This window comes from Methylocaldum sp. 14B, assembly GCF_002005105.1.
GTDB lineage: Bacteria > Pseudomonadota > Gammaproteobacteria > Methylococcales > Methylococcaceae > Methylocaldum.
In genome coordinates, this window is record NZ_MSCV01000002.1 from 1 (window position 1) to 114,584 (window position 114,584).

General features: G+C 58.1%; 106 protein-coding genes and 1 riboswitch (1 of these 107 running past the window's edge). Of the genes, 67 read left to right on the plus strand and 39 right to left on the minus strand.

Annotation, left to right across the window (positions count from 1 at the left end):
* Positions 1 to 473: 473 nt before the first annotated feature.
* The 4 genes from B2A78_RS01470 to B2A78_RS01485 all read left to right on the plus strand — a co-directional run bounded on the left by B2A78_RS01470 (position 474) and on the right by B2A78_RS01485 (position 4,006).
* Positions 474 to 2,021, plus strand: a complete 1,548-nt coding sequence (locus tag B2A78_RS01470) for a porin (RefSeq protein ID WP_166642736.1) — start codon at positions 474 to 476, stop codon at positions 2,019 to 2,021.
* A gap of 211 nt (positions 2,022 to 2,232) precedes the next feature.
* The gene (locus B2A78_RS01475) at positions 2,233 to 3,186 is read left to right on the plus strand and encodes a DnaJ C-terminal domain-containing protein (RefSeq protein ID WP_077728138.1); all 954 of its coding nucleotides are present in this window, start codon (positions 2,233 to 2,235) and stop codon (positions 3,184 to 3,186) included.
* A 2-nt stretch (positions 3,187 to 3,188) separates the two neighbouring features.
* Positions 3,189 to 3,491, plus strand: a complete 303-nt coding sequence (locus B2A78_RS01480; RefSeq protein ID WP_077728139.1) for a chaperone modulator CbpM — start codon at positions 3,189 to 3,191, stop codon at positions 3,489 to 3,491.
* A gap of 20 nt (positions 3,492 to 3,511) precedes the next feature.
* Entirely contained in the window at positions 3,512 to 4,006 is a 495-nt protein-coding gene (locus tag B2A78_RS01485; RefSeq protein WP_077728140.1) for an Hsp20/alpha crystallin family protein, read from the plus strand.
* A 44-nt stretch (positions 4,007 to 4,050) separates the two neighbouring features.
* Here the strand turns inward: B2A78_RS01485 and B2A78_RS01490 are convergent, their stop codons facing one another.
* From B2A78_RS01490 to fabA, 4 genes are all read right to left on the minus strand, one after another.
* Positions 4,051 to 4,971: a TIGR01777 family oxidoreductase gene (locus B2A78_RS01490; RefSeq protein ID WP_077728141.1), complete on the minus strand. Its 921-nt coding sequence runs from the start codon at positions 4,969 to 4,971 to the stop codon at positions 4,051 to 4,053.
* 1,038 nt (positions 4,972 to 6,009) lie between these two features.
* Positions 6,010 to 6,885: a tRNA 2-thiocytidine(32) synthetase TtcA gene (gene ttcA, locus B2A78_RS01495; protein WP_077728142.1), complete on the minus strand. Its 876-nt coding sequence runs from the start codon at positions 6,883 to 6,885 to the stop codon at positions 6,010 to 6,012.
* Positions 6,875 to 8,092: a beta-ketoacyl-ACP synthase I gene (gene fabB, locus B2A78_RS01500; protein ID WP_077728143.1), complete on the minus strand. Its 1,218-nt coding sequence runs from the start codon at positions 8,090 to 8,092 to the stop codon at positions 6,875 to 6,877. Before fabB ends, ttcA begins: the two co-directional genes overlap by 11 nt.
* 15 nt (positions 8,093 to 8,107) lie before the next feature.
* The gene (gene fabA / locus B2A78_RS01505; protein ID WP_077728144.1) at positions 8,108 to 8,647 is read right to left on the minus strand and encodes a 3-hydroxyacyl-[acyl-carrier-protein] dehydratase FabA; all 540 of its coding nucleotides are present in this window, start codon (positions 8,645 to 8,647) and stop codon (positions 8,108 to 8,110) included.
* A 516-nt stretch (positions 8,648 to 9,163) separates the two neighbouring features.
* Here fabA and B2A78_RS01510 point away from each other — a divergent pair.
* The 5 genes from B2A78_RS01510 to B2A78_RS01530 all read left to right on the plus strand — a co-directional run bounded on the left by B2A78_RS01510 (position 9,164) and on the right by B2A78_RS01530 (position 15,638).
* Positions 9,164 to 11,119, plus strand: coding sequence for a hypothetical protein (locus B2A78_RS01510; protein WP_077728145.1), 1,956 nt, complete (start codon positions 9,164 to 9,166; stop codon positions 11,117 to 11,119).
* Between the two features lie 10 nt (positions 11,120 to 11,129).
* Positions 11,130 to 12,968, plus strand: a complete 1,839-nt coding sequence (locus B2A78_RS01515) for an ABC transporter ATP-binding protein (protein WP_077728146.1) — start codon at positions 11,130 to 11,132, stop codon at positions 12,966 to 12,968.
* A gap of 95 nt (positions 12,969 to 13,063) precedes the next feature.
* The gene (locus tag B2A78_RS01520; RefSeq protein WP_346425831.1) at positions 13,064 to 13,897 is read left to right on the plus strand and encodes a PHP domain-containing protein; all 834 of its coding nucleotides are present in this window, start codon (positions 13,064 to 13,066) and stop codon (positions 13,895 to 13,897) included.
* A complete protein-coding gene (locus B2A78_RS01525; RefSeq protein ID WP_240502377.1) occupies positions 13,894 to 14,469 on the plus strand; it encodes a DNA-3-methyladenine glycosylase I in 576 nt (191 codons plus the stop codon). Before B2A78_RS01520 ends, B2A78_RS01525 begins: the two co-directional genes overlap by 4 nt.
* A gap of 332 nt (positions 14,470 to 14,801) precedes the next feature.
* Entirely contained in the window at positions 14,802 to 15,638 is an 837-nt protein-coding gene (locus tag B2A78_RS01530; protein WP_240502368.1) for a transglycosylase SLT domain-containing protein, read from the plus strand.
* 25 nt (positions 15,639 to 15,663) lie between these two features.
* Here the strand turns inward: B2A78_RS01530 and B2A78_RS01535 are convergent, their stop codons facing one another.
* From B2A78_RS01535 to B2A78_RS01570, 7 genes are all read right to left on the minus strand, one after another.
* Positions 15,664 to 15,966 (minus strand): DUF3240 family protein, encoded by a 303-nt coding sequence (locus B2A78_RS01535; protein ID WP_077728150.1) that lies wholly within the window; start codon positions 15,964 to 15,966, stop codon positions 15,664 to 15,666.
* A 265-nt stretch (positions 15,967 to 16,231) separates the two neighbouring features.
* Positions 16,232 to 19,339, minus strand: coding sequence for a CusA/CzcA family heavy metal efflux RND transporter (locus B2A78_RS01540; protein ID WP_077728341.1), 3,108 nt, complete (start codon positions 19,337 to 19,339; stop codon positions 16,232 to 16,234).
* On the minus strand, positions 19,339 to 20,430 hold the full coding sequence (locus B2A78_RS01545) for an efflux RND transporter periplasmic adaptor subunit (RefSeq protein ID WP_077728151.1): 1,092 nt from the start codon (positions 20,428 to 20,430) through the stop codon (positions 19,339 to 19,341). The genes B2A78_RS01540 and B2A78_RS01545 overlap by 1 nt, the downstream gene beginning before the upstream one ends.
* Positions 20,427 to 21,677 carry a TolC family protein gene (locus B2A78_RS01550; protein WP_077728152.1) on the minus strand — a complete coding sequence of 417 codons (1,251 nt, stop codon included), beginning with the start codon at positions 21,675 to 21,677 and terminating at the stop codon, positions 20,427 to 20,429. The genes B2A78_RS01545 and B2A78_RS01550 overlap by 4 nt, the downstream gene beginning before the upstream one ends.
* Before the next feature lie 191 nt (positions 21,678 to 21,868).
* Entirely contained in the window at positions 21,869 to 22,228 is a 360-nt protein-coding gene (locus B2A78_RS01555) for a hypothetical protein (RefSeq protein ID WP_168175317.1), read from the minus strand.
* A 1,365-nt stretch (positions 22,229 to 23,593) separates the two neighbouring features.
* Positions 23,594 to 24,553, minus strand: a complete 960-nt coding sequence (locus B2A78_RS01565; RefSeq protein ID WP_077728155.1) for a radical SAM protein — start codon at positions 24,551 to 24,553, stop codon at positions 23,594 to 23,596.
* 279 nt (positions 24,554 to 24,832) lie between these two features.
* Positions 24,833 to 25,375 carry a hypothetical protein gene (locus tag B2A78_RS01570; RefSeq protein WP_077728156.1) on the minus strand — a complete coding sequence of 181 codons (543 nt, stop codon included), beginning with the start codon at positions 25,373 to 25,375 and terminating at the stop codon, positions 24,833 to 24,835.
* A gap of 234 nt (positions 25,376 to 25,609) precedes the next feature.
* On the opposite strand from B2A78_RS01570, the gene B2A78_RS01575 reads away from it, so the two are divergent.
* From B2A78_RS01575 to B2A78_RS01585, 3 genes are all read left to right on the plus strand, one after another.
* Entirely contained in the window at positions 25,610 to 26,206 is a 597-nt protein-coding gene (locus B2A78_RS01575) for a PIN domain-containing protein (protein WP_077728157.1), read from the plus strand.
* A gap of 72 nt (positions 26,207 to 26,278) precedes the next feature.
* The gene (locus tag B2A78_RS01580; RefSeq protein WP_077728158.1) at positions 26,279 to 26,944 is read left to right on the plus strand and encodes an FMN-binding negative transcriptional regulator; all 666 of its coding nucleotides are present in this window, start codon (positions 26,279 to 26,281) and stop codon (positions 26,942 to 26,944) included.
* A gap of 9 nt (positions 26,945 to 26,953) precedes the next feature.
* Positions 26,954 to 27,463: a protein tyrosine phosphatase family protein gene (locus B2A78_RS01585; RefSeq protein ID WP_077728159.1), complete on the plus strand. Its 510-nt coding sequence runs from the start codon at positions 26,954 to 26,956 to the stop codon at positions 27,461 to 27,463.
* A 135-nt stretch (positions 27,464 to 27,598) separates the two neighbouring features.
* On the opposite strand, the gene B2A78_RS01590 is transcribed toward B2A78_RS01585, so the two are convergent.
* Positions 27,599 to 27,937: a hypothetical protein gene (locus tag B2A78_RS01590; protein ID WP_143735037.1), complete on the minus strand. Its 339-nt coding sequence runs from the start codon at positions 27,935 to 27,937 to the stop codon at positions 27,599 to 27,601.
* Between the two features lie 30 nt (positions 27,938 to 27,967).
* The gene (locus tag B2A78_RS01595; RefSeq protein WP_077728161.1) at positions 27,968 to 29,053 is read right to left on the minus strand and encodes a trypsin-like serine protease; all 1,086 of its coding nucleotides are present in this window, start codon (positions 29,051 to 29,053) and stop codon (positions 27,968 to 27,970) included.
* 414 nt (positions 29,054 to 29,467) lie between these two features.
* Between B2A78_RS01595 and B2A78_RS01600 the strand changes: the two genes are divergently transcribed.
* The 3 genes from B2A78_RS01600 to B2A78_RS01610 are packed head-to-tail and all read left to right on the plus strand — an operon-like array spanning position 29,468 to position 32,434.
* Positions 29,468 to 30,352, plus strand: coding sequence for an SGNH/GDSL hydrolase family protein (locus B2A78_RS01600; RefSeq protein ID WP_077728162.1), 885 nt, complete (start codon positions 29,468 to 29,470; stop codon positions 30,350 to 30,352).
* A gap of 6 nt (positions 30,353 to 30,358) precedes the next feature.
* A complete protein-coding gene (locus B2A78_RS01605; RefSeq protein WP_077728163.1) occupies positions 30,359 to 30,982 on the plus strand; it encodes a hypothetical protein in 624 nt (207 codons plus the stop codon).
* Between the two features lie 9 nt (positions 30,983 to 30,991).
* The gene (locus B2A78_RS01610; RefSeq protein WP_077728164.1) at positions 30,992 to 32,434 is read left to right on the plus strand and encodes a DsbA family protein; all 1,443 of its coding nucleotides are present in this window, start codon (positions 30,992 to 30,994) and stop codon (positions 32,432 to 32,434) included.
* A gap of 1,024 nt (positions 32,435 to 33,458) precedes the next feature.
* On the opposite strand, the gene B2A78_RS01620 is transcribed toward B2A78_RS01610, so the two are convergent.
* The 3 genes from B2A78_RS01620 to B2A78_RS01630 all read right to left on the minus strand — a co-directional run bounded on the left by B2A78_RS01620 (position 33,459) and on the right by B2A78_RS01630 (position 38,660).
* Entirely contained in the window at positions 33,459 to 34,298 is an 840-nt protein-coding gene (locus B2A78_RS01620) for an SWIM zinc finger family protein (RefSeq protein ID WP_077728166.1), read from the minus strand.
* Positions 34,299 to 34,301: 3 nt separating this feature from the next.
* Positions 34,302 to 37,382: a DEAD/DEAH box helicase gene (locus B2A78_RS01625; protein WP_077728167.1), complete on the minus strand. Its 3,081-nt coding sequence runs from the start codon at positions 37,380 to 37,382 to the stop codon at positions 34,302 to 34,304.
* A 540-nt stretch (positions 37,383 to 37,922) separates the two neighbouring features.
* Positions 37,923 to 38,660, minus strand: coding sequence for a tetratricopeptide repeat protein (locus B2A78_RS01630; protein WP_077728168.1), 738 nt, complete (start codon positions 38,658 to 38,660; stop codon positions 37,923 to 37,925).
* A 279-nt stretch (positions 38,661 to 38,939) separates the two neighbouring features.
* Between B2A78_RS01630 and B2A78_RS01635 the strand changes: the two genes are divergently transcribed.
* The 10 genes from B2A78_RS01635 (at position 38,940) to B2A78_RS01680 (ending at position 52,945) form a co-directional block, all read left to right on the plus strand.
* Positions 38,940 to 40,283, plus strand: coding sequence for a DUF2254 domain-containing protein (locus B2A78_RS01635; RefSeq protein WP_077728169.1), 1,344 nt, complete (start codon positions 38,940 to 38,942; stop codon positions 40,281 to 40,283).
* 75 nt (positions 40,284 to 40,358) lie between these two features.
* Entirely contained in the window at positions 40,359 to 40,883 is a 525-nt protein-coding gene (locus B2A78_RS01640) for a gluconokinase (protein WP_077728170.1), read from the plus strand.
* Positions 40,884 to 40,974: 91 nt separating this feature from the next.
* Positions 40,975 to 41,310 carry a hypothetical protein gene (locus tag B2A78_RS01645; protein WP_077728171.1) on the plus strand — a complete coding sequence of 112 codons (336 nt, stop codon included), beginning with the start codon at positions 40,975 to 40,977 and terminating at the stop codon, positions 41,308 to 41,310.
* Positions 41,311 to 41,400: 90 nt separating this feature from the next.
* A complete protein-coding gene (gene hemW / locus B2A78_RS01650; RefSeq protein ID WP_077728172.1) occupies positions 41,401 to 42,549 on the plus strand; it encodes a radical SAM family heme chaperone HemW in 1,149 nt (382 codons plus the stop codon).
* Positions 42,550 to 42,588: 39 nt separating this feature from the next.
* Positions 42,589 to 43,512 (plus strand): DUF58 domain-containing protein, encoded by a 924-nt coding sequence (locus B2A78_RS01655; RefSeq protein WP_240502369.1) that lies wholly within the window; start codon positions 42,589 to 42,591, stop codon positions 43,510 to 43,512.
* A gap of 2 nt (positions 43,513 to 43,514) precedes the next feature.
* A complete protein-coding gene (locus tag B2A78_RS01660; protein ID WP_240502370.1) occupies positions 43,515 to 44,024 on the plus strand; it encodes a DUF4381 domain-containing protein in 510 nt (169 codons plus the stop codon).
* On the plus strand, positions 44,021 to 45,001 hold the full coding sequence (locus B2A78_RS01665; RefSeq protein ID WP_077728175.1) for a VWA domain-containing protein: 981 nt from the start codon (positions 44,021 to 44,023) through the stop codon (positions 44,999 to 45,001). Before B2A78_RS01660 ends, B2A78_RS01665 begins: the two co-directional genes overlap by 4 nt.
* A gap of 62 nt (positions 45,002 to 45,063) precedes the next feature.
* Positions 45,064 to 46,941, plus strand: coding sequence for a VWA domain-containing protein (locus B2A78_RS01670; RefSeq protein ID WP_077728176.1), 1,878 nt, complete (start codon positions 45,064 to 45,066; stop codon positions 46,939 to 46,941).
* The gene (locus tag B2A78_RS01675; RefSeq protein ID WP_077728177.1) at positions 46,938 to 48,752 is read left to right on the plus strand and encodes a BatD family protein; all 1,815 of its coding nucleotides are present in this window, start codon (positions 46,938 to 46,940) and stop codon (positions 48,750 to 48,752) included. Before B2A78_RS01670 ends, B2A78_RS01675 begins: the two co-directional genes overlap by 4 nt.
* Before the next feature lie 74 nt (positions 48,753 to 48,826).
* The gene (locus B2A78_RS01680; RefSeq protein ID WP_143735038.1) at positions 48,827 to 52,945 is read left to right on the plus strand and encodes a chemotaxis protein CheB; all 4,119 of its coding nucleotides are present in this window, start codon (positions 48,827 to 48,829) and stop codon (positions 52,943 to 52,945) included.
* A gap of 47 nt (positions 52,946 to 52,992) precedes the next feature.
* Here the strand turns inward: B2A78_RS01680 and B2A78_RS01685 are convergent, their stop codons facing one another.
* Positions 52,993 to 53,229 carry a hypothetical protein gene (locus tag B2A78_RS01685; RefSeq protein WP_077728179.1) on the minus strand — a complete coding sequence of 79 codons (237 nt, stop codon included), beginning with the start codon at positions 53,227 to 53,229 and terminating at the stop codon, positions 52,993 to 52,995.
* Between the two features lie 512 nt (positions 53,230 to 53,741).
* Here B2A78_RS01685 and B2A78_RS01695 point away from each other — a divergent pair.
* The 5 genes from B2A78_RS01695 to B2A78_RS01715 all read left to right on the plus strand — a co-directional run bounded on the left by B2A78_RS01695 (position 53,742) and on the right by B2A78_RS01715 (position 57,623).
* Positions 53,742 to 54,962 carry a PilT/PilU family type 4a pilus ATPase gene (locus B2A78_RS01695; protein ID WP_077728181.1) on the plus strand — a complete coding sequence of 407 codons (1,221 nt, stop codon included), beginning with the start codon at positions 53,742 to 53,744 and terminating at the stop codon, positions 54,960 to 54,962.
* A 456-nt stretch (positions 54,963 to 55,418) separates the two neighbouring features.
* Entirely contained in the window at positions 55,419 to 56,114 is a 696-nt protein-coding gene (locus B2A78_RS01700) for an FRG domain-containing protein (protein WP_077728182.1), read from the plus strand.
* Between the two features lie 74 nt (positions 56,115 to 56,188).
* Positions 56,189 to 56,728: a hypothetical protein gene (locus B2A78_RS01705; RefSeq protein WP_077728183.1), complete on the plus strand. Its 540-nt coding sequence runs from the start codon at positions 56,189 to 56,191 to the stop codon at positions 56,726 to 56,728.
* A gap of 300 nt (positions 56,729 to 57,028) precedes the next feature.
* Positions 57,029 to 57,244, plus strand: coding sequence for a type II toxin-antitoxin system RelE/ParE family toxin (locus tag B2A78_RS01710; protein ID WP_240502371.1), 216 nt, complete (start codon positions 57,029 to 57,031; stop codon positions 57,242 to 57,244).
* A 73-nt stretch (positions 57,245 to 57,317) separates the two neighbouring features.
* Positions 57,318 to 57,623: a HigA family addiction module antitoxin gene (locus tag B2A78_RS01715; RefSeq protein ID WP_077728184.1), complete on the plus strand. Its 306-nt coding sequence runs from the start codon at positions 57,318 to 57,320 to the stop codon at positions 57,621 to 57,623.
* Between the two features lie 117 nt (positions 57,624 to 57,740).
* On the opposite strand, the gene B2A78_RS01720 is transcribed toward B2A78_RS01715, so the two are convergent.
* Both B2A78_RS01720 and ppa read right to left on the minus strand, forming a co-directional pair.
* Positions 57,741 to 58,583, minus strand: a complete 843-nt coding sequence (locus B2A78_RS01720) for a 23S rRNA (adenine(2030)-N(6))-methyltransferase RlmJ (protein WP_077728185.1) — start codon at positions 58,581 to 58,583, stop codon at positions 57,741 to 57,743.
* 46 nt (positions 58,584 to 58,629) lie between these two features.
* Entirely contained in the window at positions 58,630 to 59,178 is a 549-nt protein-coding gene (ppa, locus tag B2A78_RS01725; RefSeq protein WP_077728186.1) for an inorganic diphosphatase, read from the minus strand.
* 166 nt (positions 59,179 to 59,344) lie between these two features.
* Between ppa and B2A78_RS01730 the strand changes: the two genes are divergently transcribed.
* From B2A78_RS01730 to metF, 4 genes are all read left to right on the plus strand, one after another.
* Positions 59,345 to 59,830: a hypothetical protein gene (locus B2A78_RS01730; protein ID WP_143735039.1), complete on the plus strand. Its 486-nt coding sequence runs from the start codon at positions 59,345 to 59,347 to the stop codon at positions 59,828 to 59,830.
* Between the two features lie 118 nt (positions 59,831 to 59,948).
* On the plus strand, positions 59,949 to 61,118 hold the full coding sequence (metK, locus tag B2A78_RS01735) for a methionine adenosyltransferase (RefSeq protein WP_077728188.1): 1,170 nt from the start codon (positions 59,949 to 59,951) through the stop codon (positions 61,116 to 61,118).
* A 35-nt stretch (positions 61,119 to 61,153) separates the two neighbouring features.
* Positions 61,154 to 61,230, plus strand: a riboswitch (S-adenosyl-L-homocysteine riboswitch).
* A 71-nt stretch (positions 61,231 to 61,301) separates the two neighbouring features.
* Positions 61,302 to 62,720 carry an adenosylhomocysteinase gene (ahcY, locus tag B2A78_RS01740; RefSeq protein WP_077728189.1) on the plus strand — a complete coding sequence of 473 codons (1,419 nt, stop codon included), beginning with the start codon at positions 61,302 to 61,304 and terminating at the stop codon, positions 62,718 to 62,720.
* Positions 62,721 to 62,833: 113 nt separating this feature from the next.
* The gene (gene metF, locus B2A78_RS01745; RefSeq protein WP_077728190.1) at positions 62,834 to 63,691 is read left to right on the plus strand and encodes a methylenetetrahydrofolate reductase [NAD(P)H]; all 858 of its coding nucleotides are present in this window, start codon (positions 62,834 to 62,836) and stop codon (positions 63,689 to 63,691) included.
* 3 nt (positions 63,692 to 63,694) lie between these two features.
* Here metF and B2A78_RS01750 read toward each other — a convergent pair whose 3' ends face one another.
* Positions 63,695 to 64,237: a Uma2 family endonuclease gene (locus B2A78_RS01750; protein WP_077728191.1), complete on the minus strand. Its 543-nt coding sequence runs from the start codon at positions 64,235 to 64,237 to the stop codon at positions 63,695 to 63,697.
* 75 nt (positions 64,238 to 64,312) lie between these two features.
* On the opposite strand from B2A78_RS01750, the gene B2A78_RS01755 reads away from it, so the two are divergent.
* Complete coding sequence (locus tag B2A78_RS01755; RefSeq protein ID WP_077728192.1) at positions 64,313 to 65,662, plus strand: adenosylmethionine--8-amino-7-oxononanoate transaminase; 1,350 nt, start codon at positions 64,313 to 64,315, stop codon at positions 65,660 to 65,662.
* A gap of 2 nt (positions 65,663 to 65,664) precedes the next feature.
* A complete protein-coding gene (locus B2A78_RS01760; RefSeq protein WP_077728193.1) occupies positions 65,665 to 66,393 on the plus strand; it encodes a 16S rRNA (uracil(1498)-N(3))-methyltransferase in 729 nt (242 codons plus the stop codon).
* 143 nt (positions 66,394 to 66,536) lie between these two features.
* Here the strand turns inward: B2A78_RS01760 and norR (B2A78_RS01765) are convergent, their stop codons facing one another.
* Positions 66,537 to 68,087: a nitric oxide reductase transcriptional regulator NorR gene (gene norR, locus B2A78_RS01765; RefSeq protein WP_077728194.1), complete on the minus strand. Its 1,551-nt coding sequence runs from the start codon at positions 68,085 to 68,087 to the stop codon at positions 66,537 to 66,539.
* Positions 68,088 to 68,592: 505 nt separating this feature from the next.
* Here norR (B2A78_RS01765) and B2A78_RS01770 point away from each other — a divergent pair.
* Positions 68,593 to 70,167 carry an efflux transporter outer membrane subunit gene (locus tag B2A78_RS01770; RefSeq protein WP_077728195.1) on the plus strand — a complete coding sequence of 525 codons (1,575 nt, stop codon included), beginning with the start codon at positions 68,593 to 68,595 and terminating at the stop codon, positions 70,165 to 70,167.
* Between the two features lie 350 nt (positions 70,168 to 70,517).
* A complete protein-coding gene (locus B2A78_RS01775; RefSeq protein WP_077728196.1) occupies positions 70,518 to 70,913 on the plus strand; it encodes a hypothetical protein in 396 nt (131 codons plus the stop codon).
* Here B2A78_RS01775 and norR (B2A78_RS01780) read toward each other — a convergent pair.
* Positions 70,899 to 72,464 (minus strand): nitric oxide reductase transcriptional regulator NorR, encoded by a 1,566-nt coding sequence (gene norR / locus B2A78_RS01780; protein WP_077728197.1) that lies wholly within the window; start codon positions 72,462 to 72,464, stop codon positions 70,899 to 70,901. The genes B2A78_RS01775 and norR (B2A78_RS01780) overlap by 15 nt on opposite strands.
* 146 nt (positions 72,465 to 72,610) lie before the next feature.
* Here norR (B2A78_RS01780) and B2A78_RS01785 point away from each other — a divergent pair, with 146 nt between their 5' ends.
* A complete protein-coding gene (locus B2A78_RS01785; RefSeq protein ID WP_077728342.1) occupies positions 72,611 to 73,288 on the plus strand; it encodes a hemerythrin domain-containing protein in 678 nt (225 codons plus the stop codon).
* Complete coding sequence (locus B2A78_RS01790) at positions 73,281 to 75,569, plus strand: nitric-oxide reductase large subunit (RefSeq protein WP_077728198.1); 2,289 nt, start codon at positions 73,281 to 73,283, stop codon at positions 75,567 to 75,569. Before B2A78_RS01785 ends, B2A78_RS01790 begins: the two co-directional genes overlap by 8 nt.
* Before the next feature lie 170 nt (positions 75,570 to 75,739).
* Here B2A78_RS01790 and B2A78_RS01795 read toward each other — a convergent pair whose 3' ends face one another.
* Together B2A78_RS01795 and djlA are read right to left on the minus strand one after the other, a co-directional pair.
* Positions 75,740 to 76,222, minus strand: a complete 483-nt coding sequence (locus B2A78_RS01795) for a YajQ family cyclic di-GMP-binding protein (RefSeq protein WP_077728199.1) — start codon at positions 76,220 to 76,222, stop codon at positions 75,740 to 75,742.
* A gap of 42 nt (positions 76,223 to 76,264) precedes the next feature.
* Positions 76,265 to 77,092, minus strand: a complete 828-nt coding sequence (gene djlA / locus B2A78_RS01800) for a co-chaperone DjlA (RefSeq protein ID WP_077728200.1) — start codon at positions 77,090 to 77,092, stop codon at positions 76,265 to 76,267.
* A gap of 165 nt (positions 77,093 to 77,257) precedes the next feature.
* Between djlA and B2A78_RS01805 the strand changes: the two genes are divergently transcribed.
* Positions 77,258 to 78,151: a phosphoribosylaminoimidazolesuccinocarboxamide synthase gene (locus B2A78_RS01805; RefSeq protein WP_077728343.1), complete on the plus strand. Its 894-nt coding sequence runs from the start codon at positions 77,258 to 77,260 to the stop codon at positions 78,149 to 78,151.
* 77 nt (positions 78,152 to 78,228) lie between these two features.
* Complete coding sequence (locus B2A78_RS01810) at positions 78,229 to 78,942, plus strand: DUF2490 domain-containing protein (RefSeq protein ID WP_077728201.1); 714 nt, start codon at positions 78,229 to 78,231, stop codon at positions 78,940 to 78,942.
* 22 nt (positions 78,943 to 78,964) lie between these two features.
* Here the strand turns inward: B2A78_RS01810 and B2A78_RS01815 are convergent, their stop codons facing one another.
* On the minus strand, positions 78,965 to 79,462 hold the full coding sequence (locus B2A78_RS01815; protein WP_077728202.1) for a flavin reductase family protein: 498 nt from the start codon (positions 79,460 to 79,462) through the stop codon (positions 78,965 to 78,967).
* 71 nt (positions 79,463 to 79,533) lie between these two features.
* Here B2A78_RS01815 and moaC point away from each other — a divergent pair, with 71 nt between their 5' ends.
* Positions 79,534 to 80,016: a cyclic pyranopterin monophosphate synthase MoaC gene (moaC, locus tag B2A78_RS01820; RefSeq protein WP_077728203.1), complete on the plus strand. Its 483-nt coding sequence runs from the start codon at positions 79,534 to 79,536 to the stop codon at positions 80,014 to 80,016.
* Between the two features lie 69 nt (positions 80,017 to 80,085).
* Here moaC and B2A78_RS01825 read toward each other — a convergent pair whose 3' ends face one another.
* Positions 80,086 to 80,574, minus strand: coding sequence for a dihydrofolate reductase (locus B2A78_RS01825; protein ID WP_077728204.1), 489 nt, complete (start codon positions 80,572 to 80,574; stop codon positions 80,086 to 80,088).
* A 3-nt stretch (positions 80,575 to 80,577) separates the two neighbouring features.
* Positions 80,578 to 81,741, minus strand: coding sequence for an alkene reductase (locus B2A78_RS01830; protein ID WP_077728205.1), 1,164 nt, complete (start codon positions 81,739 to 81,741; stop codon positions 80,578 to 80,580).
* A 211-nt stretch (positions 81,742 to 81,952) separates the two neighbouring features.
* Between B2A78_RS01830 and B2A78_RS01835 the strand changes: the two genes are divergently transcribed.
* Entirely contained in the window at positions 81,953 to 82,588 is a 636-nt protein-coding gene (locus B2A78_RS01835) for an MEDS domain-containing protein (RefSeq protein ID WP_077728206.1), read from the plus strand.
* 9 nt (positions 82,589 to 82,597) lie between these two features.
* On the opposite strand, the gene B2A78_RS25935 is transcribed toward B2A78_RS01835, so the two are convergent.
* The gene (locus B2A78_RS25935; protein ID WP_168175318.1) at positions 82,598 to 82,855 is read right to left on the minus strand and encodes a hypothetical protein; all 258 of its coding nucleotides are present in this window, start codon (positions 82,853 to 82,855) and stop codon (positions 82,598 to 82,600) included.
* A 141-nt stretch (positions 82,856 to 82,996) separates the two neighbouring features.
* On the opposite strand from B2A78_RS25935, the gene B2A78_RS01840 reads away from it, so the two are divergent.
* Positions 82,997 to 84,847 carry a PAS domain S-box protein gene (locus tag B2A78_RS01840; protein WP_168175319.1) on the plus strand — a complete coding sequence of 617 codons (1,851 nt, stop codon included), beginning with the start codon at positions 82,997 to 82,999 and terminating at the stop codon, positions 84,845 to 84,847.
* 45 nt (positions 84,848 to 84,892) lie between these two features.
* Here the strand turns inward: B2A78_RS01840 and thyA are convergent, their stop codons facing one another.
* From thyA to dnaA, 6 genes are all read right to left on the minus strand, one after another.
* Positions 84,893 to 85,789, minus strand: a complete 897-nt coding sequence (thyA, locus tag B2A78_RS01845; protein ID WP_077728208.1) for a thymidylate synthase — start codon at positions 85,787 to 85,789, stop codon at positions 84,893 to 84,895.
* A gap of 57 nt (positions 85,790 to 85,846) precedes the next feature.
* A complete protein-coding gene (gene lgt / locus B2A78_RS01850; RefSeq protein WP_077728209.1) occupies positions 85,847 to 86,656 on the minus strand; it encodes a prolipoprotein diacylglyceryl transferase in 810 nt (269 codons plus the stop codon).
* Between the two features lie 317 nt (positions 86,657 to 86,973).
* Positions 86,974 to 89,391 (minus strand): DNA topoisomerase (ATP-hydrolyzing) subunit B, encoded by a 2,418-nt coding sequence (gyrB, locus tag B2A78_RS01855; protein WP_077728344.1) that lies wholly within the window; start codon positions 89,389 to 89,391, stop codon positions 86,974 to 86,976.
* A gap of 14 nt (positions 89,392 to 89,405) precedes the next feature.
* Positions 89,406 to 90,476 (minus strand): DNA replication/repair protein RecF, encoded by a 1,071-nt coding sequence (recF, locus tag B2A78_RS01860; protein ID WP_077728210.1) that lies wholly within the window; start codon positions 90,474 to 90,476, stop codon positions 89,406 to 89,408.
* A gap of 81 nt (positions 90,477 to 90,557) precedes the next feature.
* Positions 90,558 to 91,661, minus strand: a complete 1,104-nt coding sequence (gene dnaN, locus B2A78_RS01865) for a DNA polymerase III subunit beta (RefSeq protein WP_077728211.1) — start codon at positions 91,659 to 91,661, stop codon at positions 90,558 to 90,560.
* Between the two features lie 73 nt (positions 91,662 to 91,734).
* Complete coding sequence (gene dnaA, locus B2A78_RS01870; protein WP_077728212.1) at positions 91,735 to 93,060, minus strand: chromosomal replication initiator protein DnaA; 1,326 nt, start codon at positions 93,058 to 93,060, stop codon at positions 91,735 to 91,737.
* A 184-nt stretch (positions 93,061 to 93,244) separates the two neighbouring features.
* Between dnaA and rpmH the strand changes: the two genes are divergently transcribed.
* The 7 genes from rpmH (at position 93,245) to B2A78_RS01905 (ending at position 101,636) form a co-directional block, all read left to right on the plus strand.
* Positions 93,245 to 93,379, plus strand: coding sequence for a 50S ribosomal protein L34 (gene rpmH / locus B2A78_RS01875; RefSeq protein ID WP_077728213.1), 135 nt, complete (start codon positions 93,245 to 93,247; stop codon positions 93,377 to 93,379).
* Between the two features lie 3 nt (positions 93,380 to 93,382).
* Positions 93,383 to 93,778 carry a ribonuclease P protein component gene (rnpA, locus tag B2A78_RS01880; RefSeq protein WP_077728214.1) on the plus strand — a complete coding sequence of 132 codons (396 nt, stop codon included), beginning with the start codon at positions 93,383 to 93,385 and terminating at the stop codon, positions 93,776 to 93,778.
* Positions 93,733 to 93,957 (plus strand): membrane protein insertion efficiency factor YidD, encoded by a 225-nt coding sequence (gene yidD / locus B2A78_RS01885; RefSeq protein ID WP_077728215.1) that lies wholly within the window; start codon positions 93,733 to 93,735, stop codon positions 93,955 to 93,957. Before rnpA ends, yidD begins: the two co-directional genes overlap by 46 nt.
* A 2-nt stretch (positions 93,958 to 93,959) precedes the next feature.
* On the plus strand, positions 93,960 to 95,597 hold the full coding sequence (gene yidC, locus B2A78_RS01890; RefSeq protein ID WP_077728216.1) for a membrane protein insertase YidC: 1,638 nt from the start codon (positions 93,960 to 93,962) through the stop codon (positions 95,595 to 95,597).
* 124 nt (positions 95,598 to 95,721) lie between these two features.
* Positions 95,722 to 97,068 carry a tRNA uridine-5-carboxymethylaminomethyl(34) synthesis GTPase MnmE gene (mnmE, locus tag B2A78_RS01895; protein WP_077728217.1) on the plus strand — a complete coding sequence of 449 codons (1,347 nt, stop codon included), beginning with the start codon at positions 95,722 to 95,724 and terminating at the stop codon, positions 97,066 to 97,068.
* A gap of 109 nt (positions 97,069 to 97,177) precedes the next feature.
* The gene (locus B2A78_RS01900) at positions 97,178 to 98,479 is read left to right on the plus strand and encodes an MFS transporter (protein ID WP_077728218.1); all 1,302 of its coding nucleotides are present in this window, start codon (positions 97,178 to 97,180) and stop codon (positions 98,477 to 98,479) included.
* A gap of 124 nt (positions 98,480 to 98,603) precedes the next feature.
* Positions 98,604 to 101,636 (plus strand): EAL domain-containing protein, encoded by a 3,033-nt coding sequence (locus tag B2A78_RS01905; protein WP_077728219.1) that lies wholly within the window; start codon positions 98,604 to 98,606, stop codon positions 101,634 to 101,636.
* On the opposite strand, the gene B2A78_RS01910 is transcribed toward B2A78_RS01905, so the two are convergent.
* Positions 101,619 to 102,503 carry a DMT family transporter gene (locus tag B2A78_RS01910; RefSeq protein WP_077728220.1) on the minus strand — a complete coding sequence of 295 codons (885 nt, stop codon included), beginning with the start codon at positions 102,501 to 102,503 and terminating at the stop codon, positions 101,619 to 101,621. The genes B2A78_RS01905 and B2A78_RS01910 overlap by 18 nt on opposite strands.
* Before the next feature lie 433 nt (positions 102,504 to 102,936).
* Here B2A78_RS01910 and B2A78_RS01915 point away from each other — a divergent pair, with 433 nt between their 5' ends.
* Complete coding sequence (locus tag B2A78_RS01915) at positions 102,937 to 103,260, plus strand: RNA-binding protein (protein ID WP_077728221.1); 324 nt, start codon at positions 102,937 to 102,939, stop codon at positions 103,258 to 103,260.
* Between the two features lie 852 nt (positions 103,261 to 104,112).
* On the opposite strand, the gene B2A78_RS01920 is transcribed toward B2A78_RS01915, so the two are convergent.
* Positions 104,113 to 104,772, minus strand: coding sequence for a hypothetical protein (locus tag B2A78_RS01920; protein ID WP_077728222.1), 660 nt, complete (start codon positions 104,770 to 104,772; stop codon positions 104,113 to 104,115).
* Between the two features lie 164 nt (positions 104,773 to 104,936).
* Here B2A78_RS01920 and B2A78_RS01925 point away from each other — a divergent pair, with 164 nt between their 5' ends.
* Positions 104,937 to 106,391: an amidohydrolase family protein gene (locus tag B2A78_RS01925; protein ID WP_077728223.1), complete on the plus strand. Its 1,455-nt coding sequence runs from the start codon at positions 104,937 to 104,939 to the stop codon at positions 106,389 to 106,391.
* Between the two features lie 68 nt (positions 106,392 to 106,459).
* Here B2A78_RS01925 and B2A78_RS01930 read toward each other — a convergent pair whose 3' ends face one another.
* From B2A78_RS01930 to B2A78_RS01940, 3 genes are all read right to left on the minus strand, one after another.
* Entirely contained in the window at positions 106,460 to 106,603 is a 144-nt protein-coding gene (locus tag B2A78_RS01930) for a DUF3309 family protein (RefSeq protein ID WP_077728224.1), read from the minus strand.
* A gap of 84 nt (positions 106,604 to 106,687) precedes the next feature.
* Positions 106,688 to 107,062 (minus strand): 3D domain-containing protein, encoded by a 375-nt coding sequence (locus B2A78_RS01935; protein WP_077728225.1) that lies wholly within the window; start codon positions 107,060 to 107,062, stop codon positions 106,688 to 106,690.
* Positions 107,063 to 107,178: 116 nt separating this feature from the next.
* Entirely contained in the window at positions 107,179 to 107,724 is a 546-nt protein-coding gene (locus tag B2A78_RS01940) for an rRNA large subunit pseudouridine synthase E (protein ID WP_077728226.1), read from the minus strand.
* A gap of 173 nt (positions 107,725 to 107,897) precedes the next feature.
* On the opposite strand from B2A78_RS01940, the gene B2A78_RS01945 reads away from it, so the two are divergent.
* The 13 genes from B2A78_RS01945 to B2A78_RS02005 form a co-directional block, all read left to right on the plus strand.
* A complete protein-coding gene (locus B2A78_RS01945; RefSeq protein WP_077728227.1) occupies positions 107,898 to 109,079 on the plus strand; it encodes an integrase arm-type DNA-binding domain-containing protein in 1,182 nt (393 codons plus the stop codon).
* Positions 109,080 to 109,199: 120 nt separating this feature from the next.
* Positions 109,200 to 109,412 carry a hypothetical protein gene (locus tag B2A78_RS01950; protein ID WP_143735040.1) on the plus strand — a complete coding sequence of 71 codons (213 nt, stop codon included), beginning with the start codon at positions 109,200 to 109,202 and terminating at the stop codon, positions 109,410 to 109,412.
* Entirely contained in the window at positions 109,409 to 109,624 is a 216-nt protein-coding gene (locus B2A78_RS01955) for a hypothetical protein (RefSeq protein WP_077728229.1), read from the plus strand. Before B2A78_RS01950 ends, B2A78_RS01955 begins: the two co-directional genes overlap by 4 nt.
* Positions 109,617 to 109,850 (plus strand): hypothetical protein, encoded by a 234-nt coding sequence (locus tag B2A78_RS01960; RefSeq protein WP_077728230.1) that lies wholly within the window; start codon positions 109,617 to 109,619, stop codon positions 109,848 to 109,850. Before B2A78_RS01955 ends, B2A78_RS01960 begins: the two co-directional genes overlap by 8 nt.
* A gap of 10 nt (positions 109,851 to 109,860) precedes the next feature.
* Positions 109,861 to 110,553: a hypothetical protein gene (locus tag B2A78_RS01965; protein WP_143735041.1), complete on the plus strand. Its 693-nt coding sequence runs from the start codon at positions 109,861 to 109,863 to the stop codon at positions 110,551 to 110,553.
* Between the two features lie 111 nt (positions 110,554 to 110,664).
* Positions 110,665 to 110,901, plus strand: a complete 237-nt coding sequence (locus B2A78_RS01970) for an AlpA family transcriptional regulator (RefSeq protein WP_077728232.1) — start codon at positions 110,665 to 110,667, stop codon at positions 110,899 to 110,901.
* Positions 110,902 to 110,910: 9 nt separating this feature from the next.
* A complete protein-coding gene (locus B2A78_RS01975) occupies positions 110,911 to 111,402 on the plus strand; it encodes a hypothetical protein (RefSeq protein WP_077728233.1) in 492 nt (163 codons plus the stop codon).
* On the plus strand, positions 111,387 to 112,571 hold the full coding sequence (locus tag B2A78_RS01980; RefSeq protein ID WP_077728234.1) for an AAA family ATPase: 1,185 nt from the start codon (positions 111,387 to 111,389) through the stop codon (positions 112,569 to 112,571). The genes B2A78_RS01975 and B2A78_RS01980 overlap by 16 nt, the downstream gene beginning before the upstream one ends.
* Complete coding sequence (locus tag B2A78_RS01985) at positions 112,568 to 112,906, plus strand: hypothetical protein (RefSeq protein ID WP_077728235.1); 339 nt, start codon at positions 112,568 to 112,570, stop codon at positions 112,904 to 112,906. Before B2A78_RS01980 ends, B2A78_RS01985 begins: the two co-directional genes overlap by 4 nt.
* Positions 112,903 to 113,229, plus strand: coding sequence for a hypothetical protein (locus B2A78_RS01990; RefSeq protein WP_077728236.1), 327 nt, complete (start codon positions 112,903 to 112,905; stop codon positions 113,227 to 113,229). Before B2A78_RS01985 ends, B2A78_RS01990 begins: the two co-directional genes overlap by 4 nt.
* Before the next feature lie 31 nt (positions 113,230 to 113,260).
* Positions 113,261 to 113,659, plus strand: a complete 399-nt coding sequence (locus B2A78_RS01995; protein WP_077728237.1) for a DUF5681 domain-containing protein — start codon at positions 113,261 to 113,263, stop codon at positions 113,657 to 113,659.
* A 54-nt stretch (positions 113,660 to 113,713) separates the two neighbouring features.
* Complete coding sequence (locus B2A78_RS26815; RefSeq protein ID WP_276205319.1) at positions 113,714 to 113,839, plus strand: hypothetical protein; 126 nt, start codon at positions 113,714 to 113,716, stop codon at positions 113,837 to 113,839.
* A 423-nt stretch (positions 113,840 to 114,262) separates the two neighbouring features.
* Positions 114,263 to 114,584, plus strand: the beginning of a protein-coding gene (locus B2A78_RS02005) for a class I SAM-dependent DNA methyltransferase (protein ID WP_077728239.1). It continues 1,421 nt past the right edge of the window; 322 of the gene's 1,743 nt are visible here — the first part of the coding sequence; it begins with the start codon at positions 114,263 to 114,265; its stop codon lies beyond the right edge, outside the window.

The window sequence follows — 114,584 nt, forward strand, 5'->3', positions numbered from 1 at the left end:
TTTTAAAAGTCAACTTACCACCCAAACCCAAACCAATCCTGCGGCGAGTTAATCGACCGCATATCTATCACGAGCTTGACGCATTAGCTCAATGATCTGATTGCCATTAAATTTTAGAACGCAGCAACAGCAATCTCGCCTCCCCTTAGGAACCTCAGTCTTTAAGACGGTCTATTACTGGCCCTCGTTCGCAAGGGCATAACCATTAACTGGCCTATTCTGGTCGTCCCTCGATCGCGGGATATCGATGCCTGACGGCTATACGTTCGACGAGGCGAACGCGGTTCGTCATTGTCATACGTTCGTAATATTTCGGTAACGAAATAGTCATAGTCTCCCCTTAATCTTTTGTTGCTTTGGCGCGATCGATTGTTGAGATGTAACCAACAGCCCAAAAAATGGGCATATGCCAAAAAGTTGCGTCGGCTCTAGAGGCGCAATTCTTCGAGCACAGTTTTACGATTGGGGGAACAATGAGATTTAAACACTTAGCCTGTGCGATGTCCGTTGCATTTACCGGAGTCGGCGCGAATAACGCGTATGCACTCGACCTTTATATGGACAGCAAGACCAAGCAAATTTACGCAGAACCCGGTCCGGGGCGCGTACGACTCGGCAACTTTGAAAGAGTCGACGAAGAAGCGACCGAAGAACCCAAAACGCCTAAGAAAGCCGCAAATTCCAAGGGGGACGGCGACCAGATTAGAGCCGTAGAGGCACGCCTTAATAAAAAAATCGATGCTTTAGCCAATAAGCCCAAAGCTCCGGATGACGCCAAGGTCACTCTTGGCGCAAAGGGACTTCAGTTTCAATCGAACGACGGAAACTTCAAATTCGCCATCAACGGGCGCCTCCATGCGGACGCCGCCATCCAGTCCGGCGACAAGTTTGTAACTTATAACGACAACGATCCTAGTAACGGAAGCTTCGATCCTGCCGACGAAGAAGCGACAAAGAGAGATCTCGACTCCGGCACCGAACTCCGCCGTGTCCGTATCGAGGTCGCCGGCCAGTTCTTCAACGACTGGAAATTCAAGCTGCAACCGGACTATGCCGACGAGCAAGTCAGACTCAAGGACGCGTTCGTAAAATACACCGGTTTCGACTGGGGCGAATGGACCATCGGCCAAAGCAAGCAACCGTACAGCTTTCAGCAGATGATGAGTTCCAACGACATGCCGTTTATGGAACGTTCGTTGGAGTATGCTTTCACCGATGTTTCTGTGAACCGTGCGATTGGCCTCCGCTATGATCATTACGGTCGCACATGGACCGCCGCAGCTGGCATTTATGGCGATACGGCAACACGGCAAGCTGACAGCGCGGCGGACGACGAAGGCTGGGGCGCGTCGGGGCGCGCTACTTGGGCTCCCTGGTTTAAACCGGGCGAGCTGTTCCATGTCGGCGCTTCTGCCGCTTACCGAGTACCGCAGCAGGGCGACAAAACCGTTCGGTATCGCAATCGCCCCACTCACATCGATCACTTCTATCCGATCGATACCGGGAATATCGGAAATATCGACGATGAGGTGTTTTTCAACGCCGAGGCAACGGGCGCCTACGGCCCCGTTTCGTTCGAAAGCGAATATAACGTGGCCTATTTGCAACGGAACGGGGATGGAACCGAAGACGCCAAGTTCGACGGTTGGCACTTCGACGTGATGTATAGCCTGACCGGCGAATCGCGGGCCGCCGCCTACGATCCGAAAGATGCCGTCATTAAGCGTTTAACGCCCAATCGAAACTTTGACTTGGCCGGCGGCTGGGGCGCCTGGGAACTCAAAGGCCGCATTTCGCAAGTCAACATGAACAAGATCGGTACGCCCGGCGAACGTGGCGGACGCGAGACAGCGGCGACCCTCGGTGTCAACTGGTATCTGAATCCGTGGTTCCGGTTGATGCTGGACTACACCCATGTGATCGATATAGATCTCGGCACCGCCGGGACAAGTCGAGCACTTCTCGAAGGGGATCCGTCAGATCTCGACACGGTTCAGATGCGTGGCTCTCTGGCCTTCTAAACGAGCCATTTAGCTCGTCTGTCAAACCGAGAACCCCGCGAAAGCGGGGTTCGTCTTTGATACGCCGCAGATACCTGCTCCAAAGCATGCCACCTGACCGGCGCAGCTGTGCTTGCTTGCTTTACATTGTTATGATTTCTAAGGCTTTTCAATGTCATAACTTACCCCGCAGCGGTAGCCTTATCCAAAATCTAACAGGGAACACTGTTTCATGGAATTCAAGGATTATTACAAGATCATGGGTGTATCCAGAGACGCCTCGCAAGAGGATATAAAGCGAGCCTATCGTAAGCTCGCCCGCAAATATCATCCGGACGTCAGCAAGGAACGTAATGCCGAGGAGCGCTTCAAGGAACTTGGCGAGGCTTATGAAGTTTTGAAAGACCCGGAAAAGCGCGCGGCTTACGATCAAATCGCGGCCGGTCGCCAGCACGGCGAACGTTTTACGCCTCCACCCGACTGGGCATTTGACTTCGACTTTGGTGGTGGCGGTTTTACGGGGAGCGACGCAAGCGGATTTAGCGATTTTTTCGACAGCCTATTCGGCCGGGCTACGCGAGGCGGGCGGAGAGAACCCCGTAGCGGCTGGACCGGACCTCTATCTGGCCAGGATCAATATGCCAACATTTACATCAGCCTCGACGAGGCATTCTCGGGAGGGACTCAAACGGTTACTCTTGCGAGCCCGGAAATCGATGCAAAAGGCAGGGTTGTTAACAAGACCCGCACCTTAAACGTCAAGATACCGAAAGGCGTCAAAGAAGGACAACGCATTCGCCTGTCCGGGCAGGGCGGATCGGGTCGGTTGGGCGGCACGGCGGGTGATCTTTATCTGGAAATACGATTTAAGCCTCATCCATTCTTTCGCGCCGAAGGCGCGGATATCTCGCTGGAGTTGCCAGTAACGCCCTGGGAGGCCGCTCTCGGACTTTCGGTTCCCACACCGACGTTAGGCGGCAAAGTCGAACTCAAGCTCCCTCCTAACTCTCAAAGTGGGCAGAGGCTGCGCTTAAAAGGCCGCGGGCTGCCCTGCACTCCACCAGGAGATCAAATTGTAACTCTGCGCATCGTGATTCCGGAGGCCACAACCACGGAGGCCAAGTCTCTCTATAGAAAGATGGCCGAGGTCATGCCGATGAATCCACGGGCGCATATGGGAGCGTGAACATGACGAATCGGACCGCTACCTCCTCGTCCGGTATGGTATTGGACGAAACGATTAAACTATCTCTGGTAGATGTATGCGAGGCATGCAGAGTCGACGCGGAATCCATTTTTGAAATGGTTAACGAAGGAATTGTCGATCCAGAAGGCTCGGAGCCGATGAATTGGCAATTCAACACCGCCGCGTTACGGCGCTTGCAAACGGCGTTACATCTGCAACGCGATCTCGGGGTTAACCTGCCCGGCGCGGCACTGGCATTGGATTTACTCGAAGAACTCGAGGCTTTACGCCGGCGCGCGCTGTAAGTGACATTTTAGGGCCTTCTATGAACACGCTGAACCACATACACCACGGTCTACACCATACTTTGCATTCGCTTGCCGAAGGCTGGTCTGCCTTGAAACAACGAGCGTCCCATGCACTCACGCGCTTTACACTTCGCGAGCCTCCTCACGAAGGGGGAAAATTGACGCAGGGAGCGTCGCGATGGGGTTTATTGCCAGCGGAAGTGCGGGAGGAGAATGATCGGATTACGATCGATATAGAAATCCCGGGAATGGAGGCCGACGATTTCGAAATACAAATCCTCGAAGATCAGCTAATCGTCCGGGGCGAAAAGCGAAATGCGCACGAGGGAAGCATTGGCGAACGTTATTTTCTGTTGGAACGAGCCTATGGTTTTTTTGAGCGGGTCATACATCTGCCTGCCGAGATTGACCAGGACAACATAAAGGCGCGTTACCGGCGCGGAGTTTTATCGATTTCGTTGCCCAAATCCAGCCATAACCATTCGCAACGGATAACGGTGACTACAGCATGAAAAGCATACCAATCAGTTTCGCACTACTACCGGCGTGCAAAAATTCAGGGAACATGAGGTTTGTTTGACGCAAGCGTATCCTGCAACGCCAGCCCTAAGGTGTTATACAAAAACTTAAAGTCCTGGCCCTGAAAACGCTTGGGAATCACCCGCTGACTCCCCAGCATCAACTCCGCCATTTCGCCGGCACCCAGCCTGAGAAGCCATGCCGGAACGGTTAGTAGCGCGGGCCGTCTCAAAACGTTTGCCAAACATTGAGTAAACTCATCGTTGCGCACCGGTTCAGGTGCCGTTAGGTTGAACGCTCCGTCGAGAGCCGGCGACTCCAATAAATACTGAGTCATCGCAACGTGATCGTTTATGTGAACCCAAGACATCCATTGCTTACCATCGCCAAGCCGCGCACCTAACCCAAGCTTGAACGGAAGCAGCATTTTTTGCAGAAATCCGCCATTCTTGCCGATGACCAATCCGGTCCGAAGCAGGCATACCCGAACGCCGTATTCCCTTGCACTTAATGCGACACGCTCCCATGCCTCGCATAGTTCTTGGCCGAACTCGCCCCGTACCGGGGGCGAATTTTCATCAAGGATTTCGTTCCCCTGATCACCGTAGACTCCAACCGCTGATCCGCTGATAAGCACCGTCGGCTTGGAATTGGCATTACGGATCGCGTCGATGAGATGCTCGGTCAGGGTGACTCGACTATTCCATAGAATTTGTTTTCGTTGCTCACTCCAACGGGGGCCGATAATGGGTTCTCCCGCTAAATTGATCACAGCGTCGAAATGTTGATCCGACGTCCATTCGGCTAAACTTTTCAGCGCGACCACTCCGATCCCGCACTTTCCGGGCACTGTCTCAGGCTTTCGACTAAGCACGGTCAACTGATGACCTGCGCCAAGCAGTGCTTTACATAAGCTCCTGCCGATAAACCCAGTTCCGCCAGTGATGAATATTCGCATATTTCCTCCCCCTCCCTTGGCAAGGATGTAAACAACCCCTTATTTCCTATCGACGAACTGCTTTCCCAGAGGGCGCGAGCTTCGCACCCGAAAAACAGCTCTCGTAGAAAAAGAGGGCAAGCAATTATAACGGGTGGTGGATTTGGGGCACCAGAATCGATTGGTTTCGGGAATGGCTAGGCTATTTGCCCAGCTAGACGAGCGGTGGAGGAGAAGTCTTACGAGGAAGTGGCAAGGATAGGATTGTTAACTAAGATTAAAAACTTATAAGGTAACGCCTATGCTTGCCACATTTGGTGGCCTATTTCTTGTCGTCGTCGCTGAAAACCCAACGGACGAAGAAGACGGCAGCAGCTATAACTACGATAGTGACCACCATACCCATCGGGGTTCTCATTTTTTCAACTAAATCTAGTATGGCTCCCATTTCTTAACCTACCTTATTTGGTTTTATCGAAAATCTTAATAGCAGAACAATGCTATCGCGCCGGTTATCTTACCGTCTGAGCTAGCGCTGTCAAGTCGCTGGACGTCTGTCACGAGCGGCCCAACGGATCGATCCGTTAATCGTAGCAACAAAAACGGTACGTAAACCAGCCGCGCCTTTATGATTCAGTGACACAAAAAAACCTGGATGAAGAAACCTTCATCCAGGTTAATATCGGTGCCTTTAAAGGCTAAAAGCTAATTATTAAAAGCTACTGCCGCTTCGTACAAAGGGCAGAAAGACTTATCAAAAATAAAAATTAAAGGCTCGGGGATACGGTGGTCGAGATCTTCTGTTTGTCACCGTCAGGAGAGTTACCGCAAGCAATCACTCCCAGAGCTACCATGACCAAGCTGATAACGCATGCCAATTTTTTCATAAGATCCTCCTCAATTTCCAAAGCTTTAAGATTTTTTAGTTGGTAGTGCATGTAGCACGGAATCTTTTATAAAGAAGATTTCCCGAAAATGCAAGGGGCAGAAAGGGCGGAACGTTTGAACCCACGCACCCGCCTAGCACGGGCAGAAAACACGAGGTACCGATTGGATCATTCAGAGAAAAAGCACTTCCAGCCCGGCGGAGACGGAAGCATCCTGATTACCAGTCACATCGCCTCGTACCTGATCGAGCCCGATGAAATCGAACAAATTGCGATCCGCAAGCTGAGATAGCGCTATATTCTGCAGCGCTGTAAAAATAGTTTCCAAGCGCCCTGGGAACTGCTTTTCCCATGACTGCAGCATTTCCTTCATCGCCTTACGCTGCAAATTTTCCTGCGAGCCGCAGAGGTTACACGGGATAATCGGAAACGCTTTGATGCGCGCGTATTCTTCAATATCCTTTTCCCGGCAGTACGCAAGTGGCCGAATAACGATATGGCGCCGATCATCGCTCAACAGTTTGGGCGGCATTGCCTTAAGGGTGCCGCCGTAAAACAGGTTGAGAAAGAAGGTTTCAAGGATATCGTCGCGATGGTGACCCAACGCGATCTTGGTAATGCCGTGCTCAGCGGCATATCGGTAAAGCAACCCGCGTCGTAATCTGGAACACAAACCGCATGTCGTCTTGCCCTCCGGTACTACCCGCTTGACGATGCTGTAGGTATCCTGCTCAATGATATGGTAAGGAATCCCGCGACCGGCGAGATACTCCGGCAGCACGTGCTCGGGAAATCCCGGCTGCTTCTGATCCAGATTAACAGCAATGATGTCGAACTGAACCGGGGCATTCAGCCGAAGACTGAGCAGGACATCCAGAAGCGTGTAGGAATCCTTTCCTCCCGAGAGGCAAACCATCACCTTGTCGCCGTCCTCGATCATTCGATAGTCGGCGATGGCCTCGCCGACTAAACGGCGCAATCTCTTTTGCAGCTTATTGAATTCGTAACGCTGCTTTTCGGTCAGAGCGCCTGCCGCCCTATCCACCATAACGCCCGAAGATCAAACTAGCATTAGTCCCGCCAAACCCGAAGCTGTTCGACATGACCGTGTCGATGCGGGCATCGTCGATCCGCTTCCGCACGATGGGAACGCCTTCCGCGCCCGGGTCCAGCGTTTCGATATTGGCCGAAGCGGAAATGAAACCGCCATTCATCATCAATAAGGAATAAATCGCTTCGTGCACGCCCGCAGCGCCCAAAGCATGGCCTGTCAACGACTTTGTCGAACTAATGGGCGGAACCTCATCGCCGAAAACGGATTTCACGGCCTGCAGCTCTTTAATATCGCCGATCGGCGTGCTCGTTCCATGCGCATTGATGTAATCGATCTTGTTGCGCACACTTTCCATGGCTTGCCTCATGCAACGCGCAGCCCCCTCGCCGGAAGGCTGCACCATGTCGAAACCGTCGGAGGTCGCGCCGTATCCGATAAGCTCGCCGTAAATCTTGGCTCCACGGGCCTTGGCATGCTCCAGCTCCTCAAGAACCAGTACCCCGCCGCCTCCCGAAATAACGAATCCGTCCCGGTCGGCATCATAGGGACGCGATGCAATCTCGGGCCTGTCGTTATATTGCGAAGACAACGCTCCCATCGCATCGAAGAGCACGGTCATCGTCCAATGCACTTCCTCGCCGCCGCCGGCAAAAATGATGTCCTGCTTGCCCAGATGAATAAGTTCCGCCGCATTTCCTATGCAGTGGGCACTGGTCGCGCATGCGGAACTGATGGAGTAATTGACCCCCTTGATCTTGAACGGCGTCGCGAGGCAGGCGGAATTGGTATTGGACATGGTCCTGGGCACCATATAAGGCCCAACTTTCTTAACGCCCTTCTCACGATAGTTGTCGAACGCAAGCAAGAGATTCGCCGTGGAAGGACCGCCCGACCCCATGATCAAGCCGGTTCTAGAATGCGATATTTCGGATTCGTCCAAGCCCGAATCGGCGATCGCCTCCTGCATGGCGAGGTAATTGTACGCTGCGCCATCTCCCATGAATCTGCGAATCTTGCGATCTATAAGATCGTCCAAATTCAGATCGATCGGACCGTAGACCTGACTGCGGAATGCCATCTCCCGGTATTCTTCGCTGGACCGAATACCCGAACGCCCCTGTCGCAGAGACTCGGTTACCTCCTGTTGATTGCTGCCTATGCTGGAAACGATACCGATGCCGGTTACAACAACGCGTCTCATATCTGTATAGCTCGCTCAGAACGCATCTGTAGAGGTAAACAGGCCGACCCGAAGATCGCTAGCCTCATAGATGACCTTGCCATCGCACTCCATTTCCGCGTCGGCAAACCCCATGACTAACTTGCGCATCATCACCCGCTTGAGATGAATACGGTAAGTCACAAGCTTATGATGCGGCAGTACCTGGCCGCGAAACTTGACCTCTCCCACACCTAACGCGCGCCCGCGCCCTAACCCGCCCATCCAACCGAGGTAAAATCCGATCATCTGCCACATGGCGTCAAGGCCGAGACAGCCCGGCATCACAGGATCATTCTGAAAGTGGCAGGAAAAAAACCAAAGGTCCGGCGTTATATCCAACTCGGCGATGATCATACCTTTGTCGTAAAGCCCCTCATCGGAACTGATACGGGTGATGCGATCGAACATCAACATCGGAGGAAGCGGCAACTGGGCATTGCCGGGGCCGAACATTTCACCGCGTCCGCATTGAATCAATTCGTCCCGACTGTAACTGTGCTGTCTCTGTTGTAATCTAGATTCCTTAACAATCATAAAAGTGCCCGATATCGCTGTTGTTTTATGTTGCCCCTCGGCACCCACTGGTTACCGAGGGCGACCAGGCCGTACCAAAATTCCAAGCCGATTGCCAAACTTTATCGTGGGCGAAAATCCATTTATCGATGAGAACTTCCGGATAGCACCCTCGGAACGCACGAAAGTTTATTTCCCGTCAAGGCCTAGCAAAGAAAAGGCTTATTGTATCAGGAAAACATGAATTCCAGCAGCGTGCGGCAAAGTCGGTATTGAGACACCGTCATATTTCCCAACAAGAAATGAAATCTATCCACACGTCCGCCAACGCGGAATTCACAGCCGATGCTTTGGCCATCGGCCGTCATCTCGTCAAAGTTGGCCGACACAGAGAACACGGTTCGACATACCGGTCGGGTTATCATTCCCGGAAGCTGATCCAATCGGTGATGTGCTTTTATAGACCGGCCCGAGCCTACACGGGCTAGAATACCGAGCGTGTAAACGACAACGAGCAACCTTCGCGGGAAATCAGCCATGCAGGATCTACCGTCGATCGAAATTTTGCGCAGCTCACAGCCGCCAAGGGATTTCTTGGGGTATTCCGGCGCAGACCTGCCACCCGCAAGATCCCACCGTCTCATGGTGTTTACCTGTGCGTTCTTGCTCGCCTTCGTGACCGGCGCGACTTTTGTGTGGCTGCGCGAGCCGGTCTATGAGAGCACGGCCGCATTGCTTACGGTAGCGCCTACCGCCATAGACGAAGCAGACGCGAAAGCCAGCGTCCAGCACGTTACTGTACAAAGCGAGATCCTGCTCGGCGTCCCTTTGCTTGAAGCAACTTTGAGAAACTTGAGAGCCGCTGATGACGCACCCGAATTGTCCGACTTGACTGTCGGCGATCTTCAGGCCTTGCTCTCGGTCGATGTCGTAATCGAGACCAACATCGTTAAGCTGCACGCCAAAGGATCGAACCCCAAGGTTCTGGCTTCGGTCATTAACGCTTGGATCGATGCCTATCAAGCGCGCCGTGAACGACAGACCCGCGAAACGAAAGACGGCACCGCCACGGCCTTGCAGCTCGAATTTCAACAGCTCGCCCAAAAAATCGAGGCAAAGCGCTGGGAACTGGATCAATTTCGCCGTAAACACGGCATCGTTTCGAAAAACGACGCTGATAACCGCGCCATGGCCCGGCTTTCCGGTCTCAACACCGCACTCAACAAAGCCACCGAGGACGAGGTCAAAGCGAAAGCCCAGCTCGACGCCATCAAAGAGGCCATCGCCCGAGGCGAGCCCGTGGTGCCGCCCAGCGATGAGCAAGGATTGGCGAATCTGGAAAAGAAAGCGCACGACCTGCGCCAGCAGCTCAAGGATTTGAAACGCCGATACACGTCTCAATACCTTTCGCTACAGCCTCAGTTCAAGCTTATTCCGGAACAGCTCAAACAAACCGAAGACGAGATCAAGAAAAAGCTCGAATACGGGAAACAGAACGCATTGAGCGAAGCACAACAGGCTTATGCGTCCGCTCAACAGACCGTCCGGGAAATACGCCGTCAAATCGAGGCGCATGAGCAGGAGGCGACCGAGTTCACAAGCCGTTTCGCCGAGCATGAGGCTATGCGCGCAAACCTCAAAAAGCTTGAAGAGGTTTACCGCGACGCCGAAATCCGGCTGGCACAGGTCGAAGCGAAACCTTACGAAAACCTCCCTCAACTCCAGGTCTTGGAACGGGGCTATGCCCCGGCTCGACCAATCTGGCCGAATTATTGGCGCGACAGCGGTATCGTCTTCGGCGGCAGCCTCGGCCTCGGCCTGATCACCGTGTGGCTTTACGAATACCTCACGCGCAGGGAAACCCCGCCGCCTGCGACAGTCTTACCCGATATCCACGTTTATTCGGTGCCGGAAAAAATTTTGCTTGAGCGTCGAATGACAACGCCGTCGGCCCTTCCCGCAGAACAATTTCCCGCTTTGGAAAGCCCGACGATACGAGAACTGACCGAGCCGGAGATCCGCGTATTACTGGAAGCGGCCAATCGCAGCACCAAATGGACGATAGGCCTGCTTCTATCCGGTCTGAGCCTTGAGGAAATCGCGGAACTGCGTGCCGAGCAGTTCGAACACGCCGGTGATACGCTGCGTATCGACGGCAAAAATTCTAGGGCTGTGCCCATCCCTCGGCGCCTTAAACTTTGGTTGGCCGAAAGCGAAGACTTTCCCAACTTGGAAACGGACGACCCGGCATCGTTGATCGCCTGCGCGGCCGTCGATTCCGGCCTTGCGCAGCCCGAAACGATCGATGCATCCGCCCTGCGCCACACTTATATTAGTTATTTGGTCCGCCAAGGCATTCGGCTGTCCGAACTGGAGCGTATCGTCGGCCCGCTGCCGGCGAAAACGCTCGCTGGCTACGGACGCTTTTCTCCACCCGGTCCTGGATTGCCTGCCGAAAGCGTGCCGCTGATTTATCCCGCTCTTAGGGTCTAACGACTTAGAAATGGTTTCCGATTCCAGTCCTCAGAATTCCCACCGCTTCACCTGGGCTTATATCCGATCCGTCGCATTGGAGCACAAGCGCGAATTGTTCACCGCTCACCTGATCGCCGTGTTCGCGGCCTTGAGCGCGGTCCCCGTGCCTTTACTCATGCCGCTGCTGGTGGACGAGGTCTTGTTGAACAAGCCCGGCATGGCCGTCGGCCTGCTCGGCCGGCTTTTTCCCGCCGAATGGCATGGGCCGGCCCTGTATATTTCGGCCATACTGGGGCTTACTTTGCTCCTGCGCCTGATTGCGGCGATCTTCAACGTGTGGCAGACGCGGCAGTTCAGCTTTATTGCCAAAGACACCATCTATCGCATCCGCTGCCGGCTGATCGGCAAGCTGCAGCGCATCTCCATGGCGGAATACGAAAATCTCGGCAGCGGCTCCGTCGTGACCCATCTGGTCACCGACCTCGATACGCTCGATACGTTCATCGGCACAACCGTCGCGCGCTTCGTGGTGGCGTTACTGTCCTTGACCGGCACCGCCGTCATTCTACTGTGGATGCATTGGCAGCTTGCGCTGTTCATCCTGTTCCTGAATCCAATCGTGATTTTTTTCACCAAATCGCTGGGAAAACGGGTAAAAAATCTGAAGCGCGAAGAAAATTCCGCGATCGGCGCCTTTCAGCTCGCACTCACCGAAACCCTGGATGCCATCCATCAAATCCGGGCCAGCAATCGGGAGAAGCACTACATGGGGCGGCTGATGGAAGCGGCACGGACGGTTCGCGAGAATTCGGCCGCCTACGCCTGGAAAAGCGACGCCGCCAACCGGGTCAGTTTTCTGGTCTTCCTGTTCGGGTTCGACGTCTTCCGCGCCTTGGCTTTTTTTATGGTGATCTACTCCGACCTCACCGTCGGCGAGATGATGGCGGTCTCGGGCTACCTGTGGTTCATGATGACCCCGGTGCAGGAGATTCTGGGAATACAGTACGCCTGGTTCGGCGCGAAGGCGGCGCTGGAGCGGATCAACCAATTGAATGACCTGAAGCAGGAGCCGAAGTACCCGCATCTGATCGATCCCTTCGAAAAGGATAGGAGAGTGGGCATCTTCATCGACGATCTTCACTTCGCCTATCCGAACGGCAACGAGGTTTTGCGCGGCATCTCCATGGACATCCGCCCCGGCGAGAAAGTCGCGTTGATCGGTGCAAGCGGCGGCGGCAAATCGACCTTGGTGCAAGTATTGATCGGCCTTTATCCCCCGACTTCGGGCATGGTCTATTTCAACGGCGCGCCTATGGACAAAATCGGGATGGACGTGATACGGGAACATGTGGTCACGGTATTGCAGCACCCGGTGCTGTTCAACGACACCGTCCGAGCCAACCTGACCCTGGGCCGTCCGGCGCCCGACGAAGCACTCTGGCGCGCGCTCGAAATCGCCCAACTCAGGGACGTGGTGGAAGACAGCCGCGACCGGCTGGATACCGTCGTCGGCCGGCTGGGCATGCGGCTTTCCGGTGGTCAGCGCCAAAGGCTGGCGATCGCCCGCATGATCCTGGCCGATCCCAAGGTGGTGATCCTCGACGAAGCGACCTCGGCCATCGACAATGAAACCGAGACCCGCTTGTACGAAGGTCTGGACGAATTCCTCGCGGACCGCACGACGATCATCGTCGCCCACCGCTTGAGCGCGATCAAACACGCCGACCGCATTTACGTGTTCGAGGACGGGCGCATTTGCGAGCAGGGCGATCATGAAACCCTGGTTTCCGGCAAAGGTTTGTACGCGCGGCTCTATGGCCAGAAACCCGCGGTGCGGCGCGCACGGGATCTATCGTTCACCTCCTAAGCCGTGCCCTACGGCTCGATTCGCCGGAGGGAAGCCGAAAATCGCCAGCCGTAAATCGGGTACAATACCCGGCTTTCCGGACTCAAACCTCGGGCGTGCCTTTGTACGATCTCCACACCCATTCCACTGCTTCCGACGGCGCCTATTCGCCGTCCGAATTGGTTCGCCAGGCCGCAGCAGCCGGCGTAAACGTGCTCGCCCTCACCGATCATGATTCCACCGCGGGCCTAGACGAGGCTGAGACCGCCGCCCTCGAAGCCAGCATTCAACTGATTCCCGGCGTCGAAATATCGGTAACCTGGGCGGACAAAACCATCCACATCGTCGGTTTGCGCATCGACCGTCACTGCAACGTCCTAAAACAGGGACTGAGCCGCCTCCAGGCAACGCGCCTCGAACGGGCGCAAGAGATCGGCCGGCGCCTCGACCGCTACGGTGTTCCTGACACCTTTGAAGCGGCGCGGGAAATGGCCGGCGACGGCATGATTACACGCACCCATTTCGCTCGTCATCTCGTGGAGCTAGGTCTGGCAGGAAGCATGAAAGACGTGTTCGAGCGTTTCTTGACCCGCGGCAAGCCGGGCTATGTTTCGACCCGGTGGGCCGAAATGGCGGATGCCATCGCTTGGATTCGCGAAGCAGGCGGTGGCGCCGTGCTGGCCCATCCGCAGCGCTACAAACTCACCGCCAGTTGGATGCGACGGCTGATCGGGGAATTCAAGGAATGCGGCGGCGAGGCGATCGAGGTCGTCTCGGGAACGGCCTCTCCTAGCGATACCCAGTCCAGCGCCGAATACGCGCGGCGTTTCGGATTGCGCGCCTCCAGCGGCTCCGACTTTCACAGCCCGGAAACAGCCTGGGTGAAACTGGGCCGATTACCCCCGCTTCCGTCCGATCTGACTCCGGTATGGACTCATTGGAACCATTGACTCGTTGCACCTGGGCCGAGCGCAGCCTGCTGGAGCAGGCTTATCACGACCATGAATGGGGAACGCCCGTCCACGACGACCGCCTGCTGTTCGAATTCCTGATTCTGGAGGGCGCACAGGCCGGCCTTTCCTGGACCACGATTCTTCGTAAACGAGACGCCTACCGTGCGGCTTTCGACGGCTTCGATCCGGAACACGTGGCCCGCTACGACGAAGCCAAGACCGCCGAACTGCTGGCCAATCCCGGCATCGTTCGCAACCGCCTCAAAATCGCCGCGGCGGTAAACAATGCCCGCCGTTTTCTGGACGTGAAGGAACAATTCGGCAGCTTCGACGCCTTTCTCTGGCGCTTCGTCGACGGCTGTCCCAAGCAAAACGCCTGGCGGAGCATGGCGGACGTGCCGGCCCGAACGCCCGAGTCCGACGCGATGAGCAAGGACCTCGAGAAACGCGGATTTCGTTTTGTCGGCTCCGTCATTTGTTACGCCTACATGCAGGCGATCGGGATGGTCAACGACCACACCGTCGATTGCTTCCGCTGGAAGCATTTGCATCCGGCCGAGTCGCCGTAAAACCTGCTTTACACTCCCCGGACCAATCTTCCCGCTTGGTCTGCCTCGAAAGGCTTCCTTAGAGGTTATCGCCATTCCCGGGGCTTTTACCCGTCGGAAGCGGGAGACCTCCAGTTTCCGCCAGTTTTTCAATGACTTGTAGCCATAACCGTGCGGTCCGCGCCTGAACCGTATCGGATGTCGCCCTGTACGACAGAGTCCATATGTCGAAAAATTTTACAGTTGCGGCGTCCGGACCACTGTCTTGCCCCGCGCTTGCAGGCGACACACGCATTCCAAACGATTGGCACATACGCTGCTTAACCAGTGCCGTCGGTTTTGGAGAGCCCAATTTGATTGCAATTCGACTCCTGCTTGGTTGGCTGCTAAGTATCAGCGCGACGCTTGTCCTGGCGCAGGACAGCATCGACACGGCAAGCGATCTGCGCACCCTGGCTCTGCGCTACGAGCACGGCCGAGGCGTCAAACAGGACTACGCCGAGGCTTACCGCCTTTACTGCAAAGCGGCGTTGCTCGGGGATGCGCAAGCGGCGTACAACCTCGGCTGGATGTACTTCAACGGCCGAGGACTTTCCCGCAAGGCGGACGTCGCCGTAGGCTGGTTCATGCGTGCGGCCAAGACCGGCGATGTTTATGCGGCGCGGATGCTGGTGCGCTACCAGGGCATAACCCCTGCGGACGACTCCGACTGCCAGCCCGAACCGGCACCGGTTACAGCCAGCATCGAGCCCAGTTCAAATCCAAGCCGGAAACTCGTCGAAAGTTGGGTCAGCCAGATCGCACCGCAATATTCCATCGATCCGCGATTGGTATTAGCCGTCATCCAGGCGGAATCCGGTTTCAATCCGTCCGCACTCTCCAGCAAGAACGCCCAGGGACTGATGCAGCTCATTCCCGCCACGGCGGAGCGTTTCGGCATCAAGGATGTCTGGAACCCGGTGGAAAACATCAAGGGCGGAACCGCATATCTCCACTGGCTGTTGCGGCATTTCGGCGGCAACGTCGAATGGGCGGTGGCCGCTTACAACGCAGGCGAGCGAACCGTTGAACAATATCAGGGCGTTCCCCCTTATCGGGAAACCCGCAACTATGTTCAGCGCATTCTGGCGACCTACCAAAAGACTGTTCATCCGGTACCGCCGCCGCGATCGGACGATCGTTTGTTCTAATCGGCCCGGAGCCGCTCTCCGTCCATCAAAGCCGCCCCGCATCGACAATCGGCGAAACCCAGTAGTGAATCGCCGATCCTGCGAAATCCGTCTTTAATCGATCCAGCAACACCTCCAGGTCGGAGCCGGCGAGCTGCACATCGAAGCGAACCTGCCGCTTGCGTCCGGTCACCTGCTCAACCAGAGTCAAGCTTTCCGGATGGCTCGAATGGCCGCTGATCGGAAAGCTGCTGAATCCGCTCGGATGCTCGTACTGCAATAGCCAATCGATTATGGGTTCCTCGTGACCGGGTGGGGCGATCAAGGTAAGAAGAAAGAATTCGCTCATGGGATGCTCCGAATGGGTAATTCCAAATCGCTTTCAATCAGGCATTCATTTTCGTAGGGTGGCTTAGGCGCACATCAGCACTGACCGACCGCCGATCACTGTGCTTCGCGTGCGCCGTAACCCGCCAAGCGACCTTCAATCGGTGGGTTACGCGGAGCCTGTCCTGAGCCTGTCGAAGGGCTATCCCGCCATCGAGGGGTTTCGCTTCGCTCTACCCATGCCACGATGAATGTTCACTCGAATGCCGAATGGAATAAGAATGAAATCATTGTTTTGGCTCCCCCACCCTAATCTTCTCCCAGAGGGAGAGGAGATTGGACCCGACTCTGGATTCGCCGTAGCGACGGTAGAGAATGGGCAGCAGCACCAAGGTCAGCAGCGTCGACGTGAAGAGTCCGCCGACGCCGACCACCGCCAGCGGCCGCTGGATTTCCGAGCCCGGGCCGGTCGCGAACAACAGCGGAATGAGTCCGAAGGCGGCGATGCCGGCGGTCATCAGCACCGGCCGAAGCCGGCGCATTGCGCCCACTACCACCGCTTCATCCATGGGTAGCCCCAGTACCCGCAGTTGATTGAAATAACTCACCATCACCACGCCGTTCAGCACCGCGATGCCCAATAGGGAAATGAAGCCCACCGAGGCCGACACCGAGAGATATTCTCCGGAAATCCAGACGCCGTACACGCCCCCAATGAGCGCCAGGGGCACGTTGGCCAAGACCAGAATGGCCTGGCGCACCGAACCGAAGGTGGAAAACAGAAGCAGGAAGATCAGCCCGATCGACACCGGAATAACCACGGCCAAGCGGGCGGCGGCCCGCTGCTGGTTTTCGAACTGGCCGCCCCATTCGATGTAATAGCCGGTAGGCAGCTGCACCTGGCCGGCCACGGCCTGCTTGGACTCTTCCACGAAGCCCACCAGATCCCGCCCCTCGACGTTGCTGCGCACCGATGTGTAGCGCTGGCCCCGCTCGCGGTTGACCGCCACCACGCCTTCCACCGGCTCGATTTTGGCGACTACCGACAATGGCACCCGGCGCCCGTCGGGCAAGGCGATCTGCAGGGTGGACATATTGGCCGGCTCTCCGGAGCCTCTGAGCAGCAACGGCGTGCGGCGGATGCCCTCCTGGACGATGCCGAGCTTGAGCCCCTCGATCTGGGCCCGCAAGGTGTCGGCCAGAGAATCCGCATCCAACCCCAGGCGTCCCGCGGCCAGCCGGTCCACTTTCACCACCAGGTACTGCATGCCTTCGTTGCGGATGGTGAACACGTCCGAAGCGCCGGGAATCTTTCGCATCACGGCGGCGATTTCCTCCGCCTTGGCGTTGAGCACGGCGAGTTCCGGGCCGTACAGCTTGACCGCCACGTCGCCGCGCACTCCGGTCAGCATCTCGGTGACCCGCATCTGAATCGGCTGAGTGAAGCCGTAAGCGATGCCGGGAATGGTATCCAGAACCTTACGGATTTCGTCGATCAGGGCTTCCTTGCTGTCCATGCGCCATTCGTCCGGCGGCTTGAGGACGAAGAAGTTGTCGGTCTCGTTGAGTCCCATGGGGTCGAGGCCGATCTCGTCCGCGCCGACGCGGGATACGGCCCGCGTCACTTCCGGCACGTGCTCCAGGATAGCCTTCTGGATTTGCTGGTCCAGGCGCACCGACTGCTCCAGCGTGATGGACGGCAGTTTCTCCACCTGCACGATGATGTCGCCCTCGTCCATGGTGGGCATGAAGGTCTTGCCGATCTGGAAATAAACGCCCACAGTGGACAGCAGCAGCAGTCCCGCGCCGAGCAACACGGTACGGCCGTGAGCGAGGGACCAGATCAGGACCGGGCGGTACCATTCCGAGAGCTTCCGCGCCAGCCAGGGCTCCTCGTGTTTGACGCGCTTCATCAGGAAAGAGGCCACGACCGGGATCACGACCAAGGAGAAGATCAACGATCCGCTCATGGCGAACACGTTGGTGAAGGCCAAGGGCTTGAACATCTTGCCTTCCAGGCCCTCCAGGGTAAACAGCGGCACGAACACGACGCCGATGATGATCGTCCCCGAGACCACGGGCGCGGTGACTTCGCGCATGGCGCGGTAGATCGCGTGCAGTCGCGGCACTCGATTCGTCTTGCTCTGCTCAGCGAGATGGGTGGTGATGTTCTCCACCACCACCACCGCCGGGTCGACCAGCTTGCCGATCGCGATGGCGAGCCCGCCGAGACTCATGAGATTGGCCGTCAGGCCGAAGTGGTTCATCAGCAGAAAGGTGAACAGGGCCACCATGGGCAGAATGAAGGCGACGGTCAGCGCGGCCCGGAGATCGCCGAGGAACAGAACCAGCAGGATCAGCACCAGAACGGTAGCCTCCACCAAGGCCCGGACGATGGTGTTTATGGCTTTCCCGACCAAGTCGCCGCGGTTGTAGAACACGCTGACTTTGACCTCCTTGGGCAAAGCCGGGCGGATTTCCTCGAGCTTCTTCTCGACTCCTTCCACCACCTGCCGGGCATTCGCTCCCCTGAGGCTCAGCACCAAACCCTCGACCGCTTCGCTCCGGCCGTTCTGGCTCACGGCGCCGTAGCGGGTCAGGGCGCCTATGCGGACGTCGGCCACGTCGCCCACGGTGATGGACGTGCCGTTCCGCTCCGCGACGACGATGGTGCGCACGTCGTCCAGGTCGACGATCCGCCCCTCGGTACGCACCAGAAGCGCCTCCTCGCCTTGGGCCAAACGGCCGGCGCCGTCGTTGCGGTTATTGGACTTGAGCGCCTCGGCCAGTTCCCCGATGCTCACACCGCGCGCCGCCATCCGCATGTTGTCGGGAATGACCTCGAAGCTTCTCACCATCCCGCCCAATGCGTTCACGTCGGCGACGCCCGGCACCGTGCGCAGCGCCGGTCTAATCACCCAGTCCAGGAGGGTTCGCCGCTCGGAGAGGCTCAAGCCATCGCCTTCCACCGTAAACATGAACATCTCGCCCAAAGGCGTGGTCATGGGTGCGATACCGCCTTCCGCGTTGCCCGGCAGATTTCCCCAAACCTCGTTCAGGCGCTCCGCCACCTGTTGGCGCGCCCAATAAATATCGGTGCCCTCCTCGAAGTCGATGGTGATGTCGGTAAGCGCGTATTTCGCGATGGAGCGGAGCATGGTCTGCCTGGGGATGCCGAGCATTTCCACCTCGATGGGCGCCGTGACGCGCGCTTCCACCTCTTCCGGGGTCATGCCGGGCACCTTGATGATGATCTTGACCTGAGTCGGCGAAACGTCCGGAAAGGCATCGATGGGCAGATTGGCCGCGGCGAACCAGCCGGCGCCGGCCAGGAGCAGGGCGCTCAGCAAGGCGAACAGGCGCTGGGTCAGCGCGAACTGGATCAAACGTGCGATCACTCTTCTTCTCCCATGCCGAGCCAGGCGGCCTTCAGCGCGGCCACGCCTTGCACGGCCACTTCCTCGCCCGCGTCCAAGCCTTCGTGAATGACGACGCTATAGGCTTCCAGACCGGCCACCGCCACTTCGCGCGCGACAAAACCCTCAGGCGTTTGCACGAACACGTAGTTTCGGCCTTCGTGGCCGACCAACGCGGCGACGGGCAGGCGGAAAATCAGGTCGGTGCTTTTGTGCATCAGTTGCGCGTTTATGTGCATGCCCGGCCGCAGATCCTCCGCCGGGCTGTCGACCACGGCCCGTACCAAAGCGCTTTGGCTCTTGGGATCCACGTGCTGACCGACCTCGATGATGCGGGCGGTGGCCCGAGAATTTTCCAGGCTGATGCGGTCGCCGATTCTCACCTCGTGCAGCCGTTCCTGAGGCATGTCGACCTCCAGCCACAATTCGTCCAGTCTGCCGACCCGAAACAGCGGCGCGAGTCTATCCACCCGCTGCCCCACCACGGCCATGCGTTCGAGCACGACGCCGTCTATCGGGGAACGCACTTCTATCAGACTGCTCAGCTGCCGATTAGTCTTAAGGCGCCGAATCTCGCCTTGGCCCAGCCCTGACGCCGCCAGGGTCTGTTCCGCTGCCCGCAGCGCCGCCTGAGCCTTGTCGAAATCGCTCTTGGTTTCCTGCCAGCGCAACCGGGAAATAATGCCCTCCTTAAGCAGAGTCTCGTCCCGTCTCAGCCGCGCTTGGGCCAAATTGAATTCGGAGGCGGCATCGAGCAATTCCCGTTGCAGGGCCAGCAAATCGGGACTCTGAATACGGGCGAGCACTTCGCCTTGTTTCACCCTTACGCCCAGGGGTACGGCGACGTTGCTGATCACTCCCGCTTGCGGGGCGCTGACGACGAATTCGTTCTGCGGCGGCAAGACGACGCGGGCCGGCGCCCGCGCCAGCGGCATGGCTGCAACCTCTTCCGGCTTCACCGTGCGGATTCCCAAATGTTTCGCTTGTTCCGCCGTAACCTGAACCGCATTCTCGGCCGCGAGTCCCGTCGCGCAAAAGCATAAAAGCATGGACAAAAAGACGAGTCTCATGGCGTGACTCCGACCACTTGGTTGTAGACCGCGATATCCCGCTGCAACAGGATGGCCCGTTCGGCGGCATCGCGAATGGCGGCCTGGGCGGTGGCCTGGATCTTGAGATAATCGATCAGCGAAATCTCCCCGGTCTCGAACGCGAGCCGGCTCATTTTGAGCTGGGACTCGGCGATTTCCCGCCGCCTTTCGGCGATCGTCAGGGCGGCGCGATCGACCTCGAGATTGTGTATCGCCTCATGCAGCGCCTTCTCCAACTGCCGCAACAAGATGTCCCGATCAGTCAGGCGCTGGGTCAGGACGATATTGGCCTCGGCCACGAACGGCGCGTTATAGGCCTCACCGCCGATGGGGATTTGCAGCACGAAGTTGGTTTCGTTGTTATAGCCTTCTTTTCGGGTGCCCCGTTCGTGCTGGGTACCGACCAGAATCGAAGGCTGGTTGCCCTGCTTGGACCTGCGGGTGAACTCGACTTCGGCCTGGGCGCGCTCGATCAATGCGTTGGCGACGGCCAGGGCCGGATGGCTCTCGTCGAACGTGCTGCGGGGGCTTTGCTCCTCCTCGAAAAATTTCGGCGCACGCTCCAGGCGGGTCAGATTGGAATAGCTCTTGCGGGCATGCATCACCTCCGCTTCGGCCTGAACAACCGCGGTCTTTTTCTCCAGCTCGTCGCTTTCCGCAAGCAGCAAGTCTGCCCGCGCGAGGTCGCCGACATCGACACGCCGTTGCACCAGGGCGGTCAACTGCCTGGAAACCTCGTAGATACGCTCGGCAAGCTCATATCGGTTTTCCACCAGCCGAAGGTTCCATAGGGCATCGCGCACCAGGCCCGCCACCTCGTGCCTTATCGCCCGCGCGAGCAAAGCGGTGCTCTGCGTCGCTTCCTCGGCCACGGCCCTGCTCGCCGCGCGCTGGCCCCACATCCATACCGGAATTTGATAGCCGGTCTGTATTTCCACCGCGCCGCGATCGTTAAAGGCACGATCGTCGATCCATTGCAGATAGACCGCAGGGTAACCCGCTATCCAACTGGCACTGCGGCGCTCCAGAGCCTTAGCCTCATTCTCGAAAGCCGCGATGAGAGCGCTTTGCGGGTATTTTTCGAAAGTGGCCTCGATGACCTGGCCAAGGCTCAGCGATTCGTCGAACACCAGCTCATCGTAATGATCGACAAAGCGCTCTTCGGAGGCGACGGGCGCGATCGCGAAAAAACAAGCCGCGCCTGCCACACACACTAAAAGCTTCATTGGTATTTTTCTCCCAAAGTCACGAGCCGGGACGACGGTGACCGCTGCTCAAGCTGGACGGGAAACGCTCCCGTGCCCATTGCCCGATGTCCACACTGAATTCTTTTCGTTAAAGGCCACCCGCCCACACAGGGCAGGCCCCCGATAAAGCCGGGAACAGAGAGCGAAAGTCCTTTAAAAGGCGAATTTGGTCAAGCGTTTAACGGTGGGGCGCGCGGGGCGGTATTGCGGTAGAAACACGAATCCGGCGAGGGTGATTCCTCGACAAGAGATGGGGTCGCGATTAGTTGTGATCGCCGAATCGACGCGGCGATGGAGGGAAGGCAAGGCTGATCATCGGCGATCGGCGAAAACTTGGCTTTGCCGGCCTCGCCCCAGAATCCGGCCTGAACGCTGATAATGACGTCCTGATCGAGCGGCGGCGCATCGGCTTGAACCGATGTCTCTCCGCTTTTCGATAGGAATTCCAGCCCGGGAACATGCAGAAAGCCGCCCGTTTCGCCCCCGGTGTGCGCATGAACCCACGGCGCGATGACTTGCATCAGCGTCAAGAGAACTAGCAGGATCGTACGGGAAGCGAGCGTTGTCACAGTTCGACAATAGTACGGATGGTAAAAACTCGTACAGTATAGTCCTTATGGAAGGCCGAAAAAATCCAGTGATGCGCCATGGCTGTACAAAAGAATCCCGACACCGATGCGTGGAGCGTGGAGCGTATAGGCTTTGACACCGGCCGCAGTCACGGATTTCCTCGACAGCTACTCGAAAGGAAATGCCGAGCCCGCATGTCTCTATCGCGACCTTAAAGCCGATACTGTGGTTTGGAGCTAATGCCGACGCGGTGTTTCGAACATCCGAAGAAGAGATTTGCGCCGCATTCAGCTGAGATTTTGGCTGTATGGCTAATATCCGTCTGCTTGGCTATCACGATATTCGGATCGAGGCGGACCCGCTGCTTGCCAGTACCGGTGAACTGTCTAGTCACCGATTTCGTATCGAAGCAGAGGGAAAAATCTCGAATTGAGTCTCATCGAAATTCTCGCATCCCGTGAATACCAGAATCCTTTCCATCCCGGTCAGGCCTGTTGGGAGCACCGTATAATGCGACTCCTGCCTGATCTACGATGCTCCGATCTCGGGTGGTTCTAAGACATTCTCTCAGTCTGGGGCCGATAGACCGGCGACCAACCATATGCCTTGCACATCCAAAGCTTTACGCCTTTTCCATAGCGTACATATACTTAGCCGGCCCTCATCGAGGGTGTGCAAGGAGGACTCGATGGAAATTCAGGGAATCCGGCGCCGCAAAACCGCGCTATTCACATGCCTTACGACAACATCGAACGATGTTGAACATCATGGAGATTAGAGTATGAAAAGGCTTGTCACACTGCTGGTTTATTTTTCTTTACTTGCTTTGCTTGCTGGTTGCGATCGCGAGACTCCGCCCAAACCACCCGAAACCGTATGCGGTACTATCCGCGGGTTGTCTTGTCCGGAGGGACAATACTGTGATCTTGGCGTCGGCCAGTGCAAAGTTGCAGATGCACAAGGGGTCTGCAAAACCAAACCAACCGCTTGCACCAGGGAATTCGATCCCGTCTGCGGTTGCGACGGCAAAACTTATGGCAATGCCTGTGAGGCAGCTGCCGCTGGAGTTTCCATCGACCATCAGGGCGAGTGCCCGAAAACTGAACCCGTAGCCTGTGGCGGGATCGCGGGAACCAAGTGCCCCGATGATCAAGTCTGTGTCGATGATCCGAGTGACGACTGTGATCCCACCCAGGGCGGCGCAGATTGTCCAGGTATATGTAAAGCCAAATAGAGGAAATGCCGACATTCGGGTGCAATGGCTGCCGGCCATTGCACCGGATGTTGCTTCCGCATGCGCGGAAGCTGGATCAGTAACATGACGCTCAGAGCAAACGGTTCACGGGTGACGGTCGGTCCTGCCGCGTCAGGCCTAGACGCCGGGCGATATCCAGCACTTCTCTGTATTCCGTCGCGGCAATGCGGCGGGATAGCTCCGGCAGGTCGCTGGCCCGATAGCCGGGATAGTACTGTCCCATCAGATTGACATAAGTCTCCGTGGAAATCTCGCGGGCGATAAATTTCAGAACCTTTTCCGTTCCGGCCAAGCCGGCCGGCAGAATCAGGTGTCGAACCAACAACCCCCTGTAAGCCAAGCCATTCTCGGCCAACCGAAGGTTGCCCACCTGTCGGTACATTTCCTTGACCGCCGCCCGGTTGACCTCCCAATAATTCCGCACATGCGAATATCGGTGGGCGATGACGGAATCGCCGTATTTCATGTCCGGCATATAGATGTCGATGATGCCGTCCAGCAGAGCGAGAGCTTCGGGACTGTCGTAGCCGGCGGTGTTGTAGACCAGGCGCAGCGTGAGTCCCCGCCGGGCGGCAATCAGCGTCGCTTCGAGAATCTGCGCCACCACATGGCTGGGGGTGACAAAATTGATGTTGTGGCAGCCTCGGGCCTGCAAGTCCAGCATCATTGCCGCCAGTTCGTCCGGCTCCACTTCGCGGCCCTCGCCTTTTTGGCTGATTTCCCAGTTCTGGCAGAATTCGCAGCGCAAATTGCACCAACTGAAGAAAATCGTTCCCGAGCCGTTCCAGCCGCGCAGGACGTCTTCTTCCCCGTAATGAGGACCGTAGCTGTAGACGACGGCACGCTCTCCGGTCCGGCACACCGCGCCTTGGGTCGTACGCAGCCGATCTACCCGGCAATAGCGCGCGCAGAGATCGCAGGATTTAAGATGCTGACGGGCGATGCGGACCCGTTGCTCCAATTCGCCGCTTTCGAGCAGTGTGAGATAACCGGCTTGAAAGCCTTCCGGGAGGTTTTCCGCTGGATTCATGGCTATGCGACTTAAAAATAATCTTCAGGGCTTCTCGATCACAAAATCGATCAGCAGATAACACCATTGGCCATTGACAGGCATCCGGCTGTTTCGTATCACGAAGCGGGAAAAAATTTGCTGGCTAAAGCGTTTTTCACCGTAGTTTAGCGGTAAGAATCGGGAAATTCGTAGGTCGGCAATCCTTTGCCGACACATTGGGTCGGCGAGGGATTGCCGACCTACCGCACCTTCGGGGCGCTACGCCATACCAGAAAATGCTCAAATAGCAGACTTTTCTCAGTCCAACCCCAGAAACGGATAAGTCCGCAATTGCTCGCGCGTCCACAGCGAAAGCCCGCCTCGCTGTCCGACCGTTTCGACGGCTAGTATGGCATCGGGATCTTGGAAGTCGATCGAGGCCGGCATTCCGGCTTCATCCAGCTTGGTCAGCAGGAATTCGTCGAGAAAACGCTCCTCGTTCTGGCTGGACAGGCGCCCGGCGAATCCGCGGCGGTGCATGCGCACATGGAATCGAGCGCCAGCTAGATCTCGCAGCCAACGGGCGGTGGCCTCGCGCGCTTTTGCCTCGAACTCCGGCGGGGTCTGAAAACCGAACAGAGCCGTGAGGGGAATCGCGCGGGAAATGCACTGCGTGAAGATTTCGGGGTCTCTGTCGGACCACTCCTTTAAGGTCCTGAGAAATCCTGCCGTATCGTCGACCTTCATCACCAGCACATTGAAATAATCGGTTTTGTGGACAGGACCGAGCGTTTCGAGCAGATCGCGGGCACGCCTGAACCCATGCTCGAACACCGAAACGACGACATTCCAGTCGTGCATACCGCCTCCCCAAGTATGTGGCTTGGATTTCGAATATCCTGCCTATGCAGCGCAACTCGGCAGCGCTTATTGCTCAGGGTCGATTTATTCCGGAAAAGTTCCCGCAGGCACGGAGCCGAACCGACGTTCCGGCGTTTTCATCTACGCTTTAGTCATGGAGCTTGCCGGCACCCCATAACGAGACGCGGGAAGGCCGACATGAAGCCATCTGGAAATTCGGGGGGAAGCCGCCACGTGAAGACGAATTACGTACTCATAGACTACGAGAATGTGCAACCGGAGGCGATCTCCGTTCTCGACAAGGAGCATTTCAAGGTTATCGTGTTCGTCGGAGCCAATCAGTCGAAGCTTGCGTTCGAGATCGCTGCCACGCTCCAGCGCATGGGAGATCGAGCGGAGTACGTCAAGATCGCCAGCAACGGCTCGAATGCGCTGGATTTCCACATTGCTTATTACATCGGCCGGCTTGCGGTGTCCGAGCCAGACGCGTATTTTCACATCGTCTCTAAGGACACAGGCTTCGATCCGCTGATTCAGCATCTCAAGAGCAAGAAGATCTTGGTGTGCCGATCGCGGGACGTCACCGACATACCGATCATAAAGGCAGTCAATCCGATGCCCGCGACCGAGAAACTCGACCTCATCATCAGCGATCTTAAGCGGCGCGGTGCTTCAAAGCCGAGAACCGCCCAGACATTATCGAGTACGATCAACTCCCTTTTTCAGAAGCAACTCTCTGAACAAGAACTGGCGTCCCTGCTCCAGGAGTTGCAAAAGCAAGGCCTGGTCACGGTCAACAACACCAGGATTTCTTATGCGCTTCCGGCCTAGAACGGTTCATTGGCGTGGACCGATTAGGAAACGGCGCGTTTTGCCGTCCATTGCACATCAACGAACAAGGCCATGTACGTTCCACCACATTTCGAAGAATCGCGAGTCGAGGTCCTGCACGAACTGATTCGCACTCATCCGCTCGCCACGCTTGTCACATTGTCGTCCGGCGGAATCGACGCGAATCACATTCCTTTACATCTCTCCGAAGAGCAGAGCCGATTCGGCACCTTACGCGGCCATGTCGCGCGCTCGAACCCGATATGGCGCGACTTGGTTTCGGATGTCGAGACGTTGGCGATATTCCACGGCCCCGACAGCTACGTCACCCCATCCTGGTATGCCACGAAACGGGAGCATGGCAAGGTGGTTCCGACCTGGAACTACGTGGCCGTGCATGCCTACGGTCCGCTTCGCATTATCGATGACCCGGTCTGGCTGCGGAGCCAGCTCGAAGCGCTCACCGACCGGCATGAAGCCTCGTTCAGCGAACCGTGGTCCGTATCGGACGCTCCTCGCGAATTCACCGACCGTCTGATCGAAGCGATCGTCGGCGTCGAGATCGTCATCACCAGACTCGTGGGAAAATGGAAGGTAAGCCAGAATCAGCCTGAGCCTAATCGAGCGGGCGTGATCCGGGGACTCAGGGAATATGGAAACCATGATGCCCAGGAGATGGCTGCCTTGGTCGAGGAGTTCGACAAACACTCGTCTGCCGCCAAAATGGAAGACACGTAGGTATCATCAATGGCAATCGATGAGATCAAAAACTATGTCGCTCTTTCCGACGAACTGGCAACCGGGGGTCAGCCGACGGAAGAGCAACTTCGGCTGCTGGCGCAGGCAGGCTTCGAGACCGTCATCAATCTCGGGTTGCTGGACCCGCGCTACTGCCTGGCGGACGAGGCCGGTCTCGTCCGATCACTGGGCATGACGTATCACCACATTCCGGTCGATTTTCAGGTGCCCGAGTGGAAAGACTTCCGGCAGTTCCTCGAGCTTATGGACAAATCGGAAGGCCGGAAAGTGTTTGTCCATTGCGCCCGCAACTATCGGGTCTCCTGCTTCATCGCGCTGTATGGCCAAGCGCGGCTGGGCTGGTCTCGGGATCAGGCCCGGGCGCATATCGGACGCGTATGGGAACCGAACGAAATTTGGGCGAGGTTCCTCGATGCCTCTCGCCCGGCAGCTGATAGTTTGGTGCCGACCAATAATCGGGAGAATACGGCGGACGAAAATAGACCTCGGAAAGATTGACGAAGCGGCACCTACTTTGCTCTATCGAAGCCCGACCCCTACGCACGCGTGCGCCTCGCCCCACCGCTCCTTGGCATTCTTTGCGATGCGACTCACGCGGTGCAGTCAAGGTCCCGGAAGATGGCGTTCGCAGCGCTACTCCGAAGTAATATTGATACCGACGATCTTCGGCCGGTCGTTGAAGCATTGAGCCTCGTCCACGACCATTATCACGCGGCGGCGGGCAACGAACGCAGTAAGCGCGGCGGAATAAAACGTCTCATAGCCGGGAAACGATTTATCCGAGATGTAGCCGTCCGGAGTGGGGCAACCGGCGGGGTTGACGATCGGCTCGGCGGTTACGACGGCGAAGCTATCGGCGTTCCAGCCGGTGCGTACCATGGTGATCGATCCGGGCTGATGAACTGGCTGACCGACGGCTGGCGCGGATAATCCGGCGGCGACCGCGGCGAGCATTATGGCTATAGGGCGCATGTAGTCCTCCGTTGAGGTGGGTGGATGGTGTCAGTCGGCCGTCCGCATGGCGCCGCGAACGATGGGTGTAATGGCGCAGGCGGGGCCGAGCGCGCACTCCGCCGTCTCTTTGACGGCGTTGCTGATCTCGCTGACGAAGGGCTCGGTCGACACGTATTGGCACGCGCTGGCACCCGTCGCCCAAAACCAATTTTGCGAGGTGGCAGGCGTGTTGGGAATGTATCCTCTCGGTGTGCAGGTGGACTGGACCCCCGCGATGCCGACGCCGAATCCGTTGACGGTGACCACAGTCGGACCTCCGCTGTCACCGCCGTGACCCACCTGGTTCGCGCTGTTCATGACAAGCTCATAACCAGTATCTGTGATAGACGAAGGCATGAAGGGCGCGCTGCGATAGGTACCTTGGCCATCGGATGGCTGTGCGGTGGGCGTGCCGAATACGCCGGTCGCGAAAGTCGAAAAGCCCTGGCCATATTGGGTGACCGTATCGGAGGTAGTCAGTCGGCCGCTGAGCACGACCGATCCGCCACCTTGGTCACGTGCGACGACGTAGATCCGCTGGCTGTCCACCGGGCCGAGATCGGCGGCCCCTAGGTAGACGAGGACAATGTCGCGACTAGGCACCGAACCTGGAGCCGCGTTAATAGTGAAATCATGAATGCGCGAAGCGATGCCGACGCGGTCGGGTGCCCAGTCGGCAGTGATGCGCACCTGGTCGGGCGGCACAAGGGCGCCGGAAATCAGGCCGTCCTGAGTGACACAGTGGCGCGCGGTCAATACCCAATACTGGTTAAGCAGGGTGCCCGAGCAGCCGTTATTAATCGCCACGAGCCCCAGTTGGCGCTGGGTCTCGAGATCAACCTCCGTTCCCGCACCAATCGGCTGTCGTACTCGGCAGATGCGACCTTCCGGGGTATCTTCGCATTCCTGCGCTTGGACATCGTTGCAACCGAGTGTCGCACCGAGCGACAGCAGTGCTGGTAAACCAACGCGCCAAGTAATGCCTCGGAAAGCAAACCTTCCGACTTTCTTCGTCCCGCGCCAATGTGCGTAGGAGCGGTTCAAGGTATCGCCGCAACAAAGGAACGGGTCACTTGTCTGTTGATTGCTTGCCATGCCTTTTCCCTGCTGTCTGCTACGACACGCGGCACCTGCTATTTATTGCATTCGATAGCGCCCCGCCTCCAAAGTTCGTATCTTCCGTGCCCGACGAAAAGATCCTTCCGATTGGATAAGTAATTTGGCCGGGCAGTAGCTTTACTGGACCGACTTTGAAACGAGCCGGGACGGCGAAGAAACCGGATGTCGCGCCAGACCGAGCCGTTTATGAACTTCCTCGCCTGCCTTTAGTCAGTTATTAATCAGGCCCGTAAATACCCTCCAGGTATTTCGGGTCGCCGCCCAGGCCGGTACACGCTTAGGCCTTAGCTCACTCGCTTGTCGCCGCGCTAAGGAAACCCTGCCCCGGATTAACCCGGCCTATATTTATAGGCCGGGTTAATAGGAAACCTCATCGGATAGGAGATCGCTATGAAAATTCATAGCCTGGTCACATTAGGGACAATATTGGCGACACTCCTCATGGCGCGCTCGTTACTCGCCCTGGAACCGGGCCAAAGCGAGCCGAAACGGCTCTTTTCGACGGGCGATTCCATGACGCGGGGTTTCAATGCCAACACTCCCCTGGACAATCCGCACCTGAGCTGGGTCAACGGTTATCACGGCTTTTGGGAGGATCTCTTCGGTTTGCCGGATGTCGAGTCGCATAACCAGCGCATCGATGCCAATTTCGGAGACAGCGATCGCAGCAATCAGACGGCGGCCGAAAACGGTGCGACGATGGGCAATCTGGCCGCTCAAGCGTCCGGCACGGCCGGCAAGAACGTAACCTATGCCACGGTGCTGCTGGGTTCGAACGATGTGTGCAAGGACTCGATCGCCGATCTTCCCACCGACGAGCAGTTCAGAACGCGATTCGAGGGCGGCATGGATACCCTGCTCGCGAATTTGGCTGCGGGCGCTACCGTGCAGGTAGTGGCAATCCCCAATATCGTCGAGGTCTATAACCAGGGCCGAGTCAAACAATCGCTGGGGCTGGTCGATTGCCCGGAGGTTTGGGCGACGTCGGGCAGTTGCGGCTCGGTGCTTTCGCCCGATGCGACCGATTCGGACCGTGCTTTTGCGCTGTCCCGGATCATGGCGTACAACCAGATGCTCCGGGAAATCACCGAGAACAAGGCCGCACAGCATCAGGACAAGTTCATCTCGTTTACCGATGTGAGCTTCACCTATCCGTTCACGCAGAGCGAACTCTCCAACCTCGACTGTTTCCATAGTTCCTGGGAAGGACAAAAGGCTCTATCGAGGGAGACCTGGAATAGCGGTCCGTTCAGGGAACATCAGGAACTTGACTAAGCCATTATGAGCCGGGTCGCCGCATTCTTATCAGGCGCGGGAGTGGTGGGCGCGATCGCGGTACTTCTGTCTACTCATTCGCCGCCGGTTCCGGTCGGCGAAGATGTCGACCAATGGCAGGCGCGCGCCCGGAAGGCGGAACAGGAACTCGCGGTGCTGCGGACTCAGCTGGAATCTTCCGCCGCGCGGCAATCGACAGCCTCCTTCACATCCATTCCCGTCACACCCCCTGGTCCGATTTCTTCGCCAACAATTCCTCCGCCGCCTCCCGATCCCGATGTCGAGTTTGATCCCGTGCGCCACGAGCAATGGGACGCCCTGGTTAGCGGCGCGCTCGAGCGCGAAGTGGAGCAGCGCCTCGGCCAAAGGCTCAGCCCCGATCGGACGGCGCGGCTGCTCGAGGCTCTACGACGGCTGCGCGATGCCTCGGTCGGATTGCGCTCGGAATTTCTCGATCCCCAAAATCCCGATTCCCTGCGCGATCACCTGGCGCGCACGCTGGTGCTGGTGGAATCGGATCGCCTTTTTCGCGAAGAGCTCGGCATCGGCTTCTCGGACTTCCTGCGGGGACTCGACGGCAATCCCGTCGAGGAAGTCCATCCGGCGGAGCCTGGCGGATCGCTTCGATAACATCGCCCAATGTGGATCATCCTTCTGATGCTCTTGGCCGGAAGCCCGGCCGCTCTTGGCGACGAGGCGGCGGCCAGAATAAACGGACAGACGCTTTTGTTATCCGAGATCGACGCGCCTTCGCGCCCGAAGATCGTCCGATTGCACCAAGCCTTGGTCGGCCAGGCTGCCCGGACGCTTGTTCGGCTGATCGACCGGCACCTTCGGACGTCCTCGGCGGCAATGAAATCCCCTTCGTCCAAGCCGGTCACGGATGAAGCGATCCGCGACTTTCGTTCGTCACGGGCGGAAGATTTCGAGGGGCCTTTCGCGCCCGCCGAGACCAGGCGCCATCCGAGTGCTGCGCAGCCCGCGATCCGACACTATCTGGAGCAGAAAGCGCTCGAAGCCAGAAGCGCCGAGACGCGCCGCGATCTCCGGAAAGGCCATGCCATTAAAATCCTGCTCCCGGAAGCGCGGGACCTCGAACAGCCGCTGCCCGCTAAGCGAACCGTGGCGCTGGTGGATGGTGTCTCCATCCCGGCCGGGAAACTCGAGCAAGCCGCAGCGCTTCGCCTCTATCGGCTGAGGAAGGAGATCCATCTCGAGCGCCGGCGCAATGTCGAGACGGCCATCGAAAATCGGCTGCTGAGCGAGGAGGCCCGGCGACGCGGCATTACCACCGAGAATCTTTTGACAAAAGCGACACAGGACGCGGCCGTCGGCGACGAGGAGTTGAATACATTCATCCAGTCGGAAAGCGCGGCGGGCCGGCCCGTATCGGACCCCGAACGTGCCCGACAATACTTGGCTTTCCGTAAAGCCTATGCCCGTCGCACCGCGTTGGTCGAGAGGCTGCGGGCTTCGGCGCGCATCGAGATCCTGCTTGAGGAGCCCTCCCCACCCCGTCTACCCATGATCGAGGCGAATGCCCCCGCCTTGGGCGCACGGGAAGGACTGCGTCTCGTCGTCTACATCAACTACCGCTGCACGCCATGCCGGGCTAGCCATCGGGAGATCGATCGGCTTCTGGCCGCCGACCGAAAAGTGCGCGTCACCTTCCGCGATTTCATTCCGGTGTACGATCCCGTGGCGAGCGAGGCGGCCCGCTTGTCGCGCTGCGCCAGCCGGCTGGGCGCCTTCCAGCGCATGCGCAAGGAGCTTTTGACGCGGGATCCGCCGCCTTTCGGAGAAGCCTGGTACAAAGACGAAACCCTCCCGGTACTCGCTCGCGGGCTGGGTATCGATCCCGCCGCCTTGGTACAGTGCCTTTCCTCCGAGGAGATCGGCGAGGCCATCGCCACGGACACCGCGGAGGCGCTCGAATTCGGTTTCGAGGAAGCGCCTTCCTTTATCGTCCAAGGCATCCCCCTCTCGGGCATGCAGTCGGCCGAAAGCCTGGCTGAAGTACTCCATCGGAGAATATCGCGGGATGCGCGGCATCCGGTTAGGCAGGGAGCGAATCCACACTGATTCTGAAAGACCGGCCGGCTTATGGCTCTCCGTTCGGGACCAAGCCGCGACGGCGGGCCTGTCGATCGTTGAGAACGCGTGCGAGCACTTGAGCTGGATCGACCATGTTGGAATCGCATCATCCTAGAAACGGCAGTTGGACGTGCCGGAGTGTGCGGCGGGCGGGTCGGCTGGCAAGGCGCGACGCCGCCGCGGGGTAGTCTCCCGCAAGAAGGAGCAACGCCGCCAGGTGGCCCGCCCGCCGTGCAATCGGGTGCGTAGCGGCTTCACCCAAAAGGTGAGATTGATGCAGGGCGGGACGTTCAGGATTCATCGGGCTTTTCAGGTGCATCGAAGCGGTCAACTGCCGTTTCTAGGATCATGCATTGGCAAGCGAAATCGATTCCGGACGAGGCTTGGGAGCTAAGTACATTCCGCAAATATTTGCCGAATCTCGACAGATTGGCTTGATTGGCGGGGTTGTCCTGCAGGTTGCCTATGCCGCAAGACTTCCCTGAATGTACTTAGAGCATTTTCATACCGACTGTACGGGCACTCGCGAGTAGGTCGGGAATCCCTTCCCAATCGCAAACGGGCCTTTAATCGGCCCCTTCCAATCGCAAACGGCGTCTTCGGGAAGGGCGTGGCCGGCGCTCCCGGCCAGGCCGTTTGCGATTGGAAGGGTCATCCCAGCGCTCCTGGGATGACCGTTTGCGATTGGAGCGCCGAAGCCGCCCTTCCCGACGACACGTCCCCGCCGAGCGTCTTCGTCGGCAAAGGATTGCCGACCTACGAAAGCTTGAGTCGAGCTACCCTGGCCGAAGGCGCCAACGACTCCAGCAGGCCTGTTTTGCCGTACGAGCGAGATGAGAACGCTCTAGCAAACGCTTCGGGTCAAACTGCCGCTAGCCCGCTTGGCAAATGGGATCAGGCTTCCATGATTTCGCCGGCGACTTGAATGCCCCGGCTGACGAAGAAGCATATGAGGAACTTGCGTGGACGGCCGACAACATCGATGGATTTTCCCGATTGCCGGTCGCTTCGTTCACATCCAATCCTTCGCCTTTTTCCTGACCTGCTCGTAAAAGGCCTCCATCACGTCGACGAAGGACACGTCCTTGGGCCAGAACGGCGGGAAATCGCCGCCTTTTTTGACCAGAATGCCCGAAACCGGAGCGGGTTCCGGCGGTTCCACGCCGGAGGGCAGTTTCTTCGCGCCGCGCCAGTAGTCCCTGGGAACGACTGTGTCCGGCACGGTGCTGGGCACGGGACGACTGAAGTAGGACTCCGCCGGGTACAATTCGCCCCCGTTCTCCGTCAAGGCGGTAGCTAGCGCCGCCCCCAAGGGCGTGCTCTGAAGTCGCCGGGCCAGTTCGGCGCGGGGAAGTCCCCGGAGTTCGAACAATAGAAAGGGATCGTGATCCAGCCGCGAGGCGAGCAGGTAATACAAAGCGGCAATGTGTTTGCACGGATTTTCCGGATCGGGACATGAACAGCGCGTCTTGATGTCTTTGCGGCTCCGCGGCAGGAGATCGATTTCCAGATTCTCGAACGGCTTTTCGATCTCGTCCGGCATTTCGTTGAGAAGCAAGCGGGCCAGAAATCCCGCACGACTCCCGATGAGCCGGATGGCGTTATCCCAGGCGGACGCCGGCAGGGACAGGAACTCGATGTGAATCTCATAGATGGGCTCCTCGTAAAATCCGAGGTAGGGGCTCATCCGTCCCCGCACCCGCGCCAGGACTTTGTTCTGCTCCACCCGCCATCCGAGAATGCGGTGGGTGCTGAGATACTGGCGCCCACGCATCAGCCGCTTCGGGTCGGTGAATGTTTCCATCGCTTCGATGAACCGCTGGCCCCACCAGGTCTTGCCGATCTTGCTCATGGGCTACTCCATAACGGCTTGACGATTCAGGGCGATCAGTTCCTTGAAGGCCTCGTTGTCGAGTCGCGTCAGCCAGGATTCATCATTTCCGACGATCAGCGAAGCCACCTGTTTCTTGTCTTCGATCATACGATCGATACGCTCCTCCAGCGTCCCTATGGTGATGAATTTGTGGACGAAAACATTCTTGCACTGCCCGATTCGAAAGGCGCGGTCGGTGGCTTGGTCCTCGACCGCCGGATTCCACCAGCGATCGAAGTGAAAAACGTGGTTGGCCTTGGTTAGCGTGATGCCCACCCCGCCCGCCTTCAAGGACAATATGAACACGCCGGGCTCGGTATCCGGATCCTGAAATTCGGAAATCATCCGCTCGCGCTTTGCCGGCGGCGTTCCGCCGTGCAGGTAAAATACCGGGCAGCCCAAGGCATCGCGCAAGTATTTGTACAGGCTCTCGCCGACTTCGGCGAACTGGGTGAACACCAGAGCGCTTTCGGTCTCGGCGATCACGTCGGTCAACATGTCGTGCAACCGATCGAGTTTCGGAGAACGCTCGGGCGTGAACTCGCTGCCGTCGCGCAAAAATTGGGCGGGATGGTTGCACACCTGCTTGAGCCTCATCAGTGCCGACAGCATCAAGCCCTGCCGACCGATACCTTCGGCCATCGTCAGGCGCTGCTCCACGTCCCGCACCACGGCCTCGTAGAGCGAGGCCTGCTCTTTGCAGAGATGACAGAACTGCTTGTTTTCGACCTTGTCGGGCAGGTCCTTGATGATATTGGGATCGGTTTTGACGCGGCGCAGGACGAACGGCTCGATCAGCTGTTTCAGGGTCTCGGTCTGAGCCGGATCGTTATCGCGCTGGATCGGAAGCTCGTAACGCTGGCGGAACTGGGTCTGCTTGCCCAAATAACCGGGATTCAGAAAATTGAAGATCGACCACAGGTCGAGCAGCCGATTCTCCACCGGGGTTCCGGTCAAGGCCAGGCGATGCTCCGCATTGAGCCTCAAAACCGCCTTGGTCTGGGCGGACAAGGGGTTCTTGATATTCTGGGCCTCATCGAGCACGATCCGCGCCCATCGGATCTGAGAAAACAGTTTCTCGTCCCGTCGCACTAAGGCATAGGACGTGATAACCGCATCGTGCTCCGCGCAGATCTCCCGAAAACGTCCGACATCCCGAAAACGTCCGCCGCCGTGATGGACGATGGCGCGCAGGCCGGGCGCGAAGCGCTCGAGCTCTTTCTTCCAGTTGCCGATCACCGACGTGGGCACGACCAGCAAGGTCGGGGCATGCTGATTCGTCTCGACCCGCTCGTGAACCAAGCGCGCGATTACCTGCACGGTTTTCCCGAGGCCCATGTCGTCCGCCAGGCATCCGTTCAGCCCCAGACTTTCGAGATAACAGAGCCAGGCGAGCCCGCGCCGCTGATAATCCCGAAGCCGCGCGACCAGGCCCGGCGGGTCGTCCACCGGCTGCAGCTGGCTGTGATCGCGGAGCTTCCCCAGCATTTCCAGCAACGTTCCCTGGGGATCGATCTCGAAAAGATCCGAATCCTCCGCCGTCTTCCGCATCAGTTCCGGCAGGCTCATGCCGCCGTCCTCGGTCCGGTGCTTGCGCCAGAACTCCAGCATCGTGCGCATCTTTTCCCGATCCAGCGTCAGCCACTGACCGCGGTAGCGAACCAGCGGCGTCTTGCTTTCGACCAGGCGTTCCCATTCGGCCTCGTCGATGGCCTCCGCTCCCAGCGCCAGCTCGTAGCGGTATGCGATCAGGTTCTGCAAGCCCAAATCGCGCCGAGTACCCGCATCCGAGGGGCTGCGGCGGCTGGCGTAAAGGCGGATTCTGGTACGTCGCCGCCCTTGCGGAGTCCACCAGGTGGGCACCATGACGGTAAACCCGGCATCTTCCAATACCCAGGCATCCTCTTGGAGAAACGCGAAGGCCTCTTCCAAAGCCAGATCGACCCCGGTGGGGCGCTCTTCGTCCAAGCCTTCCCACAATTTCGGATAGATGCGAGCCGCCTGGCCCAAGCCGAGCAGCAGGTTTTTCTCGAACTCCGGACCGACCGGCTTGGCGAAAGCCTGTTTCTCCTCGGCGCGCAGCCCCCAGTATTCGGCCAAAGGCAGGCGCAGGGCGGGATCGCGGCGCGGCGAGAGGAGAATTTCCAATCGCCAGGCATCGTCCTCGGAGACTGCTTCCTGCAAGCGGAACACCAACTCCAGGTCCGCTTCCTCGCGGCGCCCGAGCAGATTGCGCCGCCAGCCGAGCCATTGCCTGTAGAGCTCGATACCCTCGTCGGTTTTCCACGGATGCCCGGCCGGCGCGCCGTTGCGGCAGGCATTCAACAGCGTGCCCTCGATCTTGCGGCCCAACTTGGTGGCAGACGCCGCCTGGACGATAGTGCGATGCACCAGGACATCGGCGCAATGCTTGAGCAGACTGGCGCTCTCGTAAAAAAAACCGCCGGCCGACGCACAAACCGGAGGCATCCGCTCGACGGCCTCCCGAATCAGGCGTTCATAACTGTCGGAAACGATTTCCCAGCCGGCGTAGATTTCATAGCCTTCGGGCGGCATGGTTCGATAGAGCAGCGCCGGGATATAGCGATCCTTCACGATCACCGACTTCAGCGACTGCGTGAAGTAATGCCAAAACAGCAGATCGATGCCCGCCTTGGTCTGCGAGGTCCGGTAAGCCGACAGAAAACGCAACTCGCCGAGCTGTTTGAAAGGGTGAGCCAGGCGATAGCCGTCCACTTCCCAGCCCGTCAAAGCCGCTTCGATGGGCTCTTCGTCCACTCCGCTTTCCAACTCTAGGCCCGGCAGCGGCCGACCGTCGACCGTCGGCAAAAGGACCGTCTGCGGCGCGAAATGAAACCGGCGTTCATAAGGTGAAACGTCCAGCCCGAGTTCGCCTTCGAGAAAAGCCACCAGCTCAGCTTTGGTGAGGTGCCGAGGATGACGGTTCGCGGCTCCAGAGACGTCGGCGGGTTCGCCGTCATGCTCTATCCAAAGCCAAAAATCGCCCGGCTGGACGAACTCGTCGGTACACTCGGGAATCCATGTGCAGTGCAGGACTTTCATGTCGCGTATGTTGCAAGCCGAAAATCGGCTATTGTACCCAGCCGGAGCGGGTTTGCGCCGATCTGTTAATTATTTGTTACATCCGCGGTCAACCCGCATCAGCCCGGCCTAACAATAAACCATCATGTCCGATCGAGCGCAACGCTTATTCATCGGAGCAATCGGTCGATGGCAAGGTGTCGGTTGCCGTCAGTATTGCCGGTACACGAGGAAGCGTGACGATCGAATCGGAGGCTTTAGGCCTCAGGTCGGTGAGGGAAACGAAGCGGCGGTGGCAATTCAAACCACCTTGCGTAGGATGTGCTGACAAAGGAAGCGCATCAATCGCGAACGGTCGCTTTAATCACGATCCTTCCCGACACAACTGTCGGCAAGGGATTGCCGACCTACGACTATAATCCCCCCGAGATGTCTAAGGTCACGTAGGATGTGCTGAACGAAGTGAAGCGCATCAATCGCGAACGATGCGCTTCCTTCGTCAGCACATCCTATGACCCTGAGGCACGAAGCGCATCGTTCGAGCCTTCAAACCAGGCTGACCTACGCCACCTCCCGCTTCGCGATATCCACCCACTCCTTGTTCAACCGGTGGCTGTGCCTGGACGCGATCTTTGCGTCCTTGAGGATGTCCTCGAACAGCGCCCGCGCCTCCGATGTTTTTCCCATGCGTTTCAGCAGCAGGGCATGGCGGCATTTGGCTTCGGCGCCTGCGGAATATTTAGCCAGTGCCCGGTATTCGTCCAAGGCCCGATCCAGTTCGCCGAGCGCTTCGAGCGAGCGGGCGTAAAGCAGATGCGCCTCCTGGTTTTCGAATTCCGGATTAGCCCCGAACAGCATTTCGAGCGTTTCCCGCGCCCGTCCGAAATTGTTCGCTTCCACCAGCGCCTTGGCCAGGCCAAGCAAGAGGTCGGGATCGGTGCGGTACATCCCGGTGAGGGAGCTCTCGTAAAGTTCGATGGCTTCGTCGAGCATGCCATGCCTGAGATATTCGTGTGCCAGTGCGCTCCGGTTGCCTATGGTGTCCGAGACCTCCAATGCTTCGCGGCGTTTTCGGAGCTCCTTTTGTGGATCGAGCGTTCTCAGCAGGGCCTTGGAACCCTGCCGGGCGGTGCGGCTTTGGATCACTTCGGGCAGCAGCACCATCACCGAATAAAGAATGCAGCCGAGCAAGGGCAGGAAGATAATTAGAAATACCCAGAAAATCGGATGGCCGTGGCGGATCGCGTGAACGGCGAATCCGATCTGGATGAGCAACATGAAGATTCCGGCAATTTCCATCAGATGTCTCGTTTATTGTTGTTCAGCAAGGAATTGGACCCGGCGAGCAAGTCCACTCGATGGACAGGAAACGGCGCGCTTGGTTCGCGCGATCTTCGGAAGGATCGTTTATTGGCGGTCGATCCGGCGCTTATCGAGCTCCTTGCGATGAAGACAAGGACAAAAGTCTGATCGTACCATGTATGGGATACAACGAAACCGGGACGTATCGATGCATCCGATGAAGCGCTTGCCAGACCGTTACGGAATCGCGGGCGCTCCCGCGCGGTCCAAACAACCATGAAACTTCGCCTGGTCCAGCTCTGGGAGACGCTCCGCTCGAGCTACTGGTTCGTCCCCGCCTTGATGTCGGTTACGGCCGCGATCCTGGCGGTCTTGCTGTTTCTGGTCGATCAGGAGGCCCGCGAGCGATATCTGCCGTTTCTCTCCGATCTTTACGTGATGGACGCACCGGGGGCTCAAGCGATTTTGTCCACGTTGGCGTCCTCGGCGATCACGGTGGCGGGGGTGGTGTTTTCCATCGCCATGCTGGTGCTCTCCAACGCCTCGTCGCAATTCGGCCCGCGCCTGCTGCCGAACTTCATGCGGCAAGGGGGTACGCAGATCGTTTTCGGCGGGTTCATCGCGACCTTCATCTACGCCATTCTGGTGCTGACCCGAGTCCGTTCGACCGATGACGGGGCGGAAATTCCCCATCTTTCGGTCAGCGTCGCTCTGGTGCTCGGGGTGCTCAGTTTCGGGCTGCTGATCTATTTCATCCACCGGGTCGCCACATTCATACAGGCGCCGAACATCGTCGAGAATGTCGGCGCACGCTTGATCGAGACTTTCGGCAACTTGTTTCCGGAAGCTTCCGATCCCGGCGGGCGGAATAATCCCGCGGACGAGGAGCGGCAACTGCCGACCGATTTTGCGGAGCACGCCTCCGGCATTCCGGCGCCCGGCAACGGCTACCTGGACGCCATCGAACTGGAGCGGATTCGGGACATTGCCGAGCGGCACAATCTGCTCGTGCATCTGCTCAAACGGCCGGGCCAGTTCATCATCGAAGGCCATGTGCTGGCTTTGGCTTCGCCGCGCGAAGCGGTAACGGAGGCGATCGTCGAAGAGATCGGAGAATGCTTTCTTTTAGGACCTCAGCGCACGCTGATCCAGGATGCCGAGTTTGCCGTCGACCAGTTGGTGGAAGTGGCGGTCCGCGCTCTTTCGCCCGGCATCAACGATCCCTTCACCGCCGTCAACTGTATCGATTGGCTGGGAGCGGCGCTGTCGTTTCTCGCCGGCCGGAAGCTGACTTCCCCGCTCTGCCGCGGTGCAGACGGGCGCATCTGCGTCGTGACCGATCCTTACACCTACGAAGGCATCCTCGATGCAGCGTTCAATCAGTTGCGCCAGCACGCCAGGAAGAACGAGGCCGTGGCGATTCGCCTCCTGGACATGATCGCCGTTCTGGCCGAGGCCGAACTGCCCGAGCCTTATCGTAACGCTCTGGCACGGCACGCGCGCTTGATCTATAAGGACACGCTGACCAATCTGCCGGACGCCAGCGACCGCGCCGATCTGGAAGAACGCTATGGGAAAGTGCTGCAAACGCTTCCGGACTCCGGTTCGCAGGCGAACTGAGGCAAGAACGGTGGACTCCTTTACCGCTGGTTTCGTCGAGCCGTCGATGGCCATCGTGCTTCGTCAAGCGTAATAATGGACCGTCCAATCGCCATCGTCGTACTCCTCGGAGTCTCGGGCTCCGGAAAATCGACCATCGGCCAGCGGCTCGCCGAGCGCCTGCGTTGGCCGTTCTTCGACGGGGACGATTTCCATCCCGTGCAAAACATCGAGAAAATGGCGCGAGGCCAGCCTTTGACGGATGCCGACCGGGAACCCTGGCTCGACCGGCTCGCCGAGCTGATAGAAACGTCCATAGCGACTGGGCGTTCCGCCGTCATCGCCTGCTCCGCGCTGCGGCATTCCTACCGGAAGCGCCTCGCGCGAGGACACCGCGAAGTGGTCTTCGTGTATCTGAAAGGTTCTTTCGAACTCATCCGCGAACGACTCGCGCGCCGGCAGGAGCACTTCATGCCGCTAGACCTTCTTCCCAGCCAGTTCGCGGCACTCGAGGAACCCACCGACGCCATCACGATCGATATTCGGCAAACGCCGGAAGCGATCGTGGAGACCATCGTCCGCCGTCTCGAAGACCGACTCACGGGGCTTTCCGCGGAATAAGTAATTTGAACGGCCGGCGCGACTTGCCGTTCAATCGTCCCCTCCCTACAATCGAAACCTTGTCCAACATCCGGTTGTCAAGGAGAAGATCATGCTGATGTTGTCGGTTGCGGTTTTTACTTTGGTGGCGTTCATGGGGGCGGGCATGGGAATCGACGCCTTCAAGGGAAGGGGCAGTTCCCGGTTGTACGCCCTGATACACGGCGGCTTGGCGTTGCTGGGATCGACTCTGGTGATCATGGTTGCCCTGAAAGGCGACACCCGGCTCTACGTGATTATCGGCCTGGCGCTGGTCATTATCGCCGCCGGACTGTACATTTCGTTTCAACGGGCCAAAGGCATTCAGCCTAGGGCCTTGATTCTGCTGCACGGCGGAACCGCCGCCACTTGCTACGGACTGCTTGCCTATTACGCACTGCGGACTTGATCCGGGCAGTCGGCACAGCGAATTCCGGGGTGCCGACGCAGCCTCCCGCCCATTTATTCTTCGGATCTCGGGTTAAAATACCCCCAAACCATGCTTTCGACACCCCCGCTCAGCCTTTACATCCACGTGCCTTGGTGCGTAAGAAAATGTCCTTATTGCGACTTCAATTCGCACGCGGCAGACACCACTCTGCCCGAACACGAATACGCGAAGGCGCTGCTCGACGATCTCGAACAACAAACGCCTTCCGTCGCGGGGCGACGGGTGGAAACGATATTCATCGGCGGCGGCACCCCCAGCCTTTTTAGTCCGGCCGCGATCCGCGCTCTTTTGGAGGGGATTCGGTTACGGCTCGACATAGCGGCTGATGCCGAGGTCACCATGGAAGCCAACCCCGGCACTGCGGAGATCGCCAAATTCCAGGGTTTTCGCGAGGCCGGGGTGAACCGCTTGTCGATCGGCATCCAGAGCTTTCATGACACGCATCTGAAAAAACTGGGCCGCATCCACGATAGCCGAGAGGCGCGGCTCGCCGCCGAAATCGCGCACTCAGCGGGATTCGAGAACTTCAATCTGGACCTGATGTTCGGGCTGCCGAACCAAACCGTGGACGAGGCGCTGACGGACATTCGAACCGCGGTGGGCCTGAACCCGACCCATATCTCGTTCTATCAGCTCACCCTGGAACCCAACACCGTGTTCCACAAGTACCCGCCACGCCTGCCGGAGGACGATCGCATCTGGGCCATGCAGCAAAGCTGTCAGGCGCTTTTGGCGGATCATGGCTATCGCCAGTACGAGGTATCCGCCTATGCTCGGGAAGGGTACCGCTGCCGGCACAATCTCAATTATTGGCGTTTCGGAGATTACTTGGGCATCGGCGCGGGCGCTCACGGCAAGATTACGAACGCGGCGGAGCAATCCATAATGCGGACCTGGAAGATCAAACACCCGCAGCATTATCTCGAGTTCGCCGGCCGACCGGATCGGCAGGGCGGGCGGGCCGCGGTCCCGAGGGAAGACCTGCCGTTCGAATTTCTGATGAATCACCTCCGCCTCCGGGAAGGTTTCGCCGAAGCGGCGTTCGGCAAATACACCGGGTTACCCTTGGCTGCCCTGGAACCGGAACTTTCCGACTGCATCGCCGCCGAATTAGTCGAACGGCGCGACGGTGCCATTCGCTGCACCGACACCGGCTGGAATTTCCTGGATAATGTGTTGCAGCGTTTTCTGAATTAACCCTTTACCTCCATGCCCACCCCATCATCCGGAAGCTCGGTGGCGACGACGAAGCCCGACAACTCGCTGGTCCGGCCGACGCTCGAGGATTTGATCCGGCTCAGCCAGCCCGCGGCGGGATTGACGCTGGCCCGGCCGACCGTACGCGCCTTGCAGAGCGGGCAGTATCTCTCGGCTTTCAAGGGGCGCGGCATGGAGTTCGACGAAACGCGGCTCTACGCCCAGGGCGACGATGTCCGCAACCTGGACTGGCGCGTCACGGCGCGCACCGGCAAGCCGCATACCAAGCTTTTCCGCGAAGAGCGCGAAAGGCCGGTTTTTCTGACGGTGGACTACCGATCGGCGATGTTCTTCGCAACCCGTGGCATGTTCAAATCGGCGATGGCGGCCAGGCTCTCGGCGCTCATCGCCTGGAGCGCCCGAAGGCATGGCGATCGCGTCGGCGGACAGATTTTCTCCGAGGCGGAAAGCATCGAGCTCAAACCTGAGCACGGCCACCGTGCGGTGTTGAGACTCCTCAAAATGCTGGTCGACCAAGCGTCCCCCCGAAGCGACGACACGCCGGAGACTGCCTTGCAAGACGCACTGATTCGTCTGCCGCGCCACGCGCGACCGGGCAGCCTGGTGTTCGTGTTCAGCGATTTCCGGCATCTGACCGCCGCCGGCGAGGCGAGCCTGAGCCGGTTGTCCCGCCACTGCGATCTGGTGCTGGTGTTCATCTTCGATCCGTTGGAGCAACGCCTGCCTCTGGGACCTCACCGGTTCAGCAACGGCCGCCGCGATGTTTTGCTGAATGCCGATGCGCGGACCGCCGACGTCTATGAACATTCGTTCCGGGTCCGCGAGGAACGGCTGCGCGAGCTGGCCCGCCGGCACGGCATACGCTTGGTTGCCTGCCGCACCACGGACGAGCCTTTTTTCGTTTTGCAGCAGAGCAGCCGCCCGTCGCTTTTCCACGCCTGATCATGGAAACCTTGCCGCTACGCGATATTCATCTGCCGGACCCGATAAGCTGGTGGCCGCCCGCGATCGGCTGGTGGATCGTATCGGTCGCGGCGGTTTTGCTGATCGCGACTGCGGTATGGCTTATTCGCCGCTGGCGGCAGGTCACGGTGGCGAAGCTCGCCTTGCGGGAGCTGGACGCGCTGCAAAAGGATTCGACGCTGGGCATGACCGAAAAATTGAGAAGACTGTCCATCCTGCTGCGCCGGGCCGGTTTGAGCGCCTACCCTCGAGAAGATGTGGCGGGGCTGACCGGCGAGGACTGGCTCGAATGGCTGGACCGGCCGCTCGGAACGCCCCGCTTTTCTCGGGGTGTCGGCCGGGCGCTGCTGGATGCGCCCTACCGGCCGGTGGGCGATGCGGATATGGATCGCCTGATCGCGCTTTGCCGCGACTGGCTTAAAGCCCTGCCTCGAACCGTCGTGCCGCTTCGGAAAAATTCCGCTCCTCAGCAGGCCGCCACCGAACCATGATCGAATTCGCCTGGATCTGGGTCTTTCTGGTTTTGCCCTTGCCCTGGCTGATGCGCCGCTGGCTGCCCGCCGCGCCGGAGCCGGGCGGCGCGGCGCTGCGGACGCCGTTTCTCGAGGAATTCGATAGCCTTCCGTCAAGCCAGGGCGTAACGAAAACCAAGCCGCATGCCATTTGGATCGCCGTCGCCGGCTGGGTGTTGCTGGTCAGCGCCGCGGCCCGCCCGCAGTGGCTCGGCGAGCCTATCGAGCAGGCGGTCAGCGGCCGCGATCTGATGCTGGCGGTCGATCTTTCCGGCAGTATGGAAATCGAGGACTTCTTCCTCCATGGCCGGGCAGTGGATCGCCTCACCGCAACCCAATGGGTGGCTGGCCAGTTCATCGAACGGCGCGTGGGCGACCGCATCGGGCTGATCCTGTTCGGCGAGCAGGCCTACCTGCAAGCCCCGTTGACCTTCGACCGCACCACGGTGCACATCCTGCTGGACGAAGCGGTCATCGGACTCGCCGGCGACAAGACCGCCATCGGCGACGCCATCGGCCTCGCCGCCAAGCGCCTTAGGGACAATCCCGCCGAACAGCGGGTTCTGATACTGCTCAGCGACGGGGCCAACACCGCCGGCGCGGTTTCCCCCCTGCAAGCGGCCGAAGTCGCGGCGCGCGAGAAGCTAAAAATCTATACCATAGGCGTCGGGGCCGATCAGATGATCGTCAACGATCTTTTCGGCACGCGGCGCGTGAATCCGTCCCAGGACCTCGACGAGGAAGCCATGAACGCCATCGCCGAAAAAACCGGCGGTCGCTACTTCCGGGCGCGGGATACCAACGAATTGGAGAATATTTACGCACTGTTGGACGAACTGGAGCCGGTGGAACGGACAAAGCATTTTTACCGGCCGCGGACCGAGCTCTATCACTGGCCCCTGGCCGCCGCGCTGCTATTGGCGGCTGCGTTGGCGGTAACCAAATTGCGAGAATGACTGCTTGGGCCGGAGATGATGGGCTACGACGCTGAATCCATGAATCGCGACAACGATTGCCGATGAACGAGTTTCATTTCTTGAGGCCCTGGTGGCTTTTGGCCGTCCTCCCGCTCGCGGCGATACTTTGGGGGTTGTACCGGCGGCGCCGGAGCACCGGAGACTGGAAAGGCATCTGCGATGATGCGCTGCTGCCCCACGTACTCATCGGCGGGGACGGCCGAGCGAGCCGCCATCCGCTGTTCGCCGCGGCCTTGGGCGGCATCGTCGCCATCATGGCTTTGGCGGGGCCGGTTTGGGAGCGTCTGCCCGCACCGGCTTTTCGCAATATCGCGGCCGTGGTCATCGTACTCGACCTTTCTTCGGCCATGGAGGCGGTCGATCTCAAGCCGACCCGTCTGGAGCGTGCCCGCTACAAGATTGCCGATATCCTGAAGACGCGCAAGGACGGTCAAACCGCTTTGGTCGTCTATGCCGGCGATGCGTTCACCGTCACGCCGCTGACCGACGATGCGGCCACCATCGCCGCGCAACTCTTCGCCCTAAACTCCGGCCTGATGCCCGTACAGGGAACTCGCATCGATCTTGCGCTGGAATCCGCTGCGCGGCTCTTGAGGCAAGCCGGCCTGCGGTCCGGCGATATCCTGCTGGTCACCGCCGGAGAACGGGCGGCGGAGGCCGAGGAGGCAGCGCACCGGCTGAAAACCGAGGGTTATCGCATTTCCGTGCTGGGCGTCGGCACCGAGGAGGGCGCGCCGGTTCCCATGCCCGAAGGCGGATTCTTGAAGGACGATACCGGCAATATCGTGGTTCCGCGGCTCGATACCGACGCGCTGCGGAAGCTGGCCCGAGCCGGGGGCGGCATCTATCGGAATCTCACCGCCACTGCGGGCGATCTCGATGCGCTATTGGGATTTTTCGAACAGCATGCCGCCGCCGATACGCAGAACGAAAAGACCCTGAACGTGGACCAATGGAAGGAACAGGGTGTCTGGCTGCTGCTGGCCCTACTGCCGCTCGCGGCCTTGTCGTTCCGGCGCGGATGGCTCGCCGCCTGGCTGTTGGTTCTGGCAGCCCCGGTTCCGAACGATGCCCAGGCGCTGGACTGGCATAACCTGTGGCAAAGGCCCGACCAACAGGCTCGGCAAGCCTTTCAAGCCGAGAATTACGATGAAGCGGCGAAAAAATTTCAAAATTCCGAATGGAAAGCGGTCGCCCAGTACAAGGCCGGACGCTATGAGGACGCGGCCAAACTCTTAGAGGAGTCGCATTCGGCGACCGGCCATTATAATCGCGGCAACGCCCTGGCCCGGCAGGGACGTTACAACGAGGCCATCAAGGCTTACCAGAAAGCCCTGGAGCTGGATCCTGGCCATGCGGACGCCCACTACAACAAGGAACTCGTCGAAAAAGCCCTGGAACAGCAGAAGAAGCAGCACGAAGAACAGCAGAAAAGTCAGAAGGATTCGGGCTCGGAATCCGAATCCAAGTCTTCGCAATCGCCGCAAGGGCCATCGGACGGTCAGGATCGAAAAAACGAAGAGGAAAAACCACACGAACAAGCGGGCAAGGAACAGGACGCCCAGCCGCGGGACGATGGCTCGAACGGTGAAAACAATTCGCCCGAAAGCGCCGACGCCGCCTCCGGATCGGAAAGCAAGGCGCAAGATCGGCCGGATAAGAATGGCGAAAAAACGCCCGACGACGGGTCCGACCCGCAACAGACCGCCGGCCAAGCACAGGATAGACGGCCCGACGAAAGCGGTGAGCGGGAAGCCGCTGCGGCAACAGCGGAAACGGGTAAGACAGATGAAACCCGCCAGGCCGAGGAGCAATGGCTGCGGCGTATCCCGGACGATCCCGGCGGCCTTCTAAAACGCAAGTTTTATTACCAGTACCGTCAACGACAAAGGACTCAAGGCGCGGAGCCTAGACCATGAGCGAACTCTTTTATTTATATTCGTGTTTTCTCTGGGCGCATCGCTCTGACCCAAGGTTGAACCCGGATTCCAATCGGGTGTTATCCGTTCTGCGCCGATTGATTCGCCTATGGCCCTTGATCTTTCTGTTCCATGCGGGAAGCGCTTCGGCCGCGGCGATCAGCGTGACCGCCGACCGCGACCCGGTACCGGTGAGCGAATCCTTCACGCTCATCTTTTCGGCGGAAAAAACGCCGGACGACGATCCGGACTTCGCGCCACTGGAAAAGGATTTCCATGTCCTCGGTCAATCGCAAAGCAGCCAGATTTCGCTCATCAACGGCCGTTTCAGCAAGCGGACGGAATGGCAAGTCACGGTCATGGCGAAACGGACGGGCACGCTGACCGTCCCGCCCATCGCCTTCGGAACCGACCGATCCCAACCCTTGACTCTCCAGGTCGCCGGATCGCCCCCGCCATTGGCGGGTGGCAACGGCGAGGATTTTTTCCTGGAAGTCGAGGCCGAACCGAAGAATCCCTATGTCCAGGCCCAGGTGATCTACACGGTTCGAGTGTTGAGCCGCGTCCATTTCAGCGCTGCAAATCTCAGCGAGCCTTCGGCCGAGGATGCCTTGATTCAAAGGCTGGGCGACGACCGGCGCTATACCACCCATCGCAGCGGCCTCCAGTACACGGCAATTGAACGTAAGTATGCGATTTTTCCGCAGAAGAGCGGGACTCTCCTTTTGGAACCGTTGACGCTCGAAGCCCGAAGCGCGGCCGGCGGGCGATCCCTCTTCAATCAGTTTTTCAATCACTCGACTCACATTTTGCGCGCGCATTCGGATTCGGTGAGATTGGACGTCCGGCCGATTCCGGCGGCTTTTTCCGGCAAACACTGGCTGCCGGCGGAACACCTGGAAATCGACGATTCCTGGTCGCAGAATGCCCCTCAAACCACGATTGGCGAACCGATCACCCGGACCATCACCGTGCGGGCCGATGGAACGACGGTCGGCCTGTTGCCCGAGTTGGAGCCGCAAGCCTCTCGACGATCCCCGGCGGACATCAAGCGTTACCCGGATCAACCGCTGCTGAACGAGGAAAAACTGACGACCGGACTGGCCAGCGTCCGGCAGGAAAAAATCGCCCTGATTCCCGCGCGTTCCGGAACCTACCGGATTCCGCCGATCGAAATCCCCTGGTGGAACACCAAGACCGAGCGGATGGAGGCCGCGCGGGTTCCCGAGCGCACCCTGACCGTGCTGCCGGGAGCCCAATCGCCGGAATCCACCCCACCCGCTTTGCCCACGACACGTTCGGGATCGTCCGCCGCTCCGGCACGACCGGAATCTTCGCTGCCGAGCGAGGCGCTACCTGCAGTTCCTGCAAGCGGGCTCTGGTTTTGGCTGGCTCTGTTATTCGGGCTGGGCTGGATTGGAACCGCCGCGGCCTGGTGGCTCAGCGGCAGGCCCCGGAAAACGCCGATCCCGCAGTCATACGACGACGGTCGGTCCGAGCGCTCGGCCGCAAACGCCTTGAGAATAGCCTGCCGGAAGAACGACCCCGCCGCGGCGCGGCAGGCTCTCTTGGATTGGGCGAGACAGCGTTGGCCTTCGGCTCGCGTTATGGGTTTGGAGGACCTGGAGCGGCGTTGCAAAGGCGAATTGGGTCGTGAAATCGAGCGGCTGAACCGCACACTTTACCGACACCCGGAACCCGGTTGGCAAGGGCAGGCCCTTTGGGCGGCTTTTCGATCCGACCCGATGATCTCGTCCAAGGCGGGCAAACCGTCCGTAGCCGCGGATCTGGAGCCGTTGTACAAGCTCTAGGCCGTGAGTGAGTGCGCTATACGACGGATGAACGCCGGAAACGACACGACACGACAAGACCGGACGGTGGCTGCTTGAGATCGCCCGAGACTATTCCGGCCATGGTGGGTATAGGCGCTTCGGCGGGAGGTCTGAACTCGCTGCTGGATCTTTTCCAAGCCATCGAGCCCGGCATCGGCTTCGCCTTCCTGATCGCCCAGCATTTATCGCCCGATCATGACAGCAAGCTGGCGGAAATCCTGGCCAATACCGCCAGATTGCCGGTTATCGAGGCACGCGAGGGGATGGCGATACAGGCGGATCATATTTATGTCATTCCTCCGGATGCGGATATAAGCGTTTCGGTCGGTTGCCTGAACCTTCAGCGCCGGCACGGACGTCCGTCGCCTCATCTGCCGGCCGATCATCTGTTTCTTTCCCTGGCTCGCGAGCTGGGGAAAAAGGCAATCGGAATCGTGCTGTCGGGGACCGGGTCGGATGGAGCGAAGGGGCTCAAGGCGATCAAGACCGGCGGCGGAATCGCGTTTGCGGAAGATCCGTCCTCGGCCAGATTCGACGGGATGCCGCGCAGCGCCATCAGCATGGGATGCGTCGACTACGTATTGCCGCCCAAGGAGATCGCACGGGAGCTCACAAACCTCGGCCAGCGAGCCGGGACCGCCGCCGGCGATCTGGAGACCCTGGCCATCCGGCAACAGGATCTGAAGCAGATATTCCGTGTCGTTCTCGTCACTTGCGGGCTCGATTTCAGCCAGTACAAACGCAAGACCATCTTACGGCGGCTCATGCGCCGAATGGCGCTTAACAAGATCCATAGCCTCTCCGATTATCTCGCCCTGTTGCAGAATCAACCGACCGAAGTCGAGGCGCTATGCCAGGATTTCCTGATCCGCGTTACCGCGTTCTTTCGGGACCCGGAGACATTCCGTGGATTGACGAGAGAAGTCTTTCCGCGGCTGCTGCAAGGCCGGTCTCCGAACGATCCGATTCGTATTTGGGTGCCCGGTTGCGCGACCGGCGAGGAGGCTTATTCCATCGCCATGGCGCTCATCGAGTTTCTGGACGAGAAGAAGGTCAGTATCCCGATACAGATTTTCGGCAGCGACATCAACTCGCAGGCCATCAGCCTGGCACGGGCCGGCCGCTATCCCGAAAACATCAGGCTTCATATCTCGGAAAAGCGGCTCAGACGCTTCTTCATCCGAGCCGACGCTCATTATCAAGTCATTCCGGCGATCCGGGAATCGTGCGTCTTCGCCGAACATAACGTGGCGCAAGATCCCCCCTTTTCCAAGCTCGATCTGATCAGTTGCTGCAATCTCCTCATCTACCTGGATCCGGAACTGCAGAGACATGTCATGTCGACCTTTCATTACGCGCTCAATCCGGGTAAATTTCTCGCGCTCGGGCCATCCGAAAATATCGGTCCCCAAGGTTCGCATCTCTTCGAACCTTTAAACAAAAATTGGAGCATCTACGTGAGGAAGAACGTTCCCGGCCGAATGTTGCTGAACTTCGGCGGGAAGGAACAAAGGACACTTCAGCCTGAAAAAACGCTGACAGAAACGGCTGCGCCACTGCAAAACCCCGGATTGGTTCAGCGACAGGCCGACAACATCCTGCTCGCACGTTACGCGCCGGCCGGCGTGCTGATCGATGACGATCTGAACGTTCTCCAGTTTCGCGGCCATACCGGACAGTTTCTCGAGCATCAACAGGGTTCGGCAAGCCTGAACCTAAAAAGCCTGACCCAAACCTATCTCTTCATCGAACTGTCGGAGGCCGTTCAGGAGACGCGGTCGACCGGACAATCCGTCCGAAGGGAAAACATCCGCATCCGCACCGACGGGAAAGAACGGTATGTTCAATTCGAGGTCCTGCCGCTCAACGACGCCGAGGGCACCGCGCAATTCTTCCTGATTCTTTTCGAAAATTCGCCGTCCCGGCTTCCAATCCATGCCCCGGCCGATTGGCTTCGGCGAATTTCCTCCGTTCTGACGCGACAAGTGGGCCTGCTTTTCAAGTCCGCGCAAGCTGGAGGGCAGTTCCAATTCTCGGAGTTGAGACGAGAACTCGATGCCACGCAACGCCATCTGCAATCCGTTATCGAGGCCCACAAAGCCGGCCAGGAAAAACTGAGGTCGCTGGAAGAAGAACTCTTGTCCGCTCACCAGGAGTTCCAGAGCACGAACGAAGAGCTCGAAACCGCCAAGGAGGAATTGCAGTCGGCCAACGAGGAACTCGCCACGGCGAATGAAGAGCTGAGGGTCCGCAATCACGAGTTGAGCCAGGTCAATCTCACCTTGAAGAACGCGCAGGAATTCAACGAGGCCATTCTGGGAACCATGCGCGACGCCTTGGTGGTGCTCGATCGGGATCTCCGGGTAAAACGCGCCAATCGGGCCTATTTCGAAATGTTCCGGACCAAACCGGAGGCCATCCAGAACAATTGCCTCTACGACACCGGCAACGGGCTGTGGGATAGGCGGGAGATCAAAGAGTCGCTCCAGATCGTGTCGCAGGGCGGGAGAACCCTGGAGGATTATGAGATCATCCAGGCGCATCCCGAAATCGGCGAACGCATCCTGAACCTGAGCGCCTACAAACTGCTCGGAGAGGATCATCTGAACGATCTGATCCTACTGACGATTCAGGATGTCACCGAGCGTCGCAGTATCGAAGCGGCCCTGAGGCAGCGGAGCGAAATCTTGGACCAGGCCCACGAAGCTGTCCTGATGTGGGAACTCGGCGGCACGGTCCGGTATTGGAACCGCGGCGCGGAGGAACTGTACGGCTACAAGCGTTCCGAGGCGATAGGGAAAATCAGCCACACCTTGCTGAAAACCGAACGCGGCATCAGCTCCGAGGAATTCGAACGCATACTCGCCCGGGACCGGCAATGGGTCGGAGAAGTGGTCCATACCACCCGCACCGGAAAACGCATCATCGTCGACAGCCGCAACACCGTCGTCGTCCAGCGCAACAAGCCGCCGCTCGTGCTCGAGACCAATCGCGACATCACCGAGCGCAAGGATATCGAGGAGTCCTTGCGCGAAGCCCATAGGCAAAAGGACGAATTCTTGGCCATGCTCGCCCACGAACTGCGCAATCCTCTCGCGCCGGTCCGTAACGGGCTTCACATCCTGCAGAGGGCCAACCCCGACAAGACTCCCGTCAAGCAGATCCACGCGATGATGGACCGGCAGCTCACCAAGCTCACCCGCATCGTGGACGATCTGCTCGACGTGGCGCGCATCACCCGCGGCCAAATCGAGCTGCGCGAAGAAACGATCGATCTCGTGCCTCTGATCGTTCATGTTCTGGAAATCGTCAGATATCAGCTCGACTCGCGCCAGCACAAGCTCGCCCTGGATCTGCCGGGGCGTCCGTTGTTCGTCAAAGTGGACCCCACCCGCATGGAGCAGGTCGTCGAAAACCTGCTCGCCAACGCCGCAAAATACACTCCGCCGGGCGGCCACATCGAGGTCAGTCTCCATATCGTCAACGATGAAGCCGTGCTGCGGGTCCGCGACGACGGCAGAGGCATCGGCCCCGAGGCACTGCCGCATATCTTCGACCTTTTCGTGCAGGCGGAGAGAGGCTTGGACCGCATGGAGGGAGGGCTCGGAATCGGGCTCACGCTGGTGCGCCGGCTGGTCGAACTGCACCGCGGCCGGGTGGAAGCCAAAAGCGCCGGACTCGGCCTCGGCAGTGAATTTTTGGTGTATCTGCCGTTATGGCAGGGAATCGACGAAAGCCCCCAAGATATCACCGCGCTGCAATCCGAAATGGTATTGGTGCCGCGCAGGGTTCTTATCGTCGACGACAACCACGACGCCGCCGAGAGTACCGCGCTGATCGTCAGCGCCTCCGGACATACGGTCGAGGTCGCCTACGACGGGCCCATGGCGCTGAATATCGCGGCAAATTTCAAACCCGAGGTCGCGTTACTGGACATCGGATTGCCCGGAATGGACGGCTATGAACTGGCCAGGCGTCTTAGGAGCTTGCCCGGCATGGAAAAGGCGCTCTTGGTAGCAATCAGCGGCTATGGCACGGAAGACGATCGCCGTGCCTCGGAGGAAGCCGGCCTGGACTGCCACTTGGTCAAACCCGTAGATCCCGATGCGCTGGCCGGCTTATTGGCCACCGTAGCGGAAAAATCTCGGACCCCCGAAATCGGTCCTATCTAAGCCGATAACACCGTTCGTTACAGTCCGCCAAAAGGGTATCGCCTGTCTCAACCCAGGCGCTCGACCAACCGCCAATAGCACCGCATCCGACGATACGTGCAGCGGTCGTCCGGAGCCGCTTTAAACTCGGGATGAGTGAGCAGTCCGTCCAAGCAGGCGGCGATATGCCCGGCTGTCGATGGCGACGGATTTCTCGCATACCGCATCAGCAGAAAACGCAAACTCTCCTCCAGCAAATCGGGTGATGGCGCCGCATCGGCGCATGCGCGGCTTTTGACGGTCATGTATCTCTCCCCGGCGTTTCAACAAATGTGCCGACCCGTATTCAAGCCGGCCGACAGCAACAGGCGTCTGGAAAAATCTTTCGAAGGCAGATCCAGACAGTGAAATTCCTCGGCGTGCCGATTTCCGTTCTCGAGTAGTGCGACCAGCGTGATGGCGGACTTTGCAGCCGCATGCCGTCGGCGGACTGATTGAAAAACCGTACGGTCGGCGGAGTTCACGGCACGACTCCCGAAACTAATGAACACGCCACAAATGATAATCGTTCTCATTTCGGTGTCAACCCCCGTATTCCGGTTACGAATTGATTTTTGAAACAAGGCTCGAAGCCGCTTGATTTGTGCGGCTCAGTTCACGGTCGGGCAGGATTCGGTATCTATACTTGGATGGCGATCGGAACGCCGAACTGTCATGCCTGAAACGAGGTTCTCGGCGTAACGACAGCGTTTCGATGATGCGGGACGCAAATCCGCGGTCGTTATCAAACTACCCTTTCAGCCGAGGAAGAATGCCTATGAAGTTCAAGAATTACCTCAAGCTCCTGGTCTACAAGGACGGCTCGGATCTTTATCTCACAGCCGGCGCTCCGCCCGCAGCCAAATTTCAGGGGAAGCTGACGCCTGTCGATACCATTGAACTGACCGACGACATGATCAAAGAGACCGCCTATTCGGTCATGGACGAAGGCCAGCGGCGGGATTTCGAGCGGCGTCCGGAAATGAATCTCGCCATCAGCGAGGAAGGCGTGGGGCGTTTTCGCGTGAACATCTTCAAACAGCGCAATGCGCATGCGATGGTGGTGCGGAATATCAAGGTCAACATTCCCAAGGTCGATGATCTGGGTCTGCCGGAAGTCCTCAAAAACGTCATCATGGAAAAACGGGGACTGATTCTGTTCGTCGGCGCCACCGGTTCCGGCAAGTCGACCTCGCTCGCGGCACTGATCGACTATCGCAACAGCAACTCCGCCGGGCACATCATCACCATCGAAGACCCGATCGAATTCATGCACCCCCACAAAAAGTGCCTGGTGAATCAGCGGGAGGTCGGCGTCGATACCCAGACTTACGAAGACGCTCTCAAGAACACGCTCCGGCAGGCACCCGACGTCATCCTGATCGGCGAAATCCGTTCCCAGGACACGATGGAGTACGCCATCAATTTCGCGGAAACCGGCCACCTGTGCCTGTCGACCCTGCACGCCAACAACTCGAATCAGGCGCTCGACCGAATCATCAATTTCTTCCCCGAAGAACGGCGGAATCAGCTGTTATTGGATTTGTCCCTCAACCTGAGGGCTTTCGTCTCGCAGCGCCTGGTGCCGACGGTGGACGGCAAGCGAGCCGCCGCCATCGAGATTCTGCTCGGAACGCCCCTGGTCTGCGATTTGATCCGGAAGGGCGAAGTCCACGCGATCAAGGAAGTCATGGAGAAATCCGAAGGTTTGGGCATGCAAACTTTCGACAGCCATTTGGTGAAGCTGTACCAGGCCGGCCGGATTACCGCCGAAGAAGCCATCCGCAATGCGGACTCGGCCAATAACGTCAGATTGAAAATCAGCCTGGGCCAGCAGCGTGCTCCCAAGGACACATCGCCGGAAAATACGGAGTCTCCTCAAGATCAGAGCAGCGAAAAAACCGAGAGCGCTCAAACCGGCGAGTCGCCATTCGGCACGATGAATCTGAGCCTGGAGCCCGTCGGCGATGAGAGCGAGAAGACCGAGGAGTCCCATTGAGTCTTCCTGATCGCGAATCATGGAAGAGCTTTCAGGCCAGGACACTTCTCGCCGCCCGATGCATCTCCTCGCCACCGCCGACCTCGACGCGGAGATGTGTGGCGCCGGAATGCCAATGTCGTATCAGATTAATAACCGACCCAATTTGTAAGCTTTAGTTGACTTGACGGATGTCGCAATAACGATTCACTATCGCGGCGCCTCGGTTCTCCGTATGCTCGAAATCCGCAACCCGACCTCCCAGAACTACAGTCACAGGCATGGCCTCCCGATCCGGACACCGAAGACGTAATCGATTTGGAATCTAGGGTGCCAAAATGGCTTCGGTTATTTCGAACAGCGCGTCGGCTTTAGGATCGCGGTTTTTTATGCACCTTCAAGGCGTAAGTTTTGCGCCTTTTGGGGTGACTACTTCTAGTTATACGCATTAATCTGCGACTACCAGGCTCACACACGATGGAGCAAAAGACAATAAAGTGTTGGCACGACCTCGCAAATCTCGCTGATGAATTCAAACTGAAAAATTGGATATTCCGAGGTGTAGAAGATTCTACGTACGAGTTGGTGCCAAAAGTTGGACGCTCTGACAGCAGGAAAAACTTGGATGGTTCACACGCTGGGTATTCGGCAGAAGCCGAAACGCTAACAATTGATCGATTTCAAAGAGAAGCCCGTCCTCATTTGGGTATTGAGCCCCGCTCAAATCTCGACTGGTTATCTATTGCACAACACCACGGATTACCGACCCGACTTTTAGACTGGAGTGAAAGCCCCTTAGTGGCTGCATACTTCGCGCTACGGCCCGCGGGAATTCTTGGGGGAGAAAGAAAAGATGCAGCTATCTACGGTCATCCGGCGTTACCCATTGTAAAAACTGATGAAGATTGTAAGAAGGTCGGAAACGAGGTCTTTGCTTACTATCCTCAACACCTGACACCCCGGATCACCGCGCAACGAGGATTGTTTACCTATCACGAGAAACCAGAACAACCGTTCATCTCCGAAAGGCTCGTTAAGTGGATTATTCCGAGCTTAATTTGCTTTGATCTAAAACTTGCCGTGAGTAAGTGCGGAATTAATGAGGCGTCTATGTTTCCCGATCTCGATGGCCTTGCTAAACATGTTGGATGGCTTCACAAATGGAGCCTGTGATCCATGCGTATTACATTTAGTTCGAGCGGACGCGCAAAAACAGCGCGCCGGTCAACAAAACGTTGGGCTTCCATATGAAGGACTTCGTAATCGTCGAGATTCCTCAGGCAACGCGCCGGCGGAAAGCACTGATCACGCTGGGAGCAACACTCACCATCACTGGTTTGACAGTCGGCTACGTTTGGTCCGAAGGGCAACTCGGAGTCCAAACTCTTTCGGTGCTCCCGTTCTTTCTCCTAGGAATGATTCAGTCCTACCGGTATTGGCGCACCTCGCACGTCACTCAGCTAACGCCAGAGGCAGAGCGACGTAAACGAGAGGAGGAAGAGGCCAAGCGAAGAAAGCAGGAAGAGTTCGAGGACAAATGGTATTTCCGCTATCCCATGGCTGGTCTGTGCCTGTGGGGTGCATGGTATTTCCTTAATGCAAAGCAAGACAAATTTTGGCTCGCCGCTTTCGCCGTTCTTGGCGCCGTGATCTTCGCTCGCGAGCTTTCCGTTTTTCTCCTTCTTATCGGAATCGGCTACCTGCTATTTCAGGGTATAGCTTCATTGCCAGTAAGCGTCGCCGTCATTATCGGTGCAATCATCATCGCTAGTGCGCTCAAGAAATGAGCAGCCCGCGTAGAGCGCTTAGCGTTAGCGTAATGCGCCGAATGGAATGTCTCCATACGGCGGAATACAGGAGTATCCTATTCCGCCCTACATGGGTTGGCCCTCCCGACAATCACCGAAGAGATACACCCGCACTGGGTTTGCGCATGACGATGCCGCCCGACACGCAAGCGAGTACAACCGGGGAATCGGATGCGGGAAAACTGCACATCCGGGTAACTGGCGCTCCTACCGTAAGAGACACAGCCCAACCAATAGTGGCGCTTGACGATACTAACGCATTGCGCCAGCATTGTAATCATGATCGAATCGTTCAAATGCCGCGAAACGGAGGCCCTGTTCAGAGGTGAGCGAGTTCCACGTTTCGTCAATATCGAACGAGTGGCGCTCCGAAAACTGACGCAGCTTGATGTCGCGGGGCGCTTGGAGGACCTGAGAGTACCTCCCCAAAATCGGCTGGAAGCCTTGAAAGGTGACCGAAAGGATCAGTGGAGCATTCGCATTAACGACCAGTGACGCGTTTGTTTCCGCTTTGAGAGCGGCAAGGCTTTCGACGTCGAGATAGTCGTTTACCATTGAGAGGATACTTATGCGCGATATTGCTCCTGTTTCTCCCGGCGAACTGCTCCTCGAAGAGTTCCTGAATCCGATGGGTATCACCCAGTACAGGTTGGCGAAGGAGATCGGCGTGTCCCAACGCCGCATCGGAGAAATAGTCGCTGGAAAACGCTCCGTTACCGCGGATACCGATCTTCGATTGTGTCGTTTTTTCGGCTTGTCCGATGGTTATTGGCTCCGCGCCCAAGCTCATTACGACACTATGATCGCGCGCGAGACGATGGCCGAAACCCTCGCACATATTCGGCCTTGGGCTGAAACGCACCCGGATTCATAATTCGGTCTGACGCTTCCCTCAACCTGACCGCCCAACAGACCGCGTAGGACGCATTAGCGTTGACGTAATGCGCCGAATGGAACGTCTGCATACGGTGCACGATATTTCGCCCTTGGCTCACTCCCCAACCAACCACTCCACCCGCCACGTCCCTTGGCCATCCACCGCCAGTTTTTCCCACAGCCAAGGCAACAGACTGCGCAGTTCCTCTTCCAGTTTCCAGGGCGGGTTGATGATGACCATGCCGCTGCCGTTCAGGCGGAGGGTTTCGTCAGGGTCGAGTATCGAGAATTCCGCGACCAACACCTTGCGGATGCCGGATTTCTTGAAACGGCGTAGAAAATCGTCCGCCGTGGCGCGATCCTGGATCGGATACCAGACTGCAAAAATACCGGTCGCCCAACGCCGATAAGCCTCCTTCACGGCGTCCAGCAGACGCCGCCACTCGTCTTTGAGCTCAAAGGCCGGATCGATCAGCACCAGGCCCCGCCGTTCGGAAGGCGGCAGCAACGCCTTGAGCGCCTGATAGGCGTCGAGATGATGGATCTTGACTTGCTTGTCGCCGGCGAATTCCTCGCCGAGTACCTTGACTTCGTTGGGATGAAGTTCGGAAAGCGTCATCCGATCGCCTGGGCGCAGGTAGTACCGGACGATATGGGGAGAGCCGGGATAAAAGCGCAGTTTGCCGTCGGAATTCAAAGCGCGCACGGCTCCGAGATAGTTCAGGATCGCCTCGGGCGCGTCTTTAACCTCCCACAATGGACCGATACCGGTTTTGTACTCGCGATTCTTGCGGGCTATCGCCGAGCCGAGATCGTAACGCCCGGCCGCGGCATGGGTGTCCAGATAGAAAAACGGCTTTTCCTTGCGCAGCAGCGAGCGAACTAGCAGGGTCAAAACCAGATGTTTGAATACATCGGCATGATTGCCGGCGTGAAAGCCGTGGCGGTAGCTCAGCATGGATTACGACGTTTAATGGGAAGACGGGCTCTCGGTCGGAGACTGATCAGAAATTCGGCTTTTTCTTGGCCGAGTTGTAACGTTCGATGCTGCTGGTGATTTCCTGCTTCGCTTCCTCGCCGTCGTACCAGCCGTCGATCTTGACCCATTTGCCGGGTTCCAGGTCCTTATAGTGCTCGAAGAAGTGTGCGATTTGGGCGAGCAGACTGTCGGGAATGTCGCGGAAGGAGTTGACCTTGCTGTAAAGCGGGGTCAATTTGTCGTGGGGAACCGCGATAATCTTGCAGTCGCCGCCGGCTTCGTCGGTCATTTTCAATAGACCGATCGGCCGGCAGCGAACCACCGATCCGCTCAATAGTTTCCAGGGAGCGACCACCAGCACGTCCACGGGGTCGCCGTCTTCCGACAAAGTGTGCGGAACGTAACCGTAATTGCAGGGATATTGCATCGCCGTGCCCATGAAGCGGTCGACGAAAAGCGCTCCGGTTTCTTTATCGATCTCATACTTCACCGGATCGCTGTACGCCGGGATTTCGATGACCACGTTGATGTCGTTCGGAACGCTCTTGCCGGAACTGACTTTCATCAAAGACATGGGGTCGGATACTCCTTTAGCTGAGGTAAAACTGCGGGATTATAGCAATGTTTGCTGGTCGGCCGGTTGGTAAGGAACTGTGGACGATATGATGCGACATTCCCGGCAAGATCAGCCATCAAATAGGCTATTTCCTGGATGATGTCTAATTTTTGGGCATAAAGCCGTGAACCCTTTGCTTTTTAAAGCTCACCCTTTACTGTATCTTTCAGTCGATCTCTTACTCCGCCCGTCCGCGTACTCGGTCGACGATTTTTCCAGGCTGGTCCTGATTTACCTCATCATCAATCTTCCGTGGATGGCGGCATTGCGGTTCGCGGTGCGACGAACGGTCGGAATCCGCCTGACGCTCCCCCGCGCTTACGGCCTCGCCTTGCCGTCCGCCGTGGTTTACGCGCCGCTGATGCTCACGGTGTCGAGCGACATACTGGCGCATGCATTTCGCCTGGAAGAACGGTATATCCTGATTTTTGTAATCGCGGTGGCATCACAGATGCTCGGCGCTCTTTACGGCTTTGGCGTCCGCTTCGATCGGACTGGACGACCGATCGGCATTCGCGCCGGCCTCGTCGTCTCCTTGTTTCTTCTGTTAGCATCGATTCCGTTTAGCTTTCTGCTGCTCGGGCTGAATGCGGTTTTCCGGGTGATTTGAGACTGCGCCGGATGCCCATTGACTTTTGCCGCAAAAATTTGGTCGGTCTATCCCATTACCCTATAATGGCGGGCTTTTAGGCCCGCTCGTAATCACCGTTTTTAAGGAAGGTCATACTGTGAGCAACAACTTTATCTTTACTTCCGAATCCGTTTCCGAAGGCCATCCGGACAAGATCGCCGATCAAGTCTCCGATGCCGTTCTGGACGAAATGCTGAGACAAGACCCGAGGGCCAGAGTGGCCGTCGAAACCTTGGTCAAGACCGGAATGGTGATTTTGGCGGGCGAAGTTACCACATCGGCCTGGGTGGATACCGAGACGCTGGTACGCCAGGTCGTGCGCGAAATCGGCTACGACGATCCGTCGATCGGGTTCGACTGGGAAAGCTGCGCGGTGCTCACGGCCATCGGTAAACAGTCGCCCGACATCGCCATGGGCGTCGACGAATCCGACGACCACGAACAAGGAGCCGGCGATCAGGGCCTGATGTTCGGTTACGCGTCCAACGAGACCGATGTGTTGATGCCGGCTCCCATCACTTACGCCCACCGGCTGGTGCAGCGCCAGGCGGAAGTGAGAAAAAAGAAATTTCTGCCCTGGCTGCGTCCTGACGCCAAGAGCCAGGTGACCTTCCGCTACGAGGACAGCAAGCCGGTCGCCATCGATGCCGTGGTTCTGTCCACCCAACACTCACCGGATATCGATCCGAAAATCCTGCGTGAGGCGGTGATGGACGAAATTATCCTCCACGTCCTTCCGAAGGAATGGCTGCACAAGGACACCAAGTACTTCATCAACCCCACCGGCAAGTTCGTCATCGGCGGTCCGGTCGGCGACTGCGGACTCACCGGCCGCAAGATCATCGTCGATTCCTACGGCGGCATGGCACGGCACGGCGGCGGCGCATTCAGCGGCAAGGACCCGTCCAAGGTGGACCGCTCGGCGGCGTACATGGGCCGCTACGTGGCCAAGAACATCGTCGCCGCAGGTTTGGCCGAACGCTGCGAAATTCAGGTGTCCTATGCCATCGGGGTGGCCGAGCCGACCTCCATCAGCGTCAATACTTTCGGCACGGGGGTCATCGCCGAGGAACGCCTGGTGCAGCTGGTGCGCGAGTATTTCGATCTGCGGCCGAAGGGGCTGATCCGCATGCTGGATCTTCTGCAGCCGATTTATCGCCCCACGGCCGCTTACGGACATTTCGGCCGCACCGAGGACACGTTTACCTGGGAGAAGACCGACAAGGCCGAGGCACTGCGCGAAGCGGCCGGCTTATCCGCTCTGTAATGTTTTACCCGGCCGCCGGGTGAGGCGGTGTTGTGCGGGCTGAGGAGCGCTGCGACGGGACATCCGCCAGGCTCGGTCGGCGCAACTGTTATGTCAACGGCGCTCGGTTCATCTCCGCTGGTCGGGACACCTGACCAGTGTTTGTGGCCGGTGGAGAAATTCACGCAATGAGGAGCATGAAACATGAACGCTGTCGCAAATCCTGATTCATCCAACGACTATCGCGTCGCCGATATTTCCCTGGCCGACTGGGGCCGCAAGGAAATCGCCATCGCCGAAACCGAAATGCCGGGCCTGATGGCGGTGCGCGAGGAGTATCGCGCACTGCAACCGCTCAAGGGCGCCCGCGTCGCCGGCAGTCTGCACATGACCATTCAGACCGCCGTATTGATCGAGACCCTGGTGGCTCTGGGCGCGGAAGTGCGCTGGGCGTCCTGCAATATCTTCTCCACCCAGGACCACGCCGCTGCGGGCATCGCCGCCGCCGGCATCCCGGTGTTCGCCTACAAGGGCGAATCCCTGGAAGAATACTGGGAATTCACTCACCGCATCTTCGAGTGGCACGACGGCGGCACGCCGAACATGATTCTCGACGACGGCGGTGACGCGACCCTGCTGATCACGCTGGGTTCTCGCGCCGAAAAGAACCCCTCGCTCCTGGACAAGCCGACGTGCGAAGAGGAAGAGGTACTGTTCGCCGCCATCAAGAAGCGTCTGGCTTCCCAGCCGGGCTGGTATTCGAAAGTGCTCGCCAACATCAAGGGCGTCACCGAGGAAACCACCACCGGCGTGCACCGCCTGTACCTGATGGAGCAGGAAGGCCGCTTGCCGTTCCCGGCGATCAACGTCAATGATTCGGTGACCAAGTCCAAGTTCGACAATTTGTACGGCTGCCGCGAATCGCTGGTGGACGGCATCAAGCGCGCCACCGACGTGATGATTGCGGGCAAGATCTGCGTGGTCCTCGGCTACGGCGACGTGGGCAAGGGCTGCGCCCAAGCGTTCCGTGGCCTCGGCGCCACCGTATGGGTCACCGAAATCGATCCGATCTGCGCCTTGCAGGCGGCGATGGAAGGCTACCGCGTGGTCACCATGGACGACGCGTGCGACAAGGGCGACATCTTCGTCACCGCCACCGGCAACGTTGGCGTCATCAGCCATGATCACATGGCAAAGATGAAGAACAACGCCATCGTCTGCAACATCGGCCATTTCGACTCGGAAATCGAGGTCGCGAGTCTCAGGAAGTACACCTGGGAAAACATCAAGCCGCAGGTCGACCACGTCATCTTTCCGGACGGCAAGCGCATCATCCTGCTGGCCGAAGGGCGCTTGGTGAACCTCGGCTGCGCCACGGGTCATCCGAGCTTCGTCATGTCGAACTCGTTCACCAACCAGACCTTGGCCCAGATCGAGCTGTTCTGCCATGGCAACAAGTACCAGAACAAGGTTTATGTGCTGCCGAAACATCTGGACGAGCACGTGGCGCGCCTGCATCTCAAGAAGATCGGCGCACAGCTCACGCAGTTGACGCCGGAACAGGCGGCGTACATCGGCGTACCGGTGGACGGTCCGTACAAACCGGATCATTACCGGTATTGATCCTGCGAGGCAGCAAATAGGGTAGAAAACCGTTTGCCCTACGCTTACCGTTCTGACCACGAAGAAATCCTGCCTTGTGCAGGATTTCTTCTATCTGAGATACGATGACTCCCATGGAATCGCAAAAAAAATATCCGAGAATCTTCAGCCTGGAATTCTTCCCGCCGAAGAATCATGAAGCGGAAGACGCTTTCCGCACGAACCTGGCGAAACTGGCCGCGCTCAAGCCGAAATTCTGTTCTGTGACGTTCGGCGCGGGCGGGACGACGCGGGAGAAGACCTTCGAGACGGTGGTCGAAATCCAGCGGAATACCGGCATCGAGGCGGCTCCTCATATCTCGTGCATCGCGTCCACCAAGACTAGCGTGCGGGAGGTTCTGGAAGCCTATAAAAATCAGGGCATCCGGCATATCGTCGCGCTGCGCGGGGACATGCCCTCCGGCATGCTGTCACCGGGAGAATTCCGTTACGCCAACGAACTGGTGGAATTCATCCGTCGGGAAACAGGCGATCACTTCCACATCGAAGTGGCGGCCTACCCGGAAATGCATCCCCAGGCGGCCAGCATGGAGGCCGATTTGCGCAACTTCAAGCGCAAGGTCGAGGCCGGCGCCGACAGCGCCATTACCCAGTATTTTTACAATCCCGAAGCCTATTTCCGCTTCGTCGACGACTGCGAAAAAATGGGCATCGACATTCCCATCGTGCCCGGCATCATGCCGATCTCCAATTACACGCAACTGGCCCGGTTTTCCGACGCCTGCGGAGCGGATATCCCGCGTTGGATACGGAAACGGCTCGAGGTGTTCGGCGATGACCGCAAATCGATCCGCGCCTTCGGGCTGGAAGTGGTGACCGACCTGTGCCGACGGCTGTTGGAGCAGGGCGCGCCAGGACTGCATTTCTACACGCTGAATCGTGCCGAGGCGGTGTTGGGGATTTGGAGGAATATGGGGATTGCGGCGGATTGAGCCTCACGCCCACAAATCCGCCAGCGAGAAGGTGATAGCGTCGAAGGGCGGAACCTTGACCGGATCGTCGTCCTTGAGCGTCGCGATGAGCAACCAGCCTTCCTCGCGCAACGCGAAGGCTTCCAGGGTATGTACCAGAGGGTCGACCAGCCAGGCGTAGGAAACCCCGTAACGGGCGTACAATGGCAGCTTTCGGGCACGGTCCTTCTGCTCGGTCGAGGGCGAAAGAATTTCGCACACCCAGTCCGGTACCACTTCGAAACGGTGGTCTTCGGGCAGCGTCGGCATCCGTTCCCGCCGCCAGCCGGCGAGATCGGGCACGGCGACTTCGGTGTCACGAACGAAGTGGACTTCCGGTTCCACCAGGATCCACCACCCGCCGGGGTCGCCGTAGCGGAATGGCCCACCGATTTTGCTCTGCAGACCGGACTCCGCCGCGGCGTGGCGCCCGGCGGGGCGGGGCTGGGTATACAGCTCGCCGTCGAGCACTTCGCCCACCAGGTTTTCCGGCAGCGCGAGCAAGCGTTCGTAAGGATTCGGAGTCATCAGAGTATGAGGCCGGCTCACGACTGTATCTCCTATGCGATCAACGCCATTTTCACTTGATTCCTGTATTCGACCATGAACAACCACGACTGGTCCAGCCGCGACCTCGCCGTCCTCTGGCACCCCTGCACTCAGATGAAGGACCACGAAGCCCTGCCGCCGATACCGATCAAGCGCGGGCAGGGGGTGTGGCTGGAAGACTTCGCAGGCAACCGTTATCTCGACGCCATCAGCTCCTGGTGGGTGAATCTGTTCGGCCACGGCCACCCTTACATCAAGGCCGCGCTCAAGGATCAACTCGAAACGCTGGAACACGTAATCTTGGCCGGATTCACGCACGAACCGGCGGTCCGGCTGGCCGAACGGCTGATCGGCCTTGCGCCGAAAGGACTATCCCGCTGTTTCTATGCCGACAACGGCTCGTCCGCGGTCGAGGTGGCGCTCAAAATGAGCTTCCATTTCTGGCGAAACGCCGGAAAACCGGAGAAGACCCGCTTCATCGCCTTGAGCAACAGCTATCACGGCGAAACCTTGGGCGCCTTGGCCGTCGGCGACGTGGCGCTCTATAAGGAGACCTACGAGCCGCTCTTGCTGAAACCCATCACCGTCGAGAGTCCCGACTGCTATCATCGGGAGCCGGGAGAAACCTGGGCGGATTATTCCCGGCGGAAATTCGCCGAGATGGAACGGACACTCGCGGCTCACGCGGCGGAGGCCTGCGCGGTCATCGTCGAGCCCCTGGTTCAATGCGCGGGCGGCATGCGCATGTACGACCCCGTTTATCTGAAGCTCTTGCGGGAGGCCTGCGACCGCCACGGCGTGCATCTGATCGCCGACGAGATCGCCGTGGGCTTCGGCCGTACCGGAACCTTGTTCGCCTGCGAGCAGGCGGGTATCCGGCCGGATTTCATGTGTCTGTCTAAAGGGCTGACGGGCGGCTACCTGCCGCTGTCCTGCGTGCTGACCACCGAGGCGGTCTATGCCGCCTTTTACGACGAATACACCAAGCTGAAGGCTTTCCTGCATTCCCACAGCTACACCGGAAACGCTCTCGCATGCCGGGCGGCACTGGCGACGCTGGATTTATTCGAGAAGGAGAACACATTGGCAGCGAACCGGCTGTTGGCCGATGCCATGGCAGAATCGGCGGCGGCGTTCGAAGATCATCCGCATGTTGCCGAAATCCGCCAAACCGGGATGATTCTGGCCATCGAGCTGGTTAAAAACAAGACGGATCGCGAACCATACCCCTGGCAGGAGCGGCGCGGGCTTCGCGTGTATCGTCACGGGCTGACGAGGGGCGTGTTGTTGCGTCCTCTGGGCAACGTCATCTATTTCATGCCGCCATACGTCATCACCCCCGACCAAATCCGTTTCATGGCGGATGTCGCGGGCGAAGCCATCGATATCGCAACGAAAGATTAGCTATGCGTGTTTCCAGGCTTTATCTTCAGAAAACGCTCGAAGAAGGCGCGGTCCTTCGGCTGGACGAGGAAAGCGCCCACTATCTCCGCACCGTGCTTCGGCTCAAAAAAGGGGCCGACCTGACCGTGTTCAACGGCGACGGGCGCGAATATTCGGCTCGGGTTTCGGCTATAGGACGCGATGAGGTTCACGTGGAAATCGGCGACGGGCGAAACCGCGAAGTCGAATCGCCGCTCACCACTCACCTCGGCCTCGGCATCTCGCGCGGCGAACGCATGGATCTCGCCATCCAGAAAGCGGTGGAGCTCGGAGTGAGCCAAATTACGCCCTTGTTCACCGAACATTGCGTGGTTCGCCTCGACGATACGCGACGCGGAAACCGGCGCCAGCACTGGCAGAGAGTGACGCGCAGCGCCTGCGAGCAATGCGGCCGGAACCGCGTACCCGAGGTCGAGGAACCGATCGAGCTTAAGGATTGGGTTGTCGGACGCGAAGGCTTGCGGCTATTTTTCGACCCGCAAGGCGCGGTCGGCCTGAAGGACCTGCCGCGGCCGGAAGGTTTTGTAAGCATCCTTTCAGGGCCCGAAGGCGGCTTCGCCGAGAAGGAGCGGGTGCTGGCCCGGGAAGCGGGGTTCGTCCCGGTTCGGCTGGGGCCACGTATCCTCCGGACGGAAACCGCCGTGCTCGCCGCACTGTCGGCGATACAAGCGATTTGGGGCGATTTAGGCTGATGCGGTCGCGCGAGCACATCGTCCTAGAAACGGCAGTTGACCGCTTAGAAGGAATAGAAAAGCCGTATGAATTGTGACCGTCCTACCTGCTACCGATCTCACCGTTTGGGTGAAGCCGCTACGCACCCGATTGCACGGCTGGCCTACTTGATTCCCAGTCGCCTCGCCAGGCGGTACAGATTGCTGCGGTCGAGTCCCAGCCGCCGCGCAGCTTCCGACCAGTTTTGAGAGGAGCGGTCCAAAGCGGCGCGTATCTCCTGCCGCTGAAGGTCCGCTACGGCTTCCGCCAGAGACCGCGACGTGCCGCTGGCCGACTCGACCTCTGGCACTCGCTTTGGCGCCGACATGCCCCCAATCGCGAGATCTTCGACCTGGAGCATCACCGAACTCCCGCGGCTCGAAGCGCGCAACGCTGCCCGGAGGATCACATGCTCGAGCTCCCGTATGTTTCCCGGCCAGCTATAGCGTGTCAGGGCCTCGACGGCCGAAGACGCCAACTGCACCCGATCAAGGCCCAGGCGCACCCGTGCCTGATCCAGAAAATGCCCCGCCAGCAACGGTATGTCCTCGATCCGCTCCCGGAGCGGAGGTACATGCAAGGGATAGATGCTCAGCCGATGGTAAAGATCGGCTCGGAATCGGCCGGCTTTCACTTCCTCCGCCAAATGACGATTGGTCGCCGCGATGATGCGGACATCGGCCCGATGATTCTTGTCCGATCCCAGGCGCTGAATCTCTCCGAACTGCAATACCCGTAGCAGCTTCGCCTGAATCGAGAGCGGCAGTTCACCGATTTCATCCAGGAACAAGGTACCGCCGTCCGCGAGTTCGAATTTGCCGGACCGGTCGGCGTTCGCGCCGCTAAAAGCACCGCGCACGTGTCCGAACAGTTCGCTTTCCGCCAGAGTCTCCGGAAGCGCCGCACAATTGACATGGACCAGAGGCTGGTCGGCGCGCCGCGAACGCGCGTGGAGAGTGCGGGCCACCACCTCCTTGCCGACACCGGTTTCCCCCGTCAGAAGAACCGTCAGATCGGACCGTGCGACGATATCGATCTCTCGGTTCAGGTCCCGCATGACCGGGCTTTCGCCCAGCATTCGACCACCGCGCAGCAAGGCTTCCCGCACCAGTTCCCGGCTGACCAGCCCGCGATGATTCGCCAAGGCTTCCAGCGCGTTGATGAAGGTTTCGTAGCGCATCGCCACGGCGGCTATCGAGGCGAAAATCTCGAATACCCGGTCTTCGATCCCGTCGAAGGCGCCGGGCGCCAGGGAGTCGACCGTTAATACACCGAATAAGTCATCTTCGGAATACAGGGCGCACCCAACGCAGGAGTGGACCTGCAATCGCCCTCCGGAATCATTGAGCAGCAGCCCGTCGTAAGGGTCCGGCCGCGAATCGTCGGCCGGAAAGCGGACCGGCTTCCGGGAAGCGAGAGCAGCGGCCAGGCGTGGCTGCTCTTCGGGCCGGAACTGCCGGCCCATGACTTCGGCGTTAAGTCCTTGGGAGGCGGTAGGCACCAGGACATCGCCCTGACAGCGCAACAAGGCACAGGCATCGTTCCCAACCACCCGGCTCAACGCGGCGAGGAGCCGGGTATATCTCTCTCTCGACGGCAGGCACGCGGTCAAATCCAGGACAGTGTCGAGCAGAGCGTTCTGCGAATCGCCAAACGTATCGAGTAAAAATGACATTGTTCTTAATCAAATCATTTTGTGTGGCGAAATGACAACGATGAGTCGGTCAGTCTTTCTCGTACGATTTGTTTGTAGCTCAGTAACTTATCTGATGACTGACGAGTGCATGTAGTCAAAATGACTGTATCTGACAATTTTGCTCAGGATTGCGTTTGAAAGTTTCTCATTTAGTTCAGTTAGTTACAAATTGGCACTGATCCTGCCACTGTCTAGCCGACAGGACCGGCCGAAACGGTGCCTAGGGTTCGCCGCCTGCAGCCTAATGGCTGGCGTTCCCGACAAGCCCCCGTCATCCGGAATGCTTCACCATCGGCAGCAACCCGTGTGAATCCGTCAGGTACTCACGGCCGGTCTCGTCCAATCGGTCATCGCCGACTTTTCCGAATGCGTGTCGAACGACCCTGCGCAAACGCCAGCTTCAGGTGACCAATGAACAGGCCCGGTGCCGCGAGCAATTTCGGCAAACCGGGGCGCCGATAAAAGTTTACTGCGAGGACAGTGGATGCTAGTGATTTTCTCAGGGCGCCTGCATAGCTGGCGCTTCAACTTGTCCACTCCCGCGTTTGCTAGAGGTCGAAGCCTTTGGGCCGGGCTCGCCGTCGGATGCGTACTCCTTGCCGCAGGGTGTGCCTGGATTCCGCCCGGCGGAAAGCGCGCGGAGTTCATGCCCGCCCCCGACATGGCGCATGGATTATCCGAAGCCCGCGAGAAGGAGCCCCTGACGCCGAGGAGAGCATGGCCCGAAGACCGACGGTGGCGGCAGTTCGATAGTCCCGAACTGAATCGTCTCATGGCGGTGGCACTCAAGGACAATCCCGGCCTCAAGGCAGCGGCGGCGAGGCTGCGCCAGGCGCAGGCCATGGCCCGAGTGGAAGGCGCGAGACTTTTGCCTTTCCTGGACGCGGACGTGGAGTTCGCCAACGAACGGATTTCGGAGAACGGCGTATTCGCCGCGCTCAATCGCGAAGAGGCGGCAGGCGCGAACGTCATTTTCGCCAGCATCAACCCCGTAAGTCTCCGCTACGAATTCGATTTCTGGGGAAAGAATCGAGCGGCGCTGGAAGCGGCGCTGGGCGAGGCGGAAGCGACCGCGGCCGAACAGGCGGAAGTCCGTCTGCAGTTGACGACCGCCATCGCCCGAGCCTACTTCCGCGGAGCGGCGCTCAAGCGGCAGCTCGATCTGGCCCGGGAAATGGTGGAGCTGCGTCATGAGCTGCTCGAGCTCGCCGATACCCGCTTCGAAAGCGGCCTCACGTCTGCCAGCTCGGTGAAGCGGGCGAACATCGCCCTGGAAACGGCCCAAAAACGAGAAGCCGGTACCGAGGATCAATTGGACGTGCAGCGGAATCTACTGGCCCGGCTGATGGGTACCAGCCCGGACGAAACCCGCCAACTGTTCGCCAATCCGGTGACCATCCCGGAAAGAATTCCGCTGCCCACCCGGCTTCCCATAGGCCTGCTCGCGCATCGGCCGGACCTGGCTGCCGCCCTCCATCGGACCGAGGCGGCGGCGCACAGGATCAAAGAGGCCAAGGCGCGCTTTCTGCCCACGGTCGATCTCACCGCTTTCGTCGGCGTGAATGCCCTGAGGCTCACCACCAAAGGGGCGAGCTCCCTGGCCAACGTTCTGTTCTCGGGTTCGAGTTTCGCTTACGGGATCGCGCCGGGGCTCAGGCTGCCCTGGTTCGAGGGCGGACGCCTGCGTGGCGAGCTGTCGGCGCAGCGGGCAGAGTACGACGGAGCGGTCGAGCTCTACAACGACACCTTGGTGCAGGCGATACAAGAGGTCGCAGACAGCCTGAGCAGCTGGCGCGAGACGCGCAACATATTGGAGGCGCACCTGCGTCTCCTGGTTTCACAGCGGGAAGATCTCGACCTCGCGCAGACGCGCCTCCAAGCCGGACTGGACGACCGCCGCACGGTACTCCAGAGCCGGCACGCGGTTCTGAATCAGGAATATGTGCTGAAGAGCCTGGAGACCAACCAACTCGTGGCCATGACCGATCTGATCGAAGCCCTGGGCGGGGGATATACGAACAACGCCGACATCACGCGCCCCCAATCGATCGCCGACTGAGAGCGCGCCGGCAGAAACGAGAACCAAGCGCCGACGCTGTCCTGTTGAGCAACGCAACAAGCAGAGGCAATCACCATGGCCGATCTGGTACCGAAAAATGATTCGTTAGAGGCGAACCGTGCCGCGCCCAGGCTCTCCGCTACGGAGCAACCGTCTCCGGAACGGCTCGGCCGAGCCGCGCCGAATCGGGACGGCAACCTGCAATCGAGTGATGTATGGCTATCACGGACTCCTCTAATGCTATCCCCCAATAAAACCGTCAACCGTTTGGCAATCTCCGCGAGCCATCGTCGCTCGGAGATGCGCGCCGGGAATGCTGACGGAAGCATCTCGATCCACCCGAGGTAAGCATGGGAAAAGAAATTCAGATCAGAAGTCTGATCACCCTGGTTCTGTTGGTCATCGCGTTTCAGGGCGATGCTGTTTTTGCCTTCCTATTGGAAGGACTTCATCTTTTCGTGGAGGTCGTGGAGCTCGCGTCCGAACACCTGCTGGAAACACACTTCGGGCTATCTACCCGAAGCGCGCAAATGGTCACCGCCTGGTTTGGCCTGGTGGTTTTTCTGGGTCTATCGCCCTTCATCGTCAGAAAGATCACGGCGATCCTCGGCGGGATTGTCGCGGCTGCCAAGGCGTGGTGGCTGAAAGAACTCGTCACCGCGCGGCAGTGGGCCGACAAGGTTCGCCCGAGGTATTGGGTGATCGCCGGCGCCATTCTGCTCGCGACGTTCTCATTTTTCTCTTAGCCCCGTTCGTACGTCGTCCGGCTTTAAACCTAGCCGCCTCGCGAGCTTGTGCAGATTGCTCGGGTCCACGTCCAGCTGGCGCGCGGCCTTGGCCCAGTTTCCGCCGCACAAGCGAAGCGCGTGCTGTATGCAGCGGCGTTGGCTTTCCTCAACCGCCGTACGCAGCGTGAAAACCACCGCCGGTTCGTGAACCGAAGCCGTGGAGTCCACATCGGGACCAGGTTCGAACTGATCGAGGTCGAGATCGAGCAAATCGACGGGCAGGGTGACGATATCGTTTCGATCGACGCCACGACTCATGATCTTCAAGGCGGCACGGCTGATCGCATGCTCCAGTTCGCGCACATTGCCCGGCCAGCGATATTGCCTGAGAGCAGTTTCCGCTTCCGGAGCGAGCCGCAGACTGCGCAAGCCCAGCCGTGCGCGATTGAGTTCGATAAAGCGGCCCGCCAATAGCAGCACGTCGTTGTCGCGCTCGCGCAGGGGCGGTATGTGCACCGGATAAACCGAGAGACGGTGATAAAGGTCCGCCCTGAAAGCCCCGTCACGTACTTGGTCGCGCAGCTTGCGATTGGTCGCGGCGATCACCCGCACGTTCACATGCCGTGGTTGATCCTCGCCGAGGCGCTGAACCTCTCCGTTCTGCAGCGTGCGCAAGAGCTTTGCCTGAACCGCGAGCGGCAATTCGCCCACCTCGTCGAGAAACAGCGTGCCGTTCTCGGCGGCCTCGAAGCGACCCGGACGCTCGACCGCCGCCCCCGAGAACGCTCCCTTGGCATGGCCGAACAGCTCGCTCTCGGCCAGCGATTCGGGCAAGGCCGCGCAATTGACGTGGACCAGCGGCTGAGCGCGACGGCGCGACAGGCGGTGCAGCCTACGCGCGAACAATTCCTTGCCTACGCCGGTCTCGCCCAACAACAGCACCGGGAGTTCGGAATCGGCCACGACATCGAGCTCCCGCAACAATTGAGTGATGGCCTGGCTCTGACCGACGATCTCGCCGTCGTCTTCCAACGGCGATGCCGAGAAGGGTTCCTTATCGTGAGCGAGGCGCAACGCACGGATTTCCGCTTCCAATCGGGTCACCCGTATCGAAGCCTCGATCAACGCCGTGTATTGGCGCAGACAGTCCCGCGCGGCATCGTCGAACACGCCGACTTCCAGGGCGTCCAGCGTGACCGCGCCCCACGGCTGATCTTCCACGTACAAACTGATGCCCATGCAGTCATGCACCGGGAGAGGCTCGCCGACATGCGTCTCGATGAGGCCGTCGTACGGATCGGGCAGCGTGCTGTCGTGATCGAAGCACGTGAGCTCGCGACGCGAAAGAATGGCGGCGAGGCGCGGATGCTCGCTCATCGCAAAGCGCCTGCCCAAGGCATCGCGTACCAAGCCGTCGACGGCGACCGGACGCAAATGCGCTTCTTCCAAACGCAGCAGGGCAACCGCCCCGCAACGAAACTGTGTCCGCAAGGCGCTTACCAGTCTTTGCAAGCGCATAGCCTGCGGCAAGTCGGCCGCCAGGTCGGCGACCAGCATGTTCTCAATCATGGTGTTATTTACCGTATATGGTAGTAACAACCATAACACGCCATGGTTAAAAATACCTTCAGTTATTTAAGTTACGGATTTTATTATTGAGATTGTGTGGCCTACGGCTTGCTAAGGGAAGATTGGAATTCTCAATGGAGCCGATCATGAACACACTCGACCAACCTCCGGGCAGTCTCGCCGGAACAACGCAGATCTTTCAACAATACGCACCGAAATTCCGTCGCCCCGACGGACAGAGTCTCCGCGAAGCGGTCCGAGCCAAAGGGCGGCGGGCACAGGAGATCGATAACAAGCTCGAAAGCCTTGAGGAGCAGCAGACTTCCGAGACGACCGATTGGAAGAATGCGCCTCCGTCGGCACTCATCGCGCATCTCCTCGATCGTTTTCACCAACGACATCGCCGACAACTGCCGGAGTTGATCCACTTGGCGCGCCGGATCGAGCAGACGCACGGCGAGCATCCCTCATGCCCGCGAGGACTGGCCGATCACCTCAGTGTGTTGGAACAGGCGCTGGAAAGTCACATACAGACGGAGGAGCAGGTGTTGTTCCCTCTTTTGGCTCGCGGTGAAGGGGCCTTCGCGCGCACGCTGATTCTGGTCATGCGCATGGAGCATGACCATTACGGCGAAGCACTCAAACGCCTCAACGGCCTCACCGATGGCTTCACCCCGCCGCCCGGCGCCTGCAATACCTGGCGTGCGCTGTATCTGGGACTGGCTGCGCTGTGCGTAGACCTGATGGAAAACATCTATCTCGAGAACAACGTCCTTTTCGAAACCGCCACACCAGTCCATAAAACGGAGGCCTCTCATGGATAATTACCGTAAGCTCTGGTTTACGCTGATCGGCGTACTGGCCGTGACCTTCACCGTGCTCGGTTATTACGGCACCGAGGTCTATCGCAGCGCGCCGCCGATTCCGCAGCGCGTCATCACGCACGAAGGTCGGACGCTTTACACCCAGAACCGCATTCTCGACGGACAGACCGCCTGGCAGTCCGTGGGCGGCATGCAGCTGGGCTCGATCTGGGGGCATGGCGCTTATCAGGCGCCGGACTGGACCGCCGACTGGCTGCACCGCGAACTGTCGAACTGGCTGGAGCTGGCCGCACAAGCGGAATACGGCATGAACTTCGACGCCCTTGATGGGGAGCGCCAGGCGATACTGACGGCGCGCCTGAAGCATGAATACCGGCACAATACCTTCGATGAAGCGACCGGCACCGCGACTGTCTCGGCGCAGCGAGCCGAAGCGATCGCACGGACTGCCGCTTATTACGACCGGCTGTTCGGCGATGCGCCCGAGCTACGGAGCACCCGCGAAAGCTATGCCATGAAAGAGGCCACGCTGCCGAGCGCCGAACGGCGTGGCGACCTCTCGGCCTTTTTCTTCTGGACCGCATGGGCCGCCGCAACCGAGCGCCCCGGTTCCAGCGCCACCTATACCAACAACTGGCCGCACGAACCGCTGATCGGCAACCGGCCCACCGGCGAGAACATCGTGTGGTCGATCGCCAGCGTTGCCTTCATGATGGCCGGCGTCGGCTTCCTGATCTGGGGCTGGGCGTTCCTGCGGAAGCACGATGAAAGCGACCCGAAAGCCCCGGCGCGCGATCCCCTGTCCCTGATCGCGCTCACGCCCTCGCAACGGGCCTTGGGGAAATATCTGTTCCTGGTGGTCGCGCTGTTCTCCTTCCAGGTCCTCTTGGGCGGTCTCACCGCGCATTACACGGTGGAAGGGCAAGAGTTCTACGGCCTCGATATTTCGAGATGGCTGCCTTATTCATTGGCGCGCACCTGGCATATCCAGAGCGCCTTGTTCTGGATCGCCACGGGCTTTCTGGCGGCCGGCCTGTTTCTCGCGCCGCTCATCAACGGCGGAAAGGACCCGGCCTATCAGAAGACCGGCGTCGATATCCTGTTCTGGGCGCTGGTCATCGTGGTGCTCGGTTCTTTCATCGGCAACTATCTGGCGATCGCGCAGGTGATGCCGAAAGAGCTCAACTTCTGGCTCGGCCATCAAGGATTCGAGTACGTGGATCTCGGCCGGCTGTGGCAGATCGGCAAGTTTGTCGGCGTCGCCTTCTGGCTGGTGCTGATGCTGCGCGGCATCGTCCCGGCCTTCAAACGGGCGGGCGACAAAAACCTGCTGGCCCTGTTCACCGCCTCGGTCGTGGCCATCGGCCTCTTTTACAGCGCCGGCTTTTTCTACGGCGAGCGCACGCACCTGTCGGTGATGGAGTACTGGCGCTGGTGGGTGGTGCATCTTTGGGTCGAAGGTTTCTTCGAAGTGTTCGCCACCACGGCGCTGGCCTTCGTCTTCTCCACGCTGGGCCTCGTTTCCGTGCGCATGGCGACGACCGCCAGCCTGGCCTCGGCCTCGCTGTTCATGCTCGGCGGCGTGCCCGGCACGTTTCATCACCTCTATTTCTCCGGCACGACCACGCCGATCATGGCCGTGGGCGCGAGTTTCAGCGCGCTCGAAGTGGTTCCGCTGGTGGTGCTCGGTTACGAGGCATGGGAGAACTGGCGTCTCAAGGATCGCGCGACGTGGATGACGAACCTGAAATGGCCGCTGATGTGTTTCATCGCCGTCGCCTTCTGGAACATGCTGGGCGCGGGCGTATTCGGCTTCATGATCAACCCGCCGATTTCGCTCTACTATGTACAAGGGCTCAACACCACGCCGGTGCACGCCCATGCCGCACTGTTCGGCGTGTACGGCTTCCTCGCGCTGGGCTTCACGCTGCTGGTGCTGCGCTATGTCCGTCCGGAATTGGTGCTCAGCGAGCGGCTGATGAAGACGGGCTTCTGGTGGCTCAATGCAGGGCTGGTGCTGATGATCGCCACCAGTCTCTTACCTATCGGACTGTTCCAGTTCCATGCCAGCGTCAGCCAGGGCCTGTGGTATGCGCGCAGCGAAGCCTTTCTGCAGCAACCCTTCCTCGAGATGCTGCGCTGGGTGCGCACGTTTGGCGATGTCGTCTTCATCGTCGGCGCGTTGTCGATCGCCTGGCAGGTCGTCAGCGGCTTGTTGCAGCGATCGAGTCAGCTATCGCTGCAGGATGAAGAGCCCGCGTTCGCAACGGAACGAAGCTGATCCCAAAAGGATTGCCGAAAGCCGCCTGCCGACGAAGCGCGTCGGCAGGCGGCCTTGCCGGTCGGTAACAACCGCAGATTCACTCGCACACATCAGAATTGGGCACGACCGCGCCTGGCATACAAGCGCTGAATGCTGCGGGAGCGGTCCCCGTGCCACGCCGAAACCGGTCAATCCCGGAAATTGACGTACTGCAATGGCAATTCCAGCTTGGCCTCGCGCAGCAGTGCGATGACATCTTGCAGATCGTCTCTTTTCTTGCCCGTCACCCGGACCTGTTCGCCCTGAATCGCGGCCTGCACTTTCAGTTTGCTGTCCTTGATCAGCTTGACGATAGTCTTGGCGAGCGTCGAATCGATCCCTTGGCGCAAGGTCACGGTCTGACGCGCCTCCCTGCCGGAAACCAGAGGCGGATCGATTTTGAGACAGGCGATGTCGACCCCGCGCTTGGCCAACTTGGTGTGCAGGATGTCCATCATTTGCTGAAGCTGAAATTCGGTCTGCGCGTGCAGGGTCACGACGGCTTCCGCGAGATCGTAACGGGCGTCGGAACCCTTGAAATCGAAGCGCGTGCCGACTTCGCGGTTGGCCTGGTCGACCGCATTGCTCACTTCGTGCAGATTGACTTCCGATACGATGTCGAAAGATGGCATGAGGTGTCCTCTCAGAACGTGTTTGAAAAGTGCCGCGAGCGCTCAGAACTTGCGTGCCTTGGCGATAACTTCATAAGCGCTCCTGATTTGCTGGGTTTTTTCGGTGGCTAGTTTGACCATTTCCTCGGGCAAGCCGTTGGCGACCAATTTGTCGGGATGGTGCTGGCTCATCAGCCTCCGGTAAGCACGCCTGATTTCTTGGTCGCTGGCCGACGGGGTGATGCCCAGAACGGCATAGGCATCGGCGGCCGACGGTCGGCGCGCGCCCGCGGCTCGTTCTCGGCGCCACTGAGAATACTGGCTCCCCGTGCGGGCGAAGCGCAGTTCCGCTTCCATGCGGGCCTTGATGGCATGAAACTCGAAGCGGGAAAACTGAAGCCGGTCGCAGATTCGGAGCAGCAGCTGTTCCTCCGCTGAATGAAGGACGCCATCGGCATAGGCCGCCTCCAGCTGCAACTCGATAAACAGGCGCAGCAGCGAAGACCGGCGGCGACACTCGCTTCGAAATTGATCCAAAGTGTCATCCAGCGGGAAATCGGCGCGCTTACCTTCGTTAAACAGCCGGATGGCCGTTTTGCGCATGTCCTCCGAAAGCCCCATCCTATCCATGATGGCCCGGGTGGATTTGATTTCGGCTTCCGACACCCGTCCGTCGGCTTTGGCGATGTGCCCCACCACCGAAAAGGTGACGGTGAAAAAGACCATCTGCACGCGACTCTGCGTACCGGGAACGAAATCCGTTTGCAGCAGACCGACATTGCCCATGACCCGGTCGAACTGGTGCCCCAGGGCAGCGCCCAGAATAGCGAATAACGGTCCACCCATGAACAAACCGAACGTCCCGCCGACGACCTTGCCGAGCCAAGTCATGATTGAAAGGGTCTTTTATTCTTGCAGTGAAAGCCACAAAGTTACATGATTGGCGGTTATTCATAAAGCCCACAACGTTGGCGCAGTCCGTGCTTTACGGCCTGCGAAGACGCCGATCGGGTCTTGACCATAGTCCGTTTCAACCACTGTTGCCGAAGAGGAATGATGAACGCCCCGGACACCCTATACGAAAGCTCGCTGAAAAGCTTGAGCCTCCGCGGCCGCGGCAAAGTCCGCGACATTTATGACATCGACGACGATCACATGTTGATCGTCACGACCGACCGCCTGTCCGCGTTCGATTGCATTCTGCCCGATCCCATTCCCGGAAAAGGCCGGGTACTCACCTCGGTTTCCAATTTCTGGTTCGGAAGGCTTAAGCATATCGTCCCCAACCATTTGTCCGGCCTGACGCTGGATCGGGTCATTTCCGATCCCGCCGAACGCGCCCAGGTAGAAGGGCGGGGAATCGTCGTCAAGAAACTCAAGCCCCTTCCGGTGGAAGCCGTCGTACGCGGTTATCTGATCGGCTCGGGCTGGAAGGATTATCAAAAGAACGGAGCGGTTTGCGGTATCGCGCTACCGCCGGGATTGCAGCTTGCGGAGAAACTGCCTGAGGCCATTTTCACACCGTCGACCAAGGCGGAATTCGGCAGCCACGACGAAAATATCAGTTTCGAGAAAACCGTCGAACTGATCGGAAAAGATTTGGCGGAACAAATCAGACGCATCAGCCTTAAGCTTTACACCGAAGCGGCGGCCTACGCCCTCGATCGGGGCATCATCATTGCCGACACCAAATTCGAATTCGGCCTGGATAATGCCGGCCAGCTCTATCTCATCGACGAGGCGCTGACTCCGGATTCGTCCCGTTTCTGGCCGGTGGATCAGTACCGGGTCGGCATCAGCCCGCCCAGCTTCGACAAACAATTCGTACGGGATTATTTGGAAACTCTGTCCTGGAACAAACAGCCTCCCGCTCCTCATTTGCCGCCTGAAGTGATTACCAAAACGGCCGAAAAATATCGGGAAGCGGAGGAACGTCTGACCAAGCCGTAGGTCGTCGCGAAAACGGGTTGACGCAGATAGTGTTGACCCGATAATACCCGACTTGCTTTCAAGAGACAGGGTAGACGATGAAATACCGATCGAATCAGCGCCTCCGCTGGCTGTTGCCGGCAATTTTTTTGTCCGGGCCGCACGTTACCTCAGCCGAATCGCTCGAAGATTTCCAAACCTGGGGCAATGTCACCGCCGTCGGCGGCTTCGGGTTTATTGATCCGAAGTTCAAAAGCTTCCGCTATTGGCTGGAAGGCCAGGGGCGTTTCGGCGAGGATACTTCCCGCTTGTCACAAAGCATGGTGAGGCCCGCGCTGGGTTACGCGCTCAACGACAATGCAAGCGTGTGGCTGGGCTATGCCTGGATTTTCACCGATCGGCCGTTTACCGGGCGGCGCTTCGACGAAAATCGTATCTGGCAGCAATTCCTGTGGACACAGCCTACTTCATTCGGCACTTTCACCAGCCGATCCCGGCTAGAGCAGCGCTTCGCCGAAACCGGCAGCGATGTCGGCTGGCGCTTCCGGCAATTCGTAAAACTTTCGGTCCCGCTCGACTTCGCACCGGACTTCAGCCTGGTGGGCTGGGAAGAGGTGTTTGTCAGAATCAACAAAGCCGACTGGAGCGGGGACGATGGGCTTGATCAGAACCGGCTCTTCGTAGGATTGGGCTACAACTTCAATAAAGAAATCAGGACCGAAATCGGCTACATGAATCAATATATCCGGAGAGCCGAGGCTCCCGACCGAATCAGCCATGTATTGTCGGTCAGCCTCTTTTTGAATTACTGATGTCCGGGCGCGCGGCGTCATTTCAGGAAAAACGATCCGGAAAAATCGCCGCCGCGCCATCCATATCGCCGGTCTCCCGGTACGTCAGGGGTGCTGCATCCGGCTTCAGCAAAGCTCCATCAATTACCCGGCCAAGCGCCAGCACATGATCTCCGGCCGGGCATCCTCCGGTTAACTCGCACTCGAACCAGGCTAGGGCATCCATCAATAGCGGCGTACCGTCGCGCCCTTTGCGCCAGGCCACCGAAGCGAGTTTATCGATGCTGGCCGGACTTCCGAAATGTCTCGCCACATCCATCTGCTCCCGGCTCAGCACGTTCACAGAAAACGATTTCCCTTGCTTGAGCAGTTCATAGGAGGAATGACGGGGATTGATGCTCAACGCCAAAAGCAAAGGGTCGAAGGATACGGGCATGACCCAGGCCGCCGTAAAAGCGTTGTAGCGGTCATCGGCGGCGACACCGATCACGTAGACACCACAAGTGATTCGTCTGAATAAATCCGCTATGGCTTGGCTCATGATTCTCTCTTTGCCCCCGTGGCTTATCGCGGCTCTATAATAGCGTCATCTTGGCTTTAGACTACCGCAGCATGAGCAAGCTCACTCATTTCAACGAATCGGGCGCCGCCCATATGGTCGACGTCGGCGGCAAGCCGGCCACGCAACGGGTGGCGATCGCCGAAGGTTATATCGAGATGCGTTCCGAAACCCTGGCGTTGATCCTGCAAGGCGGCCACAAGAAAGGCGATGTGCTGGGGATCGCTCGTATCGCCGGCATCATGGCCAGCAAGAAGACCTCGGAGCTGATCCCGCTATGCCATCCGATCGCGATCACAAGTGTGGACGTGATCCTCGAACCGGAGCCGGAACGCCACCGTGTGCGCTGCGAAGCCACGGTCAAAACCGTCGGGCAAACCGGAGTCGAAATGGAAGCGCTGACCGCGGTGCAAGTGGCGCTCCTCACCATCTACGACATGTGCAAGGCGGTGGATCGCGGAATGACGATTCAGTCGGTTCGCCTGCTCGAGAAAGCGGGCGGAAAATCCGGGCACTGGCAGCGAGAAAAAGGCTAGGCGCGAGCCGAGAACTCTTTCTGCGAAAATGCAGGAAGAGAACTCGATCAAACGCCCTCGTCGCTCGGATTACGGTGCTTTCCTTTCGAGCACCAAGAAACTGTAGCTCAGGCCGCTGTCCGGATCGTCCGTCACGTCGAGGCGCTCAATTTCAGACCATTCCTTCCATTCGAATTCCGGAAAGAAGGTATCTCCCACGAACTCGCGGTGAATGAGCGTGAGATAAAGCCGATCCGCCTTCGGCAATAATGTCTCATACAAAGATGAACCGCCGATGACCATGACTTCGTCGGCGTCCGCCTCGCCGAGTGCATCCCTCAGCGTATGCACCACCACACAGCCCGGTGCGACGTACGCCCGATCGGAAGTAAGCACGATATTTTTCCGGCCCGGTAGCGGCCGACCGATGGACTCGTGAGTCCGGCGACCCATGACCAAAGGCTTTCCCATGGTGATCTGTTTGAAACGCTTGAGGTCCGCGGACAAATGCCAGGGCATCCGGTTATCCACGCCGATCACCCGGTTTTCGCCCATGGCGACGATAAGAGAAATTTTCATCACTCAGCTTTTCTCCGCTGTGCCGATCGCGGTCATCGGCTCTTCCCCTCTTAGCTGCTTGAGCGTCGGGTAATCCACATACCCTTTGGCGCCACCGCCGTAGTAAGTCGATTCATCCGGCGGGTTCAGCTCGGCATTCTGTCGAAAGCGCTCCGGGAGGTCGGGATTGGCGATGAACAAGCGTCCGAACGCCACCAAATCCGCCCGCCCTTCCTCAAGACACGCGACAGCCTTGCGGTAATCGTATCCGCCGCAAACGATCAGCGTACCGCTGTATTTGGCGCGGATCAGCTTCATCATCGCCGGTCCCCGCGGATCAAACGACGGGGAGGCAGGATCGCGGGCCATTTCTGGCTCGACAATGTGAAGATAAGCGAGATTGAAGCGGTTTAACTGTTCCGCGACGTGACGGAAAAGCGCTTCCGGGTCGTCATCACCCATATCGTTGAAACTGCCCAGCGGCGACAAACGGACACCGACACGCTGCGGTCCCCATACCCGACAGACGGCCGCCACCACTTCCATTAGCAGCCGGGCGCGGTTTTCCACCGGTCCGCCGTACTCATCGGTGCGGTGGTTGGAACTTGTGTTGAGAAATTGGTCCAACAGGTAGCCGTTGGCGGCGTGGATCTCGACGCCATCCAAACCTGCGTGGAGGGCATTGCTCGCACCGTGCGCATATTGCTTCACGATATAGGGCATTTCCTCGATAGCCATCGCTCTGGGAGTGACGAACGGAACCATTTCGCCTTCCCCTCGCTCGTTGACGATGAAGGCCGTACCCGATGGCCGAATCGCTGAAGGCGCGACCGGAAGCTGCCCATCCGGCTGCAAGGCAGGGTGAGAAATGCGGCCCACGTGCCATAGCTGCATAAAAATAAGGCCGCCGGCTCGATGTACGGCTTCCGCAACCGAACGCCAACCGACGACCTGATCCGGCCTATGTATGCCGGGCGTCCACGCGTATCCTTGGCCTTGCTGCGAGACTTGCGTAGCCTCGGAAATGATGAGCCCTGCGGATGCGCGTTGGGCATAGTAAAGTGCGTTCAGATCGGTGGGAACATTTCCGGGCTGCCCGGCCCGCGAACGCGTCAGCGGCGCCATGACCATGCGGTTCTTCAGTGTATAAGGCCCTAATGCGTAAGGTTCGAAGATTGGGTTGTTCATGGTTCGCCCCCGGTCTGGCTACGGTTCGAAGAATGAGCACAAAGGGCGATCGCGGTGGGGAACATATAGGCGCTTTCCGGTGTCAACTCTGTCTCAGTTGGTTATTCGCTCTATTCGACTTCGGTACGTACAAAATGGTCGCGGTCTTTTTCTGACAAATGACTTGGGTTAGCATTGATTTAGATCGGACAGAAATTTCCTGAAAAAGCTTATGTGTTACGCGCAAAAAAAGGATGCGGCGTTCGGCTTCACCGATCAGCATCTCCCTTCAGGCAGTCACCTCTGCTACATCTACACCGATGAAGAAGAGCATTCCCGCACGATGGCGCAATTCGTGGAGAGCGGTCTGGTATCCGGAGAAAAGGTCGCCTATCTGGCGGATGTGTCATCGGGCGACGAACTCGAACAGTATATCGCTAGACTGGGCATTAATTTACCCGAGCATCTCCGGCCGGGCCAGTTCATTTTGAGCCAAGCTGAAAAGACGTATTGCCCCGACGGGGCCTTTCTGCCGGAACGGATGATCGACACCTGGCGGTCGATGTATCGGCAGAGTATCGATGAAGGCTTTTTGGGAATACGCGCCACTGGTGAAACCGGCTGGACCAGCAACGAGCATCCTGGGCTGGAGCGGTGGTTCGAATACGAGTCGATGCTCAACATCGTTGTAAACGAGGTCCCTTTTAGCAGCATCATTTGCCAGTACGATGCCAACCGACTGGGCGGTGCCAATCTGTACGAAATTCTAAGGGTGCATCCTCTGATGATCGTTCAGGGGCAAATTCTACACAACCCCTATTACGAAGCACCCGAGCAATATCTGTCCCGGCTCCGGGCTTCAAGATGATCGTTACCCTTAGCGCACGGCCTTTTTTTCGGCTTTGCCTTGCATACTCCGCGCTCCTGCCTGAGCTTGAGTTGGCTCCATCATCCACCTGAAGGTGGAAACAGCGTTATGACGAGTCCGGTAACGGTCGTTCTTCAGCCGCAGCCCGAAATATTGGGGAAACTGCTGATCGTGCAACAAACGCTCGGGATTTTGTCCGCAAGGGAAGAGCAGGCCGCTTTCCTTTGCCGCGCATTGCGTGACATCCCCGGGGTCGAGAATGTCCACTTTTGCTTTTGTGGATCATTCGTATCCGAACAGCGGAAAGGTGCCGGCCTCTCTACGTGCGATCATTGTACGAACACCACACCGTCCATTGGACTTAAACGCTGTGGCGCCATTCCCGATGCCGGGCATGAGTGTATCCCGTTGCGCACGAACACGACGCTGTTCGGCTTTCTCATCCTCAGAATCGCAAACCTGCAGGCGTTCACGCCTTATGCTCCCTATATCCTCAACACCGCCAATTTCGTGGCGACTTTAATGGAGAAACGGGAAACCAAGGAACGGTTGGAGCAGGTGCTAGATGATCTGGAGAATCAAGTCGCCGCTCGTACTGCCGATTTGTTGGAAAAGAACGCCCGACTGGAGGCGGAAATCCAGCGGCGGGAAGCGGCCGAGTCGGCGCTGCATGAAGCGTACGAGCAGTTGGAAAGGAGAATCGAAGAACGTACCGCAGCCCTAAAATTCAGTGAAGAACGTCTCCAAAGCATTATCACTACCGCCGTCGATGGGATCATCACCACGGACAGCGGCGGCTACATCGAGCTTTTCAACGCCGCTGCGGAAAGGCTATTCGGCTATACCGCTGCTGAAGTTATCGGGAAAAACATTCGAATTCTCATGCCGTCGCCAGACCGCGAACGCCATGACAGTTTCATCGAACGTTATCTAGCCACGGGCACGAAGACCATCATCTGCATCCGTCGGGATGTCGATGTACTACACAAAAACGGCTCTATTTTTCCGGCCGAACTTACCGTCAGCGAGATGCAGATCGGCGGGCAAACAAAGTTCACAGGAATCATACGCGATATTACCGAGCGCAAGTGGGCCGAGACGGCGCTTAGGGAGAGCGAAGCGCGATTCCGCGCCATGGCCGAGACGGTGCCGGATATCCTGTTTACCAGCGATTCGAGCGGGTTTATCGACTATATCAGCCCCCGATTCTATGAGTATTCGGGCTTACCGCCGGATTCGAAAAGCACCGAATGGGTTGCGGCCATACATCCGGATGACGAAGAGCGCACTAGGCTGCAATGGCAGCATGCGGTGACAACGGGTGAGCCGTTCCGAACCAAGTATCGTCTTCGCTCGACCGACGGATCCTACCAATGGTTTCAGGTTCGCGCTCGCCCGATTCGTGATGCGAGCAGTCGCATCACCAAGTGGTTCGGAATCTGCTCCGACATCGACGAACTCGTCCGGGTTCAGGATGCCTTGGAAGAAGCCGATCGGCGCAAGAACGAATTCCTGGCAATGCTATCCCACGAATTGCGTAATCCCTTGGCTCCCATTCGCAATGCGGTTCAGGTGATGGGACTGCTGAATCTGACCGATTCGCGATTGCTGTGGGTTAAAGACATGATCGATCGCCAGGTCAAACATTTGGTTCATTTGGTCGATGATCTCCTGGATGTATCGCGCATCACCCGCGGCAAGATTACGCTCAAGAACGAACCTATCGAACTGTCCGTCCTCATCGACCGGGCAGTCGAAGCTACCGAAGCCATTATCGATTCCCAACAGCATCGACTTTCTATCTCATCTCCCGAGGAACCGGTGTTGCTGAGAGGGGATGCGGTCAGGCTGGTTCAGGTAGTTACCAATCTCTTGAATAATGCGGCCAAATACACGCCTCACGGCGGCCACATTCAGCTAACGGCGATCCCAAATGCACGGGAACTCATATTGTCTGTAAAGGACAACGGTATCGGCATTTCGCCCGAACTCCTGCCGCACGTATTTGATCTATTTACGCAGGCCGAACGCTCATTGGACCGGTCTCAAGGTGGGCTCGGTATCGGGTTGACTCTGGTGCGGAAATTGGTCGAAATGCACGGTGGAAGCATCGAGGCCCTGAGCGGCGGTCCGGGGAAAGGGAGCGAGTTCGTAGTTAGATTGCCGCTGTCAGACAACACCGTGATGAATGCTCGGCAGGAAATGACGCCTGAACAGCCTGGAAACCGAACGGCGCCCGGCGGCCGAGTGCGGAACTAAATCGATTCGTTTTCGCCTGCTGCGCGTGCCGCCGCGTCGGAACGTTCAAACCGCCACTTCGGCCGGTATGTGGGGATGGGGATCATAGCCCTCCACTTCGAAATCTTCGATTCGATATCCGAATATATCGGCTGCCTTGCGTTTGATGTGCAACCGGGGAAATGGACGCGGCTGTCGCTCTACCTGAAGCTGTGCCTGCGGGATATGATTGCGATATAGATGCACGTCGCAACCGAACCAAACGATCTCTCCAGGCGTATACCCGCAATGATCGGCGAGCAGATGGGTCAACAAGGCTAGATTGGCGACATTCCAACCCAGCCCCAGATAGGCATCCGCCGAACGCTGCATCAAGGCTCCCGACAAAGTGTTCGTAGCCTGGCTAACAAAGAATTGATAGGTTTTGTGGCAGGGTGGAAGCGCCATCTCGTCCAACTGGGCCACGTTCCAACCCTCGAAAAGCAGCCGGCGTGAGGTCGGATCGTTCTTCAGTCCATCGACCAATAGCTGCACCTGGTCGATCTCTTTCCCATCGTAATCCCGCCAACGGCGCCATTGATGCCCATACACCGGCCCGAGGTCGCCCCAGCGGGCGGCGAATTCATCGTCGCTCAAGATACGGCGTTCAAAATCCTCTTGGCTTATCGATTCACCCGTCGCAGTTCGGTATTTTTTTAAGGGCCAATCCGTCCAGATACGCACGTTCTGTTCGAGAAGCTCCCGGATATTCCGACCGCCCGACAACATCCACAAAAGCTCCTTGAACGCCGTCTTCCAAAAAATCTGCTTGGTCGTGAACAGCGGGAATCCCGCCGCGAGGTCGAATCGCATCGTATAGCCGAACAGAGCGCGCGTCCCGACCCCGGTTCGATCGATTCGCTCATCCCCTTCGGTTATCAGTTTTCGAAGTAAAGTGAGATATTGCTCTTCGGGATGGGACATTATGGCTGGCGTTTTCGTTGTTTAAGCCGATCTTCCGTTTCGTTCGGTGCTTCGATTTCAGGACTCATCAGTCCTCAGGCCAGAGGCTATCGGACGGCGGTAGGCCAAAACGAGAAGCAGCATACCCAGGATGATCATGGGAAAGCTCAACACCTGCCCCATGGTGAGCCAGCCGAAGGCCAGGTAACCGATGTGAGCGTCCGGTAGACGAACGAACTCGACCATGAAGCGGAACATGCCATAGAGGAGCAGAAACAAGCCGCTTACCGCCATTGTCGGCGGCGACCGACGGCTGAAAAAGTGTAGTGCCACGAAAAGAACGATACCTTCCAGAAAGGCTTCATAGAGCTGGGAAGGATGGCGCGGCTCCGGGCCGGCATCCGGAAATACCATCGCCCAAGGCACATCAGTTGGTTTTCCCCAAAGCTCGCCATTGATGAAATTCCCGATGCGGCCCGTAAAAAGTCCAATCGGCACGTACCGCGCGATAAAATCGGTCACCGCAAAAAACGAGCTTTTCTGCTTTCGAGCAAAGATCCACATTGCCGCTAACGCTCCCAACAATCCGCCGTGGAAGGCCATACCGCCTTCCCATACTCTAAACAGCATTAAAGGGTCTTGAGTGAATGCCGGAAAGTTATAGAAGAGCATATATCCCACCCGGCCGCCGATCACCAGCCCAAGAGCGGTATAAAAGATGAGATCCTCCACCTGAGCTGGGGTCCACGGGAAACCGGGTTCTTTGGCTCTTTGGCGAGCCAGCCACCATGCACCGCCGATACCGATGACATACATCAGCCCGTACCAATGAATTTTCAAAGGACCGATGCTAATAGCCACTGGATCGATAGAGGGATATGGCAACATTTGGCTGTCTCTCCGCAGATGGGGTCCGGATAAAGCGTGCTTTAGAGCTCGAGAAGGTGCGATCGAGGCTTATCGGAAGATTATAACTGGTAGAAGTATACCGTGATCGTAGGTCATCGGTGCGGTGGAAAAGCGAGGTAACTCGTTTCTATGTTCCACGTGGAACAAACTGTTTAACTCGGACGGATCAAGCTCCCTCGAATGATGTTTCCGAGGCTCTAATGAGTAATTGCAGTATCCCAAAAAAAAGGCTCCTGGTTAGGAGCCTTTTCGAACCGCCGAAGGGTTCCGATCTCTAGCCAGTAAGACGATCCGCATCAAACGTCCAAGTTCGCGACTTCCAGCGCGTTCTTCTCGATAAAATCGCGTCGTGGCTCGACCTGATCGCCCATGAGCGTCGAAAAGACCTCGTCGGCCGCTATCGCATCCTCGATCTTCACCTGAAGCAAACGGCGAGTATTCGAATCCAATGTCGTCTCCCAAAGCTGCTCGGGATTCATCTCGCCAAGTCCTTTATAACGCTGGATATGTTGACCTCTCTTCGCTTCCGTCATCATCCACTGGAAGGCTTCCTTAAAGTTCCGCACGCGCTCCCGTTTGTCGTCACTGGCGATAAACGAATTTTCACCAAATAGTCCGTCCACTTTCTGACCGAACGTGGTGAGACGCTTGTAATCGCCGCCGCTGAAAAATCCTGCGCCGATATCGAAGGTCTTGTGAACGCCGTGCAGCCGCTTGCTGACATGCGCCCTAAACCCGTCGGCCTGATTCGCAAAATCCAGATCTATAGTAAAGCTTGCACTGCGATCGCGGGCATTCAACCGTGCGACCAAACCGGCAAACCACGCCTCGCACGCCGCGCGATCAGCAATCGTCGCGGCGTCCAAAACCGGATATTCAACTAGAAGATTGAGCAAACTCTCGTCATAGCGATGGGCGAGGCGCTCGATCAGGGCCTGAACATTCAGGTATTCCCTCGCGAGCTGCTCCAACCCCTGCCCTTGTATTGGGGGTGTCGTTTCATCGATATGCAGACGGGTCTTTTCGAGCGCCAATTGCAATAAATAGTTATCGAGCTCCGTATCGTCCTTTACATACTGCTCCTGTTTGCCTTTCTTGACCTTGTAGAGCGGGGGTTGAGCGATGTAGATATGGCCGCGCTCGATCAGTTCCGGCATTTGACGATAGAAGAAAGTTAAAAGAAGCGTCCGTATGTGAGATCCGTCGATGTCAGCATCCGTCATGATGATGATGCGATGATAACGCAGCTTGTTCGGGTCATATTCCTCCCGCCCGATGCCGCAACCCAGCGCAGTGATCAGGGTACCGACCTCCTCCGAAGAGAGCATTTTGTCGAACCGTGCCCGCTCCACATTGAGAATCTTGCCCTTGAGCGGAAGTATCGCCTGCGTGCGGCGGTCTCGACCCTGCTTGGCCGAGCCACCCGCAGAGTCGCCCTCGACGATGAACAGTTCCGACAAAGTCGGATCGCGCTCCTGGCAGTCGGCCAGCTTGCCGGGAAGTCCCGCGATATCCAGCGCAGTTTTCCTTCGCGTCATTTCCCTGGCTTTACGAGCCGCCTCCCGCGCACGAGCGGCATCGATCATCTTATTTGCGATCAGGCGGGCGACCGGCGGATTTTCCAGCAGAAATTCCTGAAACTTTTCACCCATGGCCGATTCGACCACTGGCTTGACCTCAGACGAGACGAGCTTGTCCTTAGTCTGGGACGAAAACTTGGGATCTGGAACCTTTACCGAGAGTACCGCCGTCAACCCTTCCCGCGCATCGTCGCCCGAGGTGGCGATCTTCTGCTTTTTCAGCAAGCCTTGATCTTCGATGTATTGATTGAGGGTCCGCGTAAGCGCTGCGCGGAAGCCCGCGAGATGGGTCCCGCCGTCTCGCTGCGGGATGTTGTTAGTGAAACAGAAAATGTTTTCCTGGTACGAGTCGTTCCATTGCATGGCGACCTCGACCCCGGTACCGTCCTTTTCCGTTTGGAAGTAGAACACCTTATCGAAAAGCGGCGTCTTGTTCTTGTTGAGATGTTCGACAAAGGCGCGTATACCGCCCTCGAACTCGAAGACATCGCTCTTCCCCGTACGCTCGTCCTCCAGAGAAATCCGAACTCCGGAATTCAGGAACGACAGTTCACGGAGGCGCTTGGCCAGAACTTCGTAATGAAACTCGATATTGGTGAAAATGATGGGGCTGGGCTTGAAGCGGATGGTCGTGCCGGTCCCGTTCGCATCGCCGACAGCGGACAGCGGAGCCTGCGGCACGCCGTCACGATACTCCTGTCGGTAACGCTTGCCCCCGCGCTGAATTTCCAGGACCAGATGCTCAGACAATGCGTTTACGACGGATACGCCGACACCGTGAAGCCCACCGGAAACTTTATAGGCATTGTCGTCGAATTTTCCTCCGGCATGCAGGACGGTCATGATAACCTCGGCGGCAGAGCGTCCCTCTTCTTCGTGGATGTCGACGGGAATTCCTCGGCCATCGTCCGTCACGGTCACCGATTCGTCGCTGTGGACGATAACTCGGACCGTCTTGCAGTGGCCGGCCAAGGCTTCGTCGATCGAATTATCCACGACCTCGAATACCATATGGTGAAGCCCCGAACCGTCATCGGTATCGCCGATGTACATACCAGGGCGTTTGCGGACGGCATCAAGACCTTTCAGGACCTTAATGGCGGAGCTGTCATAATCTTTCGCGAGTTTGGTCATGCTCATTTCTTAATTCACGCTTGCTTTACTTGCCCATGTTCCACGTGGAACACAGCGGCGTCGTTGATGGCCTCTTTGATCATTTCCTCCGTGGTGGCGGTAATGAAAAACTGGGTGCGCCGCTCCTTCAAAAAACCGAGAAGTCTATTCTTGTTGTTTTCGTCCAATTCGGACGCCACGTCATCAACCAGCACGCACGCACTCATGCCGGCGCTCTCTTCCATCAGAAGGGACTGGGCCAGCAAAAGCGCGTAAACCAAAAGTTTCATTTGACCGCGGGAGAGATACGCTTTTGCCGAACGACCGTCCAGCACGACGGAGAAATCGGCTTTGTGGGGACCCGATTGGGTATGTCCGAGGCGAATGTCCGAGGCGACATCCTCCTGCAATGCCGCTTCCAGAGTCTTGTTCCTGTTCCACCCCGATTGCACGTGCAAATCAAGCTTAACGCCCGCAAAAAACTGCGCGACAGCTTGAAAAAAATAGGGCATAAGCCTCTCCGTATAGCGTTCGCGCGCACCATGTATTATTGTACCGTACCGCGCAAGCTCCCGGTTCCATAGCTCAATGTCGCGAAGTCGCCTTTCCCGCAGCAGGATATTGCGCTGGCTCAACGCCTTGGCGTAGCGTCGCCAGCAATCGAGATACGACTCTTCAAAGTGAAACACTCCCCAGTCGAGAAATTGGCGGCGATGCTTCGGAGCGCCCTCCAATAAAGCGCCGCTCGAAGGCTGAATGACGAGGACCGGAAATGTACGGATCAGTTCGGCACTGGATTGGATCTTCCTGCCCGAAAGATGGATCTCCCGCTCATCGCGAGCGATGCGAATTCCGATCGGAATCGTGTGGCCGGTATCGCTCGTAACTTTTCCGGTCACCATTAATCCGCTTCGCCCAAAGCGGATCGCCTGACTGATTTGGGGCGTACGAAACGAACGCGCTCGCCCCAACAAATAAACCGCCTCGAGCAAGGAAGTCTTTCCGCTGGCATTGGGTCCGATGATGAAGTTGAGGCGCGGGGATGGCTCTAGCGCAGCGGATTCAATGTTGCGTACATCATGGGCCTCAATCTTGACCAGACTCATACGCGTCCTCGCTCATCCACGACTTGAGGCACGGACCAGCCCGTAATCCCGCCATATCCGGCTAGCGAAAAATGCCCCACGCTACAGACGCATGGGCATAACGATGAATTTGAACTGCGTATCCTCGCAATCCTCGATTAGGCAGCTGTTGGCACTCTCGGTGAACGACAATTTAACGTTATCGGAATCCACGTTGTTGATAGCGTCCAAAAGATAAGACGCATTGAAACCGACCGAAATATCCTTGCCTTCCAGTTCGACGGCGAACCTTTCTTCCGCTTCTTCATGCTCAGGATTCTGCGCCTTGAGGCACATATTGCCGTCTTCGCTCACTTCCATGCTAACGCCCCGGTACTTCTCGTTCGACAATACCGAGACGCGCGTCAAAGCCCCTTTGAAAGCAGCCTTGTCTACCAAAATGACTCGCGTCAGCTCGCGCGGCATGACACGCTGATAGTCGGGAAATCTCCCTTCGATCAGCTTGGCCGCAAAGCTGACCGTCCCCAAATCGACACGCAGATTGTTCGGTGCAATTTGAACTGTTACCGGTTCCTCGCCTTCGCCCAACAACCGATTCAATTCCAGAACGCCTTTTCTCGGAACGATGATCTGCCGGCCTTCCTCCGGACCACTTTCCAGCGACTGCTCAAAAAAAGCGAGACGGTGTCCGTCGGAAGAAACCGCCCGCAGCACTTGGCCGCCCAAATCCAGCAATAATCCGTTCAGATAATAACGGACATCCTGTTGCGCCATAGCAAAGAGGGTCTTTTCGAGCGCGCGTCTCAAGCAATTGCGCGGAATGGAGACCTCTATCTCCGGTGTTCCCGCATCGAATTCCGGATAGTTTTCCGCGGGTAGAGTACTCAGGTTGAATCGGCTGGACCCGCACTGGATAACGAATTTCTCCTGCCGGCAATCGATGTTCACCACGCTTTTTTCCGGTAAAAGGCGGCAAATATCCAAGAACTTACGCGCCGGCACCGTAACCGAACCCGAATCGCTGCCTTCAACCACGGCCTTGGTGACCAACTGCACTTCCAAATCCGTGCCCGTCAACTCCAAAGCCTCATCGGACAGCTTCAAAAGAACGTTGGACAGAATGGGCAAGGTTTGGCGTCGCTCGATGACGCCGACAACCTGTTGCAAGGGCGTCAGCAAATTCTCCCGGCTTATGGTGAACTTCATAGTAAGGTCATATGTTGATGCGGAACTCGTTGAACGAAAAAAGCCGACTTCTCAAACTGCCGATCCATCAAGTCTAGTTCGATAATGTGCGCATGAGATTCGAGTAGTCTTCGGCGAATTTGCTGTCGCTTTCCTTTAACTCCTGAACCTTGCGGCAGGCGTGCAAGACCGTGGTGTGGTCCCGTCCGCCGAACTGCTGCCCGATTTCCGGCAAGCTGTGATTGGTCAGCTCTTTGGCCAATGCCATGGCTATCTGACGAGGACGCGTCACCGAGCGGGTGCGTTTGTTGGCCAAGAGATCGGCCACCCGGATCTTGTAGTATTCCGCAACCGTCTTCTGGATGTTCTCAACGTTGATCATCCGGTCCTGAAGCGCGATTAAATCGCGCAAGGCCTCTTTCGCAAACTCCAGCGTAATCGGCTTACCGGTGAAGTGAGCATTGGCGATGACGCGCCGCAAAGCGCCTTCCAGTTCGCGAATGTTCGAGCGAATTCGCTTACCGATGAAGAAAGCCACTTCCGGCGACAGATCGGCGCCGGCGTGCTGCGCTTTGCTCATCAGGATGGCCACGCGGGTTTCCAGATCCGGCGGCTCGATGGCTACCGGAAGCCCCCACCCGAAACGCGACTTTAACCGTTCCTCTAGGCCTTTGATTTCCTTGGGATAGCGGTCGCAGGTCAGGACCACCTGATGCTTGTTTTCCAGAAGGCTGTTAAATGTGTGAAAGAACTCCTCCTGGGAGCGTTCCTTGCCGGCAAAAAACTGAATATCGTCGATCAACAAGGCATCGACCGTCCGGTAATACTCCTTGAAGGCGCCGATCGCATTATGCTGCAAGGCCTTGACCATGTCGGAAACGAAGCGCTCCGAATGCAAATAGACGATGTTTGCCGAGGAGTTCGCCCTTAGAATTTCATTTCCGATAGCGTGCATAAGATGGGTCTTCCCCAGACCCACACCGCCGTAAATAAAGAGGGGGTTGTAGGCCCGTCCGACGTTCTGCGCCACTTGAATCGACGCGGCCTTGGCCAGCTGGTTGGATTTGCCCTCGACGAAATTATCGAAGGTAAAAGCCGTGTTGAGATTGTTGGGAAGGCCTTTCTTGACGCTGGCCGGCCTCTTGATCGCCGGCGCGACGGGAGACGCTTCTTGCTGCTTTCGCGTGCCGATTTCCAGAACGACATGGGGTGGCGGCTGGATCTTCTGGTCAGATAGAACTTCTTCGATCTTGCCGATAAAATGCTGCTTTACCCAATCGAGCACAAAGCGGTTGGGAGCCAAGAGCTTCAACTCCGAACCATTTTCGACGGCTTGCAGGGGCCTGATCCAGGTATTGAACTGCTGCGGGGGCAATTCTCCTTCCAGCTTGCTCATGCACTGATTCCACAGCGCGCTCATTGTGCAGCTCCCTTATTGTGCTCGAGGAATAGGACATAAGGCATAGGCGATAAATGCGTGAGCGCTTTAACGGAATTCAGTATCATACCGCAACAGCCGACTTATCCACAGCATTGACACCGTATCGCCTGTGAATTAGCATGCACAGCTTTGTATTTTCTTTGCGGAATTCAACAGGTACACCATGAAAAGAACCTATCAGCCCAGCAAGATAAAGCGTGTCCGGACCCACGGCTTTCGTGCGCGCATGAAAACCCGTGGCGGACGTTTGGTTTTGAGTGCGCGCCGCGCGAAAGGTCGTAAACGGCTTACCGTCTGACGTTTGGCGTCGCCTAGCTACGGCTTCCCCCGAACGCGCCGCTTAAGTACCGCCGCCGATTTCCAGCGCGTTTTCGAGCAGCCCTGCAAGTCCGCAGACCAATACTTAACCGTGCTCGCGCGAACCAACGGTAGGGATTATCCGCGCCTCGGGTTGGCTATCGCCAGACGACAAATCCGTAACGCCGCCGATCGCAACCGCATCAAGCGCCTCATCCGCGAAAGCTTCCGCCTGCAGCAGTCGCTGCTCGGCGGAGTCGATTTTGTGGTAATGGCGCGCAGCGCCGCAATTCAGGCAGACCATGACACAATCCGAAGCTCATTGCATAAGCACTGGGAAAACCTGGTGAGGCGATGCAAGCCATCTTGGTCTTCCTCATCAAACTCTATCAGTACCTGATTAGCCCTTGGGTGGGGCAGCATTGCCGTTTCCACCCGACATGCTCCAGCTATGCCCTGACCGCCATCCAGCGGTTCGGATCTCTGCGGGGCTCCTATCTTGCCGCAAGGCGACTGCTGAGATGCCACCCTTGGCACAAAGGCGGTATTGATCCCGTCCCAGAACAATTCGGAAAATAAGAATGGATAATTTAAGGTTCGTTCTCTTCGTCTTCTTTATATTTCTCAGCTTCATGCTGTGGCAGCAATGGCAGCTGGATTACGGGCCTAAGCCCGAGCCCACGGCGCAATCCGGGTCGACTACGCCGGACGTCGCAGGTGACGTACCCGAGTCAGCTCGCGACGTCGACGACGTCGCCAAGACGCCTGAACTGTCCGCTGCTCCGGGCGTCGAGCGTCAGCGCGTCACCGTCACCACGGATGTCATACGAGCAGAGATCGACACCAAGGGCGGCGACCTGCGCATACTCGATCTGCTCGAGTATCCCCAGAGCAAGGACCAGCCCGACCAGCCAGTACGGCTGCTCAACGATGAGAACAACTTTTTCATCGCGCAGAGCGGATTCCTGGGAGAACAGGCCCTGTCGCCCACCCATCACAGCACATGGCAAGCTGAAGCCAATATCTACACGCTGGCGGAAGGCCAAGACACCCTCCGCATACCTTTCACGTGGACCAATGACAAAGGAATCAAGATTATCAAGACCTTGGTCTTCACCAAAGGCAGCTATCTGATCGAACTGGAGCAGCAGGTCAACAATCAATCCGGAGCCGAATGGAAAGGGCGTCAATACGTTCAGTTGCAGCGGAAGAATCCCGAAAGCAAGGATCAGGACGCTTTCGTCCGGACCTATACCGGCGGCGTACTATACACTCCGGAAGAAAAGTACGAAAAGATCACGTTCGACGACATGGCGGATTCGAACCTGAATCGGAAAGCCAAAGACGGCTGGATCGCCATGATTCAGCATTACTTCCTGGCGGCGTGGATTCCGCTGGCCGGCGAAGAGCATAGTTTTTACACCAAAGCCCTCTCCGACAATCATTTCGTCATCGGAACCTATTCGCCCATGCTCGAGGTCAAACCGGGCGAAGAGAAAGTCTTCAAGGCTAATTTGTTCGCCGGCCCCAAACTCCAGCGAGTGTTGGAGCAAACGGCACCGGGCCTGGACCTGACGGTGGATTACGGCGGGCTGACCATTGTCGCCAAACCCATTTTCTGGCTCCTGGAACAGTTCCACAAAATTTTCAACAATTGGGGATGGGCGATCGTGTTCGTCACCATCACGCTCAAGGCCCTGTTCTATAAGCTGTCGCAAGCCAGCTATCGCTCCATGGCCAGAATGCGGAAGCTCCAGCCGAAGCTTCAACAGCTGAAGGAGCGTCATGCCGACGACAAGCAGAAGTTCAACATGGCGATGATGGAGCTGTATCGGAAGGAAAAGGTCAACCCGCTGGGCGGCTGTTTGCCGATCCTGGTCCAGATCCCCGTGTTCATCGCCCTGTATTGGGTTCTCATCGAAAGCGTGGAAATGCGTCAGGCGCCGTTCGCCCTTTGGCTGAACGACCTGTCCGCCAAGGACCCCTATTTCATTCTTCCGCTGATCATGGGCGTCTCCATGTTCATCCAGCAGAAGCTCAATCCGCCACCGGCCGATCCGGTACAAGCCAAGGTGATGCAGTTCTTCCCGGTCATATTCACCGGCTTCTTCGCCTTTTTCCCGTCCGGACTCGTGCTCTACTGGGTGGTCAACAACATTCTGTCCATCCTCCAGCAGTGGCATATCACCCGGCAGATCGAAAGGAACGTACACGCCTAGCGCGATCTCTCGCGCGGCAGGGCTGGCTCCGCACCCCTGCCGCGCACCTTTCGCCTTGCGACGATGCGATACGCCGGCTTCTCTGCTTTGATCCGGAACGAATGCTTGTTCCGGAATCCACCCCATGAACACATTATCTCGCGACACCATAGGCGCCATTGCCACGCCTCCCGGCCGGGGCGGCATCGGCGTAATCCGCATCTCCGGCAACGCTGTCCCCACACTGATGCGCGCGCTGCTACGCAAAGAACTTGAGCCGCGCTACGCCCACTACGGTCATTTCTATGATTTGGATGGTTCGGTCCTCGATACCGGATTAGCCCTGTACTTTCCGTCACCCCATTCTTTTACTGGCGAAGACGTCCTCGAGTTGCACGCGCACGGCGGTCCGGTCGTCCTCGATTTGCTGCTGCGTCGCGTCCTGGCCTCAGGCGTTCGGCTGGCGCGCCCGGGAGAATTCACCGAACGGGCGTTCCTCAACGACAGGATCGACCTTGCCCAGGCGGAGGCCATCGCCGATTTGATCGAAAGCACCACAGAGCAGGCCGCCCGGTCCGCGCAGCGCTCTCTCCAGGGCGAGTTCTCGATCCGCATCCACCAACTCGTCGAAGCCCTGATCGAACTGAGGCAGTACGTGGAAGCGTCGATCGACTTCGTCGACGAAGACATCGATTTCCTGTCCGAAGGCCGTATTGCCGAAAAGCTCGCAGACCTCTCGGCGACGCTCCGGCATATCCGCCATTCCGCCCAACAGGGCTGTCTATTGCGCGAAGGCATGACCGTTGTCATCGCCGGCCGCCCCAATGCCGGAAAATCCAGCCTACTCAACCGATTGGCGGGACGTGAAGCCGCCATCGTCACCGAAATCGCAGGTACCACCCGCGATACCTTGCGAGAACATATCCAGATCGACGGCATGCCCCTGCACGTGGTGGACACCGCCGGTCTGCGGGAGAGCGAGGATATTGTCGAACGCGAAGGCATAAGGCGGGCCCGAGACGAAATTCACAAGGCCGACCGGATATTGCTGTTGATCGATGATCGCACTCCGGAAGAAGGGGAAGCCCTGCTCCAGAGCCTGCCCGCAGACATCCCGCTCACCCGCGTCTACAACAAGATCGATCTCACCGGAAAACCGGCCGGTTTCATCGAAGAACGGAAAGGTCCCGCCGTGTATCTATCCGCCAAGACCGGCGAAGGCCTCGAACATCTTCGTAAACACCTCAAAGCCTCGATGGGCTACGACAGTGAGGCGAACGATGTTTTCATCGCCCGCCGCCGCCATCTCGATGCGCTAAGCCGTGCCGAAAGCCTCATCGAGAACGCCGAAACGCAACTCCAAATCCGCGCCGCCGAACTCCTCGCCGAAGACCTTCGCGAAGCTCAAAACGCCTTATCGGAAATCACCGGCGAATTCACGAACGAAGACCTTTTAGGCCGGATTTTCGCCAGTTTTTGCATTGGCAAGTAGCGGGCTGTCGAGTTCGCGCTCCGAACCTCCGGAAGGCGTTCCGCTCGCCCACCGGGGCGCAAGCTCGACCCCAGCCATCCACGCGCGCTGACAACTTTCTCCGGAATACATGTCATTATCCACTACCAAAACGTCCGCACTCCGCCATCGCAATTTCGTGCTTTACCTGTGCGCCCGATTTCTCGGCGCCGTTGCGGTGCAAATGCAAAGCGTGGCCGTGGGTTGGCAAGTCTACGCGCTTACCGGCGACGCGCTCGATCTCGGACTTGTAGGGCTCGCCCAGTTCGCGCCTTTCGTGCCGCTCGTGCTGATAGCCGGCCAACTGGCGGACCGCTTCGACCGGCGCCGCATCATCATGCTCTGTTATGCCGTGGAAATGCTATGCGGCCTATTGCTGATCGGGTTCACCCTAACTGGCCTAAAGGTCGTGTGGCCGGTATTTGCCGTCATGGCGCTCTACGGATCGGCGCGGGCGTTCATGATGCCGTCCAGCCAGGCGATCGTAATCAATCTGGTCCCCGCCGAAAGCTTCAGCAATGCCGTAGCGCTCAGTTCATCGAGCTTTCAACTGGCGGTGATTGCGGGTCCGGCACTCGGCGGCGTCCTATATCTTGCGGGGCCCATGACTGTCTACACGACGGTGTCGGTGCTGCTCGGACTCTCGGCAATCCTGATTCTGTCGATGCGCAGCCTTCCCCGGCGGACCAACGGCCGCGAACCCATGAGCTGGCATACCGTTCTGGACGGCTTGCACTTCGTACGTTCGCGGCCCACCGTATTCGGCGCCATTTCGCTCGATTTGTTCGCCGTTCTGTTCGGCGGCGCCACGGCGCTACTGCCGGCCTATGCCAGCGATATTCTGCACGTAGGCCCGACCGGGTTGGGCCTGCTTCGCACCGCACCCGGAGCCGGCGCCGCCCTGACTGCCATGTTGCTCGCCTTCGCGCCCATCTCCCGACACGTCGGACGCTGGATGTTCGGCGGCGTCGCTGTGTTCGGGGCGGCTATCATCGTGCTCGGCCTGTCGACGAGTTTTCCCTTGTCGCTCGCCGCGCTTTTCTTGCTGGGCGCCGGTGACATGGTCAGCGTTTACATCCGCCATATGCTGGTCCAGCTCGAAACGCCCGACGCGATTCGCGGGCGAGTGAGCGCCGTCAATTCCGTCTTCATCGGCGCTTCGAACGAACTGGGCGAATTCGAATCCGGCCTGACCGCCGCTTGGTTCGGCCTCACTCCCGCCATTATCGTCGGGGGAGCGGTCACACTGGCCGTCGCCATAGTTTGGATGTACGGCTTTCCCGATTTGCGCACAATGGATCGTTTCCCGCACCGCATGGTCGAAACACCGTCTTCCGACAAGAGGAACAGCATTAAACCGAAACGCCGTTCCGGTAAACGACGACACCCCTGAGTCCCCGGCAAGTCCAAATCTGGTTTCCGGGCGAAACGAGCTTTCATTTATCGCGGGTTATGTTTAAAGTCTTCGGCCGATAACTCCGCCTCGCGGCTCGTTTAGCATCTGACATTCAAAAACGATGGCATCCGTCTCCCGACCCAAGCTTACGAGCGGGCGGCTCACTTATCCGCTCAGCTTGGTCATTTTCGCCGCGTCCTATTTTCTGACGGCGAAATCCGCTCTGTTGCTGGCGACAGTCCACGTCAAAGTCACTCCCATCTGGCCTCCGACCGGCCTCGCCCTGGCCGTGTGTCTCGCCTTCGGCCGACGCTGGTGGCCTGGCGTTTTTCTCGGCGCCCTGGCAGTCAATCTCACGACCGGTGCGTGGCTTTCCGCATTCCCCATCGCCGTCGGCAACACGCTCGAGGCCGTCGCCGGAGCCGCATGGATCGCCCGCGCCGTGCCCTCGGACCGGATATTTTGTACGGTTCGGAACGTATTTCGCTTTTTGACGTTCGGCGTGCTGGCTGCTCCTCTTATCAGCGCCGGCATCGGAAGCTTGAGCGTGATGCTGTTGGAACCAAATGCATCCCGCCCGATTTGCGATCTATGGTGGACCTGGTGGCTGGGCAATGCCAGCGGAGCGCTTGTGGTGGCCCCGCTTTTTCTGGCGTTGGCCGCGCGCTCTAAGCTTGAAGCTTTAAGCTTGGAACAGGCACTCCATACAGTGCTGACAGTATTGACCGGGCTTTATGCCTTCGGCGGATGGCTGCACCCGGATACCGCTCACTATCCGTTGGTCTTTCTCACCATTCCCACTCTCATTTGGGCGGCTTTCCGCTTCGGCCCGCTTGCCATCGCTTCGACCTTGGCCCTCAACGTTCTGATCGCGGCGGCGAGCACGGCGAACGGAATCGGGCCATTTTCCCAGTACCCGACGAACGCCTCTTTTCTGCTGCTCGACGCCTTCATACTCATCGTCGGCGGCACCACGTACGTCATGTCGGCGTTGGTGGCCGAGCAAAAGTCCACGCAGTCCATGCTGCGCAACCGCGGAGAGCTTCTCGAGCAACGGGTCGTGGAATCGACGCGGCAGCTCGAGCAAGAGCGCGAATATCTGGAGAGCATTCTGATCAACATGCGGGATGCCGTGTGGAGCGTCTCTCCGGATGGCGAAAAAGTGCTGTTCGTCAACAAAGTCGTCGAAAATATTTACGGCCATAAACCGGAGGAATTCTATGCCGATCCGGAACTCTGGCTGAATGTTGTTCACCCGGACGACCGCCCGTTCGTTCATGCCGGATTCGCCGATCTCCTCCAAGGCGCCAACTTCGATGCCGTGTACCGGATCGTTCGCGCCGACGGAGAGATCCGTTGGGTCCACGATATGGGTTATCCCGTTACCGATGCGGCCGGAGAACGCACTCGCCTTGACGGCATCACCCGCGACATAACCGCGGAAAAACGGATCGAAACCGAGCTCCGTCTCGCCCAAGCGGCATTCGAAAATACCACCGAAGGGATCGTCATTACCGATGCCGAAACTCGAATCGTTGCCGTCAACCGGGCGTTTACCGCGATTACCGACTATTCCGAATCCGATTTGCTCGGCAAGACGCCGCGTCTTTGGCAGTCCAAGCGACACAACGGCGCTGTTTACAAAGAGCTTTGGGCCGCGATCCGGACAACCGGGCAGTGGCGCGGCGAGCTCTGGAACCGGCGCAAGAACGGCGAAATCTTTCCTGCCCTCGAGAACGTCAGCGCGATTCGCGATCGGGACGGCCAGATTCTGAACTATGTCGCCGTGGTTTCGGATATCAGCGGCGTCAAGCAATTCGAGAAGCAATTGTTCCAACTCGCGCACCACGATGTCCTCACCCAATTGCCCAACCGCCTGCTGTTCACGGATCGGGTGGATCACGCCTTATCCCACGCCCATCGCGAAGGACATCGGGTGGCCGTCCTATTCATAGACCTGGACCGTTTCAAGAACATCAACGACAGCCTGGGCCATGCCGTGGGTGATCAGTTGCTGTGCGAGATTGCGTCGCGACTCACTTCCGCCGTCCACGAGAACGATACCGTAGCCAGACTGGGGGGCGACGAATTCGCCATCGCCCAGGAGCACATCAAGACCCCGGCGTGCGCGGCGATACTCGCCGAAGTGCTGGTCAACGCGCTCAGCGAGCCGGTCCGTGTCGACGAACACGATTTGTTCATCACCCCCAGCATCGGCATCAGCATTTATCCGGACGATGCGAAAGGTACCGACGACCTGATTCGGCATGCCGATGCGGCGATGTATCACGCCAAGCGGCTGGGACGGAATCGCTTTCAGTTCTACAGCAAATCGCTGACCCAGGAGGTCCTGGAAAAAGTGCGGCTGGAAACCCAATTACGCCAGGCGCTCAAACGGGGCGAGCTTGAAGTCTTTTATCAACCCCAAATCAATTTGCTCGACGGCACCGTATCGGGAGCCGAAGCGCTAGTACGGTGGCGCCATCCGGAAATCGGTCTGGTATCGCCCACCAAATTCATCCCGCTCGCCGAGGAAAGCGGAATCATCTGCCAAATCGGCGAATTCGTGCTTCGCGAAGCGTGCCGCCAGGCCAAGAGCTGGCTCGATCACGGGTTTTCCTTCCAGCAAATCGCCGTCAATGTCTCCAGTCAGCAATTACACGATTCGGATCTGGTCGAACTCGTCTCCCACACACTCGCGGAAACCGGCCTCGACGCGCGATATCTGGAGGTCGAGATTACCGAAACCGTCGTCATGCAGCAGACCGAGAAAACGCTGCGCATTCTCGAAGACTTGCGCACACTCGGCGTGAATCTGGCGGTCGACGATTTCGGCACCGGCTATTCCAGCCTGGGCTATTTGAAACAATTGCCCGTGCATCGCCTGAAGATCGACCAATCCTTCGTCATGGATGTGCCACACGAGAATAATGACGCGATCATTCGGGCGATTGCGGCAATGGCTCGCTCGCTCCGCCTGGAGTTGATCGCAGAGGGTGTGGAAACGGCGGCGCAACACGCGTTTCTCGCCGCAGAAGGGTGTCAACTGGGCCAGGGTTATTTATTCGGCAAGTCGGTTCCGTCTTCCGAGTTCAGTTTCGCCCCCCGCCCGGTGCCCGCCAACGCAGTCGACCTCTCATTTCTCGGCACGTGAACGGACGGCCGAGAACGGCAGGAAGACTCCGCAAAGCAAGACCAGCGTGCAACCGGCCAGGGCTTTCTGATCGGGGATCTTCGCGAACAGCAACACGCCCCAAATCACGCTCATAACCGGACCGATGTAGCCCACGGAGCTGACCAAGGCGGCCGGGGCCATTTGATAGGCTCGCGTCATGTACAACTGGGCACCGCTGCCGGAAATCCCCGCGAGCATCACCCAGCCCCAAGCATTCTGCGTGGACGGCCAAAGGACGCCATAAATTCCGAAATAAACCAGATGAATCGCCACAGCGACCAGGCAGAAATAGAAAACCACGGCCTGCGGCGGATTACTCCGGCCGGCGCGGGCAACCATCAAGTACGCCAGAGCGGCCAGAAATCCGGACCCCAGCGCCATAGCCCGCCCGAGAAAGTCCGAAGGGCCGAGCCTCGGCTGAAATAGCAGAAAAAGGCCTGCGAGCGAGCCGAATATGGCCAGCCAGACGGACAGCGGGTTTCGCTGCGATAAAACGGCGGGCCCCAACAGAGCCACGAACACGCCGCTGCTCGCCGACAAAAACGCGCTCTCGCCGGGCCCGATCCGCTGAATAGCCGCGAACGAGAGCATCAGCGAGACCGCACCGAATAGACCGCGCAACCACAGCGAAGCCCGCCGGTCGCCGAATAAGGCCCATCCCTGCTTGAACCACAGCGCCGGCGCCACGAGGATGACGAGATTCACCGTCACCCGAATGAAACTAACCATAGGCGCAGCAACCGGAGGGACGGTTAGGGCCGCGCCGTACACACCTACTCCCATCACCGAAAACAGGAAAGCGGCAATGACCATGTAGGCCAGTCCGCGCATTCGTCCTTGCCACATACGGCCGCCTTCCGCGCAACAGGCGGTTCGATGGGGATGGTTGGAAATCAAGAGTGGATCTGTTTTATGAAGAGTTTTGAGGGCTTGGGCGAATGTTTCCCGATAACGGGACGGATTGCAAATCCACCATCGTCGTCCGGATTTTCCCTCGGATCGAATCAAATCATAACCGGCACAGACATACTTTTGCCCGATGCGGGATTCGTAGAAATAACCATAGGCAAAGCCATATCCTCATGCTAGAGTTCGGGAACCTGACACGTTCCTTCAGCGGCATTTGGTAATTCCTTCCTGGATCCGGCGTCGTTCTCGCTCTGTTCCCGAAGTCCTCGCCTCATACCTCAAGAAGTAACTCGTAGGTTTGTCCTCGGCCTTGGAGGCCGGTTTTGTTTGTTGATGTTCCGGCGCGTGTCGGAGCGGGAGTTATTTTCAAATGAAGAATATTTATGTAGGCAACTTATCATTCCAGACCACGGAAGACGAGCTTCGTGGGCTGTTCTCCCAGTATGGCGAGGTTCAATCGGTTAATCTGATCACCGATCGCTTTACCGGACAATCCAAGGGCTTCGGCTTTGTCGTGATGGACAGCCGGGGGGGGCAGGAAGCTATCGATAAATTAAATCAGACCGAATTCGGCGGCCGTTCCATTACCGTCAATGAAGCGCGTCCCCGCGAAAACAACCGTGGCGGTTCTACTCAACGTCGCGGTGGTGGCGGTGGCGGTGGTGGCTTCGGCGGTCAGCGTCGCGGTTACTAACCGGTAGCCGAGAAACATCTTCAAGAGCAGGTTGTTTCGATGCGGCCTGCTCTGCAACGCTGGCCCGAACTGCTTTCTGCCGACCGCTAAAACGGTTCAGAAACAGTTTCGGGCTTGCGTACCATTGTTTTCGCTTGTCGGTCGCCCTAGGCCATCAAGCAAATATCGAAGCTTGACCGTACCAAGCCTTTTGCGGCTTACCACGCAGGCCGAGCAGCGTCGGTCGACTGTCGGATCGAAAAAACAATCCCCGCGGACCAGCGGCCTTCGGCTCCGGCGCGGGATACGGTGGACCGGCAGTTATAGTTGTCTCAGGAACCCAACAATAGGCGACATCTCAGTCGCATCGGCGTTTTATGGAAAACCAGCGCGCTTCCGACGAGACAGCCATAGGGGGAACATCCCTGTTCAGGGTCGACATCCGCTGTCACTAAGAAATAAGTTTGGTCCGCTGAAGAATTCCGGATCAGAATGCCCCGATTCCCTTCGAAACATCCCGAGTCCGTTCGGAACATCCCTTTCCTACTGCGATATCCTTAAGTCCGTTCGCGTTCCAAATCCTGCACGGAATATCCTTATTCCGTTCGGAACATCCTGTTCCTCGCGACATCCCTAAGTCCCTTCGCAACATCCTAATCCCTACCGGAACGTCCACTGTTCCGGACCTGAAACCGAAACCCTGCGCTCCCGGTTTCAGGTGGCTTCATTAAACCCGCATATAGCCCCAAGACAAATACGTACGCCTTCGTATGTACGAAAGCTTGACATGAGTCGGAGCAAGAAACGGAATTCCGAAGACGTTTTTTGCGTCGCTTCGCTCCGGAAATGCCCTAAAAACCCGTGACTCCGGCCTCATATCGTCTGCGGCTTTTTTCTGGGCGTTGCTTCAAGAGACCGCAGTTGGTCTTCCAGCTGCTGTAGTTCCTGTTGAAGCTTGGGCAACAAATCCTTCTTGATGGACTCTTCGGTAGCAGCCTGCGCTCTTTGTATCTCGCCCAATAACCGTGCCCATTCGTCCCGCAGCTTTTGCGCCTCCTCCGATTCCGGCACCCGCCGCATATCGGACTCGAAGCGCTCCACCTGCTCGCGAAGAATACCGAGCCCCTCGGTGAAGCTGCGCAAGATTTCCCCCAGAGGAAAAAGCGGTGTCTGTCCGACAGAACCACGAACCGTGGCACCATCCGCCAAAGGCGCGTCACCCGCGTTCGCCGGCTGAATTTCGACACGACGCCTTTCGGAATTATCAGGGTCTTCGTCCACTACGAAACGGGCGCTCTGAGTGACCTCCGCAGCAAACCCGGGCTCGATGGCGAGCTTTGCCACGTAACCGCTTTGCCCTGTTGCTTCCACGTCCGTGACCCTGCCCACGCTCTGGTTCCGAATGACAACAGCGTCTCCCGGCTGCAAACCGCCCGGCGCGTCGAGCTGTAACTTCAATTCAAGCTCGTCGCGGCTGCAGCCGAATAGCAGCAGAATCAACGCGACGATAGCGAGGGTGAATCTGATGGGCATGAAAGTGTCTCCCGGACGTTATGGATCTTCGACTTGGCTCTGCATGATAAAGCAAAGCTTAGGGCGAACGGCAGAAATCGCCTTCTGGTGAAACAAAGCGTTTTGATCGCAAGTCTCATAAGTAGATTTCGAAACGGTGAATCGAATCGAGCAAGGAGAACTTCATGGCGCCTATTGATCCGGAGGGTAGACGTTTGCCCGTCAAACTGGATACCGCCACCAATGGCGAATACCTGCCGATGCCGCTGACCGACCCGGTCGTCATTGCGAAACGGCTAGCCCACGAACAGGTTTCGAGAGTATCGCGACGGCTCGGCATGACCCGACGGGCGTTTCTTAAGTCGGCATCGGGCGCGGCAACGACGCTGCTGGCCATGAATCAGGCATTCGCCGCTTTCGGCCGAACCGGAGGACGATACGAAATTCCGGTAGAAGCGGCCTACGAACCGGACCTGGCCCAAGCGGCTTTGGGTGGAAAGGAGTTCATCTTTGACATTCAGGGACACCACGTGAATCCCGAAGGGCCGTGGCGAAAACCGACCAATCGCTGGACGTATAGCCTCCGGTTCTTTCCGCAATCCGATTGCGGCGACGGCGCCATCGAGTGCTTCTCGGCGGAGCATTTCATCCGAGAAGTATTCCTTGACAGCGACACCACCATGGCGGTCCTCTCCGCCGTCCCGGCAGCTCCGGGGGACGATCCCTTGACCATAGAAGACGCCGCCGCCACGCGGGCCACGGTGGACGCCCTGAAAGGCTCACACCGGCTGCTGATCCACGGTTTGGTCCGTCCCAACCTGCCGGGCGAAATCGATGCGATGTCCATGCAAAAGGAAAAATACGGCGTCGCCGCCTGGAAAACCTATACCCAGTGGGGACCCTCGGGAAAAGGGTATTGGCTGGACGATCCCAACGTCGGGATTCCCTTCATCGAAAAAGCGCGCAGTCTGGGCGTGAAAGTGATTTGCATACACAAAGGGCTTCCCCTGTTCGGCCTCGACTATACGCATTCCACCTGCCGCGACATCGGCGTGGTGGCCAAACGCTTTCCGGACGTCGCCTTTATCGTCTATCACTCCGGCTACGAGCCGAAACGCAAGGAAGGGCGCTACGATCCCAATAACGCTTCGGCAGGTGTGGATTCGCTCATCAAGAGCGTCCAGGACAACGGCATTCCGCCGAACAGCAATGTTTACGCGGAACTCGGCAGCACCTGGAAGCTGCTGATGCGAGACCCCGGCCAGGCCGCCCATGTGCTCGGCAAGCTGTTCAAATACGTGGGCGAAAACAACGTGCTGTGGGGAACCGATTCGATCTGGTACGGCAGCCCCCAAGACCAGATTCAGGCTTTCCGTGCGTTCCAGATCGGCGAACCCCTTAGAGAACGCCACGGCTATCCGGAGATTACTGCGGAATTGCGGACCAAAGTGTTCGGCTTGAATGCCGCCAAGCCCTACGGCATCTCGACGGAGGAAATAAAAAGGCGCACCGCTTCCGACCGCGTCGCCGGCATCAAGCAAGTGTACCTGGAACACCCAGAGCCCAGTTTCGCCAGCTACGGACCGAAGACGAGGCGGGAGTTTTTCGACCTGCTGCGGCTCAGGGGAGGACCGTTGTGAGCCGCAGTTTAGAGTCTCGCTCGGCCGAAGCCCGATTCAAGTACCGCTTTTCGCCGAAGGTCCGATGATTACAACAAAATCATCAATACGATGATGATCAGAATGATGCCCACGATGCCGCTCGGGTAATAACCCCATCCTCTACTGTACGGCCACGTGGGAAGGAGCCCGAAAATCAGCAGGATCAGAACTATCAATAAAATCGTTTCCATCGAAGGTCTCCATACAAAAACATCCCTTGAATGCCAGAGCCAAAGCCGAAGGTCAGATCCATTCGCGAGGCTCGGTCTCGGAGATTACCACGAGATTCTGACTTTTCTCTCGCCCCAAGCTACCGCTTTTCCCAATTTTTTGCCCATGTGAATATCGATTCGCCGTTCCCATCTGTCGTGCATACGGTCCAGCACGACGAATTCACCCACGCCATGGACTTTAACCTTCGTTCCGCAATTGAGCCCCATCTCGAAAAGATCGCGTGAGACAGCAATGACGTTGCGTTTGGATTCAATGGGTTTGTTGCAGGCACCGATATGAGGTGTGCTGTCGGTTTGCGCAACGACGGAATTGTAAGCGGTGGCAGTTACAGTCATGGATTTCGCTTGCAAAGGATCAGCCAACCATAGCACTATTACAAGCAGCAAAGCGCCAAATGATGTGCGCTTCGTATCCATATCCGTGAACTTCCATTGGATCCTTCAGGCCCATTTCCCGAGCCATAATCTTGTAGACATTTGTTCGTCTTTCGGGTTCACCTCGTCGATCGGCAAGATCGAAGTGAGGTCTGTGTTCATCGGGGCGGTTCAGCCTCGCGCCATTCTCCCGGCTTGAGGTCGCCCAGCGTCCAAGGCCCGATTGCCCAGCGAATGAGACGCAAAGTCGGAAATCCAACCGCCGCGGTCATGCGCCGTACCTGACGATTGCGTCCTTCCCGCAAAGTCAGCTCGATCCACGAAGTCGGAATGGCGGCACGATAGCGAATCGGAGGATCGCGCGGCCAAAGGCCCGGAGGCTCCTCGATGATGCGCGCCTTGGCCGGCCGAGTCGGACCGTCCTTCAACAGCACCCCGCGCCGCAGCCGCTCCAACGCCGCCTGGTCCGGAACCCCTTCCACCTGCGCCCAATAAACCTTAGGCAACTTATGACGCGGATCGGCGATGCGCGCCTGCAAGCGGCCGTCGTCGGTCAGCAGGAGAAGTCCTTCGCTGTCCCGGTCCAGCCGACCGGCGGGGTACACGTTCTTGAGCGGAATGTAATCGGCGAGCGTCGCGCGGTCGTGAGCGCGGTCGGTAAACTGAGACAGAACGTCGTAGGGCTTATTGAAAAGTATCAGCATATAGATTCAAAGAGGTTCTTTATCGTCCGACACAGGCGGTCTAGCGCTTGATTTTACGAGGATTTTGTATCTTTTCGGATTTCATCGAATCTTATTGTCACGAGCTTAAACTGTGAGTAGACTTGTGAGCATCGATTTGCTTACTCACCGATAAACCAAGATTTCTACTCACCATGAAGCTCACAGACTCGAAAATCAAAGGACTGCGCCCCACGGGTAAGCTTTACCGGGTAGCGGACGGCAAGGGGCTTGCCCTGGAAGTATCGCCCACCGGCGCGAAGCTGTGGCGCTATCGTTTCCGGCTCCACGGCAAGGCAAACATGCTGGCGCTTGGTGCCTATCCGACCGTCACGCTGTCCGATGCTCGCAAGAAACGCGACGAGGCGGCCGAGCTGGTGGCGAAAGGCGTCAACCCGGCGCACCATCGGAAAGCGCAGGAGCTAAACACATTCCGAAGCATCGCCGAGGAATATCTCGCCGATCAGGCCGAAGTCTGGACGCCGCGAACCCTGAAACAGCGGCGTGCACTGTTCGAAGCGAAGATTTATCCCGCTCTTGGCGACCGTCCGATTAATGACATATCGTCCGCGGATATCTTGCGGATTTTACAGGGGATCGAAGCCACGGCGCCCACCATGGCCGCGTTTTCCCGCCAAGTCATCGGCGCGGTATTCCGCAAGGCGATCTGCACCCTACGCGCGGAATCCGACCCGTCCGCACCGCTCCGGGGAGCCTTGAAGCCGCGCAACGTCAAACACCATCCGATACTACCGACCGCCGAGATTCCTGGCTTCTTCGAGCGACTGGAAGCCTACACGGGCTATCCGACCACGAGGGCGGCGGCTGAATTGTTGTGGCTGACTACCGTTCGCACCGTCGAACTCGTGGCCGCTCGATGGGATGAAATAGACCTAGAGGCGGAAGTTTGGACCATTCCGGCCGAGCGCATGAAGATGCGCCGGGACCATGTTGTTCCGCTGGTTCCGCGAGCGGTCGAAATTCTACGCTCTATCGAGCCTTTGACGCGGCGGACCGGCTGGGTATTCCCGAACCGGGACGACTCTACAAAGCCGGCGAGCGCCGGACTGCTGCTGCGCATGTGGCGTCAGCTCGGGTACAAAGAATTCTCCCCACATGGCGTACGGGGCACGTTCAGCACTTGGGCGCATGACAGCGGCTACCGCTCCGAAATCATCGAAGCGCAGCTTAACCACGCCGACAGGAACGTAACTCGATCCAGCTACAACCGCTCCGCCTACCTGCAACAGAGGCGGGAGATGCTGGAGGCTTGGGCCGCGTATCTGGATGGCTTAAAGGACGGAGTGAAGATCGTACCGATCCGCAAAAAAGCATAAGAATCCCGACCGGCGCGGGGAACGCCGAAAAGTCATGGACGGCATGAGCGGGCCGGCTTGGTGTTGGAGCACCCGGCCGACCCTGACCATAACCGCAAACCTACACAGGAGGTTGCAATCATGGCTACTCAAGAGAATAACACCACCCGCGACTCCGCAGGCGCGGCCGACATCCTGGCCCAAGCGGCGGGCTTGCTCGATATCTTGCGATCCGTGGATAGCGATACGCCCACGTGGACAGACGTAACGGTCGACGGCGCCAATACGATCATCGAGGAAATCCATAAGCGGATCGAGAAAGCATCCGCATTGATCGACGGGAGGGCGTCATGAGCGAATCACGCGAACTGCAAGCGGCAATCGACGCGAGCATTGCCGAAATTCAATACGTCCATGCTTTGTTCGCGGCAATCAAAAGACTAGCCGAGCACGATTTGATTATCAGAGGTCTGGCCGGCAGCGGTATTTCCTGGGCGGACAGCATTGCCGACGAATTACAAGCCACTTTGTTCAAGCTTCAGCAGGAGGGCGGCGGCAATGATTAATGGTCGAACCAATACCCCGGAACTGACCGAAGCGTCAGACCTACTCAGCCAATCGCGGGGTATTCTCGAATTGCTTCAAACCCTGACCTTGATACCGGACAAAAACCAGATTATCGAGCTTTCGCCGGGCGCAGCCAAAGGTCTTTTTTTCCTGATTGAAGATGTAGACGCGCGGATATTGAAAGCAGTTGAGCTGATCGACCAATACCGGGCGGTGAACAAGTAATAGAGGAAGTATGAGTAAATCACTTAATTTGGAGGCGTTTTGTTTTTCGGACGAACAACGAAAAAAGTTAGCGAAGGCCTGGAAGCGGGAACCGAATGCTGGAAGGGATGCCATTAAGCAGTTTATCGACGGCACGGAAAGCGTGCTTAACATCGTTTCGCCGGCATTAATCCAAACACCCCGAAAGGGAGTGCATGACAATTGGGCACGTATCGGGCGCTTCGCAGGCTCGCTTCGTCAAGGTGCCGAACGTCTTCAGCAAGCCATTGCAAATCTTTCCGACGAAGATTGTGCTCGCGTCGATCCCAGTAACCGTGACCTTTTTCGAAAATTAGCGCTGGACGAATGCTTTCGTGACAACGAATCCATCCCTACATGGGCGTCAGGCGACTGGTTTTCGAATGACAGTAACTTACTCGCTTTCTTGAAGCGCGTTGAAGATACCGCAAATGAAACTATCTCGTCGGCCGAGTTTATTTGCGCCTATATCAAGGTTTCTCGATCGGAAAAGGTTACTACGGAAAATGTTGATAACGTCCTTAAACTACTAATCGATTTGCATGAAGAATGTTTTAAAGAATTTCCGAGCCATTTTCGAAACACCCCTTTCCATAATTTCATAACCGAGCTATTCGAAAATATTTTAGGTTTTGACTGGTCGCCAAGCGAGGGCACGCTTCGCCGCTTGATTCCAGAGCGGTGAAATCCACAAACTGATCGGTTCGGAAGTTGATTAAGCCGTTACGAAAAAACGACGCCCGCCGTTAAGTTAAAGTCATTCCGGTATGTTCCGGTGAATTTTTGGAACATTTGAATGGCTCAGAAATATTCAGAATCGCTCGGACGATTAACTATCATCAAGCGCCGTGAGGTTGAAACTCGTACGACGCTGTCCCGATCGACCGTCTACGCAAAACTCGATCCAAAGAGTCCGTACTACGATCCAACATTCCCAAAACCTGTGCCATTGGGAGGCCGTGCCGTTGGCTGGGTCGAATCTGAAATTGATGGTTGGATTGCCGCGCAAATAGCGCGCCGAGATGCGGCGTAAGGAGGCGGTATGATCCAAAACAATAACCCCGGACCCGCTGGGGGGCAGCGGCCGGGGCTAAGTCGAAATCGAAAAACAGTCGCCCACCATTCTAATGTCATTCCTTTTCCGCGGGAAGCGAGGCCGAAATACCCGCCATACGGCAGCCGTGTTGCCGCGCTTCGCCGTCAATCCGCCGACACGCTGTTGACGGTCCTCACCGGATCGGCCGCGATGGACGAAGCGGCGCGGCGGTTCGCGCTCGACGCCAAGTACGGCGATCCGCCGAGCTTGTTCGTTTCCATGCCTTTCGAGCGGCCGCCTGGCGCCTATGACTGGACGTTCGCGGTCGGTATGGACGTTGCTATCTGCACGGAGGGAAAGCCGGAAACGGACATAACCATGCTGACTCTGGCAAGGCTGTTGCTCGAGGCCGGCGCCGCCCACGTAGTCGTCAATCTGTCGCAGCGAATCGAGATTCTGCGGCGCGATGAGCGGGGGCAGATATGGCGAGCCCATTGAATGAAGAGCCGATATCCGACCTCAACGAGTTGGTTACCGATTTGAAACGGTATGTTCTGCTGGAAATCGATGACCTAGCGGCACAACCCCCGCAGCGCTACCGAATCAAACCCGTTTTCCCCGAAACGGGGATTGCGGCGATTTTCGGGCCGTCCGCTTCGGGCAAATCCTTTCTCGCGTTCGACATGGCCGGCGCGATAGCCGGACGGGATGAGTGGTTCGGCTTCCGCGTTCGGAATGCGCCTGTGATTTACCTGTATCTCGAAGGCGAAGGCGGCGCGCGGAACCGGATCGCAGCCTACCGGACACAGTACGGCGGCGCGTCACTGGCCAACATGCGGTTTGTCATCGAGTCGTTTGACCTCTTGTCGAACGACCCTTTGAGCCTAAGCCGGACTATCAAAGACGCCGGCTTAGAGCGCCCTACCATCTTCATCGACACCCTGAACCGTGCAGCCACGGGCGCCGACGAAAACAGTTCCGTGGACATGGGCCACATTATCGCCGCCTGCAAGCAAATTCAGGCCGAAACGGGCGGACTTGTCGTGATTGTCCATCACACCGGCAAAGACGGTACCAAAGGACTGCGGGGGCATTCGAGCTTGTTTGCCGCGATGGATGCGGCGATTCAGGTGTCACGGTACGAAGATCGGCGCGAGTGGGCTCTTGCCAAGTCGAAGGATGGGCAGGACGGCTTAACCCATGCTTTCAACTTGAAGGTCATCGACTTGGGAGAAGACGACGACGGCGACCCGGTGACATCGTGCGTGGTGGAGCCCCTGGAAGCTCACAGTGACAGAGTAAAGAAACCGAAAATGCCCACGGGCGGGAATCAGAAGATCGCCTGGACGTGGTTCAGCAGTGAATTCGAGGAGCGATACACCATACCCTTTGATGAGGCAGTTCGGGAAATCGGGGCTCGACTCTCCGTATCTCCTGATCGCAGAGGGGAAAGAGCGAGAGAGGCAATCACCGGGCTGATCAATCGCGCGCTTCTTTCCCTGTTGGACGGTTCGCTGAGTTCCCCGGCTTTTTCCCCGAACCCCGAACCATATAAATATGGTTTCGGGGCCGGGGATAAAAAAACTACCCGAAGTTCCCCGAAAACAGGGAATCCGGGGAAGCGGGAAACCGCAGATTACGCAACTGCGGGAGGATTCGACCTATGACAGCGGAAACGATCCTTTCTCGCTGCCGGGCGTTGGGAATTCCGATCTCCATGAATGGGGACCGGCTGCACGTTGGCGTCGAATCCGACCGGTTACCGGCCGACCTGCTGGACGAACTCAAAGCGCACAAAGCCGAGTTGCTGGCGATGCTTTCGGCTGAGTCTCGCATTCGCGCATGGCTGGATCGGATCGGCGAAACCGACGAAGCCGTCATTACGGAGGCTCTGGACCTGTGCCAGACCGACCCTGGGGCGCTGGCGTATTACCTCGCCCGTGCGACAGAGATTACGGGCCGGCCGCTACACAACAAGATGAAAGGGAGCCCTGAACTGTGAGTCTGAAACAACGCATCCAAGCCTTGGAGCGCGTCATTCGCCCGGTTGAGACCGACACCCGGCCGGCGATGCCGCTAGAAGTTCAAGCGGCTTTCGAAAAGGCTATCAACCAGTGGCTTGCGACCTTGCCGCCTGATGTGGCTGCGGATCAGCTCGAACTTCACGAGATCGGCAAAGAGGTTTCGAAACAGGCCGAACCGTTCGCGAAGGATCGCCCGCCTGAGGAGGCCATAAGGGAGGCCTTCCGGCGAATCGGTGAACGCAAAAACGAAGTCCGGCGGATATTTCGGGAGCGCCACGGACGGGAGCCGCTGGAGCGGTGAATTCGGTTGATAGAACAACTTCGGAAGCAGTATGGCATTCAAGAAAGGACAATCGGGTAATCCCAAAGGCCGACCGCCGGGCACGACCTTGGCGGGCAAGTTACGGGCGGCCGTAGGCAAGGACTTCGACGCCATCGTAAAGGCCGTGATCGATCAGGCCAAAGTGGGCGACATGTCGGCGGCATCCCTGCTGCTGTCGCGTGTTGTTCCCGCCGTGAAGCCGGTTCAGGAACCGATCCCGGTCAAGCTGGAGGGCGAGACTCTCACCGAAAAGGCCGGCGCGATCCTCGACGCGGTAAGCCGTGGCAAACTCTCGCCGGCAGATGCAAAGCTCTTGCTCGATGGTCTGGCCGGAGTCGCCAAGATTACCGAAATCGACGAACTCACCAAGCGTATCGAAGCGTTGGAGGCGCGGCAGAATGGCAATTGAGCCGTTTCGAGCGGTCGGATTACTGCTTTGATTCCGTCACGGATTCAAGCACAGATGGATGAAGCCGGGGGCAACACCCTGCTGTATCTGGTGCTGGTGCTCGGCGCAAACCCCGATTTCGATGGATCGGCCGCCGTTCAGGAGCTTATGTACATGCGCCGTGGTCGACCGGCATCCTGATCCCTTGGACGACGTCGCCTGACATCGTTTATCGCCCTGCCGCAGTTCGAGCGGTTCCATCGCTGGAAGATTCCAGACCGACATCCGATCTTCGCCCATGCGTTGTTGGAACTCGGAGGCGACCGTTTCGGTGTTCCACAACGGGGTTGCAAAGCTAGTAGAGCCAGTACGAAATGCACCCCGATCGAAAGTTCGAACGCCGGCAAGGCTCTTGAAGTTGAAACAACTCCGAACCGAGTCTTGGTACGTTATTATTTTTAACCCGTTAATTGGGGAAAGGGATCAGGGCGCGTGCTTTGGGAGGCAGTGACGAATAGCTCTAGTTTGCTCTATCACGTCCGATAGCCCAAGTACAACGGCCTGATACACCGAAGGCCCCTCGGCTAAACTTCCGATTAAAAGAAAAACAGCAACAACGTTACCGTGAACCAACAAGCCCTTTCCGCCTTCATCTGGTCGGTCGCCGACCTTTTGCGCGGCGATTACAAGCAATCCGAATACGGCCGAGTCATTCTGCCGTTCACCGTGCTGCGCCGCCTGGACTGCGTCCTGGAAAAAAGCAAAGACGCCGTGCTGGCCGAGTATGCCGATAAACAAAAGGCCGGCATCAATCCCGAGCCCTTCCTGTTGCGGAAGGCCGGTCAAAGCTTCTACAACGTCTCGCCCTTGGACCTGAAAAAGCTCATGGGCGATCAGGACCACATCAAGGAAAACCTCTTTTCCTACCTTCAGGGCTTCTCCGCCT

Bases quoted from the DNA above. Each gene is read 5' to 3' on its own strand.
- B2A78_RS01475 (WP_077728138.1), top strand. From the start codon at position 2,233: ATGGAATTCAAGGATTATTACAAGATCATGGGTGTATCCAGAGACGCC.
- ahcY (WP_077728189.1), top strand. From the start codon at position 61,302: ATGAACGCTGTCGCAAATCCTGATTCATCCAACGACTATCGCGTCGCC.
- B2A78_RS01830 (WP_077728205.1), bottom strand. From the start codon at position 81,741: ATGAACAACCCAATCTTCGAACCTTACGCATTAGGGCCTTATACACTG.
- B2A78_RS01630 (WP_077728168.1), bottom strand. From the start codon at position 38,660: ATGGAAATTGCCGGAATCTTCATGTTGCTCATCCAGATCGGATTCGCC.
- B2A78_RS01790 (WP_077728198.1), top strand. From the start codon at position 73,281: ATGGATAATTACCGTAAGCTCTGGTTTACGCTGATCGGCGTACTGGCC.
- B2A78_RS01965 (WP_143735041.1), top strand. From the start codon at position 109,861: ATGAGTAAATCACTTAATTTGGAGGCGTTTTGTTTTTCGGACGAACAA.
- fabB (WP_077728143.1), bottom strand. From the start codon at position 8,092: ATGAGACGCGTTGTTGTAACCGGCATCGGTATCGTTTCCAGCATAGGC.
- B2A78_RS01930 (WP_077728224.1), bottom strand. From the start codon at position 106,603: ATGGAAACGATTTTATTGATAGTTCTGATCCTGCTGATTTTCGGGCTC.
- B2A78_RS01490 (WP_077728141.1), bottom strand. From the start codon at position 4,971: ATGCGAATATTCATCACTGGCGGAACTGGGTTTATCGGCAGGAGCTTA.
- B2A78_RS01585 (WP_077728159.1), top strand. From the start codon at position 26,954: ATGGCAATCGATGAGATCAAAAACTATGTCGCTCTTTCCGACGAACTG.
- B2A78_RS01590 (WP_143735037.1), bottom strand. From the start codon at position 27,937: ATGCGCCCTATAGCCATAATGCTCGCCGCGGTCGCCGCCGGATTATCC.
- B2A78_RS01775 (WP_077728196.1), top strand. From the start codon at position 70,518: ATGGGAAAAGAAATTCAGATCAGAAGTCTGATCACCCTGGTTCTGTTG.
- lgt (WP_077728209.1), bottom strand. From the start codon at position 86,656: ATGTTGCCATATCCCTCTATCGATCCAGTGGCTATTAGCATCGGTCCT.
- B2A78_RS01485 (WP_077728140.1), top strand. From the start codon at position 3,512: ATGAACACGCTGAACCACATACACCACGGTCTACACCATACTTTGCAT.
- moaC (WP_077728203.1), top strand. From the start codon at position 79,534: ATGAGCAAGCTCACTCATTTCAACGAATCGGGCGCCGCCCATATGGTC.
- B2A78_RS01635 (WP_077728169.1), top strand. From the start codon at position 38,940: ATGAAACTTCGCCTGGTCCAGCTCTGGGAGACGCTCCGCTCGAGCTAC.
- dnaN (WP_077728211.1), bottom strand. From the start codon at position 91,661: ATGAAGTTCACCATAAGCCGGGAGAATTTGCTGACGCCCTTGCAACAG.
- B2A78_RS01640 (WP_077728170.1), top strand. From the start codon at position 40,359: ATGGACCGTCCAATCGCCATCGTCGTACTCCTCGGAGTCTCGGGCTCC.
- B2A78_RS01975 (WP_077728233.1), top strand. From the start codon at position 110,911: ATGATCCAAAACAATAACCCCGGACCCGCTGGGGGGCAGCGGCCGGGG.
- B2A78_RS01510 (WP_077728145.1), top strand. From the start codon at position 9,164: ATGCAGGATCTACCGTCGATCGAAATTTTGCGCAGCTCACAGCCGCCA.
- B2A78_RS01545 (WP_077728151.1), bottom strand. From the start codon at position 20,430: ATGAGACTCGTCTTTTTGTCCATGCTTTTATGCTTTTGCGCGACGGGA.
- B2A78_RS01980 (WP_077728234.1), top strand. From the start codon at position 111,387: ATGGCGAGCCCATTGAATGAAGAGCCGATATCCGACCTCAACGAGTTG.
- B2A78_RS01925 (WP_077728223.1), top strand. From the start codon at position 104,937: ATGGCGCCTATTGATCCGGAGGGTAGACGTTTGCCCGTCAAACTGGAT.
- metF (WP_077728190.1), top strand. From the start codon at position 62,834: ATGGAATCGCAAAAAAAATATCCGAGAATCTTCAGCCTGGAATTCTTC.
- B2A78_RS01905 (WP_077728219.1), top strand. From the start codon at position 98,604: ATGGCATCCGTCTCCCGACCCAAGCTTACGAGCGGGCGGCTCACTTAT.
- B2A78_RS01570 (WP_077728156.1), bottom strand. From the start codon at position 25,375: ATGCACGACTGGAATGTCGTCGTTTCGGTGTTCGAGCATGGGTTCAGG.
- B2A78_RS26815 (WP_276205319.1), top strand. From the start codon at position 113,714: ATGGATGAAGCCGGGGGCAACACCCTGCTGTATCTGGTGCTGGTGCTC.
- rpmH (WP_077728213.1), top strand. From the start codon at position 93,245: ATGAAAAGAACCTATCAGCCCAGCAAGATAAAGCGTGTCCGGACCCAC.
- B2A78_RS01710 (WP_240502371.1), top strand. From the start codon at position 57,029: ATGATCGAATCGTTCAAATGCCGCGAAACGGAGGCCCTGTTCAGAGGT.
- B2A78_RS01665 (WP_077728175.1), top strand. From the start codon at position 44,021: ATGATCGAATTCGCCTGGATCTGGGTCTTTCTGGTTTTGCCCTTGCCC.
- B2A78_RS01685 (WP_077728179.1), bottom strand. From the start codon at position 53,229: ATGACCGTCAAAAGCCGCGCATGCGCCGATGCGGCGCCATCACCCGAT.
- B2A78_RS01900 (WP_077728218.1), top strand. From the start codon at position 97,178: ATGTCATTATCCACTACCAAAACGTCCGCACTCCGCCATCGCAATTTC.
- norR (WP_077728197.1), bottom strand. From the start codon at position 72,464: ATGATTGAGAACATGCTGGTCGCCGACCTGGCGGCCGACTTGCCGCAG.
- B2A78_RS01670 (WP_077728176.1), top strand. From the start codon at position 45,064: ATGAACGAGTTTCATTTCTTGAGGCCCTGGTGGCTTTTGGCCGTCCTC.
- B2A78_RS01720 (WP_077728185.1), bottom strand. From the start codon at position 58,583: ATGCTGAGCTACCGCCACGGCTTTCACGCCGGCAATCATGCCGATGTA.
- B2A78_RS01695 (WP_077728181.1), top strand. From the start codon at position 53,742: ATGAAGTTCAAGAATTACCTCAAGCTCCTGGTCTACAAGGACGGCTCG.
- B2A78_RS01700 (WP_077728182.1), top strand. From the start codon at position 55,419: ATGGAGCAAAAGACAATAAAGTGTTGGCACGACCTCGCAAATCTCGCT.
- ttcA (WP_077728142.1), bottom strand. From the start codon at position 6,885: ATGGTGGATAGGGCGGCAGGCGCTCTGACCGAAAAGCAGCGTTACGAA.
- B2A78_RS01825 (WP_077728204.1), bottom strand. From the start codon at position 80,574: ATGAAAATTTCTCTTATCGTCGCCATGGGCGAAAACCGGGTGATCGGC.
- B2A78_RS01535 (WP_077728150.1), bottom strand. From the start codon at position 15,966: ATGAGCGAATTCTTTCTTCTTACCTTGATCGCCCCACCCGGTCACGAG.
- mnmE (WP_077728217.1), top strand. From the start codon at position 95,722: ATGAACACATTATCTCGCGACACCATAGGCGCCATTGCCACGCCTCCC.
- dnaA (WP_077728212.1), bottom strand. From the start codon at position 93,060: ATGAGCGCGCTGTGGAATCAGTGCATGAGCAAGCTGGAAGGAGAATTG.
- gyrB (WP_077728344.1), bottom strand. From the start codon at position 89,391: ATGACCAAACTCGCGAAAGATTATGACAGCTCCGCCATTAAGGTCCTG.
- B2A78_RS01955 (WP_077728229.1), top strand. From the start codon at position 109,409: ATGAGCGAATCACGCGAACTGCAAGCGGCAATCGACGCGAGCATTGCC.
- B2A78_RS01805 (WP_077728343.1), top strand. From the start codon at position 77,258: ATGAACGCCCCGGACACCCTATACGAAAGCTCGCTGAAAAGCTTGAGC.
- B2A78_RS01995 (WP_077728237.1), top strand. From the start codon at position 113,261: ATGGCATTCAAGAAAGGACAATCGGGTAATCCCAAAGGCCGACCGCCG.
- B2A78_RS01910 (WP_077728220.1), bottom strand. From the start codon at position 102,503: ATGTGGCAAGGACGAATGCGCGGACTGGCCTACATGGTCATTGCCGCT.
- norR (WP_077728194.1), bottom strand. From the start codon at position 68,087: ATGTCATTTTTACTCGATACGTTTGGCGATTCGCAGAACGCTCTGCTC.
- B2A78_RS01915 (WP_077728221.1), top strand. From the start codon at position 102,937: ATGAAGAATATTTATGTAGGCAACTTATCATTCCAGACCACGGAAGAC.
- B2A78_RS01470 (WP_166642736.1), top strand. From the start codon at position 474: ATGAGATTTAAACACTTAGCCTGTGCGATGTCCGTTGCATTTACCGGA.
- B2A78_RS01605 (WP_077728163.1), top strand. From the start codon at position 30,359: ATGAGCCGGGTCGCCGCATTCTTATCAGGCGCGGGAGTGGTGGGCGCG.
- B2A78_RS01515 (WP_077728146.1), top strand. From the start codon at position 11,130: ATGGTTTCCGATTCCAGTCCTCAGAATTCCCACCGCTTCACCTGGGCT.
- recF (WP_077728210.1), bottom strand. From the start codon at position 90,476: ATGAGTCTGGTCAAGATTGAGGCCCATGATGTACGCAACATTGAATCC.
- B2A78_RS01950 (WP_143735040.1), top strand. From the start codon at position 109,200: ATGGCTACTCAAGAGAATAACACCACCCGCGACTCCGCAGGCGCGGCC.
- B2A78_RS01715 (WP_077728184.1), top strand. From the start codon at position 57,318: ATGCGCGATATTGCTCCTGTTTCTCCCGGCGAACTGCTCCTCGAAGAG.
- yidD (WP_077728215.1), top strand. From the start codon at position 93,733: ATGCAAGCCATCTTGGTCTTCCTCATCAAACTCTATCAGTACCTGATT.
- B2A78_RS01550 (WP_077728152.1), bottom strand. From the start codon at position 21,677: ATGAAGCTTTTAGTGTGTGTGGCAGGCGCGGCTTGTTTTTTCGCGATC.
- B2A78_RS01645 (WP_077728171.1), top strand. From the start codon at position 40,975: ATGCTGATGTTGTCGGTTGCGGTTTTTACTTTGGTGGCGTTCATGGGG.
- B2A78_RS01935 (WP_077728225.1), bottom strand. From the start codon at position 107,062: ATGGATACGAAGCGCACATCATTTGGCGCTTTGCTGCTTGTAATAGTG.
- B2A78_RS01610 (WP_077728164.1), top strand. From the start codon at position 30,992: ATGTGGATCATCCTTCTGATGCTCTTGGCCGGAAGCCCGGCCGCTCTT.
- B2A78_RS01810 (WP_077728201.1), top strand. From the start codon at position 78,229: ATGAAATACCGATCGAATCAGCGCCTCCGCTGGCTGTTGCCGGCAATT.
- B2A78_RS01625 (WP_077728167.1), bottom strand. From the start codon at position 37,382: ATGAAAGTCCTGCACTGCACATGGATTCCCGAGTGTACCGACGAGTTC.
- B2A78_RS01970 (WP_077728232.1), top strand. From the start codon at position 110,665: ATGGCTCAGAAATATTCAGAATCGCTCGGACGATTAACTATCATCAAG.
- B2A78_RS01660 (WP_240502370.1), top strand. From the start codon at position 43,515: ATGGAAACCTTGCCGCTACGCGATATTCATCTGCCGGACCCGATAAGC.
- B2A78_RS01755 (WP_077728192.1), top strand. From the start codon at position 64,313: ATGAACAACCACGACTGGTCCAGCCGCGACCTCGCCGTCCTCTGGCAC.
- djlA (WP_077728200.1), bottom strand. From the start codon at position 77,092: ATGACTTGGCTCGGCAAGGTCGTCGGCGGGACGTTCGGTTTGTTCATG.
- B2A78_RS01985 (WP_077728235.1), top strand. From the start codon at position 112,568: ATGACAGCGGAAACGATCCTTTCTCGCTGCCGGGCGTTGGGAATTCCG.
- B2A78_RS01705 (WP_077728183.1), top strand. From the start codon at position 56,189: ATGAAGGACTTCGTAATCGTCGAGATTCCTCAGGCAACGCGCCGGCGG.
- thyA (WP_077728208.1), bottom strand. From the start codon at position 85,789: ATGTCCCATCCCGAAGAGCAATATCTCACTTTACTTCGAAAACTGATA.
- B2A78_RS01945 (WP_077728227.1), top strand. From the start codon at position 107,898: ATGAAGCTCACAGACTCGAAAATCAAAGGACTGCGCCCCACGGGTAAG.
- B2A78_RS01675 (WP_077728177.1), top strand. From the start codon at position 46,938: ATGAGCGAACTCTTTTATTTATATTCGTGTTTTCTCTGGGCGCATCGC.
- B2A78_RS01920 (WP_077728222.1), bottom strand. From the start codon at position 104,772: ATGCCCATCAGATTCACCCTCGCTATCGTCGCGTTGATTCTGCTGCTA.
- B2A78_RS01960 (WP_077728230.1), top strand. From the start codon at position 109,617: ATGATTAATGGTCGAACCAATACCCCGGAACTGACCGAAGCGTCAGAC.
- B2A78_RS01600 (WP_077728162.1), top strand. From the start codon at position 29,468: ATGAAAATTCATAGCCTGGTCACATTAGGGACAATATTGGCGACACTC.
- hemW (WP_077728172.1), top strand. From the start codon at position 41,401: ATGCTTTCGACACCCCCGCTCAGCCTTTACATCCACGTGCCTTGGTGC.
- B2A78_RS01565 (WP_077728155.1), bottom strand. From the start codon at position 24,553: ATGAATCCAGCGGAAAACCTCCCGGAAGGCTTTCAAGCCGGTTATCTC.
- B2A78_RS01480 (WP_077728139.1), top strand. From the start codon at position 3,189: ATGACGAATCGGACCGCTACCTCCTCGTCCGGTATGGTATTGGACGAA.
- B2A78_RS01760 (WP_077728193.1), top strand. From the start codon at position 65,665: ATGCGTGTTTCCAGGCTTTATCTTCAGAAAACGCTCGAAGAAGGCGCG.
- B2A78_RS01580 (WP_077728158.1), top strand. From the start codon at position 26,279: ATGTACGTTCCACCACATTTCGAAGAATCGCGAGTCGAGGTCCTGCAC.
- B2A78_RS01620 (WP_077728166.1), bottom strand. From the start codon at position 34,298: ATGAGCAAGATCGGCAAGACCTGGTGGGGCCAGCGGTTCATCGAAGCG.
- fabA (WP_077728144.1), bottom strand. From the start codon at position 8,647: ATGATTGTTAAGGAATCTAGATTACAACAGAGACAGCACAGTTACAGT.
- B2A78_RS01795 (WP_077728199.1), bottom strand. From the start codon at position 76,222: ATGCCATCTTTCGACATCGTATCGGAAGTCAATCTGCACGAAGTGAGC.
- B2A78_RS01835 (WP_077728206.1), top strand. From the start codon at position 81,953: ATGTGTTACGCGCAAAAAAAGGATGCGGCGTTCGGCTTCACCGATCAG.
- B2A78_RS01940 (WP_077728226.1), bottom strand. From the start codon at position 107,724: ATGCTGATACTTTTCAATAAGCCCTACGACGTTCTGTCTCAGTTTACC.
- ppa (WP_077728186.1), bottom strand. From the start codon at position 59,178: ATGTCTTTGATGAAAGTCAGTTCCGGCAAGAGCGTTCCGAACGACATC.
- B2A78_RS01595 (WP_077728161.1), bottom strand. From the start codon at position 29,053: ATGGCAAGCAATCAACAGACAAGTGACCCGTTCCTTTGTTGCGGCGAT.
- yidC (WP_077728216.1), top strand. From the start codon at position 93,960: ATGGATAATTTAAGGTTCGTTCTCTTCGTCTTCTTTATATTTCTCAGC.
- B2A78_RS01785 (WP_077728342.1), top strand. From the start codon at position 72,611: ATGAACACACTCGACCAACCTCCGGGCAGTCTCGCCGGAACAACGCAG.
- B2A78_RS01815 (WP_077728202.1), bottom strand. From the start codon at position 79,462: ATGAGCCAAGCCATAGCGGATTTATTCAGACGAATCACTTGTGGTGTC.
- B2A78_RS01770 (WP_077728195.1), top strand. From the start codon at position 68,593: ATGCTAGTGATTTTCTCAGGGCGCCTGCATAGCTGGCGCTTCAACTTG.
- B2A78_RS01750 (WP_077728191.1), bottom strand. From the start codon at position 64,237: ATGACTCCGAATCCTTACGAACGCTTGCTCGCGCTGCCGGAAAACCTG.